This is a genomic window from Streptomyces sp. NPDC006314, assembly GCF_040613075.1.
Classification (GTDB): Bacteria; Actinomycetota; Actinomycetes; order Streptomycetales; family Streptomycetaceae; genus Streptomyces.
Genome location: NZ_JBEXRL010000019.1, coordinates 1 through 114,419, shown reverse-complemented (window position 1 = coordinate 114,419; position 114,419 = coordinate 1). Strand labels below are relative to the sequence as shown.

Annotated in this window: 100 protein-coding genes, 1 tRNA gene, 2 pseudogenes and 1 riboswitch (1 of these 104 running past the window's edge); of the genes and pseudogenes, 36 read left to right on the top strand and 67 right to left on the bottom strand. The window is 71.6% G+C overall.

Features of this window, described 5'->3' with window-relative positions; genetic code table 11:
• Positions 1 to 499 carry the start of an ATP-dependent Clp protease ATP-binding subunit gene (locus tag ABZ079_RS28940; RefSeq protein WP_356942377.1) on the bottom strand. The gene continues 2,027 nt to the left of window position 1, outside the view, so the window shows 499 of its 2,526 coding nt (coding positions 1-499); it begins with the start codon at positions 497 to 499; its stop codon lies beyond the left edge, outside the window.
• 430 nt (positions 500 to 929) lie between these two features.
• Between ABZ079_RS28940 and ABZ079_RS28935 the strand changes: the two genes are divergently transcribed.
• Complete coding sequence (locus tag ABZ079_RS28935) at positions 930 to 1,613, top strand: SCO3374 family protein (protein ID WP_356942376.1); 684 nt, start codon at positions 930 to 932, stop codon at positions 1,611 to 1,613.
• Between the two features lie 11 nt (positions 1,614 to 1,624).
• On the opposite strand, the gene ABZ079_RS28930 is transcribed toward ABZ079_RS28935, so the two are convergent.
• From ABZ079_RS28930 to ABZ079_RS28885, 10 genes are all read right to left on the bottom strand, one after another.
• Positions 1,625 to 1,960 (bottom strand): Lsr2 family protein, encoded by a 336-nt coding sequence (locus tag ABZ079_RS28930; protein ID WP_356942375.1) that lies wholly within the window; start codon positions 1,958 to 1,960, stop codon positions 1,625 to 1,627.
• Positions 1,961 to 2,164: 204 nt separating this feature from the next.
• Entirely contained in the window at positions 2,165 to 2,698 is a 534-nt protein-coding gene (locus ABZ079_RS28925; protein WP_356942374.1) for an amino-acid N-acetyltransferase, read from the bottom strand.
• A gap of 9 nt (positions 2,699 to 2,707) precedes the next feature.
• Positions 2,708 to 3,181 (bottom strand): BlaI/MecI/CopY family transcriptional regulator, encoded by a 474-nt coding sequence (locus ABZ079_RS28920; protein ID WP_356942373.1) that lies wholly within the window; start codon positions 3,179 to 3,181, stop codon positions 2,708 to 2,710.
• A 181-nt stretch (positions 3,182 to 3,362) separates the two neighbouring features.
• Positions 3,363 to 3,545 (bottom strand): hypothetical protein, encoded by a 183-nt coding sequence (locus ABZ079_RS28915; RefSeq protein ID WP_356942372.1) that lies wholly within the window; start codon positions 3,543 to 3,545, stop codon positions 3,363 to 3,365.
• Positions 3,546 to 4,082: 537 nt separating this feature from the next.
• A complete protein-coding gene (locus ABZ079_RS28910) occupies positions 4,083 to 4,730 on the bottom strand; it encodes a hypothetical protein (RefSeq protein ID WP_356942413.1) in 648 nt (215 codons plus the stop codon).
• A gap of 154 nt (positions 4,731 to 4,884) precedes the next feature.
• Positions 4,885 to 5,682 (bottom strand): type III pantothenate kinase, encoded by a 798-nt coding sequence (locus ABZ079_RS28905; RefSeq protein ID WP_356942371.1) that lies wholly within the window; start codon positions 5,680 to 5,682, stop codon positions 4,885 to 4,887.
• Positions 5,683 to 5,687: 5 nt separating this feature from the next.
• Positions 5,688 to 6,665, bottom strand: a complete 978-nt coding sequence (gene nadC, locus ABZ079_RS28900) for a carboxylating nicotinate-nucleotide diphosphorylase (RefSeq protein ID WP_356942370.1) — start codon at positions 6,663 to 6,665, stop codon at positions 5,688 to 5,690.
• On the bottom strand, positions 6,662 to 8,398 hold the full coding sequence (locus ABZ079_RS28895; RefSeq protein WP_356942369.1) for an L-aspartate oxidase: 1,737 nt from the start codon (positions 8,396 to 8,398) through the stop codon (positions 6,662 to 6,664). Before ABZ079_RS28895 ends, nadC begins: the two co-directional genes overlap by 4 nt.
• The gene (gene panC, locus ABZ079_RS28890) at positions 8,395 to 9,396 is read right to left on the bottom strand and encodes a pantoate--beta-alanine ligase (protein ID WP_356942368.1); all 1,002 of its coding nucleotides are present in this window, start codon (positions 9,394 to 9,396) and stop codon (positions 8,395 to 8,397) included. The genes ABZ079_RS28895 and panC overlap by 4 nt, the downstream gene beginning before the upstream one ends.
• Positions 9,393 to 10,358 (bottom strand): DUF2520 domain-containing protein, encoded by a 966-nt coding sequence (locus tag ABZ079_RS28885; RefSeq protein ID WP_356942367.1) that lies wholly within the window; start codon positions 10,356 to 10,358, stop codon positions 9,393 to 9,395. The genes panC and ABZ079_RS28885 overlap by 4 nt, the downstream gene beginning before the upstream one ends.
• Positions 10,359 to 10,553: 195 nt before the next feature.
• Here ABZ079_RS28885 and ABZ079_RS28880 point away from each other — a divergent pair, with 195 nt between their 5' ends.
• Positions 10,554 to 11,735 (top strand): beta-eliminating lyase-related protein, encoded by a 1,182-nt coding sequence (locus tag ABZ079_RS28880; RefSeq protein WP_356942366.1) that lies wholly within the window; start codon positions 10,554 to 10,556, stop codon positions 11,733 to 11,735.
• A 186-nt stretch (positions 11,736 to 11,921) separates the two neighbouring features.
• Here ABZ079_RS28880 and ABZ079_RS28875 read toward each other — a convergent pair whose 3' ends face one another.
• Positions 11,922 to 12,593 (bottom strand): response regulator transcription factor, encoded by a 672-nt coding sequence (locus tag ABZ079_RS28875; protein ID WP_356942365.1) that lies wholly within the window; start codon positions 12,591 to 12,593, stop codon positions 11,922 to 11,924.
• Positions 12,594 to 12,679: 86 nt separating this feature from the next.
• Positions 12,680 to 13,885: a sensor histidine kinase gene (locus ABZ079_RS28870; RefSeq protein ID WP_356942364.1), complete on the bottom strand. Its 1,206-nt coding sequence runs from the start codon at positions 13,883 to 13,885 to the stop codon at positions 12,680 to 12,682.
• Positions 13,886 to 14,003: 118 nt separating this feature from the next.
• On the opposite strand from ABZ079_RS28870, the gene ABZ079_RS28865 reads away from it, so the two are divergent.
• Positions 14,004 to 15,164, top strand: coding sequence for an SAM-dependent methyltransferase (locus tag ABZ079_RS28865; RefSeq protein WP_356942363.1), 1,161 nt, complete (start codon positions 14,004 to 14,006; stop codon positions 15,162 to 15,164).
• Between the two features lie 15 nt (positions 15,165 to 15,179).
• On the opposite strand, the gene ABZ079_RS28860 is transcribed toward ABZ079_RS28865, so the two are convergent.
• Positions 15,180 to 16,331, bottom strand: coding sequence for an NADH-quinone oxidoreductase subunit D (locus tag ABZ079_RS28860; RefSeq protein WP_356942362.1), 1,152 nt, complete (start codon positions 16,329 to 16,331; stop codon positions 15,180 to 15,182).
• Positions 16,332 to 16,362: 31 nt separating this feature from the next.
• Here ABZ079_RS28860 and ABZ079_RS28855 point away from each other — a divergent pair, with 31 nt between their 5' ends.
• Both ABZ079_RS28855 and ABZ079_RS28850 read left to right on the top strand, forming a co-directional pair.
• Entirely contained in the window at positions 16,363 to 16,866 is a 504-nt protein-coding gene (locus ABZ079_RS28855) for a PH domain-containing protein (protein ID WP_356942361.1), read from the top strand.
• A complete protein-coding gene (locus tag ABZ079_RS28850; protein WP_356942360.1) occupies positions 16,863 to 18,191 on the top strand; it encodes a PH domain-containing protein in 1,329 nt (442 codons plus the stop codon). The genes ABZ079_RS28855 and ABZ079_RS28850 overlap by 4 nt, the downstream gene beginning before the upstream one ends.
• Before the next feature lie 69 nt (positions 18,192 to 18,260).
• Here the strand turns inward: ABZ079_RS28850 and ABZ079_RS28845 are convergent, their stop codons facing one another.
• Positions 18,261 to 19,586, bottom strand: coding sequence for a hypothetical protein (locus ABZ079_RS28845; RefSeq protein WP_356942359.1), 1,326 nt, complete (start codon positions 19,584 to 19,586; stop codon positions 18,261 to 18,263).
• Between the two features lie 94 nt (positions 19,587 to 19,680).
• On the bottom strand, positions 19,681 to 20,808 hold the full coding sequence (locus tag ABZ079_RS28840) for an alpha/beta hydrolase-fold protein (RefSeq protein WP_356942358.1): 1,128 nt from the start codon (positions 20,806 to 20,808) through the stop codon (positions 19,681 to 19,683).
• Positions 20,809 to 21,035: 227 nt separating this feature from the next.
• On the opposite strand from ABZ079_RS28840, the gene ABZ079_RS28835 reads away from it, so the two are divergent.
• The 6 genes from ABZ079_RS28835 (at position 21,036) to ABZ079_RS28810 (ending at position 26,300) form a co-directional block, all read left to right on the top strand.
• Positions 21,036 to 22,850, top strand: a complete 1,815-nt coding sequence (locus tag ABZ079_RS28835) for a phosphatidylglycerol lysyltransferase domain-containing protein (RefSeq protein ID WP_356942357.1) — start codon at positions 21,036 to 21,038, stop codon at positions 22,848 to 22,850.
• A gap of 125 nt (positions 22,851 to 22,975) precedes the next feature.
• A complete protein-coding gene (gene folP / locus ABZ079_RS28830; RefSeq protein ID WP_356942356.1) occupies positions 22,976 to 23,980 on the top strand; it encodes a dihydropteroate synthase in 1,005 nt (334 codons plus the stop codon).
• The gene (locus ABZ079_RS28825) at positions 23,977 to 24,513 is read left to right on the top strand and encodes a nuclear transport factor 2 family protein (RefSeq protein WP_356942355.1); all 537 of its coding nucleotides are present in this window, start codon (positions 23,977 to 23,979) and stop codon (positions 24,511 to 24,513) included. Before folP ends, ABZ079_RS28825 begins: the two co-directional genes overlap by 4 nt.
• A 272-nt stretch (positions 24,514 to 24,785) precedes the next feature.
• Entirely contained in the window at positions 24,786 to 25,145 is a 360-nt protein-coding gene (gene folB / locus ABZ079_RS28820) for a dihydroneopterin aldolase (protein WP_356942354.1), read from the top strand.
• Entirely contained in the window at positions 25,142 to 25,753 is a 612-nt protein-coding gene (gene folK / locus ABZ079_RS28815; protein WP_356942353.1) for a 2-amino-4-hydroxy-6-hydroxymethyldihydropteridine diphosphokinase, read from the top strand. The genes folB and folK overlap by 4 nt, the downstream gene beginning before the upstream one ends.
• 58 nt (positions 25,754 to 25,811) lie before the next feature.
• The gene (locus ABZ079_RS28810; RefSeq protein WP_356942352.1) at positions 25,812 to 26,300 is read left to right on the top strand and encodes a DUF3180 domain-containing protein; all 489 of its coding nucleotides are present in this window, start codon (positions 25,812 to 25,814) and stop codon (positions 26,298 to 26,300) included.
• 66 nt (positions 26,301 to 26,366) lie between these two features.
• On the opposite strand, the gene folE is transcribed toward ABZ079_RS28810, so the two are convergent.
• From folE to dacB, 6 genes are all read right to left on the bottom strand, one after another.
• Positions 26,367 to 26,972: a GTP cyclohydrolase I FolE gene (gene folE, locus ABZ079_RS28805; RefSeq protein WP_093476657.1), complete on the bottom strand. Its 606-nt coding sequence runs from the start codon at positions 26,970 to 26,972 to the stop codon at positions 26,367 to 26,369.
• Positions 26,973 to 27,081: 109 nt separating this feature from the next.
• A complete protein-coding gene (ftsH, locus tag ABZ079_RS28800; RefSeq protein ID WP_356942351.1) occupies positions 27,082 to 29,121 on the bottom strand; it encodes an ATP-dependent zinc metalloprotease FtsH in 2,040 nt (679 codons plus the stop codon).
• Between the two features lie 222 nt (positions 29,122 to 29,343).
• Entirely contained in the window at positions 29,344 to 29,904 is a 561-nt protein-coding gene (gene hpt / locus ABZ079_RS28795) for a hypoxanthine phosphoribosyltransferase (protein WP_356942350.1), read from the bottom strand.
• 88 nt (positions 29,905 to 29,992) lie between these two features.
• Complete coding sequence (tilS, locus tag ABZ079_RS28790) at positions 29,993 to 31,048, bottom strand: tRNA lysidine(34) synthetase TilS (protein WP_356942349.1); 1,056 nt, start codon at positions 31,046 to 31,048, stop codon at positions 29,993 to 29,995.
• A gap of 192 nt (positions 31,049 to 31,240) precedes the next feature.
• Positions 31,241 to 32,374, bottom strand: a complete 1,134-nt coding sequence (locus ABZ079_RS28785; RefSeq protein ID WP_356942348.1) for a zinc-dependent metalloprotease — start codon at positions 32,372 to 32,374, stop codon at positions 31,241 to 31,243.
• 73 nt (positions 32,375 to 32,447) lie between these two features.
• A complete protein-coding gene (gene dacB, locus ABZ079_RS28780; protein ID WP_356942412.1) occupies positions 32,448 to 34,004 on the bottom strand; it encodes a D-alanyl-D-alanine carboxypeptidase/D-alanyl-D-alanine-endopeptidase in 1,557 nt (518 codons plus the stop codon).
• 124 nt (positions 34,005 to 34,128) lie between these two features.
• Between dacB and ABZ079_RS28775 the strand changes: the two genes are divergently transcribed.
• On the top strand, positions 34,129 to 34,620 hold the full coding sequence (locus ABZ079_RS28775) for an inorganic diphosphatase (protein WP_046730908.1): 492 nt from the start codon (positions 34,129 to 34,131) through the stop codon (positions 34,618 to 34,620).
• Positions 34,621 to 34,735: 115 nt separating this feature from the next.
• Complete coding sequence (locus ABZ079_RS28770; RefSeq protein ID WP_356942347.1) at positions 34,736 to 36,391, top strand: threonine/serine exporter family protein; 1,656 nt, start codon at positions 34,736 to 34,738, stop codon at positions 36,389 to 36,391.
• A 28-nt stretch (positions 36,392 to 36,419) separates the two neighbouring features.
• Here ABZ079_RS28770 and ABZ079_RS28765 read toward each other — a convergent pair whose 3' ends face one another.
• Together ABZ079_RS28765 and ABZ079_RS28760 are read right to left on the bottom strand one after the other, a co-directional pair.
• The gene (locus tag ABZ079_RS28765; RefSeq protein ID WP_356942346.1) at positions 36,420 to 37,361 is read right to left on the bottom strand and encodes a VTT domain-containing protein; all 942 of its coding nucleotides are present in this window, start codon (positions 37,359 to 37,361) and stop codon (positions 36,420 to 36,422) included.
• Between the two features lie 342 nt (positions 37,362 to 37,703).
• The gene (locus ABZ079_RS28760; RefSeq protein WP_356942345.1) at positions 37,704 to 38,468 is read right to left on the bottom strand and encodes a MerR family transcriptional regulator; all 765 of its coding nucleotides are present in this window, start codon (positions 38,466 to 38,468) and stop codon (positions 37,704 to 37,706) included.
• A gap of 113 nt (positions 38,469 to 38,581) precedes the next feature.
• Here ABZ079_RS28760 and ABZ079_RS28755 point away from each other — a divergent pair, with 113 nt between their 5' ends.
• Positions 38,582 to 39,868 carry an ion channel protein gene (locus ABZ079_RS28755; RefSeq protein WP_356942344.1) on the top strand — a complete coding sequence of 429 codons (1,287 nt, stop codon included), beginning with the start codon at positions 38,582 to 38,584 and terminating at the stop codon, positions 39,866 to 39,868.
• Between the two features lie 25 nt (positions 39,869 to 39,893).
• The gene (locus ABZ079_RS28750; RefSeq protein ID WP_356942343.1) at positions 39,894 to 41,300 is read left to right on the top strand and encodes a glutamate decarboxylase; all 1,407 of its coding nucleotides are present in this window, start codon (positions 39,894 to 39,896) and stop codon (positions 41,298 to 41,300) included.
• 83 nt (positions 41,301 to 41,383) lie between these two features.
• On the opposite strand, the gene ABZ079_RS28745 is transcribed toward ABZ079_RS28750, so the two are convergent.
• From ABZ079_RS28745 to ABZ079_RS28720, 6 genes are all read right to left on the bottom strand, one after another.
• Complete coding sequence (locus ABZ079_RS28745; protein WP_356942342.1) at positions 41,384 to 42,169, bottom strand: ABC transporter permease; 786 nt, start codon at positions 42,167 to 42,169, stop codon at positions 41,384 to 41,386.
• The gene (locus ABZ079_RS28740) at positions 42,166 to 43,161 is read right to left on the bottom strand and encodes an ATP-binding cassette domain-containing protein (protein WP_356942341.1); all 996 of its coding nucleotides are present in this window, start codon (positions 43,159 to 43,161) and stop codon (positions 42,166 to 42,168) included. Before ABZ079_RS28740 ends, ABZ079_RS28745 begins: the two co-directional genes overlap by 4 nt.
• A 79-nt stretch (positions 43,162 to 43,240) precedes the next feature.
• Positions 43,241 to 43,882, bottom strand: a complete 642-nt coding sequence (locus tag ABZ079_RS28735) for a PadR family transcriptional regulator (RefSeq protein ID WP_356942340.1) — start codon at positions 43,880 to 43,882, stop codon at positions 43,241 to 43,243.
• A gap of 24 nt (positions 43,883 to 43,906) precedes the next feature.
• Entirely contained in the window at positions 43,907 to 44,446 is a 540-nt protein-coding gene (locus tag ABZ079_RS28730) for a DinB family protein (RefSeq protein ID WP_356942339.1), read from the bottom strand.
• A gap of 100 nt (positions 44,447 to 44,546) precedes the next feature.
• Positions 44,547 to 46,007: an aldehyde dehydrogenase family protein gene (locus tag ABZ079_RS28725; protein ID WP_356942338.1), complete on the bottom strand. Its 1,461-nt coding sequence runs from the start codon at positions 46,005 to 46,007 to the stop codon at positions 44,547 to 44,549.
• A gap of 70 nt (positions 46,008 to 46,077) precedes the next feature.
• Positions 46,078 to 46,902: a helix-turn-helix transcriptional regulator gene (locus tag ABZ079_RS28720; protein ID WP_356942411.1), complete on the bottom strand. Its 825-nt coding sequence runs from the start codon at positions 46,900 to 46,902 to the stop codon at positions 46,078 to 46,080.
• A 344-nt stretch (positions 46,903 to 47,246) separates the two neighbouring features.
• Here ABZ079_RS28720 and ABZ079_RS28715 point away from each other — a divergent pair, with 344 nt between their 5' ends.
• Entirely contained in the window at positions 47,247 to 47,744 is a 498-nt protein-coding gene (locus ABZ079_RS28715; RefSeq protein ID WP_356942337.1) for an ATP-binding protein, read from the top strand.
• A gap of 101 nt (positions 47,745 to 47,845) precedes the next feature.
• On the opposite strand, the gene ABZ079_RS28710 is transcribed toward ABZ079_RS28715, so the two are convergent.
• The 5 genes and pseudogenes from ABZ079_RS28710 to ABZ079_RS28690 all read right to left on the bottom strand — a co-directional run.
• A complete protein-coding gene (locus tag ABZ079_RS28710) occupies positions 47,846 to 48,064 on the bottom strand; it encodes a DUF397 domain-containing protein (protein WP_048910258.1) in 219 nt (72 codons plus the stop codon).
• Between the two features lie 197 nt (positions 48,065 to 48,261).
• Positions 48,262 to 48,735 (bottom strand): SRPBCC domain-containing protein, encoded by a 474-nt coding sequence (locus ABZ079_RS28705; protein WP_356942336.1) that lies wholly within the window; start codon positions 48,733 to 48,735, stop codon positions 48,262 to 48,264.
• A complete protein-coding gene (locus ABZ079_RS28700; protein ID WP_356942335.1) occupies positions 48,732 to 49,088 on the bottom strand; it encodes a metalloregulator ArsR/SmtB family transcription factor in 357 nt (118 codons plus the stop codon). The genes ABZ079_RS28705 and ABZ079_RS28700 overlap by 4 nt, the downstream gene beginning before the upstream one ends.
• Positions 49,089 to 49,099: 11 nt before the next feature.
• The gene (locus tag ABZ079_RS28695; RefSeq protein ID WP_356942334.1) at positions 49,100 to 49,471 is read right to left on the bottom strand and encodes a VOC family protein; all 372 of its coding nucleotides are present in this window, start codon (positions 49,469 to 49,471) and stop codon (positions 49,100 to 49,102) included.
• Positions 49,472 to 49,901: 430 nt separating this feature from the next.
• Positions 49,902 to 50,027: pseudogene (locus ABZ079_RS28690) on the bottom strand (50S ribosomal protein L31); the annotation flags it as partial.
• A gap of 148 nt (positions 50,028 to 50,175) precedes the next feature.
• Here ABZ079_RS28690 and ABZ079_RS28685 point away from each other — a divergent pair.
• Together ABZ079_RS28685 and ABZ079_RS28680 are read left to right on the top strand one after the other, a co-directional pair.
• Positions 50,176 to 50,619, top strand: coding sequence for a hypothetical protein (locus tag ABZ079_RS28685; protein WP_356942333.1), 444 nt, complete (start codon positions 50,176 to 50,178; stop codon positions 50,617 to 50,619).
• 188 nt (positions 50,620 to 50,807) lie between these two features.
• Positions 50,808 to 51,323, top strand: coding sequence for a DUF4232 domain-containing protein (locus ABZ079_RS28680; protein WP_356942332.1), 516 nt, complete (start codon positions 50,808 to 50,810; stop codon positions 51,321 to 51,323).
• A gap of 13 nt (positions 51,324 to 51,336) precedes the next feature.
• Here the strand turns inward: ABZ079_RS28680 and ABZ079_RS28675 are convergent, their stop codons facing one another.
• Positions 51,337 to 52,446, bottom strand: a complete 1,110-nt coding sequence (locus ABZ079_RS28675) for a DUF2786 domain-containing protein (protein ID WP_356942331.1) — start codon at positions 52,444 to 52,446, stop codon at positions 51,337 to 51,339.
• Between the two features lie 429 nt (positions 52,447 to 52,875).
• Between ABZ079_RS28675 and ABZ079_RS28670 the strand changes: the two genes are divergently transcribed.
• Entirely contained in the window at positions 52,876 to 53,649 is a 774-nt protein-coding gene (locus ABZ079_RS28670; protein WP_356942330.1) for a Clp protease N-terminal domain-containing protein, read from the top strand.
• A gap of 48 nt (positions 53,650 to 53,697) precedes the next feature.
• Positions 53,698 to 55,395 (top strand): bifunctional 3'-5' exonuclease/DNA polymerase, encoded by a 1,698-nt coding sequence (locus ABZ079_RS28665; protein WP_356942329.1) that lies wholly within the window; start codon positions 53,698 to 53,700, stop codon positions 55,393 to 55,395.
• An 18-nt stretch (positions 55,396 to 55,413) separates the two neighbouring features.
• Here the strand turns inward: ABZ079_RS28665 and ABZ079_RS28660 are convergent, their stop codons facing one another.
• The 3 genes and pseudogenes from ABZ079_RS28660 to ABZ079_RS28650 form a co-directional block, all read right to left on the bottom strand.
• A complete protein-coding gene (locus ABZ079_RS28660; protein ID WP_356942328.1) occupies positions 55,414 to 58,707 on the bottom strand; it encodes a BTAD domain-containing putative transcriptional regulator in 3,294 nt (1,097 codons plus the stop codon).
• A gap of 540 nt (positions 58,708 to 59,247) precedes the next feature.
• A pseudogene (locus tag ABZ079_RS28655) lies at positions 59,248 to 59,556 on the bottom strand (glycosyltransferase family 2 protein); the annotation flags it as partial.
• A gap of 362 nt (positions 59,557 to 59,918) precedes the next feature.
• Positions 59,919 to 61,034, bottom strand: a complete 1,116-nt coding sequence (locus ABZ079_RS28650; protein ID WP_356942327.1) for a HoxN/HupN/NixA family nickel/cobalt transporter — start codon at positions 61,032 to 61,034, stop codon at positions 59,919 to 59,921.
• A 26-nt stretch (positions 61,035 to 61,060) separates the two neighbouring features.
• Positions 61,061 to 61,248, bottom strand: a riboswitch (cobalamin riboswitch).
• Between the two features lie 80 nt (positions 61,249 to 61,328).
• On the opposite strand from ABZ079_RS28650, the gene ABZ079_RS28645 reads away from it, so the two are divergent.
• Both ABZ079_RS28645 and ABZ079_RS28640 read left to right on the top strand, forming a co-directional pair.
• On the top strand, positions 61,329 to 61,559 hold the full coding sequence (locus ABZ079_RS28645; RefSeq protein WP_356942326.1) for a hypothetical protein: 231 nt from the start codon (positions 61,329 to 61,331) through the stop codon (positions 61,557 to 61,559).
• 235 nt (positions 61,560 to 61,794) lie between these two features.
• On the top strand, positions 61,795 to 62,211 hold the full coding sequence (locus tag ABZ079_RS28640) for a hypothetical protein (RefSeq protein ID WP_356942325.1): 417 nt from the start codon (positions 61,795 to 61,797) through the stop codon (positions 62,209 to 62,211).
• Between the two features lie 165 nt (positions 62,212 to 62,376).
• Here ABZ079_RS28640 and ABZ079_RS28635 read toward each other — a convergent pair.
• From ABZ079_RS28635 to bldG, 11 genes are all read right to left on the bottom strand, one after another.
• Positions 62,377 to 62,453 (bottom strand) — tRNA-Thr (locus ABZ079_RS28635).
• Positions 62,454 to 62,560: 107 nt separating this feature from the next.
• Positions 62,561 to 64,102: an alpha/beta hydrolase gene (locus tag ABZ079_RS28630; protein WP_356942324.1), complete on the bottom strand. Its 1,542-nt coding sequence runs from the start codon at positions 64,100 to 64,102 to the stop codon at positions 62,561 to 62,563.
• 343 nt (positions 64,103 to 64,445) lie between these two features.
• Positions 64,446 to 65,651, bottom strand: coding sequence for a DNA polymerase III subunit delta' (locus ABZ079_RS28625; protein WP_356942323.1), 1,206 nt, complete (start codon positions 65,649 to 65,651; stop codon positions 64,446 to 64,448).
• Between the two features lie 134 nt (positions 65,652 to 65,785).
• Positions 65,786 to 69,190, bottom strand: a complete 3,405-nt coding sequence (gene tmk, locus ABZ079_RS28620; RefSeq protein WP_356942322.1) for a dTMP kinase — start codon at positions 69,188 to 69,190, stop codon at positions 65,786 to 65,788.
• A 143-nt stretch (positions 69,191 to 69,333) separates the two neighbouring features.
• Positions 69,334 to 72,165: a type I DNA topoisomerase gene (gene topA / locus ABZ079_RS28615; protein WP_356942321.1), complete on the bottom strand. Its 2,832-nt coding sequence runs from the start codon at positions 72,163 to 72,165 to the stop codon at positions 69,334 to 69,336.
• 268 nt (positions 72,166 to 72,433) lie between these two features.
• On the bottom strand, positions 72,434 to 72,631 hold the full coding sequence (locus ABZ079_RS28610; protein ID WP_356942320.1) for a hypothetical protein: 198 nt from the start codon (positions 72,629 to 72,631) through the stop codon (positions 72,434 to 72,436).
• Positions 72,632 to 73,363: 732 nt separating this feature from the next.
• Positions 73,364 to 74,905 carry a class I SAM-dependent methyltransferase gene (locus tag ABZ079_RS28605; protein ID WP_356942319.1) on the bottom strand — a complete coding sequence of 514 codons (1,542 nt, stop codon included), beginning with the start codon at positions 74,903 to 74,905 and terminating at the stop codon, positions 73,364 to 73,366.
• A 168-nt stretch (positions 74,906 to 75,073) separates the two neighbouring features.
• A complete protein-coding gene (locus tag ABZ079_RS28600; RefSeq protein ID WP_356942318.1) occupies positions 75,074 to 75,697 on the bottom strand; it encodes a small secreted protein in 624 nt (207 codons plus the stop codon).
• A 196-nt stretch (positions 75,698 to 75,893) separates the two neighbouring features.
• Entirely contained in the window at positions 75,894 to 78,299 is a 2,406-nt protein-coding gene (locus tag ABZ079_RS28595) for a sodium-translocating pyrophosphatase (protein ID WP_356942317.1), read from the bottom strand.
• Positions 78,300 to 78,592: 293 nt separating this feature from the next.
• Positions 78,593 to 79,024: an ATP-binding protein gene (locus tag ABZ079_RS28590; RefSeq protein WP_356942316.1), complete on the bottom strand. Its 432-nt coding sequence runs from the start codon at positions 79,022 to 79,024 to the stop codon at positions 78,593 to 78,595.
• A 167-nt stretch (positions 79,025 to 79,191) separates the two neighbouring features.
• The gene (gene bldG / locus ABZ079_RS28585) at positions 79,192 to 79,533 is read right to left on the bottom strand and encodes an anti-sigma factor antagonist BldG (protein WP_356942315.1); all 342 of its coding nucleotides are present in this window, start codon (positions 79,531 to 79,533) and stop codon (positions 79,192 to 79,194) included.
• A gap of 81 nt (positions 79,534 to 79,614) precedes the next feature.
• On the opposite strand from bldG, the gene ABZ079_RS28580 reads away from it, so the two are divergent.
• The gene (locus ABZ079_RS28580) at positions 79,615 to 82,158 is read left to right on the top strand and encodes a DEAD/DEAH box helicase (protein WP_356942314.1); all 2,544 of its coding nucleotides are present in this window, start codon (positions 79,615 to 79,617) and stop codon (positions 82,156 to 82,158) included.
• A gap of 85 nt (positions 82,159 to 82,243) precedes the next feature.
• On the opposite strand, the gene ABZ079_RS28575 is transcribed toward ABZ079_RS28580, so the two are convergent.
• From ABZ079_RS28575 to ssd, 7 genes are all read right to left on the bottom strand, one after another.
• Positions 82,244 to 82,747, bottom strand: coding sequence for an Rv3654c family TadE-like protein (locus ABZ079_RS28575; protein WP_356942313.1), 504 nt, complete (start codon positions 82,745 to 82,747; stop codon positions 82,244 to 82,246).
• Positions 82,734 to 83,084, bottom strand: a complete 351-nt coding sequence (locus ABZ079_RS28570) for a TadE family type IV pilus minor pilin (RefSeq protein WP_356942312.1) — start codon at positions 83,082 to 83,084, stop codon at positions 82,734 to 82,736. The genes ABZ079_RS28575 and ABZ079_RS28570 overlap by 14 nt, the downstream gene beginning before the upstream one ends.
• A 22-nt stretch (positions 83,085 to 83,106) precedes the next feature.
• Positions 83,107 to 83,316 (bottom strand): DUF4244 domain-containing protein, encoded by a 210-nt coding sequence (locus tag ABZ079_RS28565; protein WP_356942311.1) that lies wholly within the window; start codon positions 83,314 to 83,316, stop codon positions 83,107 to 83,109.
• Positions 83,317 to 83,391: 75 nt separating this feature from the next.
• The gene (locus ABZ079_RS28560; RefSeq protein ID WP_356942310.1) at positions 83,392 to 84,171 is read right to left on the bottom strand and encodes a type II secretion system F family protein; all 780 of its coding nucleotides are present in this window, start codon (positions 84,169 to 84,171) and stop codon (positions 83,392 to 83,394) included.
• A gap of 94 nt (positions 84,172 to 84,265) precedes the next feature.
• Complete coding sequence (locus tag ABZ079_RS28555) at positions 84,266 to 85,108, bottom strand: type II secretion system F family protein (protein ID WP_356942410.1); 843 nt, start codon at positions 85,106 to 85,108, stop codon at positions 84,266 to 84,268.
• Positions 85,109 to 85,130: 22 nt separating this feature from the next.
• Complete coding sequence (locus ABZ079_RS28550; protein ID WP_356942309.1) at positions 85,131 to 86,330, bottom strand: TadA family conjugal transfer-associated ATPase; 1,200 nt, start codon at positions 86,328 to 86,330, stop codon at positions 85,131 to 85,133.
• Positions 86,327 to 87,433 (bottom strand): septum site-determining protein Ssd, encoded by a 1,107-nt coding sequence (ssd, locus tag ABZ079_RS28545; protein ID WP_356942308.1) that lies wholly within the window; start codon positions 87,431 to 87,433, stop codon positions 86,327 to 86,329. The genes ABZ079_RS28550 and ssd overlap by 4 nt, the downstream gene beginning before the upstream one ends.
• Before the next feature lie 591 nt (positions 87,434 to 88,024).
• Between ssd and ABZ079_RS28540 the strand changes: the two genes are divergently transcribed.
• Positions 88,025 to 88,855: an HAD-IB family hydrolase gene (locus ABZ079_RS28540; RefSeq protein WP_356942307.1), complete on the top strand. Its 831-nt coding sequence runs from the start codon at positions 88,025 to 88,027 to the stop codon at positions 88,853 to 88,855.
• Between the two features lie 332 nt (positions 88,856 to 89,187).
• Here ABZ079_RS28540 and ABZ079_RS28535 read toward each other — a convergent pair whose 3' ends face one another.
• Positions 89,188 to 90,012, bottom strand: coding sequence for an oxidoreductase (locus ABZ079_RS28535; protein ID WP_356942306.1), 825 nt, complete (start codon positions 90,010 to 90,012; stop codon positions 89,188 to 89,190).
• Positions 90,013 to 90,112: 100 nt separating this feature from the next.
• Here ABZ079_RS28535 and ABZ079_RS28530 point away from each other — a divergent pair, with 100 nt between their 5' ends.
• Positions 90,113 to 91,093 carry an ATP-binding protein gene (locus tag ABZ079_RS28530; protein WP_356942305.1) on the top strand — a complete coding sequence of 327 codons (981 nt, stop codon included), beginning with the start codon at positions 90,113 to 90,115 and terminating at the stop codon, positions 91,091 to 91,093.
• A gap of 2 nt (positions 91,094 to 91,095) precedes the next feature.
• Here the strand turns inward: ABZ079_RS28530 and ABZ079_RS28525 are convergent, their stop codons facing one another.
• Entirely contained in the window at positions 91,096 to 92,361 is a 1,266-nt protein-coding gene (locus ABZ079_RS28525) for a hypothetical protein (protein WP_356942304.1), read from the bottom strand.
• 336 nt (positions 92,362 to 92,697) lie between these two features.
• On the opposite strand from ABZ079_RS28525, the gene ABZ079_RS28520 reads away from it, so the two are divergent.
• The 6 genes from ABZ079_RS28520 to ABZ079_RS28495 all read left to right on the top strand — a co-directional run bounded on the left by ABZ079_RS28520 (position 92,698) and on the right by ABZ079_RS28495 (position 100,662).
• Complete coding sequence (locus ABZ079_RS28520) at positions 92,698 to 95,049, top strand: SulP family inorganic anion transporter (RefSeq protein WP_356942303.1); 2,352 nt, start codon at positions 92,698 to 92,700, stop codon at positions 95,047 to 95,049.
• A gap of 116 nt (positions 95,050 to 95,165) precedes the next feature.
• Complete coding sequence (gene acs / locus ABZ079_RS28515) at positions 95,166 to 97,121, top strand: acetate--CoA ligase (RefSeq protein ID WP_356942302.1); 1,956 nt, start codon at positions 95,166 to 95,168, stop codon at positions 97,119 to 97,121.
• A 199-nt stretch (positions 97,122 to 97,320) separates the two neighbouring features.
• The gene (nhaA, locus tag ABZ079_RS28510) at positions 97,321 to 98,763 is read left to right on the top strand and encodes a Na+/H+ antiporter NhaA (RefSeq protein ID WP_356942301.1); all 1,443 of its coding nucleotides are present in this window, start codon (positions 97,321 to 97,323) and stop codon (positions 98,761 to 98,763) included.
• Between the two features lie 147 nt (positions 98,764 to 98,910).
• Positions 98,911 to 99,399: a phage holin family protein gene (locus ABZ079_RS28505; protein WP_356942300.1), complete on the top strand. Its 489-nt coding sequence runs from the start codon at positions 98,911 to 98,913 to the stop codon at positions 99,397 to 99,399.
• Complete coding sequence (locus tag ABZ079_RS28500; protein WP_356942299.1) at positions 99,396 to 100,331, top strand: alpha/beta hydrolase; 936 nt, start codon at positions 99,396 to 99,398, stop codon at positions 100,329 to 100,331. The genes ABZ079_RS28505 and ABZ079_RS28500 overlap by 4 nt, the downstream gene beginning before the upstream one ends.
• A gap of 151 nt (positions 100,332 to 100,482) precedes the next feature.
• Positions 100,483 to 100,662 carry a hypothetical protein gene (locus ABZ079_RS28495; RefSeq protein ID WP_129307738.1) on the top strand — a complete coding sequence of 60 codons (180 nt, stop codon included), beginning with the start codon at positions 100,483 to 100,485 and terminating at the stop codon, positions 100,660 to 100,662.
• Positions 100,663 to 100,678: 16 nt separating this feature from the next.
• Here the strand turns inward: ABZ079_RS28495 and ABZ079_RS28490 are convergent, their stop codons facing one another.
• From ABZ079_RS28490 to nth, 3 genes are all read right to left on the bottom strand, one after another.
• A complete protein-coding gene (locus ABZ079_RS28490) occupies positions 100,679 to 101,878 on the bottom strand; it encodes a MarP family serine protease (RefSeq protein ID WP_356942298.1) in 1,200 nt (399 codons plus the stop codon).
• A 116-nt stretch (positions 101,879 to 101,994) separates the two neighbouring features.
• The gene (locus ABZ079_RS28485; RefSeq protein ID WP_356942297.1) at positions 101,995 to 102,690 is read right to left on the bottom strand and encodes a CoA pyrophosphatase; all 696 of its coding nucleotides are present in this window, start codon (positions 102,688 to 102,690) and stop codon (positions 101,995 to 101,997) included.
• A 54-nt stretch (positions 102,691 to 102,744) separates the two neighbouring features.
• Positions 102,745 to 103,581 (bottom strand): endonuclease III, encoded by an 837-nt coding sequence (gene nth / locus ABZ079_RS28480; protein WP_356942296.1) that lies wholly within the window; start codon positions 103,579 to 103,581, stop codon positions 102,745 to 102,747.
• Positions 103,582 to 104,109: 528 nt separating this feature from the next.
• Between nth and ABZ079_RS28475 the strand changes: the two genes are divergently transcribed.
• Complete coding sequence (locus ABZ079_RS28475) at positions 104,110 to 104,784, top strand: Crp/Fnr family transcriptional regulator (RefSeq protein WP_014674022.1); 675 nt, start codon at positions 104,110 to 104,112, stop codon at positions 104,782 to 104,784.
• 165 nt (positions 104,785 to 104,949) lie between these two features.
• Complete coding sequence (locus ABZ079_RS28470) at positions 104,950 to 105,768, top strand: nucleotidyltransferase domain-containing protein (protein WP_356942295.1); 819 nt, start codon at positions 104,950 to 104,952, stop codon at positions 105,766 to 105,768.
• 82 nt (positions 105,769 to 105,850) lie between these two features.
• Here ABZ079_RS28470 and ABZ079_RS28465 read toward each other — a convergent pair whose 3' ends face one another.
• The 4 genes from ABZ079_RS28465 to ABZ079_RS28450 form a co-directional block, all read right to left on the bottom strand.
• A complete protein-coding gene (locus ABZ079_RS28465; protein WP_356942294.1) occupies positions 105,851 to 106,681 on the bottom strand; it encodes an MBL fold metallo-hydrolase in 831 nt (276 codons plus the stop codon).
• On the bottom strand, positions 106,678 to 107,598 hold the full coding sequence (locus ABZ079_RS28460) for an NUDIX hydrolase (protein ID WP_356942293.1): 921 nt from the start codon (positions 107,596 to 107,598) through the stop codon (positions 106,678 to 106,680). Before ABZ079_RS28460 ends, ABZ079_RS28465 begins: the two co-directional genes overlap by 4 nt.
• 66 nt (positions 107,599 to 107,664) lie before the next feature.
• Positions 107,665 to 108,129: a RidA family protein gene (locus tag ABZ079_RS28455; protein WP_356942292.1), complete on the bottom strand. Its 465-nt coding sequence runs from the start codon at positions 108,127 to 108,129 to the stop codon at positions 107,665 to 107,667.
• Entirely contained in the window at positions 108,126 to 108,290 is a 165-nt protein-coding gene (locus tag ABZ079_RS28450) for a DUF4177 domain-containing protein (protein WP_353601518.1), read from the bottom strand. Before ABZ079_RS28450 ends, ABZ079_RS28455 begins: the two co-directional genes overlap by 4 nt.
• A 211-nt stretch (positions 108,291 to 108,501) precedes the next feature.
• Between ABZ079_RS28450 and ABZ079_RS28445 the strand changes: the two genes are divergently transcribed.
• Complete coding sequence (locus ABZ079_RS28445) at positions 108,502 to 109,479, top strand: ArsA-related P-loop ATPase (RefSeq protein WP_356942291.1); 978 nt, start codon at positions 108,502 to 108,504, stop codon at positions 109,477 to 109,479.
• Positions 109,476 to 110,828, top strand: coding sequence for an ArsA family ATPase (locus ABZ079_RS28440; RefSeq protein WP_356942290.1), 1,353 nt, complete (start codon positions 109,476 to 109,478; stop codon positions 110,826 to 110,828). Before ABZ079_RS28445 ends, ABZ079_RS28440 begins: the two co-directional genes overlap by 4 nt.
• 309 nt (positions 110,829 to 111,137) lie before the next feature.
• Here the strand turns inward: ABZ079_RS28440 and wblA are convergent, their stop codons facing one another.
• Positions 111,138 to 111,476, bottom strand: a complete 339-nt coding sequence (gene wblA, locus ABZ079_RS28435; RefSeq protein WP_356151450.1) for a transcriptional regulator WblA — start codon at positions 111,474 to 111,476, stop codon at positions 111,138 to 111,140.
• 555 nt (positions 111,477 to 112,031) lie between these two features.
• On the opposite strand from wblA, the gene ABZ079_RS28430 reads away from it, so the two are divergent.
• A complete protein-coding gene (locus tag ABZ079_RS28430; protein ID WP_356942289.1) occupies positions 112,032 to 114,368 on the top strand; it encodes a transglycosylase domain-containing protein in 2,337 nt (778 codons plus the stop codon).
• Positions 114,369 to 114,419 lie beyond the last annotated feature (51 nt).

Here is a 114,419-nt window from a genome sequence, read left to right as displayed (position 1 = left end):
GGACGAGAGAGGTCGAGGGTGTGCCCTCGGCCGGGCCGCCCGCGGCGGCGGTCTCCTTGCCCTGGTAACCGGAGAGCAGCTGGATGACCTGCTGCCGCACCCGGTTGAGGTCTGCGCCCAGCTTGACCAGGACCTGGGCGGCGACGCCCTCGCCCTCACGGATCAGGCCGAGCAGGATGTGCTCCGTGCCGATGTAGTTGTGGCCCAGCTGAAGGGCCTCGCGGAGCGACAGCTCCAGGACCTTCTTGGCACGGGGGGTGAAGGGGATGTGGCCGGACGGGGCCTGCTGGCCCTGACCGATGATCTCCTCCACCTGCTGGCGGACCGCCTCAAGCGAAATGCCGAGGCTCTCCAGGGCCTTAGCGGCGACACCTTCGCCCTCGTGGATGAGACCCAGGAGGATGTGCTCGGTGCCGATGTAGTTGTGGTTGAGCATCCGGGCTTCTTCCTGAGCCAGGACGACAACCCGCCGCGCGCGGTCGGTGAACCTCTCGAACATCGTTAATCGCTCCTCAGAGCGGTCAGGCAGTGGGGGGAACTTCCCCTCCCTGTCCTTCCGCAGCTTAGTCCCGCAAGCGGGGACCGCTCATTCCAACTGCCGACACCGTCGATGGCCTCCTGACCCCGAACGCCGACATCTGCTCCAACCCGATGGTGCGAGACGATGTTCCCGCAGGCCAGGCAGTTACCCCACTCGCCAGTACGCCGATGGCGAACGTGAGACGGCCCGTCCTGCGTCTCGCCCCCTCCCACTAGGCATGTCTTACCCGCAGGGACTGACACTCCATGCCGCGCGCACCGGTTCCCTCCGCTATGGGCGAACAACCTTGCGTCTCCCCCGCGCCTCACGGGCACCTTTTTCCGGCACACTTCGCACACGTCAGAGCACTCAGCGTAACCTGCCGCCTGCTTCGGCGGTTGCACCTGGCATGGCTGGCTCGGCCCCCGTGACGCCCTCCGAGACCCGTACGGTCCCCCTCCCCCGTCGGCTCCTGGATCCCGAACCGGAACCACCCGGTGCTCTTCCGGCCGGCCCGGATGCCCGGGCCCGGCACTGGTACGAGAACGATCTGGGCTGGGCGACAGTGCCCGGACGTCCGCTACGGCTGCTCACCGGAGTGCGGTTCGACGTCCTGGACGTGCCGGCCGAGGCGGGCGCGGGTGCGCTCCGGCATCTCGCACCGGGCTCTCCGGTGGCCCTGCGGGGGGACCGGATGAGGCTGCTGGTGGCCGACGGCAGCGCGGAGGAGCTGCCGGGGCTGCTGGAGTGGCTGGAGTGGAGCGCCGTCCCCCTCGACCTGCGGGTCCTGGGAGCGGGCGACAGCATGGCCGCACCGGTGTCCCCGATCGCGCCCGCGGCGTCCGTCGGCGGCGCCGATGCGCGGCGTGCCGGTTCCGCACAGGGGGCCGCCGTATGGCTGCGGCCCCCCGGTCAGGGATGCGAGGTCGAGGCCTCGCTGCCGGCGCTGCCGGCCGTGGGGCGCGAGGGGAGCGCCCCCGATCTCGTACGACTGGTGGACACGGTGGCAGCGCAGTGCCACCGAATCCGGCTTCGGCGCGCCTGCGCCGGACTGCCCGCCTGCCGACGGGGTCGGCCGTCGGCGTCCCGGTAGGCGGCGCGGAATCAGGCGTTGGCCTTCTCGTAGGCCTCGCGGATGGACGCGGGAACACGGCCGCGGTCGTTGACCTCGTAACCGTTCTCCTTCGCCCAGGCGCGGATCGCCGCGGTGTCCTGGTTGCCGCCGGAAGCGGCACGTGCCTTTCCACGCCCGCCCGAAGCACGGCCCCCGGTACGACGGCCACCCTTCACATACGGGTCGAGAAGGCCGCGCAGCTTGTCCGCATTGGCAGTCGTGAGATCGATCTCGTACGTCTTGCCGTCCAGCGCGAACGTCACGGTCTCGTCCGCCTCGCCGCCGTCGAGGTCGTCGACAAGAAGGACCTGAACCTTCTGTGCCACCGGATTTCCTTTCATCGAAAACGTTCAGGGTCAGGGGGTGTGTGGCGTCCGCCGTTTCGCCGCCCCTGTTATATGCAGTACTGCAGTACGTCGGAAAGCAAACCGCTTTTGCCGGAAAAACACAAACCCCTGGGAGAGACCCACTGGACCGACTCCGCCCGGAAACATACGCGTTTCGGACATAGGGCACCGGGGCAATGACGATCACAGATGCAGAAGCATCCGGCTGTTGCCCAAGGTGTTCGGTTTCACTCGTTCGAGACCGAGGAACTCCGCGACGCCCTCGTCATAGGAACGCAACAGCTCCGCGTACACATCGGTGTCGACCGGCGTCTCGCCGATCTCCACGAAGCCGTGCTTCCCGAAGAAGTCGACTTCGAAGGTCAGGCAGAAAACCCGGCGAACGCCGAGCCAGCGCGCGGTCTGCAGCAACTTCTCCAGCAACTGATGGCCGACCCCGGCGCCCTTGAGGCCGGGCTTCACCGCCAGAGTGCGGACTTCCGCGAGGTCCTCCCACATGACGTGCAGCGCACCGCAGCCGACCACCTCGGCGTTGTCGTCGCGTTCCGCGACCCAGAACTCCTGGATGTCCTCGTAAAGCGTGACCGTGGCTTTGTCGAGCAGGATGCGACCGCGGACGTAGGCGTCGAGGAGGCGGCGTACGGCAGGGACATCGCTGGTCCGGGCCCGTCGGACGGTGATGGCTTTTGCGGAGACTTCGGGGCGCTCTGCTGACATGAGCGGACGCTATCGCCCGTCGCCGCCCTCTGCCGAGCCGGGGTTCTCCTCTTGCCGGGCTTCGCGGGGTTCCTGTCGCCGAGCCACCTGTTGCGGAGCCTCCGGCCGGCGTTCGGGGGCTTCCCGGGTTTCTTCCGGGCCCTGGACGATGCGTACGGCGTCCCTGAGGGCGTGACGCTGTTCCTCGCTCATCATCCCGAAGAAGGCGACGAGAGCGGCGGCCGGGTTGTCGCTCTGCGACCAGGCGTCGTTCATCAGGGCGGCGGCGTACGCGGCTCGCGTGGAGACGGCCTCATATCGATAGGCCCGCCCTTCCGCCTCGCGGCGTACCCAGCCCTTCTGATGGAGATTGTCCAAAACGGTCATCACGGTGGTGTACGCGATGGAGCGTTCCTGCTGCAGGTCTTCCAGGACTTCCCGAACGGTCACCGGGCGGTTCCACTTCCACACCCGCGTCATGACCGCGTCTTCGAGTTCTCCCAATGGGCGAGGCACAACTCAGAACAATAGTGGGAGATCCCGGCAATGGCGCACCGGACGTGCGCTAAGCCGATGAATGCGAACAAAAAGGGCGTACGACTCGAAGGGTGCCGGATGCCGTGGAGGCGTTGGGGTGCGCGGAAACGCGCACCGGCGAGGGGCGCCCCGACGGGCGCCGCCCGGCTCAGGCCTTGCCGCCGCCGGGGGTGGCCTGGCGCGCACCCTCCGCGCGCGCGAGTACGGCGTCGACGGCCGCGTCCTCCTTGGCCTTGGCGGCCCCGCCCTGGGTCTTCACGATCACCCTGACCACACCGACGAAGAACGCGGCCATGACGACCGGGGGCACGAGCGCGGAGACGTAGTCCATGCCCACCAGAGTAGCCACGGAGGGACGGCCGAAAGGGCCGGGGTACAGGAGAACACCCGAACAAGCCCTCCCGCGCGCGCCGACCCAGCCCTCCCACCCCGACACGCGCCGTCCGGCCCCGGCCACCCACAGGACGACGAGCCAGCGGGCCCGATGACGCCGGGGTCGCCGGGGTCGCCGGGGTCGCCGGGGTCGCCGGGGGAGTGATGGGCGAGACCGATCGAGCGACGGTCGGCCGGGGATCGGGCGGGGTCGGCCGGGGACGGGGGATTCCCGACCAACCCACCCGCGACGACACACCGGGCCAACCGCCCACGCTCCCGCCCGGGACGAGGCGCCGGGACCATCACTCGGCCGTACGCCGCGGTGAGACGCCCGGCCTCTCGTCGCGATCCTTCCGGCCGCGGTGCGCGCCCTCCCCTCACCGGCCGGGAGCCGCCATCGGCACTTGCGCTCCACTGGGGCCACCCGCACCCGGCTACGGAAGTCGCACGGGTGGTGCGGTTGGGACATCGAACCCGGCCGGAGGCCGGAGGCTCAGCCGGCGGCCAGCCGGCGGCTCACGGCCGCATCCGCCGGCGGCTCCGGCTTGCGGCGCGGAAACACCTCCCCCGGCGTGGGGATGGGCCGCTTCGGCGTGGCCGGCTCGGGAGCGGGCCGCCCCGGAGGGTTCGGTGCGGGCTTGGGAGCAGGCTTCTGAGCGGGTTTCGGCGATTCCCCGGCCTGCCGCACGCCGGCGCCTCCCGCACCGCCGGGAAGGGCCGTCAGGCGGGTGCGAGAGGGCGGTACGGCGGGGGCCGGGACCTCGCGCGCGCCCTGCGCGAACCGGGCCCGTACGTCCTGCTCGGCCAGCGCCTGGCAGCGGTCCAGCAGGGCAGCCGCCGCAGGGTTGCCACGCAGTGCCCGGAGAGCGGCGAGATCGTCCGGTGTCGGCCGGTGCCCCGCGCCCAGCGCCTCCTCCAGGAGGGCGAGATAGCCGACGGCGGTGCCCGGCAGGGCCGCGCGGTACCGCCCGAGGTCGGCCACCAGGAAGGCGCGCAGTCTGGCCCCCTCGCACATCGCCTCGTCGAGCGACTCGGCGAGGCGGAAGCAGTCCTGGACGTCCTCGGCGGACGCTTGGCCGGGCTGAAGGGCGAGGGCGAGGGCGCGGCGGAGCACACGCAGCTCCTCCGCACCGAACGCCATGCCGCCGCGGGATCCGTATGGCGTGGGCATGCGGCGACGGTACCGCTAATCGGACAAAAGTGACGGACCGGGATGTTGTGTCGCCGCGTGTCGTTTCCGGGTTTCGCTCGACCGGGGTCACGCGCGAGCCGGCGCCCGGAGGACGCCGGTCACCTCACAGACGCGACACGTTCCGCTCGTACACCAGGCGCAGCCCGATCAGCGTCAGCCACGGCTGGTGCTCGTCGATCACCGAGGACTCCCCCAGCACCATCGGCGCGAGTCCGCCCGTGGCGATCACCGTCACGTCGTCCGGGTCGTCGGCCAGCTCCCGTGCCATCCGGCTGACGACCCCGTCGACCTGCCCGGCGAACCCGTACACGATGCCCGCCTGCATGGCCTCGACGGTGTTCTTGCCGATCACGCTGCGCGGCCGGGCCACCTCGATCTTCCGCAGTTGCGCGGCCTTGACGCCCAGGGCCTCCACCGAGATCTCGATGCCGGGCGCGATGACCCCGCCGACGTACTCGCCGCGCGCGCTGACCGCGTCGAAGGTCGTGGCCGTGCCGAAGTCGACCACGATCGCCGGACCGCCGTAGAGCTCGTTCGCCGCGACCGCGTTGATGATCCGGTCGGCGCCGACCTCCTTGGGGTTGTCGAACTGGATCGGCACGCCCGTCTTCACGCCCGGCTCGACCAGTACCGCGGGCACGTCGCCGTAGTACCGCCGGGTGACCTCGCGCAGCTCGTGCAGGACCGAGGGGACGGTCGCGCAGATCGCGATGCCGTCGATGCCGTCGCCCAGTTCCTCGCCGAGCAGCGGATGCATGCCCATCAGGCCCTGGAGCAGGACCGCCAGCTCGTCCGCCGTGCGGCGCGCGTCCGTGGAGATGCGCCAGTGCTCGACGATGTCCTCGCCGTCGAACAGGCCGAGGACGGTGTGCGTGTTGCCGACGTCGATCGTGAGCAGCATGGCCGTTACTCCGCCTCGCGCAGGTCGAGGCCGATGTCCAGGATCGGCGAGGAGTGGGTGAGCGCGCCGACGGCCAGGAAGTCCACGCCGGTGCCGGCATACGCGGGCGCGTTGTCCAGGGTGAGCCGGCCGGAGGCCTCCAGCAGGGCCCGGCCGCCGACGATACCGACGGCCTCCGCGCACTCGCCGGGCGTGAAGTTGTCCAGCAGGATCAGGTCGGCGCCCGCGTCCACGACCTCGCGCAACTGGTGCAGGGTGTCGACCTCGACCTCGATCGGCACCTCCGGGAAGGCGTCCCGTACGGCCTTGAAGGCCTGCGCGACGCCGCCGGCGGCGACCACGTGGTTGTCCTTCACCAGGGCGGCGTCGGACAGCGACATGCGGTGGTTGACGCCCCCGCCGCAGCGCACGGCGAACTTCTCCAGCGAACGCAGGCCCGGGGTCGTCTTCCGGGTGTCCCGCACGCGCGCCTTGGTGCCCTCGAGGGCGTCCGCCCACGCGCGCGTGGCGGTCGCGATACCGGACAGGCGGCACAGGATGTTCAGCGCGCTGCGCTCGGCGGTGAGCAGGTCACGCGTGCGCGTGGTGACCGACAGCAGCTTCTGCCCGGCCTCGATCCGGTCGCCGTCCTCGACGTGCCGCTCGACCTCGAACTCGTCCGTGCAGACCACGGAGAGCACGGCTTCGGCGACCCTCAGGCCGGCCACGACGCCCGCCTCGCGCGCGGTGAAGTCGGCGGTGGCCACCGCGTCCTCGGGGATGGTCGACACGGTGGTCACGTCCACACCGCCGTCCAGGTCCTCCTGGATGGCGACGTTGGCGATGTCCTCGACCTCGACGGGGTCGAGCCCGGCTGCGGCCAGCAGCTCGGCGAGCGCGGGGTCGAGCCCGCACTCCAGGTACTCCTCGTCCCCCTCGGCGCCGCAGGCGCAGCCGTCGCCGCAGCCGCCGGTCGAGGCGAGGGGAAGGTCGTCGGTGCTCACTTGTTCTGCTCCTGGGGGCGCTGGGACTGCCGGGTGGGCCGGGTCGGGGGGAAGTCGGTGGTGTCGGTGGTGCGTACGGCCAGCGACCGGTCCGGGTTGAGCCGTACGACGATGTGGCGCCGCCAGTCGGTGTCGTCGCGCTCGGCGCGGTCCTCGCGCCAGTGGCAGCCGCGGGTCTCCTCGCGCAGCCGGGCGGCGGCGACCAGGACGCGGGCCACGCACAGGAGGTTGGTGGCCTCCCAGGTGTCGACGCCCGGTTCGGCGGTCTTGCCGTTCTCGTCGAGCGCGTCGCGGGCCGCGGTGTGCAGCCGCTGGAGCTGGTCCGCGGCCTTGGCGAGGGACTCCTCGGAGCGCAGTACGCCGGCGCCCTCGGTCATGATCCGCTGGATGGCGAACCGCGACTCGGGGGCGAGCAGCGGGTGCGCGGGCCTCTCGGGGTCCGGGACGGGGACGGGCACGCGCGCGTGGAGGCCGTTTTCCGCACGGGCGGCGGCGATGTCGGCGGCGATGCGCTCGGCGTAGACGAGGCCTTCGAGGAGGGAGTTGGATGCGAGCCGGTTGGCGCCGTGCACGCCGGTGCAGGCGACCTCCCCGCACGCGTACAGCCCGGGGACGGTCGTACGTCCCTGCGCGTCGGTGCGGACGCCTCCGGAGGCGTAGTGGGCGGCCGGGGCGACCGGGACGGGCTCGGTGACCGGGTCGATGCCGTTGGCGCGGCAGGCGGCCAGGATGGTCGGGAAGCGCTGCTCCCACATCTCGGCACCGAAGTGCCGGGCGTCGAGGAACATGTGTTCGGCGTCCTGCTCCTGCATCCGCCGCGTGATGCCCTTGGCGACGATGTCCCGCGGCGCCAGCTCGGCCAGTTCGTGCTGGCCCACCATGAAGCGCACACCGTCGCCGTCGACCAGATGGGCGCCTTCGCCGCGCACCGCCTCGGAGACGAGCGGCTGCTGTCCTTCGGCGTCGGCGCCGAGGAACAGCACGGTCGGGTGGAACTGCACGAACTCCAGGTCGCTGACCTCCGCGCCCGCGCGCAACGCCAGCGCCACGCCGTCGCCGGTCGACACGGAGGGGTTGGTGGTCGCGGAGAAGACCTGGCCCATGCCGCCGGTCGCGAGGACCACGGCGGGGGCGTGCACGGCGCCCACGCCGTCGTGCTGGCCCTCGCCCATCACGTGCAGGGTGACGCCCGCGGTGCGACCCTCGGCGTCGGTGAGCAGGTCCAGGACCAGCGCGTTCTCGATGGTGCGCAGCCCACGCGCGCGTACGGCCTCAACGAGCGCCCGGGAGATCTCCGCGCCGGTCGCGTCGCCGCCCGCGTGCGCGATCCGGCGCCGGTGGTGGCCGCCCTCCCGGGTGAGCTGGATGCCGCCCTCGTCGTCGGTGTCGAAGTGGGCGCCGGTGGAGATCAGCCGCCGTACGGCGTCGGGGCCCTCGGTGACGAGGATCCGTACGGCCTCCTCGTCGCACAGGCCCGCGCCCGCCACCAGGGTGTCCTTGAGGTGCTGCTCGGGGGTGTCGCCCTCGCCGAGGGCGGCGGCGATGCCGCCCTGGGCCCAGCGGGTGGAGCCGTCGTCGAGGCGGGCCTTGGTGACCACGACCGTCGTGAGTCCCGCGGCCTCGCAGTTCAGGGCGGCGGTCAGACCGGCCACTCCGGAGCCGACGACGACCACGTCCGCGGAGATGGACCAGCCGGGGGCGGGTGCGTGCAGTCGTATGCCTGTGCTGGTCACGAGGCGGCTCCGAGGGATCCGAAGGTGAGAGGGAGGTTGTCGATCAACCGGGTGGTGCCCACCCGGGCGGCGACGGCGAGGACGGCTTCGCCGGTGAAGCCGGCGCCGATCTCGGTGAAGTCGGAGGGGTCCACCAGGGCGAGGTAGTCCAGCCGCAGCGGCGGGTCCAGGCGGGCGGCCTCGTCCAGGACCTGGCGGGCGGCGGCGCGGACGGCCGCCGGGCCGCCGGGCGCGGCGGTGGCCACCGCGTGCGCGTCGGCCGCCGCGCGGGACTCCCCGATGGCGCTCAGCGCCTCGGCACGTGCGCGCGTGGAGGGCACTTCCCGGGCCCGCGCGCGCAACGCCTCCTGCGCGGCGTGCCGGTCACGGCCCGCGAACAGCGCCCGGGACAGCGCGAGCGCGGTACGGCGCTCGTCGGGCGAGAGGTAGCGGTTGCGGCTGGACAGGGCGAGCCCGTCCTTCTCGCGCACGGTCGGAACGGCGACGATCTCCACGCCGAAGTTCAGGTCGCGCACCATGCGCCGGATCAGGGCCAGCTGCTGGGCGTCCTTCTGCCCGAACAGGGCCACGTCGGGACGGGTGAGGTGCAGCAGCTTGGCGACGACGGTGAGCATGCCGTCGAAGTGGCCGGGCCGCGAGGTGCCCTCCAGCCGCTCGCCCATGGGGCCCGCGGTGATGCGCACCTGGGGTTCGCCGCCCGGGTACACCTCGTCCACGGAGGGTGCGAACACGGCGTCCGCGCCCGCCTGCTCGGCGAGCTTCAGGTCGGCGTCGAGGGTGCGCGGGTAGCGGTCCAGGTCCTCGCCCGCGCCGAACTGCAGCGGGTTGACGAAGACCGTGACGACGACCTCGCCGTCCGGGCCGGCGATCTGCCGCGCGGTGCGGATCAGGGTCGCGTGGCCCTCGTGCAGCGCGCCCATGGTCATCACGACGGCCCGGCGACCGTGGCGCACACGCGCGTGCAGCTCTTCGGCAGTGCTCAGCAGGGCGGTGCTCATCGGTCGTTCCCCTCGGTGCCATCGGTGCCGTCGGTGCCGTCGGTGCCGTTCGGGTCACCGCTTCCGTCGGCGAGTACCCCGAGCAGGTCCTCGGCGAGTTCCGGCTTCAGCAGCCCGTGCGCGAGCGCCCGGTCGGCGGTCGCGCGCGCCATCGCCAGGTAGCCCGCCACGGTCTGCGGGGCGTGCCTGCGCAGCTCGGTGACGTGCGCGGCGACCGTACCGGCGTCTCCGCGCGCGACGGGACCGGTGAGGGCGGCGTCACCGGAGCGCAGGGCGTTGTCCAGGGCGGCGCCGAGCAGCGGGCCGAGCATCCGGTCGGGCGCCTCCACGCCGGCCGCGCGCAGCAGTTCCATGGCCTGGGCGACCAGGGTGACCAGGTGATTGGCGCCGAGCGCGAGGGCGGCGTGGTAGAGCGGACGGTTCTCCTCGCTGATCCACTCCGGCTCGCCGCCCATCTCGATGACCAGGGCCTCGGCGGCCAGGCGGAGCTCCTCGGGCGCGGTGACGCCGAAGGAGCAACCGGCAAGGCGCTGCACGTCCACGGGGGTGCCGGTGAAGGTCATCGCCGGGTGCAGGGCCAGCGGCAGCGCGCCCGCGCGCAGGGCGGGGTCGAGGACCTTCGTGCCGTACCGGCCGGAGGTGTGCACGAGCAGTTGCCCCGGCCGTACGGCACCGGTCTCGGCGAGCCCGGTGACCAGGCCGGGCAGGGCGTCGTCGGGGACGGTGAGCAGCACCAGGTCGGCACGCTGGAGGACCTCGGCGGGCGGTACCAGCGGCACGTCCGGGAGCATCGTCTCGGCCCGTTTGCGGGAGGCGTCGGAGACTCCGGAGACGGCCACCGGACGGTGCCCGGCGAGCTGAAGGGACGCGGCGAGCGCGGGGCCTACGCGTCCGGCGCCGACGACGCCGACGGTGAGCCGCGCGGGGCGGTCCTTGAGGTCTGGCTGGTGGACTGTACTCACGCGACGGCGGCCTTCCCGTTCCAGTCCGCTCCGGGTACCGGACGATGTACCGAACGATTTCTCGTCATGTTAACGCTATCCGGTCCGGGGCCGGTCGGTTGTCCACAGGCTGTGGGTTTCGCCACGCCTCCGGACCGGGGGCGCGGCGCGGAAATCCCGGTGCCCCCGCCGGTCCGGCACGGGATGATCCACGGCATGACCGACACGGCAGGACACGGCACCAGGCAGGCCGCGGAACGACCGGCACCGGAGCGGTTGCGGGAGCGGCGCGCGGCTGCCCAGCGGCAGGTACGGCGCACGCTGTCCCGCGGGGGCTGGCGGTCCACGATCCGCGAACGTCTCGCACATCTGACGGAGGCGGGGGCCGGGGTGTACGACCTGGACGAGCCGGCCGACGTCTACGGCGACCGGATCGTGGCCGCCCTGGAGGAGCGGGTCGCCGCGCTGCTCGGCACGGAGGCCGCCGCTTTCTTCCCGACGGGCACGATGGCCCAGCAGGTGGCCCTGCGCTGCTGGGCGGCCCGCACCGGCGACCCGACCGTGGCCCTGCATCCCCTGTCCCACCCGGAGGTGCACGAGCGGCACGCGTTCAGCCGAGTCAGTGGTCTGCGTCCGGTCAGGGTGGGCAGCGGACCCCGGCCGCCCACGGCGGCCGAGATACGCGACTTCGAGGAGCCCTTCGGGGCGCTGATGCTGGAACTGCCGCTGCGGGACGCCGGTTTCGTGCTTCCCACCTGGGAGGAGCTGACCGAGGTCGTCGAGGCGGCGCGGGAGCGCGACGCGGTCGTGCACTTCGACGGTGCGCGCCTGTGGGAGTGCACGGAGCACTTCGGGCGCCCTCTGGAGGAGATCGCGGGCCTGGCCGACAGCGTCTACGTGTCGTTCTACAAGTCCGTCGGCGGCTTCGGTGGCGCCGCGCTCGCCGGCCCGAAGACGCTGGTGGAGGAGGCGAAGACCTGGCGGCACCGGTACGGCGGCATGATCTTCCAGCAGTTCCCGACCGCACTGTCCGCGCTCATCGGCCTGGACCATGAGCTGCCACGGCTGCCCGAGTACGTACGTCACGCGCGCGTGGTGGCCTGCGCGCTGCGCGAGGGCTTCGCGGCCGGGGTGCCCTGGGCCCGCGTCCACCCGGAGGAGCCCCACACCCACGAGTTCCAGGTCTGGCTGCCGTACGAGCCGGACGTGGTGGCCGAGGCGGCCGTGCGCCAGGCCGAGGAGACCTCGGTGCTGCTCTTCGCGAACGCCTGGGACGCCGCAGGTCCCGGTATCGCGTTCACGGAGGTCGTCGTCCGTGCAGCGGGCCTGGAGTGGACGGCCGACGACGTCCGCACGGCGGTGCGGGACTTCGTGGACCGCCTGCCGGACAAGGCCTAGCCGCCGCACAAGACCCAGCCGAGCGCGCGTGGGCGCAGCCGGCGCTCCAGTCTCGGCCGGCCGCACCTCATGGTCCTGCACCGGTACGGCCGGCAGCCCTCGATCACCTACCCCGCGAGCGGCTCCCGCCCCTTCCTGCGCTGAGGCCCGAAGGCCCTGCGGGCCGGCCCGCCGGCGCGACCGCCGTCAGCGGGGGCCGCCCGCGCGCACCAGACCGGTCTCGTACGCCAGCACCACCACCTGCACCCGGTCGCGCAGGGCGAGCTTGGTCAGGATGCGGCCCACGTGGGTCTTCACCGTCGCCTCGCTCAGCACGAGCCGGGCCGCGATCTCGCCGTTGGACAGCCCCTGCGCGACCAGCACCATCACCTCGCGCTCCCGCTCGGTGAGCCGCTCCAGCTCCTTGTGCTGGGTCTCCTTGCCGGTGGAGGGCAGCATCGGCGCGAAGCGGTCCAGCAGGCGCCGGGTGGTCGAGGGAGCCACCACCGCGTCACCGCTGTGCACGGCACGGATGGCGGTCAGCAGCTCGCCGGGCGGCACGTCCTTGAGCATGAAGCCGGAGGCGCCCGCCTTGAGCCCGGAGAAGGCGTACTCGTCGAGGTCGAAGGTGGTCAGTATCAGCACCTTCGGGGGGTTGGGCTCCAAGCAGATCCGCCGGGTGGTCTCCACACCGTCCAGCTTCGGCATGCGGACGTCCATCAGGACGACGTCGACGGCGGTGGACCGCAGCACCTGGAGGGCCTCGACGCCGTCGCCCGCCTCCGCGACGACCTCCATGTCCGGCTGGGCGGCGAGCACCATCCGGAACCCGGTGCGCAGCAGCATCTGGTCGTCGACGAGCATCACGCGGATCGTCATCGGGTCTCTTTCGTTCGGGGCGGGCGGGAAGGGGCGTTGCACGGGAGGGGACGAGACAGGTGTCAAACCGGGGGCGCGCGAGGTCGTCAGTGCGCTGGTTTGAGCGGCAGCAGGGCGCTGATGCGGAATCCTCCGCCCGGACGCGGACCGGCGTCCAGGGTGCCGCCGACCATGCCGACCCGCTCGCGCATGCCGATCAGGCCGTGTCCCCGCCCGTCGGCGCCGCCCTCCTCGTACAGCTCGTGCGGGGCGCCCTTGCCGTCGTCCTCGACGAGCAGGCCGAGCCCGTCGTCGAAGTAGACCAGCCGTACGCTCGCGCCCGCGTTCGGCCCGCCGTGCTTGCGGGTGTTGGTGAGCGCCTCCTGCACGATCCGGTACGCGGTCAGCTCCACGCCGCTGGGCAGCGGGCGCCGGGTGCCCTCGACCTTGAAGTCGACGGGGAGACCTGAGGTGCGGCACTGCTCGATGAGGTCGTCGATCTGCCCGACGTCGGGCTGCGGGACGTACTCCCCGCTCTCCTGGTGCTCGCCGGTGCGCAGCACGCCCAGCAGGCGGCGCATCTCGGCGAGGGCCTGGCGGCCGGTGGAGGAGATCGTCTCCAGGGCCTTCTTGGCCTGGTCGGGTGCGGTGTCGAGGACGTAGGCGGCGCCGTCGGCCTGCACGACCATCACGGACACGTTGTGCGCGACGACGTCGTGCAGCTCACGCGCGATGCGGGCGCGCTCGGCGGCGACCGCGACCTTCGACTGCGCCTCGCGCTCCTTCTCCAGGCGGGCGGCGCGCTCCTCCAGCTCGGCGAAGTAGGCGCGCCGGGTGCGCATGGAGTCGCCGAGCACCCAGGCGAGGGCGAAGGGGACCGTCTGGAAGACCGCTATCGCGATCTGCCCGAGGAAGCCGGTGTGCTCGGCCGGCCAGCGGATCTGCGCGAGGACCGCCGCGCAGAGGCTGACGGCCAGTGCGAGCCGGGAGGCCCAGCGCGCGCCGAGCGCCGCGACCGTGTAGGTGATCACCAGCATCGCGAAGTCGGCGACGGTCGTCTCCACGTCCAGGACCAGCTGGGCGAGCCCGGCCGCGAGGGCGAGCAGCAGCATCGCCTCCGGGAAGCGGCGGCGCAGTGCGACGACGGCGCACAGGACCGCGGACACGGTCATCCCCGCGGCGATCGTCCCGTGGTGACCGGGCACCCCGTCGAGATTGACCACGCTCAGGCCGGACAGCCCGAGCAGGACGACGGCCCAGAAGGTGTCGACCCAGGTCGGGTGGCGGCGGAGGAAGTCATAGAGGCGCTGCACGTAACCCAGAGTAGGGAAACCAGATGCGTGCAGGGGTCAACCGGAGGGCCGATCCGCGCCCGGCGCGCGTACTCCGCAAGGTGGAGGAGGTGATCATCTGTGCGCCTAGTCTGGTCCGGTGACGGATGAGACGACGGAGGAGAGGCGGCGCGAGGAGCCCGGGCTGCGCGGCTGGCGCGCGGCGGCGGGGGCGGCGCTGTACGGGCCCGGCGGCTTCTACCGCCGTCCGGAGGGTCCGGCCGGTCACTTCCGTACGTCCGTGCACGCGTCCACGCTGTTCGCGCGGGCTGTGGCCCGGTTGCTGTGCCGGGTCGACGAGGCGCTGGGGAGGCCCGCGGTGCTGGACTTCGTCGACATGGGCGCCGGGCGGGGCGAACTGGTCGCGGGGGTGCTCGCCGCCCTGCCCGCCGACGTGGCCGCACGCGCGCGCGGGTACGCCGTCGAACTCGCCGACCGCCCGGCCGGCCTGGACGCACGGATCACCTGGCTGAGCGAACCCCCGGACGCGATCACCGGGCTGCTGTTCGCCAACGAGTGGCTGGACAACGTGCCGGTGGACGTCGCCGAGGTGGACTCCGCGGGTGTGCCCCGGCTGGTGCTCGTCGCGCAGGACGGCTCCGAGCGGCTCGGGGAGCCCGTGACCGGCGCGGACGCGGAGTGGCTGGCGCGCTGGTGGCCGCTGCCGGCCGAGCAGGGGCTGCGGGCGGAGATCGGGCTGCCCCGGGACCGGGCCTGGGCATCCGCAGTCGGCCGGGTGGTGCGAGGGCTCGCGGTGGCCGTGGACTACGGGCACACCGTGGACACGCGCCCCCCGTTCGGCACGCTCACCGGCTTCCGGGAGGGGCGGGAGACGGCGCCCGTACCGGACGGCTCGTGCGACATCACGGCGCACGTGGCCCTGGACGCGTGCGCGGCGGCTTGCACACCAGGCGTGCTCCCGAGCACCCCACACACATGCGGGCCGTACACGCCCAGCAGCACGGCGCGCGCGCCCTCCGAACCGGCGCCCACCTCTTGCCGCGCGCCCGCAGGCACGGCGAAGGGGCCTGCGGAAGTGGCGCGTAGGCCCGCCGCGCGCCTCTTCACCCAGCGCGCCGCTCTGCGCGCCCTGGACCTCACCGGCGCACGCCCCCCGCTCGCGCTCGCCTCCACGGACCCCGCCGCCTATGTACGCGCCCTCGCGAGCGCCGGCGAGGCGGCCGAACTCACCGCCCCGGGTGGCCTGGGCGACTTCGGCTGGCTGATCCAGCCGGTGGGTGTTCCCCACCCGCTCGCCTGAGACCGACCTGCTCGCCTACTTGTCGATGTCTCCGACCACGAAGAACATCGAGCCCAGGATCGCCACCATGTCCGCCACCAGCGTCCCCGGCAGCAGCTCGGTCAGGGCCTGGATGTTGTTGTACGACGCCGAGCGCAGCTTCAGCCGGTACGGGGTCTTCTCGCCCTTGCTGACCAGGTAGTAACCGTTGATCCCGAGCGGGTTCTCGGTCCACGCGTACGTGTGGCCCTCGGGCGCCTTCAGCACCTTCGGCAGGCGCTGGTTGATCGGCCCCGGCGGCAGCTCCGTGAGCCGGTCGAGGCAGGCGTCGGCGAGGTCCAGCGCGTTGTGCGTCTGGTCCAGCAGGACCTCGAAGCGCGCGAGGCAGTCGCCCTCGCTCCGGGTGACGACCTTCAGGGTGTCCTGGAGGTCGCCGTAGGCGAGGTACGGCTCGTCGCGGCGCAGATCGAAGTCGACGCCCGAACCGCGCGCGATGGGTCCGCTCACACCGTAGGCGTGCACCGCCTCGGGCGCGAGCACCCCCACTCCCCGCGTGCGCCCCCGGAAGATCTCGTTGCCGAGCACCAGGTCGTCGAAGACGTCCATGCGCGAGCGCACGGCGGCGACGGCGGCACGCGCGCGTGCGGTCCACCCGTCCGGCAGGTCCTCCTTGAGGCCGCCGACACGGTTGAACATGTAGTGCATGCGTCCGCCGGAGACCTCCTCCATGACGTTCTGGAGCACCTCGCGCTCCCGGAACGCGTAGAACACCGGCGTGATCCCGCCCAGCTCCAGCGGGTAGGAGCCGAGGAACATCAGGTGGTTCAGCATCCGGTTGAGCTCGGCGAGCAGGGTGCGTGTCCACACCGCCCGCTCGGGGACCTCCATGCCGAGCATCCGCTCAACGGCGAGGACCACGCCCAGCTCGTTCGAGAAAGCCGACAGCCAGTCGTGGCGGTTGGCGAGCATGATGATCTGCCGGTAGTCGCGTGCCTCGAAGAGCTTCTCGGCGCCGCGGTGCATATAGCCGATCACCGGCTCCGCGCGCACGATGCGCTCCCCGTCCAGCACGAGCCTGAGCCGCAGCACGCCGTGCGTGGACGGATGCTGGGGCCCGATGTTGAGCACCATGTCGGTGCTCTCCGCGGCACCGCCGATCCCGACCGTGGTCTCCGTCGTAGGAGTCATGGCCCCAGTTTCCCCTACGTACGCTGGCCCCATGGAAACGGGGAGCCGGGAAAGGGCCGGGATGCCGGGGGACGAGCCGGTGTGGCGGGGCCTGGAGCCCGGTCTGCTGCGCGTGCGCCGACTGCTGGTCGTGGTGTGGATGGGGGTGCTGGCGGTCGTCACGGGCCTGCCGCTGGGCCTGCTGGCGGGGCCCGCGTGGGCGGCCTTCGCGCTGCTGCCGCCGGCCTTCGCCGCGTGGTGCTGGCGGCTGCTGGAGCGCAACTGGCGCTCGTGGCGGTACGCCGAGCGCGCCGACGACCTGCTGATCAGCCGCGGTGTTCTGTGGCGTGAGGAGACGGTGGTGCCGTACGGGCGGATGCAACTGGTGGAGGTGACCTCCGGGCCCGTGGAGCGGCGCTTCGGGCTGGCCACCGTGCAGCTGCACACGGCGGCCGCCGCGACCGACGCGACCATCCCCGGCCTGGACCCTGCCGAGGCGGAACGTCTGCGCGACCGGCTCACCGAGCTGGGCGAGGCCCGATCGGCGGGCCTGTGACCTCCTCGGACCTCGGTGGCATACCGGAGCGCCCGCCCGTCACCGAGCGCCGCCTGCACCCGATCACGCCCTTCCGCCGGGCGTGGGCGCCGGTCGCGGTCCTGGCCGGCTGGGCGGTGCACGACCCGGACGGGGCCCAGGAGCAGCTGGCGCGGCTGACCACCACCATGCTCCTGCTGGGCCTCGCGGTGCTGGTGCCGGTGGCCGGCCTCTACGGCTTCCTGTCCTGGTGGTTCACGCACTTCGCGGTCACCGACACCGAACTCCGCATCCGTACCGGGCTGCTGTTCCGGCGTACCGCGCACATCCGGCTGGAGCGCATCCAGGCCGTGGACGTCTCCCGTCCGCTCCTCGCGCGCGTGGCGGGCGTCGCGAAGGTGCGGATAGACGTCGTCGGCGCCGACGACAAGGATGAGCTGGCCTTCCTGGGCGAACAGGAGGCGCGCGACCTGCGCGCGGAGCTGCTCGCGCGCGCGGCGGGTTTCGAGCCCGAGACGGCGCATGAAGTCGGCGAAGCGCCGGCGCACGAGCTGCTGCGCGTACCGCCGCGCGAGCTGGTGCGCTCCCTGGTGCGGACGGGCGCCACCTGGGGCGCGCTGTGCGCCGTGCTCGTCGTGCCCACCGTGCTGTGGCTCACCACCCACGGTCTGTGGACGGTCCTCGCCATCGCCCTGCCACTGCTCGGCGCGGCCGGCGCGAGCAGCGTGGGACGGTTCGTCGCCGAGTTCGACTGGACGGTGAGCGAGTCCCCGGACGGGCTGCGCATCGACCACGGGCTGCTCGACCGTGCCCACGAGACGGTGCCACCCGGACGGGTGCAGACCGTGCGCATCGTGGAGCCGCTCCTGTGGCGGCGGCTCGACTGGGTCCGGGTGGAACTCGACGTGGCCGGGTCCGCGAACTCGGTGCTGATCCCGGTCGCCCCGCGCGCACTCGCCGAGTCGGTCATCGCGCGCGTGCTGCCCGGTGTGACGGTGCCGCAGGAGCTGTCGCGGTCGCCGCGGCGGGCCCGGTGGTGCGTACCGGTGTGGTGGCGCGGACACCACACCACCGTCACCGGAACGGTGTTCGCCACCCGTGACGGCCTGCTGCGCCGCCGGCTCTCGCTGGTCCCGCACGCCAAGGTGCAGAGCGTACGGCTCACTCAGGGGCCCTGGGAGCGCCTGTGGCGGCTCGCCGACGTCCACGTGGACACCGGGGCCGACAAGACCGTGACGGCCCGGCTGCGGGACGCGGAGGAGGCCGCGCGGCTGCTGCACGAGCAGGCGGAGCGGTCCCGTACCGGCCGCCGGGACGCCCGCCCGGACCGCTGGATGACCGGCTGAGACAACAGGGCCCGGCTCCCCACCGGGGAAGCCGGGCCCGATGCCTCGCGGGTACCGCGCGACGGAGGCTCAGGAAGCCGCGCTGCGCAGCCGCTGGACGTCGATCTGCTCGGTCTCGTCGTGCGCGGTCAGGTCGATGACCTGGCCGGCACCGCGCGAGTGCGCGTCGGCGGACTTGAACTCGGCCTCCGACTCGGCCTTGTGCACGGCGAGGGCCTCCTGGCCGACGACATCGGCGAGATCCTCGTTCTGCACGGAGTCCAGCGCGGCCTTCGGTGCGTCGCTCTTCTGGGTGCCGAAGAAGTCGAAACCACCCTCGACCACCGGGCGCCGCACGGGTGTGGCCGGTACGACGGCCACCGCGGTCGGCACCGCGAAGTGTCCGGCGGGCGGCTGGGGCACGGGCTGGGCGGGCTCGGCCGGTGCCGTCGTGGCGGCGGCCGCGTGCGCGTGTCCGTCGGCCGCCGCGGGCTGCCCCGGCTCCTCGCCCTCCCCGGCGGCCGGCGCAGCGGGCTGGCTCCCGGGAACACCGGCCTCGCCCCGGGGAGCACCGGACTCGTCCGTCACGCCGTCCGCGGCGCCTTCTCCTTTGGCGACGGGCTCCGCCTCGGCCGACCCGTTCTTGGGAGCCTCCGGCTCGGTGGCCTCCGCCTCAAAGGCATCGGTCGTGACCGGAGCGTCCCGGTCGAACCGGGCCAGGGCCGTCAGGGCCTTCCGGTACAACCATGAGCCCTCGGGCGAGAACACCGCGTGCGCCTTCGGCCCGCCCTGGGAAGCCACGTTGACCTCGGCGCCGTCGGCGTTCTCAGGACCGTCGGAATTCTCAGAGCCGTCGGAGTTCTCAGAGCCGTCGGAGTTCTCGGAGCCCTCACGGGCCGCCTCGATCGCCTCGCGCTCGGCGCTCCGCGCAGGCGGGAGCGCCGGCGAGGACGAGGGCGCGGCCGACTCGATCTCCAGCAGCCGGCGTCCCTCCAGGGCGCTCGCGCGCTCGGTCTCCGCCGTGGCGTACCGCCGCAGCAGGGCGGCGTGCTCGTTCCGCAGGCCCGCCAACTCCGCCCGCTTGGCGCGCAGCCGCTGCTCCAGCTTCGCGCGCAGCTCGCGGGACTCCTCCAGATCGGTCTCCAGTTCGGCGACCCGCTCCTCGTACCGCCACTCGTCGCCGGCACGCGCGCGCGTGAGTTCGGCGACGCGCTTGCCCGCCTGCGTGTCCCAGCGGCGCATCACGACCGCGCCGACGATCGCCGTCGCCGCGGCGGCGGCGGCCAGTACCCGCACCACCGTGACCTCGGAGAAGACCCAGGGACCCAGCGCGCAGACGACGGAGACACCGGCGATCGCCGAGGGAGGCAACAGCCGGTGCAGAGGCGGGGAATGGCGGTGGCGTCCACGTGGCATGGCCAGAAACTTACCGCGCGTAGGCGGCTCGTGGACCCCCGCCCGGTAAAAACACCGCTTCGCGGGCTTCACGAGGCGCCAGGGGCACGCCGGCTCAGCGGTCGGTGAGCCGCCCGCTGATCCACTGCAGCGTCGGCGGGATCTCGCGCCGCCAGGTGTTGAAGTTGTGCCCGCCGCTGTCGAGGATGATCGACGAGATCCGGGTCACGTTCGTGGCCTGCACGTCCTCTATGAACTTGAGGGTGTCCTTGTAGTTGTGCTCGCCGACCTTGCTGCTGGTGACGAGCAGTGAGGTGTCGGGCGCCCGCTCGTGCTTGATGAGCCACCACAGGTCAGCACGGTTCTGCAGGTTCTTGTCGCCATGGAAGAGGTCACCGGTCGTGGGGTCGATCGGCGCCTTGTAGTAGGGCGACAGGCCCGCGGCGGCCGCGTACACCTTGGGGTGGTGCATGGCGAGCTTGAGCGCGCAGTAGCCGCCCGTGGAGTCGCCGATGACGCCCCAGCTGCCCGGCCGCTTGCCCACCCGGTAGTGCGCGAGCACGGCTTCCGGAAGATCCTTCGCGAAAAACGTTTCCGCCTGCGGCCCGCCCGGGACGTCCACGCACTCGGTGTCCCGCGGCGGCGCCACGGTCGGCCGCAGCATCACCAGGATCATCGGCTGCATCCGTCCGTCCTTGGCCAGCTGCTGCGCCGTGCGCGGGTAGTTCAGCTTGCTCACCAGCGCCTGCGCCGTGCCCGGATAGCCGGTCAGCACGACGGCCACCGGGAACGTACGCGTGCGGTACTGCGGCTGGAAGTACTCCGGCGGCAGGTACACGAACGCCGGAGTGGCGATGTGGCTCGTACGGCCGACGATGTCGACCTTCTGGATCTGCCCGCCCGTCTCCGGCCGGGAGGCGCGCACGCCCGGCACGTCGGACGTGGAGACCACCTGGAGCGGACCGCCCGTGCTGCCGTGGGCCGAGTGGTCGACGACGATCCCCGGGTCGGTCTCCTTGCCGAGCAGGTCCGCCCAGCTGGCATAGAAACCGAAGGCCTGGTTGGCGGCGAGCCCGACGGACGCGAAGAGCGTCAGCTGAGTGGCCAGCATGAGGCCGACCCGTCCGCTGACGGTCCGCCAGTTCTGCCGTGCCAGGCGCGGCCAGAGCCACACCGTGCCGACGAACAGCACGGCGGCGACCACCACCGCCAGCACCAGCACTTTGTTGCTCGTGAGACCCATGGATTGTTTTCCTGCCTGTGCTTTCCGCCCGTGCCGCGCCCGCGCTTCGTCGCGAGGGCTTGCCCGGGCCTTTCCTTGACCTTGACCCGACTTTCCGGTGGGGAGTGAACCTCTTTCCCCAAGACACCGTCCTAGAGGGCGCAATGTCGCCGGATGCCCGATCGGGCCCGGGTTCAAGGTCTCTCGCAGAACTACGGGATGCGATGTCTGTCAGGATAGATGGGGAAATGTCGGGCGAGGTTCCGAACCGATCAAGCCGGGCGCGGCGGATAATCCGCGGCCCGCGCCCCGAGGTCGTCCCCGCTCTGGTCGGCAGGGCGGCCGCGATCGTGGGCGTCCTGGACATCGCCGCGGGCGTGTTCCCGCGCTTCCGGCACAGCCGTATGCACGCCCTCGCCGAGGTGCTGCCGGGCTCCTTCGGGCCCTTCGCCGCGGCGCTCTCGCTCAGCGCGGGCGTGCTGTTGCTGCTGCTTGCGCACGGGCTCAAGCGGCGCAAGCGCCGGGCGTGGCGTGCCGCGGTCGCGCTGCTGCCGGCGGGCGCGGCGGCGCAGTTCGCGTACCGGCACTCGATCGTCGGCGTGCTCATCGCGGTCGCGCTGCTCGTACCGCTGCTGCGCCACCGGGACGAGTTCGCGGCTCTGCCCGACCCCCGCAGCCGCTGGCGCGCGCTCGCCAACTTCGTCCTGATGAGCGCCGGTTCCCTCATGCTCGGACTCGTCATCGTCAGCGTCCACCCGGACCGGACGATCGGTGACCCGAGCCTCGCCGACCGGCTGACACACGTCATCTACGGCCTGTCCGGCTTCGAGGGCCCGGTCGACTACCAGGGCAACACCTCCTGGACCGTCGCCTTCTCCCTGGGCGCGCTCGGCTGGATCACCGCGGTCACCACCATCTACCTGGCCTTCCGCCCCGAACACCCGGCCGCCCGCCTCACCGCGGAGGACGAGGAGAAACTGCGTGGCCTGCTGGCCAAGCACGGCAGCCGCGACTCCCTCGGCCACTTCGCGCTGCGCCGCGACAAGGCCGTCGTCTTCTCCCCCAGCGGCAAGGCCGCGGTCACCTACCGCGTCGTCTCCGGTGTGATGCTCGCCAGCGGCGACCCCATCGGCGACGTCGAGGCCTGGCCCGGCGCCATCGAGCGCTTCATGGACGAGGCCACGGCCCACTCCTGGACCCCGGCCGTCATGGGCTGCTCGGAGACCGGCGGTGAGGTGTGGACCCGCGAGACCGGGCTCGACGCCCTGGAACTCGGCGACGAGGCGGTGGTCGAGGTCGCGGATTTCTCGCTCGCCGGACGCGCGATGCGCAACGTGCGCCAAATGGTCAAGCGCATCGAGCGGGCCGGCTACGAAACCCGGGTACGGCGCATCCGTGACCTCGGCGAGGCCGAGCTGGAGCGCATCCGCCGCGCGGCGGAGGACTGGCGGGGCACCGACACCGAACGCGGCTTCTCCATGGCCCTCGGCCGCATCGGCGACGCCCTCGACGCCGACTGTTTGATCGCCACCGCCCACAAGGCCGACGACGCGCCCGGCGAGTACGGCGACCTGAAGGCGATCCTGCACTTCGTCCCCTGGGGCAAGGACGGCGTCTCGCTGGACCTCATGCGCCGCGACCGCAGCGCCGACCCCGGCATGAACGAACTGCTGATCGTCGCCGCCCTGCAGGCCGCCCCCCGGTTGGGCATCACCCGGATCTCGCTGAACTTCGCGATGTTCCGCTCCGCCCTCGCGCGCGGGGAGAAGATCGGCGCCGGCCCGGTCCTGCGTGCCTGGCGCGGGCTGCTGGTGTTTCTCTCGCGCTGGTTCCAGATCGAGTCGCTGTACAAGTTCAACGCCAAGTTCCAGCCTCGCTGGGAGCCCCGCTTCGTGGTCTACCGGGCCTCCGCCGACCTGCCCCGTATCGGCTTCGCCGCCATGCAGGCGGAAGGCTTCGTCGACCTCGCCCTGCCGCTGCCGCGCTTCCTGCGCCGGCGCCGCACGGCCGTCGAGCGCCCGTGCGCGCACGCCGTGGCCGAGCGGGACGTCCGGGCGGCCTGAGCCCGCACGGAGCGCGCCGTACGGACCCGGTCCCGGTCCGGCCGGAGGTCCCACCCCTCCGGCGCCGGGGCTTCCGCCCGGGCCGCCGCGCGTTCCCGGCGCTCTCCTGGGCCTACGCTGAACGTATGAACAACCACAGCGGGCGCGGCCGAGTGACGGGCCTTCCGGCATGGGACCGGTGCGCGGTCATGGGCGTCGTGAACGTGACCCCCGATTCCTTCTCCGACGGCGGCCGCTGGTTCGACACGACCGCCGCCGTCAAGCACGGCCTCGAGCTGGTCGCCGAGGGCGCGGACCTGGTCGACGTCGGCGGTGAGTCCACCCGGCCCGGCGCCACCCGCGTGGACGAGGACGAGGAAGTGCGGCGCGTCATCCCCGTCGTGCGCGGCCTCGCCTCCGAAGGCGTGGTCGTCTCCGTCGACACCATGCGCGCCTCCGTCGCCGAGCGGTCCCTCGCGGCCGGCGCCGCCCTCGTCAACGACGTCAGCGGCGGCCTCGCCGACCCCGCGATGATCCCGGTGGTCGCCGACGCGGGCGCCCCGTTCGTCGTCATGCACTGGCGCGGCTTCCTCCAGGGCCAAAACGTCAAGGGCGCCTACGAGGACGTCGTCGCCGAAGTCGTGGACGAACTCCACGCGCGCGTGGAGGCCGTTCTGGCGGGCGGCATCACCCCCGACCGCATCGTCGTGGACCCCGGGCTCGGCTTCTCCAAGGAGGCCGAGCACGACCTCACCCTCCTCGCCCACCTGGACCGCCTGCACGCCCTCGGTCACCCCCTGCTGGTCGCCGCCTCCCGCAAGCGGTTCCTCGGCCGGGTCCTCGCCGGCCCGGAAGGGGCGCCCCCGCCGGCCAGGGAGCGCGACGCCGCCACGGCCGCCGTCTCCGCGCTCGCGGCGCAGGCCGGCGCCTGGGCGGTGCGCGTCCACGAGGTACGCGCCACCGCGGACGCGGTACGGGTCGCCCGCGCCGTGGAGGGGGCGCGTACGGCGGAGTCGGCGCCGGACGCGGAGCGCGAGCGCGGGGCGCGCGCGTCAGGGAACACGCCGGGCATGGAGAGTGGACGTGGGGCGCATGGTGCTCAGCACGCGCCCGGCACACCCGGCAAGCGTGGGGCGGAAGGAGACCGGTGAGCGCCCCCCACACCGATGTCGAGCAGGTGGAGGCCGCCAACACCGCCTTCTACGAGGCACTCGAACGCGGCGATTTCGAAGAGGTCTCCTCGCTCTGGCTCACCCCCTCCGACCTGGGCGTGGACGAGGAGTACCACGACCCCGCGGACAGCGGCGTGATCTCCTGCGTGCACCCCGGCTGGCCGGTGCTCACCGGACGCGGCGAGGTCCTCAGGTCGTACGCCCTGATCATGGCCAACACCGACTACATCCAGTTCTTCCTCACCGACGTGCATGTCTCCGTCACCGGCGACACCGCACTCGTGACGTGCACCGAGAACATCCTCAGCGGCGGCCCCGCCCCGGAGGAGGGCGCGGAACTGGGACCCCTGGTCGGCCAGCTCGTCGTCGCCACGAACGTGTTCCGGCGCACACCCTCCGGCTGGAAGCTCTGGTCGCACCACGCCTCCCCCGTCCTGGCCGAGAGCGACGACAACGACGACGAAGAAGGCCGCGTGAATGGTGTGGATCCGGACGACGGCCCCCTCGCCTGAGTGGGTAGACGGCTCGGTAGGCGTTTCGTCGGAATCCGCGGGGACCAAGGAGTGGTTGGAATCACCTACCAACGGGTATGAGCGGCTACCACCCCATGACGCCGCCGGGTTTCTCCGGGGGAAACACGGGGTGAACCCTCGAGGCCCCGGCCCGGACCCACGCCCCCGTGGCCAGGATTTGTCGGTGCCCGCAGGTAGATTCGTCTGAGGCCGGTGTGCCGCCCGCACGCGGTACGGACCGGTCGTTCCCGACGACTGCAGGAGTGATTCGCGTGGATCGTGTCGCGCTGCGCGGCCTCAAGGCCCGCGGGCACCACGGTGTGTTCCCCAAGGAGCGCGAGGAGGGGCAGACCTTCATCGTCGATCTCGTCCTGGGCCTGGACACCCGACCGGCCGCGGCCGACGACGACCTGGCGAAGACCGTGCACTACGGCATCGTGGCCGAGGAGGTCGTGGCCGTGGTCGAGGGCGAGCCGGTGAACCTCATCGAGACGCTCGCCGAGCGGATCGCCCAGACCTGCCTGAAGCACGAAGGGGTCCACGAGGTCGAGGTCTGCGTCCACAAGCCGGACGCGCCGATCACCGTGCCCTTCGACGACGTGACCGTCACCATCACCCGGAGCCGAGTATGACCCGACCTTTCATCCAGGGTCACAGCGACCCGACCGTCCAGCCGGTGCCCGCCTCGGTCGTCGAGCAGGTCGACGCCGCCGACACGACGCTGAGCAACCCGAAGTGGGCCGTGATCTCCATCGGCTCCAACCTCGGCAACCGCCTGGAGACCCTCCAGGGTGCCGTCGACGCGCTGGAGGACACCCCCGGCGTACGGGTGAAGGCCGTCTCCCCGGTGTACGAGACCGAGCCGTGGGGCGTGGAGCCGGGCAGCCAGCCGTCGTACTTCAACGCGGTCGTGGTCCTCAAGACCACCCTGCCCCCCGGCTCGCTGCTGGAGCGGGCGCACGCCGTCGAGGAGGCCTTCAACCGCGTCCGCGACGAACGCTGGGGTCCGCGCACCCTGGACGTCGACATCGTCGCCTACGCCGGCGTCACCTCCGACGACCCGCACCTCACACTCCCCCACCCGCGCGCCCACGAGCGCGCCTTCGTGCTCGCTCCGTGGCACGACGTGGACCCGCAGGCCCAGCTGCCCGGCCGCGGTACCGTGGCCGATCTCCTCGCGGCCGTCACCCGCGAGGGCGTGGAGGCACGCGGGGACCTGGAACTCCGACTGCCCGAGTAGTCGTTAAGGTCAAGACGACCAAGATCCGGGACCGGTCCGGGGGAACTGAAGGGACACCGTGAGAGAGCTGCGCATCAGGGTGCTGGTCGGCGTGTTCGTCGTGGCCGGCGTCCTGTCCTGGGCGGGCGCCCGCCTCTGGAACTCGATCGGGACACTGCCCAGCGTCCCCGTGGCCGCCCCCATCGTCCTCGCCCTGATCGCGGTGGTCCTGCTCTCCACGGCGCTCTCGCTGCGAGCCCGCTTCAAGGCCCAGCGCGAGCGCCGCCCCGGCGCGAAGGCGGTCGACCCCCTGATGGCCGCCCGAGCCGTCGTCTTCGGCCAGGCCAGCGCCCTGGTGGCCGCCCTCATCGCCGGCATGTACGGCGGCACGGGCGTCTTCCTCCTGGAGCTCCTCGACTTCCCCGCCCGCCGCGACCAGGCCATCTACGCGGGCTTCTCGGTCCTGGCGGGCCTCGGCGTCATAGCGGCCGCCTTTTTCCTGGAGCGGGTCTGCAAACTCCCGGAGGACGACGACCAGAACCACGCGGGCGCAGAGCCGGCGGCCTGACCGCCACCAGGGCCGGCGGGCCAGGTGCCCGTTCCGTCTCGGGATCGGGCACCGCCGGCCAACAGGTCATCGCGCCAGTATCAGGCTCATCGCCTCGGCACGGGTCGTGGCGTCCCGGAGCTGACCGCGGACCGCCGACGTGGTCGTCTTCGCGCCGGGCTTGCGGATGCCGCGCACCGACATGCACATGTGTTCGGCCTCGATGACGACGATCGCGCCGCGGGCCTCCAGGATGCGCATCAGGGAGTCCGCGATCTGGGTCGTGAGTCGTTCCTGAACCTGCGGGCGACGGGCGAACACCTCGACCAGGCGCGCCAGCTTCGACAGACCCGTGATCTTGCCGGTCTCGGCGGGGATGTAGCCGACGTGTGCCACGCCATGGAACGGCAAGAGGTGATGTTCACACAGACTGACGATTTCGATGTCCTTCACCAGGACCATCTCGTCATGCCCCAGGTCGAACGTCGTGGTCAGAACATCCTCGGGCTCCTGCCACAGTCCTGCCAGGAGCTCCCGATACGCCCGTGCCACCCGGGCCGGCGTCTCCTTCAGACCCTCGCGGTCCGGGTCCTCACCCACCGCGATCAGGAGTTCACGTACGGCGTTCTCGGCGCGCTTCTCGTCGAACTCGCCGATGAAGCCATCGCCGGCCAGCGTCACGGGGTCGGTCATCTGATGCCTCGTTCCTGTACGTCTTACCTGCGGGCATACGAAAATGCCGCGCCCCCCAGGCTAGAACCTGGGGGGCGCGGCGTTCATTCCGGCCCTCTGGCCGAAACGGTCAGCTCTCGGGGCGGTCCTCCGGGGCCTGCTCCGTCACCGGGGCGGACTCCGTAGCGGTGGACTTGACCGTACTGATCGCCGCCGTCGCGCCGTTCGCCCCGTTGGTCAGTGCCAGCTCCCTCGGGGAGAGCACCGGCGGGCGGGTGGACGGGGTACGGCGGGAGGAGCCGGTCCAGGCGGGCCGCGGCGGGCGCTTGACGATGGTGGCGAAGATCTCGGCGATCTCCTCCTTGCCCAGGGTCTCCTTCTCCAGCAGCTGGAGAACGAGGTTGTCGAGGACGTCGCGGTTCTCGACCAGGATCTCCCAGGCCTCGTTGTGCGCGGTCTCGATGAGCTTCTTGACCTCTTCGTCGACCAGCGCGGCGACCTCTTCCGAGTAGTCGCGCTGGTGAGCCATCTCACGGCCGAGGAACGGCTCGCTGTTGTCGCCGCCGAACTTGATCGCACCGAGCCGCTCGGTCATGCCGTACTGCGTGACCATCGCGCGGGCCAGGTTGGTGGCCTTCTCGATGTCGTTGGCGGCGCCGGTGGTCGGGTCGTGGAAGACCAGTTCCTCGGCCGCGCGGCCGCCCAGCATGTAGGCGAGCTGGTCGAGCATCTCGTTGCGCGTGGTGGAGTACTTGTCCTCGTCGGGCAGGACCATCGTGTAGCCGAGGGCTCGGCCGCGGGACAGGATCGTGATCTTGTGGACCGGGTCGGAGTTCGGCGAGGCCGCCGCGACCAGGGCGTGTCCGCCCTCGTGGTACGCGGTGATCTTCTTCTCCTTGTCCGACATGATCCTGGTCCGCTTCTGCGGGCCCGCGACCACACGGTCGATCGCCTCGTCCAGCGCCCTGTTGTCGATCAGCTTCTGGTCACCGCGGGCGGTGAGCAGCGCTGCCTCGTTGAGCACGTTGGCGAGGTCGGCGCCGGTCATGCCGGGGGTGCGGCGGGCGACGGCGGCCAGGTCGACGTCCGGGGCGACCGGCTTGCCCTTCTGGTGGACCTTGAGGATCTCCAGGCGGCCCTGCAGGTCCGGCGGGTCGACCGCGATCTGGCGGTCGAAACGGCCGGGGCGCAGGAGGGCCGGGTCGAGGATGTCCGGACGGTTGGTGGCGGCGATGAGGATGACGCCGCCCTTGACGTCGAAGCCGTCCATCTCGACGAGCAGCTGGTTCAGGGTCTGCTCGCGCTCGTCGTGTCCGCCGCCGAGGCCGGCACCGCGGTGACGGCCGACGGCGTCGATCTCGTCGACGAAGACGATCGCCGGGGCGTTCGCCTTGGCCTGCTCGAACAGGTCACGGACTCGGGAGGCACCGACACCGACGAACATCTCGACGAAGTCGGAACCGGAGATCGAGTAGAAGGGGACACCTGCCTCGCCGGCGACGGCGCGCGCGAGGAGCGTCTTGCCGGTACCCGGGCGGCCGTAGAGGAGCACGCCCTTGGGGATCTTGGCGCCGACGGCCTGGAACTTGGCCGGCTCCTGCAGGAACTCCTTGATCTCGTGGAGTTCCTCGACGGCCTCGTCACAGCCGGCGACGTCGGAGAAGGTCGTCTTCGGGGTGTCCTTGGTGATGAGCTTGGCCTTGGACTTGCCGAAGTTCATGACCCGGGAGCCGCCGCCCTGCATCTGGTTCATCAGGAACAGGAAGACGACCACGATCAGGACGAACGGCAGCAGCGAGAGCAGGACGCCGACGAACGGGTTCTGCTTGGACGGCGAGACGGTGTAGCCGTCCGGAATCTGCTTGTCCTGGTACTTGTTCTGCAGCGTGCCGGCGATGGTCACGCCCTGTTCGCCGATGTAGCTCGCCTGGATCTTCGAGCTGCCCTCGACCTTCTGGCCGTCCTTGAGCGTGACCTTGATGCTCTGTTCGTCACCGGTGGTGATCTTGGCCGACTCGACCTTGTTGTCGTTGATCGCCGCCACGACCTGGCCGGTGTCCACCGTCTTGTAGCCGCCGGACGAGCCGACGACCTGCATCAACACGACCACGGCAAGGACGGCCAGCACGATCCACATGACCGGCCCACGGAAGTATCGCTTCACGTCCATCCATACGGAGCGGAGCCGCCCCGTCCCTCCTGCCACAGTGAGTTTGATAAGACAGTTCTTCTGACGGTACCCCAGCATTGTTGCCCGAAGCCGCACGAAGCCGTTTCGACGGCTGGGAAACCCGTCTCTGCATGCTTCAACGGCACGGAACCCGCCGGGGTTCCCGATCGTCCTACCGGGTTTGGGCCGACTGGCTCAGCCCCCGGCCCGGTCCGGTCCGGCTCAGCCCCCGTAGACGTGAGGCGCGAGCGTACCGACGAACGGCAGGTTGCGGTACTTCTCGGCGTAGTCGAGGCCGTAGCCGACGACGAACTCGTTCGGGATGTCGAAGCCGACCCACTCCACGTCGATGGCGACCTTGGCGGCGTCCGGCTTCCGCAGCAGCGTGCACACCTTCAGGGAGGCGGGCTCGCGGGAGCCGAGGTTGTTGATCAGCCAGGACAGGGTCAGGCCGGAGTCGATGATGTCCTCGACGATCAGGACGTGCTTGCCCTTGATGTCGGTGTCGAGGTCCTTGAGGATGCGGACGACACCGGAGGACTGGGTGCCCGCACCGTAGGAGGACACGGCCATCCAGTCCATGGTGACGGCGGTGGACAGAGCCCGGGCGAGGTCCGCCATGACCATCACCGCGCCCTTGAGGACACCGACGATGAGCAGGTCCTTGCCCGCGTACTCCGCGTCGATCTTCGCGGCCAGCTCGGCCAGCTTCGCGTCGATCTCTTCCTTGGTGATGAGCACCTGCTGGAGGTCGGCACCCATGTCTTTCGCGTCCACCCGCATCACTTTCGGTCGTCCCGCACTTACGGCCGCATGCACGGCCTCCGGCCGCCCGACCGGCCGCCGGAGGGTCGCTCCGGGAGGTCGGGATTCAGCCTTGCCGAATCACCAGTCTGCCACCCTGCCGCTGGGCGACGACTCTGCCCGGGAGGTTGATGGCTCCCTGGCCGCGCCAGCCGGTGATCAGGCGGTCGACTTCCTCGATGTGCCGGGCGAACAGCGAACCGGCCGGGGCGCCGGCCTTGATGGCGGCCCGGCGCAGGATGCGACGGCGCACGGCGGGCGGCAGTGCGTAGAGCTTGGCGCACTCCAGCAGGCCCGCGGCGTCCCGTACGGAGGCCTCGGCCTGGCTGGCCCAGGCGTCGAGGGCGTCGGCGTCGTCGCGGGAGAGCTGGGCGGTGCGGGCGAGTGCTTCGACGACGCCCTTGCCGAGTGCCTTCTCCAGGGCGGGCAGGCCTTCGTGCCGGAGCCGGGAGCGGGTGTAGGCGGGGTCGGCGTTGTGCGGGTCGTCCCAGACGGGCAGGGACTGGACCATGCAGGCCTTGCGGGCCGTCTGCCGGTCGAGGTGCAGGAAAGGGCGCCGGTAACGGCCGCCGGCCCCCGAGACCGCGGCCATTCCGGACAGGGAGCGGATGCCGGAGCCGCGGGCGAGGCCCAGCAGGACGGTTTCGGCCTGGTCGTCTCGGGTGTGGCCGAGCAGGATCGCGACGGCGCCGTGGCGTTCGGCCGCCGCGTCGAGGGCGGCGTAGCGGGCGTCGCGGGCGGCGGCCTCGGGCCCTCCGTCGCGGCCGACGGTCACGGCGACGGACTCGACCGGGTCGAGGCCGAGCCCGCGCAGGCGCAGGGCGACCTCGTCGGCGCGGAGGTCGGAGCCGGGCTGGAGACCGTGGTCGACGGTGACGCCACCGGCGCGGATGCCGAGCCTGGGGGCCTCGAAGGCGAGGGCCGACGCGAGCGCCATCGAGTCGGCGCCGCCGGAGCAGGCGACGAGCACGAGCGGGGAGGGGAGCCGCTCGGCTGTCGGGTCCGGGTGTGCCCCGGAGGTTCGTTCGTCCGGGCGTGCGCCGGAGGTGTGATCGTTGAGGATGTCGTGGAGGACGCGGCGGACCGCCAGGCGTATCGCCGCGACCGCAGGATGGGGACCCATGTCCGGTTCCCTTCATGAAGTTTTCGGGGGGTGAGCCCGAGGCCGGTCACTCAGAGTGTGTAAATGGTGACAGAACCGGGGCGTTCCCCGAGCATTGCACGCCTACGCATGGCTCACGGTCCCTCGGACGGGTGATTGGAGGGGCGTTTGCCTGCCGTCGGCTGGATTCGCCTCACGACCTCTCCGCGCCGTTCACGACTCGGCCTTGCGATGCACCCGCGCGACCCAGTCCGCCGGTTTGGCGATCTCCGCCTTGGTGGGCAGGGTGTTCGGTGAGGTCCACACGCGGTTGAAGCCGTCGACGCCGGCCTCGCCGACGACCGCCCGTACGAAGCGTTCGCCGTCCCGGTACTGCTTGAGTTTGGCGTCCAGACCCAGCAGCTTGCGCAGGGCCTGGTCGAGGCGGGAGGCGCCCTTGGCGCGACGCTGCTGGAACTTCTCACGGATCTCGGAGACGGTCGGTACGACGCTCGGGCCCACGCCGTCCATGACGAAGTCGGCGTGACCCTCCAGCAGGGACATCACGGCGGTGAGGCGGCCGAGGATCTCGCGCTGGGCGGGGGTCTGCACCAGCTCCACGAACGAGCGGCCGCCGTCCTCCTCCTCGCCCTCGGGGCGGCCGCCGGCGAGGGACTGGGCGGCTTCCCGGATGCGCCCCAGGAAGGTCATCGGATCGACGTCGGTCTCCGCCAAGAACGACTGGATTTCGCCCTCGAGGTGGTCGCGTAGCCAGGGGACGGCGGTGAACTGCGTGCGGTGGGTCTCCTCGTGCAGGCACACCCACAGCCTGAAGTCGTGCGGGTCCACGTCGAGTTCGCGCTCGACGTGAACGATGTTGGGGGCGACGAGGAGGAGGCGGCCGCCGCCGTTCTCACCGGCGGGGAGGCCGCGGGTGGCCGGGGCGAAGGTCTCGTACTGGCCGAGGACACGGGAGGACAGGAACGACAGCAGCATGCCGAGTTCGACGCCGGTGACCTTGCCGCCGACGGCGCCGAGGACGGCGCTGCCGGGGTTGTTGCCGCGTCGCTCCTGCATCTTCTCCAGGAGCGGTTTGAGGATCTCGCGGAAGCCGGCGACGTTGGCACGGACCCAGCCGGGGCGGTCGACGACGAGGACCGGGGTGTCATGGGTCTCCCCGGTGCCCATACGAGTGAAGCCCCGGACATGTTCCTCCGAGGCCTTCGCGTGCCGGCGCAGCTCCGCGACGACGGCCCTGGCCTCGTCGCGGCTGACGTCGGGGCCCGGCCGTACGAGCCGGGTCGCGGTCGCCACCGCGAGGTTCCAGTCGACCATCCCGGGCGATGTGGTGCCACCGAAGCCAGTCATGCGTCAACGGTACGTGAGCCGTCCCACTTGGGGCAGGCCGTGGCGGCCGGCGGGGGCCCGGGGCGGTGCCGGGTCACCGGCAGCCGCAGGCCGCCAGCGCCGTGGCCGTCTCGTCCAGGGCCGTCCGCGCCTCCTGGGGGTCCGTCGTGCCGGATGCGAGGAAGGCGAAGGCGAGCAGCTGGCCGTCTGTGTCGACCACCGTGCCCGCCAGGGTGTTCACCCCGGTGAGCGTGCCCGTCTTCGCTCGTACGAGCCCTGCCGCGCCGTCGGTGTAACGGTCGGTCAGGGTGCCGGTGAAGCCCGCGACGGGGAGGCCGGTGAGGACGGGGCGGAGGCCGGGGCGGGCGGGGTCGGCGGCCTTGACGAGGAGGCCGGTGAGGAGGTTCGCCGTCAGCTTGTCGTCGCGGTCGAGGCCGCTGCCGTCGTGGAAGGAGGCGCCGGACATCGGCAGGCCGAGCTTGCGCAGCTGCGTGGCGATCGCCCTGGCACCGCCGTCGAAGCTCGCGGGTTCGCCGCTCGCGAGAGCGGTCTGCCGGGCCAGGGCCTCGGCGATGTCGTTGTCGCTGTTGGTCAGCATGCGCTCGACGAGGGCGGACAGCGGGGGCGAGGAGACGGTGGCGAGGGTCTGGGCGCGGGTGGTGGCCTTGGAGGGGCCGGGGGGCGTCGTCTTGATGCCGGCGTCCTCGAGGAGGGCCGCGAACTTGGCGGCCGCGTCCTGCGCGGGGTCGGTCACGCGGGTCACCGGACCGCTGTCGGAGTCGTCGGTGCGGCCCTCGTCGACGGCCAGGGCGCTGACGGCGGCGAGGTTGTCGTTGACACCGATGGGGTGCAGTGCGGGGCCGGTGTAGAGCGTCGTGTCGTAGGAGAGCGTGACCTTGTCGATGCCACGCTCGTGGAGTGCCTTCGCGGTGTCGGCGGCGAGCGTGGGCAGGCTCGCCCGGCCGTCGGTCCGCTTGCGGGCGGTGAGGGTGGGGTCGCCGCCGCCGACCAGGACGAGTTCGCCGGTGTCGGGTTCGAGGGCGGTGCGGGTGGTGAGGCGGTGGTCGGCGCCGAGGGCGGACAGGGCGGCGACGGAGGTGGCGATCTTGGTGGTGGAGGCGGGGATGAGGGACTTGCCCGCGTCGACGCCGTAGAGGCGTCTGCCGGTCGTCACGTCGACGACCACGGCGGCGCGGCTGCCGTCCGGTGCGGAAGCCTCCAGGAGGGGCGCCAGAACGTCCGACAGGGCCTTGCCGCCGGGGTCGGCCTTCTTGGTGTCTACGGCGCCCTTGACGCCGCCCAGGCCCGTGAGGACCGGCGCGGCGCTCGGCGCGGGCCGCGGTACCCCCGCCGTCGTGCCCGAGCGGCCGTGATCTGCGCCACCTGACCGCTCCAGGGCGGCGGCCCGGCCCCGCTCGGCCGTACGCTGACCGTTGGCGTCCCAGGGGCCTGCCACGGTCACCGCACCGGCGGCCAGTGTCAGGCCCGCGGTGACGGCGCCCGCGGTGTACTGCCAGGTCCTGACGGTCTGCGGACGGGGGAGGTGTGCGGGCCTGAGCCGCACGGTGTTCGCCAGCCGCGCGATCCGCGGTCGCGCGGCCGTCGTGGCCCGCGTCAGACGCGGTCGTACGGCGTTCGCGATCCGCACCACCTGCGGTCTCGCGGCTCGCCAAGGCCTCAGCTCTGGCACGACCACCAGCCCCTTTCGCGATCACACACCTGCGTGAGGGACACTTAACCACCAGAACTATGTGTTGATCATGGAGGAGCCACCGGTGGAGTTCGACGTCACGATCGAGATCCCGAAGGGTTCGCGCAACAAGTACGAGGTGGACCACGAGACCGGTCGGATCCGCCTGGACCGTCGCCTCTTCACCTCGACCGCCTACCCGACCGACTACGGCTTCGTCGAGAACACCCTCGGCGAGGACGGTGACCCGCTGGACGCGCTGGTCATCCTGGACGAGCCGACCTTCCCGGGCTGTCTCATCAAGTGCCGTGCGATCGGCATGTTCCGGATGACGGACGAGGCGGGCGGCGACGACAAGCTGCTGTGCGTTCCGGCCACCGACCCGCGGGTGGAGCACCTGCGCGACATCCACCACGTGTCGGAGTTCGACCGCCTGGAGATCCAGCACTTCTTCGAGGTGTACAAGGACCTGGAGCCCGGCAAGTCGGTCGAGGGCGCCAACTGGGTGGGCCGCACGGACGCCGAGGTGGAGATCGAGCGGTCGTACAAGCGCTTCAAGGAGCAGGGCGGCCACTGACCGGCCGGTTTGTCTTCCGCGGGCCGCGGCACCCTGTGTGGGGTGGCGCGGCCCGTGTGCGTACTCATGCGCATACTGAGGCCTACGGAAGGTGTCGTTCAGGGAGCGGTGCGAGGTGACGGAGGCGGAGGACCGCAAGCCCCGGTCGGACGAGGCGCGGTACGACCCGGAGATCACGTCCGAGTTCGCCGTTCCCCGGGGCCTCGGCGTCCCCAAGGCGGGTGGCGATCCGGAGACGACCTCCGAGTTCGCCGTCCCGGAGGGGCTGGAGGCGCCGCAGCCGCCGAGTCCGGAGCCGGAGGGCTCGGCGTTCAGCACGCCGCGCACCTACAGCACCAGGACCGCGCCGGCCGCGTTCACGCCGGCCACCGGGGTGCCGCTGGTCAGTCTGGTCAAGGACGCGCCATGGCAGGACCGGATGCGCACGATGCTGCGGATGCCGGTGACCGAGCGGCCGGCGCCGGAACCGGTGCAGCGCGTGGAGGAGGGCGGTCCGGCCGTCCCCCGCGTGCTCGACCTGACCCTGCGTATCGGGGAGCTGCTGCTGGCGGGCGGTGAGGGCGCCGAGGACGTGGAGGCCGCGATGTTCGCGGTGTGCCGGTCCTACGGCCTGGACCGCTGCGAGCCCAACGTCACCTTCACCCTGCTGTCGATCTCGCACCAGCCGTCGCTGGTGGAGGACCCGGTGACGGCGTCCCGGACGGTACGGCGGCGGGGCACCGACTACACGCGTCTGGCGGCCGTGTTCCGGCTGGTGGACGACCTGACGGACCCGGAGACCCATGTCTCCCTTGAGGAGGCCTACCGGCGTCTGGCGGAGATCCGCCGCAACCGGCACCCCTACCCCGGCTGGGCGCTGACCCTGGCGAGCGGGCTGCTGGCCGGTGCGGCTTCCGTGCTGGTCGGCGGTGACCTGATCGTGTTCGTCGCGGCCGCGGTGGGCGCGATGCTCGGCGACCGGCTGGCATGGCTGTGCGCGGGGCGGGGGCTGCCGGAGTTCTACCAGTTCACGGTGGCCGCGATGCCGGCCGCGGCGATCGGGGTGGCGTTCGCACTGGCGCACGTGGACGTGAAGGCGTCCGCCGTCGTCACCGGTGGGCTGTTCGCGCTGTTGCCCGGGCGGGCGCTGGTCGCGGGCGTGCAGGACGGCCTGACGGGTTTTTACATCACCGCCTCGGCCCGCCTGTTGGAGGTCATGTACTTCTTCGTCGGCATCGTCGCCGGGGTGCTGGTGGTCCTGTACTTCGGCGTGAAGGTCGGCGGCGAGCTGAACCCGGACGCGGCGCTGGCCAACTCTGAACGGCCGATGGTGCAGATCGCGGCCTCCATGCTGCTGTCGCTGACCTTCGCGGTGCTGCTCCAGCAGGAACGCTCCACCGTGCTGTGGGTGACCCTCAACGGCGGCGTCGCGTGGTCGGTGTACGGCGCGATGCACTACGTCGGTGACATCTCGCCGGTCGCTTCCACGGCCGTGGCGGCGGGTCTCGTGGGCCTGTTCGGGCAGTTGCTGTCGCGGTACCGGTTCGCTTCCGCGCTGCCGTACACGACGGCGGCGATCGGGCCCCTGCTGCCCGGTTCGGCGACCTACTTCGGGCTGCTGTCCATGGCCCAGAACGAGATGGACAAGGGGCTGGTGTCCCTGGCCAAGGCCGCGGCACTGGCCATGGCCATCGCCATCGGGGTCAACCTGGGGTCGGAGATCTCCCGGCTGTTCCTGCGGGTCGGCTCCGCCGGGAAGCGGAGGGCCGCGAAGCGGACCAGGGGTTTCTAGGCGCCCGGGAACTCCCGGGCTCACCCGTTCAGTGGTTGCGGTGGTCGTACGGGTACTGGTTCTGGTCGTACTGCTGCGGGGGGTACTGCTGCTGGTCGTAGTAGTGGTTGTCGTAGCCCTGGTTGCCGTGCCCCTGGTTGGCATGGCCCTGGCTGCCGTGCCCCTGGTTGTCGTAGCCCTGGTTCCAGTACTGCTGCTCCTGCTGGTACGGCTGGTCGTACTGCTGCTCCGGCCGCTGCTCCGGCTCGATGCGGCGCAGCCTGGTCGTGGCGTCGTCCATGACCGGCGGCTGCTGGTACACGGGTGTCTGGGGCCGCTGCGGGGCCTGCGGCTGCGCCTGCCCGGCCTTCTTGTTCTTGCCGCGCGCGCGGAGGAACTCGATCGCGATCGGGATCACCGAGACGAGGACGATCAGGATCAGGATCGCCTCGATGTTGGTCTTGACGACGTCGATGTTGCCGAGCCACGAGCCGAGCAGGGTGACGCCCGCGCCCCACAGGACGCCACCGATGACGTTGAAGATCAGGAACGAGCGGTACTTCATGCCGCTGACGCCCGCGACGATCGGCGTGAACGTGCGCACGATCGGCACGAAGCGTGCCAGGACCAGGGACTTCGGGCCGTACTTCTCGAAGAACTCGTGCGCCTTGACGACGTTCTCCCTCTTGAACAGGCGCGAGTCGGGGCGGTTGAACAGGGACGGGCCGACCTTCTTGCCGAACATGTAACCCGCCTGATCGCCCAGGACCGCGGCCAGGCAGATAAGGGCGATCGCACCCCACAGCGGGAAGTCCAGCTCGTCCGACGTGATCAGCAGACCGCAGGTGAACAGCAGCGAGTCACCCGGAAGGAAGAACCCGATGAGCAGGCCGGACTCGGCGAAGACGATGAGCAGCAGGCCCCAGATGCTGTAGGTGTCCAGCAGATAGTTTGGGTCGAGCCAGCTCGGGCCGAGGGCGAGTGTCGTCACGGGTCCGGGCTCCTGAGGGGGGTGAAGGCGGCTACGGCGTCCATGTGGGGCGGCACAAAGCTATCAACGCGATGTGCCCGCCCCAGGTTCCACCGGGGCCTCCAGGATGCACTGTGCGGCAGCCGGCACAAAGCCGTGAGCCATGGGATCCGGGGACTACGGGGGTGGCCAGGGGCCCCGGCCGCAGACCATGGCACGCGCCTGGTGGAACAGGCACGCGCGCGTGGGGGTGACGCGTCCCGCGTTCCGGTGGGACGTACCGGGGACCGCGGACGGGGGCACCGAAGTGTGCGCGTACGGGACCGCGGTGGTCCGGGCCCGGGAGTGCCCCGGGCCCGGACCTCAGGACGCGGTGTGCCGGCCGGCGTTCGCGAGGATCGCGTCGCGCAGGTGCTCCGCCAGGCCCGGCCGCATGGAGTCGTAGTACGCCTTGAAGCGCTCGTCCGAGACGTACATCTCACCGAGGCACCGGTGCATCTCGTACGGGCACTCGAAGAACCACCTGCTGATGTGCTGCCGGTGCTCCTCGGCCAGCTCCACGGCCGCCTCGGCGGACGGCTGCTCACCGGCGGCCACCAGGGCGGCGTACCGCTCGCTCCAGTCGTCGACCTCGGCCTGCAGCCGCTTCCAGTCCTCCTTGGTGTAAGTGGCGGCGCGACGCTGTGACTCGGCGTACGTCTCCGTGCCGCCCCAGCGCTGCTCGGCCTCCTCGCGGTACTGCTCGGGGTCCTTGTCCCCGAAGACCTCGAACCGCTCCTCCGGCGTGAGGTTGATGCCCATCGTGCGTGCCTCCATGGCGTGCTCCACGGCCGCGGCCATCTTCTGCAGCTTCTCGATCCGGGCGGTCAGCAGTTCGTGCTGGCGGCGCAGGTGTGCGCGCGGGTCCGCGTCCGGGTCGTCGAGCAGGGCCGCGACCTCGTCGAGCGGGAAGCCCAGCTCCCGGTAGAACAGGATCTGCTGGAGCCGGTCGAGGTCGGTGTCGTTGTAGCGCCGGTGTCCGGCGTACGTCCGCTCGCTCGGTACGAGCAGGCCGATCTCGTCGTAGTGGTGCAGGGTGCGCACCGTGATCCCGGCGAACCCCGCGACCTGTCCCACGGAGTAGCTCACTTTCCGCTCCTTGTCGTCGGTACGCGCTCCACGCTGAGGCCTCACGCCACGTGAGGTGCAAGCCTGAATCCGTTCGGGGTGTTGTGTGCGTTCTGTCCGTTTATGGTGAGCCCGTGGCCCAGGACACCGCGCAGCAGGCGCCGCCGACCGCTTCGACGGCCCCGGCACGGGCTCTGCTGCCGTTCATCCTGCCCGCCGCCGTCGTGGGCGTGGTCGCGAGCCTGATCTTCGTCGGGGTGAGCACGGCGGCGGAGAAGCTCCAGCACCTGCTGTGGGGGCCCCTGCCGGACGCGCTCGGGGTGGGCCGCTACTCGGTGCTGTGGATGTTCGTGATGCTCGTGGCGTCCGGGATCGCCGTCGGGCTGGTGGTCTGGAAGGTTCCCGGCCATGCCGGTCCCGATCCGGCCACCATCGGCCTGAACGCCCCGGTCATGCCGCCGGCCGTGCTGCCGGGCCTGGTGCTGGCGACCGCGCTGATGCTGGCGGGCGGCCCGAGCCTCGGCCCGGAGAACCCGATCATCGCCGTGAACGTGGGCCTGGCGGCCTGGCTCGGCGGGCGCTTTCTGCCCCGGGCGCCGGGCGCCCTGTGGCCGGTGCTGGCGGAGGCGGCGACGATCGGCGCGCTGTTCGGCACGCCGGTGGCGGCGGCGCTGGTCATCTCCGAGGCGCTGGCGGGGCGGCCGATGCGGGGCCGGCTGTGGGACAACCTGCTCGCGCCGCTGACCGCCGGCGCGTGCGGGGCCATGACGACCACACTGGTGGCCCATCCGACCTTCGACCTGGGTCTGCCGCCCATGGGTCACCCGCATGGCACGGATGTCCTGGCGGCCCTCGTGGTCGCCTCGGTGTCCGCGCTGCTCGGCATGTGCGCCGTCCACGCCTTCCCGTACGTCCACACGGCTTTCCGGCGGCTGCGGCACCCGATGCTGATGCTTCCGGCGGGCGGGGTCGTCCTGGGTGCCCTGGCGGCCCTGGGCGGCCATCTGACGCTGTTCAAGGGGCTGTCGGAGATCGGGGAGCTGGCCCGCGACCCGGCGGGCTGGTCGGCGGGGCGGTTCGCCACGATGACGGTGGTGAAGCTGGCCGCACTGCTGGTCGCCGCGTCCTGCGGCTTCCGCGGCGGCCGCATCTTCCCCGCGGTCTTCGTCGGCACCGCCCTGGGCCTGTGCGCCCATGCGCTCGTGCCGGCCGTGCATCCCTCGCTGGGCGTGGCCACGGGCGTCCTGGGCATGCTCCTGGCGATCACCAGGCAGGGCTGGGTGAGCCTGTTCACCGCCGCCGTCCTGGTCGCCTCGCCCGGCGTCCTCGCCCTGCTGTGCATCGCCTCGCTGCCGGCCTGGCTGCTGGTGACGGGGCGCCCGCAGATGCAGCTGCGCGAGGACGGCAGCCCCGTCCGCTGACCCTCATCCCTCTGGAGGCATGTCCATGGCCCTGCACAAAGGTCCCGAGAAGCACGAGGAGCGGGCGATGTCGGTCAACCCGTTCTTCGGGGAGGCTAACCCCGTCGGCGGCATGACCGAGGCCCCGCCCACACACCGGCTGCCGGACGCCCCGCTGCCGCCGTCGACGGCGTACCAGCTGGTGCACGACGAGCTGATGCTCGACGGCAACTCCCGGCTGAACCTGGCCACCTTCGTCACCACCTGGATGGAGCCGCAGGCCGGGGTGCTGATGGCGGAGTGCCGGGACAAGAACATGATCGACAAGGACGAGTACCCGCGGACGGCCGAGCTGGAGCGGCGCTGCGTGGCGATGCTCGCCGATCTGTGGAACGCACCGGACCCGTCGGCGGCGGTGGGCTGTTCGACGACCGGGTCGAGCGAGGCGTGCATGCTCGCCGGGATGGCTCTGAAGCGCCGCTGGACGAAGCGCAACGCCGACCGGTACCCCGGTGCGCGGCCCAATCTGGTCATGGGGATCAACGTCCAGGTCTGCTGGGAGAAGTTCTGCAACTTCTGGGAGGTGGAGGCCCGGCTCGTCCCCATGGAGGGCGACCGCTTCCACCTTGATCCGCAGGCGGCCGTGGAGCTGTGCGACGAGAACACCATCGGCGTCGTCGGCATCCTCGGCTCGACCTTCGACGGGTCCTACGAGCCGATCGCGGAGCTGTGTGCGGCCCTGGACGCCCTCCAGGAGCGCACGGGGCTGGACGTCCCGGTGCACGTGGACGGTGCCTCCGGCGGGATGGTGGCGCCTTTCCTCGACGAGGACCTGGTGTGGGACTTCCGCCTCCCGCGCGTGGCCTCGATCAACGCCTCCGGGCACAAGTACGGGCTGGTCTACCCCGGTGTCGGGTGGGCCCTGTGGCGGGACAAGGAGGCGCTGCCCGAGGAACTGGTGTTCCGGGTCAACTACCTGGGCGGGGACATGCCGACGTTCGCGCTCAACTTCTCCCGGCCCGGCGCCCAGGTGGTGGCACAGTACTACACGTTCCTGCGGCTGGGCCGCGAGGGCTACCAGGCGGTGCAGCAGTCGACGCGGGACGTGTCGACCTCGCTCGCCGAGCGGATCGAGGCGCTCGGCGACTTCCGGCTCCTCACGCGCGGGGACCAGCTGCCGGTGTTCGCACTGACCACGGCCGACGGCGTCACGGCGTACGACGTCTTCGACGTCTCCCGGCGGCTGCGCGAGGGCGGCTGGCTGGTGCCCGCGTACACCTTCCCGGCGAACCGTGAGGACCTGTCCGTGCTGCGGATCGTGTGCCGCAACGGCTTCTCGCACGACCTGGCCGACCTCTTCGTGGACGACCTGGCGCGCCTGCTGCCGGAACTGCGCCGGCAGCCGCACCCGCTGACCCGGGACAAGGGGACGGCCACCGGCTTCCACCACTAGCGGCCCGGCCGCGTTCGGGCCACGGCGGCCGGCCCCGGTTGCGCCCACGCCGGCCCGAGCGCGCGGCCCCCGTGGTTCCGCCGCTAGCGGCCCAGTCGCGCGAACTTCCGTACCGCCAGCGGGAAGAACACCACCAGCAGCCCCAGCGGCCAGGCGACGGCCGCCCAGACGTGTCCCGGCTCGCCGCCCGGACTGCCCAGGAGGTCCCGTACCACCGCCGCCGTCTGGGACAGCGGGTTCCACCGCACGACCGTACCCAGCCAGTCCGGCATGGAGTCCGGCACGGCGAAGGCGTTGGACAGGAAGCCGACCGGCCAGACGAGGATCTGCACGGCCTGCACCATCTCGGGCCGACCGGCGATCAGGGCGAGGTGGATGCCGACCCAGAGCATCGCGAAGCGCAGGAGCAGCAGCAGGCCGGCGGCGGCCAGGAAGGCACCGGGGCCCCCGTGCGCCCGCCAGCCCAGTGCGTACGCCACCCCGCCCACCAGCACCAGGGCGGCCGCCGACTGGAGCATGTCGGCGACCGAACGGCCCACCAGCAGGGCTCCGTTGGCCATGGGCAGGGAGCGGAAGCGGTCGATGACGCCCTTGTCGAGGTCCCGGGTGACGTTGAGCATCGTGCCCTCCAGGCCGAAGGCCATGGTGAGCACGAGCATCCCGGGCACCAGATAGTCGACGTAGTCTCCGGCCACGCCCCGGCCGCCGCCGACCAGGTAGCCGAACATCAGCAGCAGCATGACCGGGAAGACCAGCGCGACCAGCAGCTGCCCCGGCTGCCGTGCCCAGCGGGCGAGTTCACGCCGGGTCATGGTCCAGGAGTCGGTCAGGCCGTACGTCCTCGCCTCCCGCGCCTCACTCGTGCTCATGCGGACTCCTTCCCTCGGTTGCCGTCCACTCGGTTGTCGTCCACTCGGTTCTCGTCCACTCGGTTGCCGTCGCCGGTGAGGTGCAGGAACACCTCGTCCAGGGTGGGGCGGCGCAGGGCGATGTCCGCGGCCTCGATACCGGCGGCCTCCAGGGCCCGTACGACCCCGGAGAGGGCGGCCATGCGGTCGGTGACCGGGGCGCTGAGCAGCCGGCGGTCGGCGTCCACGGTGGCCCCGGAGACGGGCAGCAGGGCCACCGCGTCGCCGAGCCGGTCCGCGTCGCGCACGACGATGTCGATGCGGTCGCCGCCGGTGAGGGTCTTGAGTTCGTCGGGGGTGCCGTCGGTGACGACCCGGCCCCGGTCCACGAAGGCGATGCGGTGGGCGAGCTGGTCGGCCTCCTCCAGGTACTGGGTGGTGAGCAGGACCGTCGTACCGGCGCCGACCAGGGAGCGGACCGAGGACCACACTTCGGCGCGGCCGCGCGGGTCGAGGCCGGTGGTGGGCTCGTCCAGGAACAGCACCTCGGGGTCGGTGATCAGGGAGGCGGCCAGGTCGAGGCGGCGGCGCATGCCGCCGCTGTAGCGGGCGACGGGGGTGCGGCCGGCGCCGGTGAGGTCGAAGCGCTCCAGGAGTTCGGTGGCGCGTACGCGCGCGTGGCGGGCGCCGAGGTGGTGCAGGCGGGCGAACATCTCCAGGTTCTGCCGGCCGTCCAGCTGCTCGTCCAGGGCCACGTGCTGGCCCAGCAGGCCGATGCGCCGGCGGACCGCGCGGGCGTCGGTCAGTACGTCGTGCCCGGCGACCTCGACGCGGCCACCGTCGGGCCTGAGCAGTGTGGACAGGATCCGGACCAGGGTGGTCTTACCCGCGCCGTTCGGGCCGAGCACCGCGTGCACGGTGCCGCGGGTGACGTGCAGGTCGAGCCCGTTCAGGGCGTGTCGGGTGCCATAGGTCTTGCGTGCGCCTTCGACGATGATCGCCGTGTCGGCCACGGGCCACTCCCTCTCGATCCTAGTCAAACTTGACTACCTCACGGAGGTTAAGGCATCCGGAGCATGTAGTCAAACTTGATTAGTGGCGGTCCTCCGGATGCCGCTCCCCCGTCGCGTACGGGTTCTCCTGCCCTTCGCTCAGCACGCCGACGAACGGCTCGCCCTCCCCGGCGAAGGTGTACGCACCTGCCTCCAGACGGCCGATCAGCCCCTGGGTCCAGGCCGCGTCGGAGTCGGCCGTCTGGACCCAGAGGTTCATGATCTCGCCGATGTGACCGAGCTGTTCAGGGCCGTCCTCGGGGATGTAGTGCTCGGTGACGGCCGCCCGCCACGCCCCGATCCGGCGGATGCGCTCCCGGAGCAGCTCCAGCGCCTCGGCCCGGGGCAACGCGACCAGGAAGCCGATGGCCGCCGACTGGATGTCCATCTTCTGGTCGTAGGAGACCAGGGACTCGCGCAGCAGCCGGAAGAACTCGTCCTCGCCGCGGTCCGTGATCTCGTACTCGGTACGCGGCGGCCCCCCGGCCGTGGACGGCGCGATCTCGTGCGCGTGCAGCAGTCCCTGCTTGGCCATCTGCTTCAGGGCGTGGTAGATCGAGCCCGGCTTGGCGTTGGACCACTCGTGCGCGCCCCAGTACTCCAGGTCGTTGCGGACCTGGTAGCCGTGGGCCCGCCCGTGCTGGCGGACCGCGCCCAGCACGAGAAGACGGATCGCTGACATGCTGTCCAGCGTAGGGCCGGACAGCTATCCCGCCTGCTCCAGGGCCACCAACTCGAAGGCGGTCTTCCCGTCCAGGGATTCCCGGATGATGTCGGCGTGACCGGCGTGCCGGGCCGTCTCGCGGATCAGGTGCAGGCACAGCCAGCGTACGGAGACCCGCTCGTCCGGCGGGAACCAGGGGTCGTTCGGCAGGGGGAAGGTGTCGTCGAGGCTGGGCGCGGAGCGGACGAACTCCTCCGTCTCGGCCGCGACCCGCTCCCAGTACGCCAGCTGCCCGGCCAGCGTCTCGCCCTCGGCCAGGGTGAAGCACTCGTGCCAGTTGGACTCGTCGCGCTTGACCGCCGGCGGCTCGCCCTTGGCGCGCGCGACCCAGCCCTGCTCGACCTCGGCGACGTGCTTGACCAGCCCGGCCAGCGACAGCTCACTCGCGCTGGGGCGGGTCGAGGCCTGCTCGTCCGTCAGCCCAAGTACCGCCCGGCGGATGCCACCGCGCTGTTCGGCGAGGAAGGAGAGCAGCGCCCCCCGCTCGTCGCCCTGGGCCTCCGCACGCACGTGACTGACCATGACCGCCCGCCTTTCATCGCATCCGTTTCCTGACAACGACGACGCTACGGGCCCTTGCGGTCAGCTTCTGTCCGCAAGGGCCCGGCACCCCGGAGGAAATTCAGAACGGGAAGCCGCTGCGACCGTGCTGCACCGAGATCCACTTGATGGTGGTGAAAGCCTCCAGCGTCGTCTCGCCGTTCAGACGACCGATGCCGGAGTGCTTCTCACCGCCGAAGGGCACGAGCGGCTCATCGTGGACGGTGCCGTCGTTCACGTGGAACATGCCGGTGTCGATCTGCTTGGCGAAGGCGACACCCCGCTCGATGTCACCCGTGTGGACGGCGCCGCTGAGGCCGTACGGGGTGTCGTTGACGATCCGGATCGCCTCCTCCTCGCCGTCGAACGGGATCAGGAAGACCACCGGGCCGAAGACCTCCTGCTGCAGCAGCGCGGAATCGGCGGGGACGCCGGTGAGCACGCTGGGCTCGACCAGGTTGTTGGTCGTGGCGCCCTGCACGAGGGCCGTGGCGCCCTCGGCGATCGCCTGCTGGACGGTGCCCGAGAGGGCGTTCGCCTGCGCGGAGTTGATCACGGGGCCGATGACGGTCTGCGGGTCGCGCGGGTCGCCGACCTTGAGGGTCCTGACCTTGGCGACGAACTTCTCGGTGAACTCGTCGGCGACGGCGCGGTCCACGAGGACCCGGTTGGCGGCCATGCAGACCTGCCCCTGGTGGACGAACCGGCTGAAGACCGCCGCGTCCACCGCGTAGTCGATGTCGGCGTCGTCCAGCACCACCAGCGCGCTGTTGCCGCCCAGTTCGAGCACCGAGCGCTTGAAGTGCCTGGCGCAGACGGTGGCGACGTGCCGGCCGACCTTGTCGGAACCGGTGAAGGAGATGACCTTCGGGATCGGATGCTCGAGGAACGCGTCACCGATCTCGGCTATGTCGGTGACGACGACGTTGAGCAGGCCGCCGGGCAGTCCGGCCTCCTCGAAGATCTTGGCGATCAGGGTGCCGCCGGCGATCGGGGTGTTCTGGTGCGGTTTGAGGACCACGCCGTTGCCGAGCGCCAGGGCCGGGGCGACCGACTTCAGCGACAGCAGGAAGGGGAAGTTGAAGGGGCTGATCACTCCCACGACCCCGACCGGCACCCGGTAGACGCGGTTCTCCTTGCCGTCGGTCGGGGACGGCAGGATCTTGCCCTCGGGGCGCAGGGCCAGATGGACCGACTCGCGCAGGAACTCCTTGGCGAGGTGCAGCTCGAAGCCGGCCTTCACGCGCGTGCCGCCCAGTTCCGCGATGATCAGGTCGGCTATCTCCTGCTCGCGCTCCTCTATCAGCCTCAGCGCCCGCTCGAAGACCGCACGCCGCGTGTAGGGGTTGAGCTCGGCCCACTGCTTCTGGGCGCGGGCGGCCGCCCGATAGGCCTGGTCCACCTCACCTACCGTGGCCACCGTGATCGAGGCGAGCTTCTCGTCGTCGTACGGGTTGAAGTCGATCACGTCCCAGGAGCCGGTACCCGGACGCCATTCCCCGTCGATGTACTGCTGGGCCAGGTCGCTGAAGTAGGACGACATGTGATCCCTCAATCACTAGCGGACGCCAGATCCTGGTCAAGGTCTGATCACACGTCATCGTACTTACGTGTCAAGAGAGTTGGAGGAGACCTCGGAGAAGGTCGCGGCTCTCGTCCGGCCCGGGACTGTCCTGCTGCAGCTCCTTCAGAGCCTGCTCGTATTGGGCGACGTCCTCGCGCTTGTCCAGATAGAGGGCACTGGTCAGCTGCTCCAGGTAGACGACGTCGGACAGGTCGGCGTCGGGGAAGCTGAGGATGGTGAAGGCGCCGCTCTCACCGGAGTGCCCGCCGAAGCTGAACGGCATGATCTGCAGCCGTACGTTGGGCCGCTCGGAGATGTCGATCAGATGCTGGAGCTGACCGCGCATCACCTCGCGGTCACCGTAGGGGCGGCGCAGGGCGGCCTCGTCCAGGACGATGTGGAACTCGGGGGCGTTGTCGGAGAGCAGGTACCTCTGCCGCTCCAGGCGCAGGGCGACCCGCCGCTCGACGTCGGCGGCGCTCGCGCCCTTCATGCCGCGCCGGACCACCGCGCGGGCGTACTCCTCGGTCTGCAGCAGGCCGTGCACGAACTGCACCTCGTAGGCGCGGATCAGGGCGGCGGCGCCCTCCAGGCCCACATAGGTGGGGAACCAGCTGGGCAGGACGTCGGTGTAACTGTGCCACCACCCCGCCACGTTGGCCTCGCGGGCGAGGGAGAGCAGGGACTCGCGCTCGGCGTCGTCGGTGATGCCGTACAGCGTCAGCAGGTCTTCCACGTCTCTGGTCTTGAAGCTCACCCGGCCCAGCTCCATCCGGCTGATCTTCGACTCTGAGGCGCGGATCGAGTACCCCGCCGCCTCGCGCGTGATCCCCCGTGCTTCACGCAGTCGCCTGAGTTGCGAGCCGAGCAGCATCCGCCGCACCACCGATCCGGGCTCTCCCGCGCTCACTTTCGCCAGCCTCCCCAACCGTCTCCAGGGCCCGCAGTCTGCCACTAAAACACTTCGAGCAGTACTCGTGCGGTTACGGAAACGGAAAGAGGTCGGCCGTTTCTGCCCGCTCGGGACCAGACAGAGGTAGGGACCACTGACGGAATTCGCTGTGAAGATGGCAGAAAAAATGGCCAAGAAGCGGTACGGGCTGGGTTATTTCGGTCGCGTGCACGTGCATCTGCCCTTGCATCTGCCCTTGGCTTCCGAAACCATGGTGCCGCGCCACCGCTGCATCGCAACGACCGCGACTCCCGGGAGTGCCTCGCATGGGGACGAATGGATCGACCATGCTCAAGCCGTTACGGCAGGGCCTTCCGCCACTGGACCCCACGGCCGCGTCCGATGCCGCGTCCTGCGCCCTGCCCGCCCGTTACGAGGCGGTGCGCGAAGCGCGGCGCTTCACCCGTGACACGCTCGACCAGTGGACCGTCGGCGACCGGTTCGACGACATATGTCTCGTCGTCTCCGAACTCGTCACCAACGCTCTGCGCCATGCGCTGCCGGCCGACCATGGGCGCTGCGACGAACACGGCCAGTCCGTGCGGCTGCATCTGATGCACTGGCCCGAGCGGCTGGTGTGCGCGGTGCGGGACCCGAGCCACGAGACCCCGGTCCCGCGCGACTCGGACGACTTCTCGGCCGAGTCGGGCCGCGGCCTGTTCCTGGTCGACTCCTTCGCCGACGGCTGGGGCTGGCATCCGCTCGCGGGCACCCTCGACGGCAAGGTCGTCTGGGCGATGTTCCGGCTCCGGTCGGCCGGCTGACGCACCGCGACACTGAGCGACGCCCGGTGTCTACGCGCGTCACCCCAGGCTCTCCAGTGCACGGACATCGTTGCCAACGGAGCTGTCGCGAGTTCAGGCGGTCAGCTCGCTATCAGATGGTCGAACTCGCCGTCCTTGACGCCGAGGAGCATGGCCTCGATCTCCGCGCGCGTGTACACGAGCGCGGGCCCGTCCGGGAAACGCGAGTTGCGTACGGCCACCTCGCCGCCCGGCAGCCGCGCGAACTCCACGCAGGAGCCCTGCGAGTTGCTGTGCCTGCTCTTCTGCCAGGCCACCCCGTCCAGCTGCGTGGCAGCCATGCCGTTGTACACGTCAAACCCCCCGTAAACGCCGTCAACGTCGCGGTCCACAGGTCGCTCCCCGGTGGTGCACTGGCTGTGTGGCCATAGATGCTGTGGTCAACTGATCCGGATCATAGCCCCGTTTCACGTGCAGCTGCTTGAGCAGATGCACGTGCATGGTGCATGGTGCCGCGGTTACCGCTTTGGCGTGCTCTTTACCCGAGCCGTTCCAGTGCCTGCCCCAGAGCGGGCAGCACATGCCCTCTCCAGCCCCCGCCCATGATCTTCCACGCCATCATCTGAGCCGGATCGTCCGGATCGAATCCCTCGTGCACTAGGAAGAGACGCGTACCGCGCCCTTCCTGTTCCAGGGTCCAGGTGATGGTCCAGTCCGCGGGATTGGCCGGATCGGCGTCCACCCACCGGAGGGACAGCATCCGCTCGGTGTCGTAGGCGAGCACCCGCACCTCGACGACACCGGAGAAGCGGGAGTTGGGACGCGGGACGGAGGTCATCCGGTACCGGTGGCCGACCTGGAGCCGGAAGTCCTCGGCGCCGGGCATCTGCCAGCGGGCGAGCAGCTCGGGGTCGGTCAGGGCGCGCCAGACCTTGGCGGGCGGATGCGGGAAGAACTGGTCGACGCGGATGGTGGTGAGGTCGCCATCCGCGCCGCCCTCGGCTGTGCTCATGACGGGTCATCGTCCGGCATACGGTCGAGCAGTGCACCGAGGCCCTTCAGCCGCTCGCGCCAGAACCGCTCGTACGGGTGGAGCCAGTCCTGCACCTCGGCGAGCGGGGCCGCCTCGAGGCGGTAGATGCGCTGCCGTCCGGAACGCTGTTCGGAGACGAGGCCGGCTTCCCGGAGCACCCTGAGGTGTTCCGAGAGGCTCGGGCGGCGCATGTCGAAGTGGTCGGCCAGGGCCTGCACGGGCTGTGGTCCGCGCTCGCGCAGCAGCCGTAGCACCTCGCGACGGGTGGCGTTGGCGAGCGCGGCGAAGACACGGTCCTCGACGGCGGCCTCTGGGGCCCCGACTGCGGGCATGACCGGCCTTTCTACTGGTGAGCCTCCGTGAGCAGCATCAGACCGTTGCCGTCCGGGTCCCGGAACGAGGCCATCCGCCCCCACGGGTGCTCGTCCGGGCCGTGCACCTCGGTGCCCGCCTCGGTGAGCCGCGCGCAGTCGGCGTCGACATCGGTCGTCAGCAACATGATCCCCCGGGTCGAGCCGGGCTCGAAATCGCCCATCCCCGGTCCGGACAGCGTGAAGACGGTCTGCGCGCCCTTCGGCGCGACCTGGAGCCACCGCCCTGGCGGCATCCGCACGTCGGCGGTGACCTCGAAGCCGAGTACGTCCCGGTAGAAGCGCAGGGCACGGTCCTGGTCGGCGACGGGGAGGGTGACGAAGGAGGCGTGGCTGATGTCCATGCACCCAACAATAGGTAGGGACTTTCCTACGGGTCAAGCGTAGGGAGATCCCTACCTGTCGATCCCGGGGGCACCTGGACGAGCAGGGCGGCGACGCCATCACGCGCGCGTTCTTGATGGCCCGCGCCAGCGGCCGCTGCTACCACGCGCCGACCCGGGACAACCCGCGGCTGCGGATCCCGCAGCGACCGGGGATGGGTTTCCGCAGCAGATCGGTGTCCTGCGCACCCAAGGCGGCCCGCGACCGCGCGTCGGCCTGGGGCGTCTCACCCGGGGGCACCATGCCGTGGTGCACGACGGTTCAGGCGGCGGCCGCCACGAGGTCGCGGTGGAGCACGACGACACGCCGGGCACCCCGGCGAGCAGCCGGCCCGGTGGCCGGCTCGGGGGCGTCGGCGCGCAGTCCGCCCACGAGGCGGCACCGCGAGGCTCACACCCCGCCCCGCTTCCCGTACGGGCGCTCGAAGCGCTCCACGCGCCCGGCGGTGTCCAGCGCGCGGGCGGCGCGGGTGCAGAAGGGGTGGCCGACGTTCGAGATCCCGATGTCCACGACCGGGCTCACAAGGGATTCCTGCCCGGCGTCCGGAAGTCCCCCTGGTAACTGCTGGTAGCTTGCTGCGGGCCGTCCGGCCGAGGGCGGCCGGCCGCTACAGCTTGGGAGTTTTCCGGTGACTTCTGCGACTGCGAGAGTACGGAGTGCGGCCGTGGCCGCGGGACTGGCGGGCGCGCTGGCGCTGACGGCGTGCAGCGGCGGTGGCTCGAAGGACGGCTCCTCATCCTCACCCAGCACCACCACGGCTCCGACGGCCACCGGGTCCCCGGGCGTGACCGGCGCCTCGGCCAAGCTCCAGGGCAGCTGGATCACCACCGCCGGAGGCAAGGTCGTGGCCCTGGTGATCACCGGGAAGAAGGCCGGGATCTTCGCGACCGGCGGGACCGTGTGCAGCGGGACCGCGGGCGCCCAGGCCGGCATGCGGATGATCCATCTGACCTGCGCCGACGGCAGCAAGGACCGGGTCACCGGGATGGTCGACTCGGTGGACGGCAAGGCCATGAAGGTGACCTGGTCGGGCAAGCTCGGCCAGGAGACGTACACCAGGGCCGAGGGCGGCAAGCTGCCGACGGGGCTGCCGATCCTGAAGCAGTGACGCGGCGCCGATCGGCCCGGCGCGAGGCGGCGGACCGGCGGGTCACCCGATTCAGTGGTCCGGAAAGACGTCCGAAGGCGGTCCGGCAAGGCGCCCGAAGCGGTGATCGGGGAGGGGCGCGCGAACGGGGCCGGTGCGCAGGCGCCATGATGCAGGGGCACCGTCACGACCTCGATGGGGACCTGCTCATGCGCGCTTTTCCGCTCACCGTCACCGCCCTCGCCACCGCCCTTCTGCTCACCGCCTGCGACGACGGCGGGGGCAAGAGTGGCGACAAGAACAGCTCGGCCTGCAAGATCGGCGGGGTGTCGGTGCAGATCGGGACGGCGAGCGTGGCGCCGGCCGCCGGTGACTCCGGAGAGGTGCCGGTCAGCATCACCAACCACAGCGCCCCCTGCACCCTGGACGGCTTCCCCGGCGCCGTGCTGAACACCGGCGACGTCGAGCACAGGGTGCCCGCCCTCGAAGGCGCCAAGGCGCAGAGGCTGAAGCTCGCCAAGGGGGATTCGGCGTCCTTCACCATCAGCTATGTGCGCGGCGAGGCGGGCGACAAGAGCAGCCTGGCGGCGAAGACGGTGAAGGTCAGCCTGCCCGGCTCCACCACCGTCCGGAGCTTCCCGTGGTCGTATGGCCCCATCGCCGCCAAGGGCACCGGCGACGAGCCGAACGCCGCCGTCAGCGCCTTCCAGCAGGTCGGGGACTGAGGCGGACCGAGGCTCACGGCAACCGGTGCCGACCCTCGACTTGGGCGCGGTCGGCCGCCGCCGTGCCCTCCGTCCAGCCCGCCGCGTCGCTCACGCCGCGCAGCCGGGTGGTGGTGGTCTCCGGGAACATGCGTTCCAGGCGGCCGCTGACGGCTATCGCGCGCGTGGCCAGCACCGGCAGCAGGTCCCGGGTGACCTGGGTCTCGGCTGCGGCCGCGAGCCGGTCACCGACACGGTGGGCGTAGGCGGCGAGGAACGACTGCCGGAAGGTCTTGGTCCGTTTCCGCCCGCCGGCTCTCTGGGCCGCCTCCGCCTTGGTCATCGCGTGTGTGGCCTGCACCAGCAGCGAGGTGTAGAGCAGCTCGACCGCCTCCAGGTCCGCCTCGAAGCCGACGACCGTGGAGAAGCCGAGCGGTTCGTTCCACACCGCACGGCAGTGGTTCGCGGTGGCCACGGCGTCCAGCAGGACCGCCTTGGCCTGTTCGTAGGGCGGCTCGACCCCGATCCTGCAGGCGCCGGGCGTGTCCGGGGCGGGCGCCTCGGCGGCGAGCAGCGCCTCGTCGACGCTGTGCCGGGCCATCAGCTCCTGCGCCTTGGCGCTGAGCGCCTCCGCCTCCTCCGGATAGCCGGTCGCCTCGGCCTTGGCGAGCAGCGCACGGATGCGGGTGAGCATGCGGGAGGCGGCCGGGCCGGGAGCGCGGCGGGACTCCTCCTCCAGCGGCTCCAGGGCGGGCAGGCGCAACAGCAGGCGGTACAGCTCCAGAACGGCCGTGGCGTGCGAGAAACGGTCGGTCTCGCGTGCGGGACCCTCCGGCAGCGCTTCCAGCTGAGCGGCCCAGCGGCGCCCGCGCGGGCGGTCCCGCCCGGCCTGCGCCCGGATCAGCGCGGCGGCCAGGCGCTCGTGCACCTCCTCCAGCTCGCGCCGCACGAGCCGGACGACGTCGGCGGGCTGCCAGCCGCGCCGCCAGGCCGCCGCCACGAACTCCTCGCCGCGGCGGGCTAGTTCACCATCCGCGGCGGGGTCGGCGGCGAGCAGGGAGGCACCCGTGTCGAGGCCGGTTTCGGTGTCGTCGTAGAGGGCGGCCCGGAAGGCCCGCTCGACGGTACTGGCAGTGCTGGTCACGCCGTCGATCGTGCCACGGCCCACCGACAGCGGGCGGAGGTCGTCCACAGGCTGTGGACAACACCTGGGTGGCGTCAGGCGCGGGCGGCCCGGTTCATGGTGCGGCTGTGGGCCGGCGGCCGGGCACCCGGCGAGGGCGGGCAGCCGGGCCCCGGGCGCCCGCAAGCGTGGACAGCCAGGTCCCGGGTGACGGCGGGCAGGCGGGCAGGCGGGCAGGCGGGCAGGCGGGCACGCGGGCACGCGGGCACGGGCAGCCGAGGTGCGGCCGGGCGAACAGGAGCAACTCTCCGGGAGTTCTCTCCTCACTGCTGCGGCGCAGCCGCCGGGTGTTCCGGGGCCGGGACCACTTCCGCGGGGCGGTGGTCGCGGGCAGATGTGAATTGTCAACCATCGGTTGACACCTCTGGAGGCGCAACCTACGGTTGACACATGGCGACCCACGAGAACATCACGGCATCCGTGCGCCTCGACGATCTCATCGAGGCCATCAAGAAGGTGCACACCGAACCGCTCGACCAGCTCCAGGACGCGGTGATCGCGGCCGATCACCTCGGAGACGTGGCCGACCACCTGATCGGCCACTTCGTGGACCAGGCCCGCCGCTCGGGCGCGTCCTGGACCGACATCGGCAAGAGCATGGGCGTGACCCGGCAGGCGGCGCAGAAGCGGTTCGTGCCCAAGGAGTCCGCTGACCTCGACCTCAGCCAGGGCTTCAGCCGCTACACCCCGCGTGCGCGGAACGTGGTCATGGCCGCGCACAGCGAGGCGGTGGCCGCCCGCACCCCCGAGGGCCGGCCCGAGCACCTGGTCCTCGGGCTGCTGGCCGAGCCGGAGGGCCTGGCCGCGAAGGCGATCACCGCGCAGGGCACCACCCTGGACGCCGTGGGGCAGGCCGCGACCGCCGCGCTCCCGCCCGCCGCGGACGACATCCCCGACCTGATCCCCTACGGCCCCGCGGCCAAGAAGGTCCTGGAACTCACCTTCCGCGAGGCCCTGAGGCTCGGCCACAACTACATCGGCACCGAGCACATCCTGCTGGCCCTTCTGGAGCACGAGAACGGCCAGGGCGTCCTCAGCGGCCTCGGCATCACCAAGACGGGAACCGAGGAGTACGTCGGCAAGATGCTGGCGTTGCTGCTGGAGCAGACGGAGGCAGCGGCAGCAGAGTCGGCGACCGGCCCCACGGACCGCTCTGAGGACTGAAGGCGCAGGTCAGTCCCATTGTCAGACCCGCCTGCCACACTCGCAGTCATGACGGACCGGTGGGCGCTCGCACCGGCCGAGGACCGTGGCGTGGACGTCGCCCCCCTCGGCCCGGACGGGCTGCCCGCCGGACCGGTGCGGCGGGAGAGCGATCTCGCCGGGGCGGTGCGGAGCCGCCCGGAGGTGACGCGCTGGGTGTGGCGGTCGACCCCCGAGGTCTATCCGCGTCTGCTCGCCACGGGGGTGCGAGTGGAGCGGTGCTACGACATCGAGGACGCCGAGACACTCCTGCTGGGCCACGAGGGACGGTACGGCGAGCCACGCTCGGCCGCCGCCGCCCTGGCCCGCCTCCGCGGCGGCCCCGTACCGCCCGACCCGCCGCAGCGCGCGGCCGAACCGGGCGCCCAGTCCCCGCTGTTCGAGCCGGCCGGCACCCACCTGCCCCTCGACGACCTCCTCGCGGTCTACGCCGATCAGCAGCGGCGGCACCAGCGGACCGCCCACCCCGACCGGATGCGGCTGCTGACGGCCGCCGAGTCGGCCGGGATGCTGGTGGCCGCCGAGATGAACCACGTGGGCCTGCCCTGGAGCGCCGAGGTCCACCGCGAGCTGCTGCACGACCTGCTCGGCGAGCGGTACGCGGGCGGGGGCGAGCCGCGCCGCCTCGCCGAGCTGGCGGACGAGGTGTCCGCCGCCTTCGGCCGCCGGGTCCGGCCGGACCTGCCCGCCGACGTCGTCAAGGCCTTCGCGCAGGCCGGGATCAAGGTGAAGTCCACCCGCCGCTGGGAGATCCGGTCCGTCGACCACCCGGCCGTCGAGCCGCTGCTGGAGTACAAGAAGCTGTACCGCATCTGGGTGGCACACGGCTGGTCCTGGCTACAGGACTGGGTGCGCGACGGCCGTTTCCGCCCCGAGTTCCTCGCCGGCGGCACCGTCACCGGGCGCTGGGTGACCAACGGCGGGGGTGCCCTGCAGATCCCCAAGGTGATCCGTCGGGCCGTGGTCGCCGACCCCGGCTGGCGGCTGGTGGTGGCCGACGCCGACCAGATGGAGCCGCGGGTGCTGGCCGCCGTCTCCCGCGACCCCGGCCTGATGGAGGTGGCCGGCCGCGAGAGCGACCTGTACCAGTCCGTCTCCGACCGCGCCTTCTCCGGCGACCGGAACCAGGCCAAGCTCGCCGTGCTCGGCGCGGTCTACGGCCAGACCTCCGGCGACGGCCTGAAGAACCTCGCCGCGCTCCGCCGCCGATTTCCCAAGGCCGTCGCCTACGTCGACGAGGCGGCACGCGCGGGCGAGGAGGGCCGGCTGGTGCGGACCTGGCTCGGCCGGACCTGCCCGCCGGCCGCCGGCTCCGGCGAGGACTCGGCGGAGGAGGCCGGCATCCCCGTCGGCGAGGACGACACCGAGGCGCAGACCGACGGCCAGGGCTGGGTGCCCGGCTACGCCTCCACCAACTCCCGTGCGCGAGGCCGCTTCGCGCGGAACTTCGTCGTGCAGGGCAGCGCCGCCGACTGGGCGCTGCTGCTGCTCGCCGCACTGCGCCGGGCCTGCGCGGACCTCAAGGCCGAGCTGGTCTTCTTCCAGCACGACGAGGTGATCGTGCACTGCCCCGCAGAGGAGGCCGACACCGTCGCCCAGGCCATCCGCGAGTCCGCGGACCTCGCCGGGCGGCTGACCTTCGGCGAGACACCGGTGAGGTTCCCGTTCAGCACGGCGGTGGTGGAGTGCTATGCCGATGCCAAGTAAGCCGGCCGCCTGGCCCGTTCAGTCCGCGAGCAGCCCCCGCAGCTCCTCCAGCACCGCCTGCTCGTCCGTCCCGTCCAGCGCCACGAGCGCCGCACGCCAGGCGTCGTACGCCTCCGCCCGCCGTCCCTGCTCGCGCAGCAGCAGCCCGTGCTGGTGCCGGGCCAGGCCGCCCATGTAGCGGTCGGCGCGGGCTTCGGCCCGGTGCAGCAGCTCGGCACACTCGCCGCCCGCCCGCTCGCTCTCCCCCAGCTCCCGCAGCGCGCGGACCAGGCCTAGCCGGGTCTGGGCCTCGCCGTGCCAGTCGCCGTGGCCGCCGAGGATGCGCAGGCTCTCCTCGAAGTGCCGCGCCGCGGCGGCCGGTTCACGGAGGGCGAGGTGTGCGTAGCCGATGTTGCAGTGCGCCGAGTGCTGCACGATGACCGCACCGATCGCGTCCCCGATCGCCAGCGAACGCCGGTGCTGCTCGATGGCGGCGCGCGGGTCGATGTGCTCGTAGAGGTTGCCGAGATGGCTGTGGGTGACGGCCTCGCCGTAGGGGTCGTTCAACTGCCGCGAACAGGCGAGGCTCTGCCGCAGCGCCTCCCCTGACTCCTCGTACCGGCCCAGCCCCTCCAGCAGCAGCCCGCGGTTGTTCAGACAGCGCCGGATCCGGGAGGCCGTGCCGAGCCGTCGCCAGATCTCCAGGGCCCGGTCGGTGAGGGCGAGGGCGTCGTTCTGCCGGCCGGTCAGGAAGTGCAGGCCCGCCAGGTCGCCCAGCGCGTACGCCTCGGCCGCCGCGTCACCGAGCCGTCGCGCCGCCTGCAGCCCGGCCCGCCCCAGCACCTCCATCTCGGCGACCCGTCCGCTGCGCTGCACGTACGGGAAGAGCAGTCGCACGAGCGTCGAGAGGTGGGCGGCCCGGCGTACGTCGGCTGTGTCCGCATTCCGTGCCACCAGGGTGACGATGTTCTCCAACTCCAGCTCAATCCACGCGAAGGCCACCTCCGCGGACTCGAAGACCGGCAGTGCGGCGACGTCCGCGGCATGCTCGGGTGGCTGTGCGGAGGTCGGCCGACGCCGGTCGTCCTGGTCGAGCCCCGGCTCCACGATCGCCATCAACAGGCGCTCGGCGACGGCGGCGTACCAGCGGAGGGCGGCCAGATCGGGGGCGGGGGTGCCAGTGCCCGGGGTGGCTGGGGCAGGCGCGGAGTTCGTGGCGGAGGCCGGGGCATGGGCAGCTTGGGCCGGGGCTTGGGCAGGGGTCGTGCCGGGGACCGGGGCGGCGGCACGGAGGGTGCCGAGGGGGTCGGCGTTGCTGTCCGCTCCCGGGTCCGCCAGTTCGCGGGCGAAGTCGCGGACCAGGTCGTGCGGGGCATAGCGGCCGTACGCCGTCTCCTCCAGCAGGGCGACGTCGACCAGGCGGTCCAGGGCGGCCTCGGCGCGGCGGGGGTCGGTGCCGGTGAGCCGGGCGATCAGCGGGGCGCTGTAGGCCGGCAGGTCGAGCGCGCCGATGTGGCGCAGGGCGAGGGCCGCGTCCCGGTCGGCTTCGCGCTCGGCGGCGGCGAGCGCGTCATGGGCGACGGCCAGGGAGCGCCGAACGCTCAGGTCGTCGTACTCCAGGTGGTTCAACCGTCCCCCGGTGGCAGCCAGTTGGTACGCCAGCACGTCCGCGGTGAGTGCGCGGCGGGCGGCGAGCCGGGCGGCGACGACACGCAGCGCGAGCGGGAGCCGGCCGGTCAGCTCGACCAGTGCGTGACCGGCGTCCAGTCCCTCGCGTCCGCTCACCGCGCGCAGCAGGGCCGCACTGTCCTCGCCGGTCAGCGGGCCGAGCGGAAAGCGCCGGGCACCGTCGAGGGCGGTCAGCGGCGAACGGCTGGTGACGATCACCGCGCAGCCGGGCCCGGCGGGCAGCAGAGGCCGTACCTGGGCCGCGTTGGCCGCGTCGTCCAGCACCAGCAGGATGCGGGCGGGCGCCAGCAAGGAGCGGAGCAACGCGGCCGCGGCGTCCGGGTGTTCGGGGACGTTGCGGGGCTCGACCCCGAGGTCGCGCAGCAGGGCGGCGAGTGCCTGCACGGCGGCGAGCGGGACCATGCCCGGGGTGGCGCCGTGCAGGTTGACGTAGAGCTGGCCGTCGGTGAAACGCTCCCGCAGCTCATGTGCCACATGCAGGGCCAACGCGCTCTTGCCGACGCCCGCCATACCGCTGATCACGGCGACGGCAGGGGCCGGTGCGGGCGGCTCGGTCAACGCCCGGCACAGCTCCCGGCGTACATCGGCGCGGCCGGTGAAGTGGGCCGGAGGAGCCGGCAACTGGGCCGGGCGCGGGGTCTGCTGCCGCGTGGCGGAGTCGGCTTCGCGGGGGGATGCGGGAGGCGTCGTGGCGCCAGCCGTCCCCGAGTCGTGTCCCGGACGCCGCTGTCGGCTGTCCTCGGCGACTCGCCGCCGGTCACCGTGCCCCTCGCGTTGCCGCTGTCCCTCGCCGCTCCCCCGCAGCACCTCGGCGTGCGCCTCACGGACCGCCGTGCCGGGCTCGATACCGAGTTCCTCGACCAGGCGGGCACGCAGGTCACGGTGGACGGCCAGGGCCTCGGCCTGGCGGCCGGTGCGATGCAGGGCGAGCATCAGCTGACGGTGGTACGCCTCGCGTAGCGGATACTCGGCGACGAGAGCCGCCAGCTCGGGGACCAGTGCGGCCAACCGGGCACCACCCAGCGCGAGTTCGGCGTCATAGCGCCACTCGAGCAGAAGCAGCCGCGCCTCCTCCAGGCGCTGCACGAGGGCGTATCCACCGAGGTCGGCGGGGAGCCCGCTGAGCGGGGTGCCGCGCCAGAGCGCGAGCGCGGCCGTGCAGGCACGTACGACGCCCGGCCAGTCCCGCAGGGCGTGCGCGGCACGCGCCTCGCTGACCCGTACGTCGAACACGTGCACGTCCAACTCGCCGTGATCCACGCGCAGCAGATACCCCGGCGGTACGGCCCTGAGCCGGTCGGGGTCGTCCAGAAGCCGGCGCAGCCGGGTGACATGGTTGTGCAGGGAGGCCTGAGCGGAGACGGGCGGCGCCCCGCCCCACAGGGCGTCCTTCAGCGACTCCACGGACACGACCCGGCCGGCCTCCAGCAGCAGGGCGGCGAGCAGGGTGCGCACCTTGGGACTACCGATGGCGCGGACACCGTCGTCGGAGGTGTCGTCCGGGGCCTGGGAAGCGCCGGCGAGGGTGCTGTCGGCGGGTTCGCCGGAAGGGCCGCCGGGGGTGCCGTACGAGATCTCGTACGGCGGTCGGTCGTAGAGGACGGGCGGTCCCAGCAGGCCGAACCGCAGCTCGTACCGCCGCATCACGCCGCCCCACTGCCTTCCCGCGCGGTCGGGACCGACCGTGCTCCGCGGCGGGCGCGCGCCCGCCGTTCCCTGGCGGATTCCCGCCCTGTCCACAACGGTTTCCCGCCACCTTCTGTTTCGCCGCTCCGGCTCAGGACCCGCCCGTCCCACCGCCTGTTCCCCTGTCGCCGGGGCGACTTCCGGCCAGCCGGTCCGCGACCCGCCGTGGAACCGTTGGCCACATGTTAGCGATCCGTTGGCGCATCCTGATGTGATCATTCCATCGGATCTGGCTCGACGGCGCGCGCGTAAGTCGCGTAACTCGGGGGAGTGTCGCCGCTGGCCGGATCCGGGGACGCAAGGGGCCCCGGGCGGCGGAGGTGAACGACCGGGGCTCCGTCCCGTTCCCTTCGCCGGGCCGCTGGACTCCCTTTCCCGGCCGCTGCGTTCGGGGCTTGCCCTTCCGGCCCGTGGCACGGCGCGGACCTTGGGGGCCGTCGCACAGCTCGGACTCCGGGCCCAGCCGCAGACCCAGAGATGCCCCGCCCCCGCACACGGTCAGATCACCGGCGGGCGGCCGAGCCGGGTGAGCCGCCACACCGCCCGCCAGCGCATCGCCCGTCGCTCTCCGGCCGGCTCCCGCACCCCCTCCAGGAATCCGCCGAACCATGCCTTCAGCCCCGGCCGGGAACGGGTGCGGGCGAGCGTGAGCAGCGTCCACACCCCCAGGTGCACCGGGATGAGCGGCAGGGGCAGTCGACGCCGGACGAGCCTGACGCGGTCGCGGGCGTTGATGCGGTAGTAGACGGCGTGCCGGGCCGGTGAGGTCTTGGGGTGCCGGAGCAGCACCCCGGGGGCGTGCAAAAGCGTGAAGAAGATCATCTCTGACCAACCGCACACCTGGTGGTACGCCCACCGCACATGACAGGCCGCTGCCCCCTCACAGGAGAAGAAGGAGCAGATCGGCGGCGTGAAGGACGAGCCCTGGCCGAGGCGAGAAGCAGCAAAGATCCTCGCCGCGAAAAGGCGGACGGGGTGGGAAGATCAGCGATCTGGAGGCCGGCCACGACATGGGCCCCGACACCGGCAGCGCCCATCTCACCGCCAAGGACAAGGCGGGCAGGCCCATGAGCGACACCTGCACGGTGACCCGCGGCAAGGGAAAGTGGCACCTCGTCGTCTTCACCGGGCAGCCCGTGCCGCAGGCGCGGACGGTCCAGCGCTCCCCCTCAGCCCTCGTCGGCGACGCGGACGGTCCAGCGCTCCTCGACCTTGGCCAGGCGCCAGTACGCGATGGCCACGGCCCAGACGACGACGAACAGGCCGGCGATGACATAGCCGACGTTGTCCAGGTCCAGGGCCGCGATCCAGCCCGTGACGTCATCATGCAGGCCGAGCTTGTCGTGCAGGACGCCGACCAGCTCGATCGTGCCGACGAAGAAGGCCACGGCGATGGACAGGCCGGTGATGGTGAGGTTGTAGAACACCTTCCGCACCGGGTTGGAGAAAGCCCACTGGTAGGCGAAGTTCATGAACGTGCCGTCGAGGGTGTCGAACAGGCTCATGCCGGCCGCGAACAGCAGCGGCAGGCACAGCACCGCGTACCACGGCAGACCCGCGGCGGCACCGTTGCCGGCCAGGGCGAGGAGCAGAACCTCCGTCGTGGTGTCGAAGCCGATGCCGAAGAGGAAGCCCAGCGGGAACATCTGGCCCGGGCGGCGGATGGACTTGGTGAGCCGGCCCAGGAGACGGTTCATGAAGCCGCGCGAGTCGAGGTGGGCCTCCAGTTCCGCCTCGTCGTAATGTCCGGCGCGCATCGCCCTGAATACGCGCAGGATGCCGAAGAGCGCGACGAGGTTGAGGGCGGCGATGAGGTACAGGAAGCTGCCGGAGACCGTGGTGCCGACGGTGCCGAGGACCTGGTGGGTTCGGGAGCCGTCGTTCATGAGGGTGCCGGCGAGCTTCGCGCCTCCGGCGACCAGGGCGGCCATGGCGACCACCACGCTGGAATGCCCGAGCGCGAACCAGAAGCCCACCGACACCGGCCGCTTTCCGTCGGCCATCAGCTTGCGGGTGGTGTTGTCGATCGCCGCGATGTGGTCCGCGTCGAAGGCATGCCGCATGCCGAGCGTGTACGCCGTGATGCCGAGACCCAGGCCGAACGCCTTGGTGCCCACCTCATAGTGACGGGGAATCACGAGCAGGAACAGGATGCCGAACGCGACCACGTGCAGGGCGACGATCACGCCCAGCAGGCCCACGGTCCGGACGGTGTCCTCGCGACGCCAGCGGAACGACGGGGACGGGGTGGCGGCGGTTTCGGGCACGCCTTCGGACACGGTCATGCGTTCACGCTCCAGCACCTCGTGGATCAGCTTCGTGATGCCGTGGCCGGTCTCCTGGCTGACGGGTCGCCGCGCCCGCCCCTGCCTTCCCGGCTGTGCGGCCAGTGGCGTGTAGGGGGCGGGAACTTCCCGATCACAGTGGCGAGGGCCGCTCCGGTCTGAGCCCTGAGGGCTGTCACCGGTCTTCCCGAACACCACGGCCTGCTCACACTAGGGGGCGGTGGGTAGCGGCTGCAAGGCTGCACAGCTGAACAGGTATGGAGGCGCGGGGCAGGTGGCTGCGATGATGGGGGCATGCATCTCGTCCCCGCGGATCGTGCCGGGCAGCGCACCATCGACGGCCATCGGGTCTGTGACGCCATCGCCGCCGTCGGCGAGCCGGAGCGGGTACGCGCCTGGGCCGATCGCTTCTCGCTGCTCTCCGATCCCGGCCGTCTGTCCCTGCTGCTCGCGCTCCACGAGGCCGGTCGGCTCGTCGACGGATCGATCTCCGCACTGCTGAAACACTGCGTCTCACCCGACTGACGCGCTACCGTCCGCTGCCGCGCCCCTTCTCGATGCTCGCTCCCACGTGGTCACCCAGGCCATGGAGCCGCCCTGCCTCTGCCACAGAGCCGGTTGCCGCCCTGACCCGCGTGCGCCCCACCCCGGTCGAGGCGTAACAACCGTTCTATAGAGTGATGATGACTGATCATCACTGTCGTTGATGAAGCAAGGCAGTGCGACGGCGACCTGCCGTACAGAGAAACAGGGGAACCACATGAGCCTGATACGCAAGCGCGTCGGCACGATCCTCGGCATGGGCGCGATGCTCGTCGGGGTGGCGCTCACCGCCGGGGCCGGCACTGCCAACGCCATGGACCCGGACGGGTCGTACACCATCACCATCCACAATTCCAGCGGGAAGGTGATCGGGTACGCCCGCTGGAACGCCGACCCGCAGCCCGCCCCCGACATTCCGGGCGATGCCCTCATCGCCAAGGACGTGTACGCCGACGGCTTGGGAATCGAGGCGGAGCTCAGCAACGGCCGCATCGCTTCCACCCGGGGCCACGACTCCCCCTACATGAAGATCGTCCCCGGCAACCTCCCCGAAGGGAAGGCGTACAAGCTGCGGGGCTGCATCGTGACCAGCACGTACCGGGAGTGCTCGCCCTGGCACGACGTCCGCGCCTGAGCCGCGAGGCGCGCGCGTGCCCCCCGTCCACCCAGGCGGATCCGCGAGGACATGGCTCCCGGGGATGCCGCCGCGTCCGGGGGGCGCGGCACGCGCGCGCCGCAGCCGTCGTCTCCGCTGAACGAGAAGACCCCGGGTCGGACGATGTCCGACCCGGGGTCTCAGTGGAGCCGCTTTCGGGATTCGAACCCGAGACCTACGCATTACGAGTGCGTTGCTCTGGCCATCTGAGCTAAAGCGGCGCGCTGCCCACACCATGGTGCGATCAGCAACGTCGGTAAGTCTACACAGTTTCCAAGGGTGCTTCGCACCCACCCCGGAGCCCTCCGCTCCGGGGTGGGTGGACGGGCTATGAGCAGCGCTTTCCGGCGGTCGGCGGGGTGCCGCGGAGCAGATAGGTGTTGATCGCCGTGTCGATGCAGCTGCTGCCACGGCCGTAGGCGGTGTGGCCGTCACCGACGTAGGTCAGGAGGCGGGCCGAGGAGAGCTGGCGGGCCAGGGACTGCGCCTCGCGGTAGGGGGTCGCCGGGTCGCGGGTGGTGCCGACCACCACGATCGGCGCCGCACCCTTCGCCTCGATGCGGTGCGGTTCGCCCGTCGCCTTCACCGGCCAGTACGCGCAGTTCAGCGAGGCCCAGGCCAGGCCGCCACCGAAGATGGGGGACGCCTTCTCGAACTGGGGCAGCGCCTTCTCCACCTGTTCGGGGCCGGAGAAGGCCGGCGGCAGGTCCAGGCAGTTCACTGCGGCGTTGGCCATCATCAGGTTGCTGTAGCGGCCGCTCTTGTCACGCTCGTAGTAGCTGTCGGAGAGCACGAGCAGGCCCGCGCCGTCGTTCTCCTTCATCGCCGAGAACAGCGCCTCGCGCAGCTGCTCCCACGTCCCCTCGTCGTACATCGCCGCGATCACCCCGGTGGTGGCGAGCGCCTCGCCGAGCCTGCGGCCGCCCGGGTCGCCCGCCGGGATGGGGTGGGTGTCCAGCTTGCGGAAGAACGCCTTGAGGTGGTCGCCGACCTGTGCGGGCGTCGTACTCGTGCCGCCGAGCGGGCAGTCGGGGTGCCGTACGCAGTCCTTCGCGAACTCCTGGAACGCCGTCTCGAATCCCGCCGTCTGGTCGAGGTTCAGCTCGCGGGCGTCGAGGCTGGGGTCCATCGCGCCGTCCAGGACCATACGGCCCACCCGCTCCGGGAACAGACCGGCGTACGTCGCCCCGAGGAACGTGCCGTACGACGCCCCGACGTAGTTCAGCTTCCGGTCGCCCAGCACCGCCCGCACGATGTCCATGTCCCGTGCCGTCTCGACGGTGGAGACGTGCCGGAGCAGCCGTGCCGAATGCGCACCGCAGCCCTCCGTGAACTTCTTGTCGGCCGCGACCAGCGCGTTCCGCTCCCCCTGGTCGTCGGGCGTCAGGTCCGTCTGCGTGTATGCGTCCATCTGACGTCCGTCGAGGCATTCGACGGGCTCGCTGCGGGCGACGCCCCGCGGGTCCACCGCGGCCATGTCGTAGCGGGCACGGACGTCCGCCGGGTAGCCGATGCCGGCGTACTGCTGGAGGTAGCTGATCGCGGAGCCGCCCGGGCCACCCGGGTTGACCAGCAGTGAGCCGAGCGGCTTGCCCTTGCCGGTGGCCTTCTTGCGGGCGACGGCGAGCCGGACGTCGCCCGAGCCGGGCTTCGCGTAATCCAGCGGGGCCTTGATCGTCGCGCACTGGAAGCCGGGGGTACCGCAGCTGCGCCAGTGCGGCCGCTGCGCGTAGTACGGCGTCAGCGCCGACGGCGTCGACCGCGGCAGCGCGGCCAGCGCCGCGTCCACCGTCCCGCCCGTCGACATGGTCGGACTCCCGGAGGAGCAGGCGGTCACGAGCAGCGCGGCGGCCGTGAGGAGCGCGGCCATGAGACGGTCCATCGTCGGGATGTGGGTGCCCCGGGGCCGGAGCGGAGATCGGCGGCAGTGGGATGACCTGGTGTGCATCGGGAGATCGTAACTCTGCGCGACGACTTGGAGGCGCTATGTGTGCGGCGTGGGCTCGTACGGGGGACGCCAGACGTCAACGGTGGTACGGGCGGAGGAGTCCGGCTGAGGCACGGGGAGGCCGGAGTTCGGCACCGATTCTCAGGCGCCGGGCCTGGACAGCGGTACGCGGACCGCGGACTTCGGCAACGGTAGGGGAACCCCGGCCCTCGACCGCGGTACGACGGCCGGAGCGTATCCGCCGGCCCGTGGCCCGCCCAGGTCGTCATCCCGCCCGCAGGGCCATCGTCATCGCCTCCACCGCGAGCAGCGGGGCCACATTGCGGTCCAGGGCTTCGCGGCAGGCGGCGACCGCCTCGATGCGGCGGAGCGTGGACTCCGGGGCGCTGCCGCGGGCCAGCCGCTGCAGGGCGTCCTCGGCGTCGGCGTTGGCGATCGCCACTCGGGAGCCGAGCTGGAGGGCGAGGACGTCGCGGTAGAAGGCGGTGAGGTCGCCGAGGGCGACGTCGAGGCTGTCGCGCTGCGTGCGGGTTCTGCGGCGCTTCTGCATGTCCTCGAGGTCCTTCATCACACCTGCCGTGCCGCGCGGCAGCCGGCCCCCCTGCACCGCGCCCAGTGCCGCCTTCAGCTCCTCGGTCTCCTTGCCGTCCATCTCTTCGGCGAGCTGCTTGGCGTCCTCGGCGGCCGCGTCGACCAGTTCCTGGGCCGCCTTGAGACAGGCGCCGACCTCGTCCAGGCGCAGCGGGAGCTTGAGCACGGCGGCGCGGCGCTCGCGGGCCGCCGGGTCGGTGGCCAGGCGCCGGGCCCGGTCGACGTGGCCCTGGGTGGCGCGGGCGACCGCCGCCGCGATCTCCGGTTCGATGCCGTCACGGCGTACGAGCATGTCGGCGACGGCGTCGACGGAGGGTGTACGCAGATTCAGGTGGCGGCAGCGGGAGCGGATCGTCGGCAGGACATCCTCGATGGAGGGGGCGCACAGCAGCCAGACCGTGCGCGGGGCCGGCTCCTCGACGGCCTTGAGGACCGCGTTGGCCGACTTCTCGTTCAGCCGCTCGGCGTCCTCGACCAGGATGATCTGCCAGCGGCCGTTCGCCGGGGAGGTGAACGACTTGCGGACCGTGTCCCGCATGTCCTTCACCAGGATCTCGGAGCCCACCGCGGCGACCGTGTTGACGTCCGCGTGCGTGCCGAGCAGCGCGGTGTGGCAGCCGTCGCAGAAGCCACAGCCGGGAGAACCGCCGAGAGCGCGGTCCGGGCTCACGCACTGCAGGGCCGCGGCGAAGGCTCTGGCCGCCTGGTTCCGGCCTGCCCCGGGCGGGCCAGTGAACAGCCAGGCGTGCGTCATCTTCGACGCCTCGGGCGGCGGCTCGTCGGCCGTGGCGGCGGTGACGAGGGCGTCAGCGTCCCGCGCGGCGGCGCCGAGCACCGCGCTCACCTTCTCCTGCCCGACGAGGTCGTCCCACACGGTCACGGGTCACGCCGCCCTTCCGTCACACTCCACGTTCCGGAATCCATTGTGCGGGTGGGCACTGACATTGATGGTGACACTCAGGTTCCGGTGGCCGTGCCTCGGGCACTGCCTGACGCCCTGAGCAGGAACGGCTCTCAGCCGCGCCGACCCCGCCCACGGCCCCTGCGGCCCTGTTCCTCGTCGCGGTCGCCGGAGTCCTGCCCGTCGTACGACCCCAGCAGTTCGTCCGCCAGAGTCGGCAGGTCGTCCAGCGGGGTCTCCTCGGCCCAGTCGGGGCGCGGCCGGCGGCGGGGCGTGCCGTCGGCCTCGATCCGGGGCATCTCGCGCGTATGCCCTTCGGAGCCGTCGGGACCGGCGGTGGGCCGCTCGTCCCGGAAGAAGCCGGGCGGCACCCGGTCCGTCGGGGCGTCATCCCGTACGGGCGGCAGTACGGCCGTCTCGTCGGCCGCGCCCGGGGTCACCGGCGGCAGTACGGCCGTCTCGTCCGCCGCGCCTGCCGGAGTCACCGGCGGCAGCACCGCCGTCTCGTCCGCCGCACCCGGAACCACCGGCCGCAGCACCGCCGTCTCGTCCGCGGCGCCGGAGGCGACCGGCAGTTGCGGCAGCTCGGCGGTCACCTCGGAGTCGGCGGGGACACCGTGCACGTCCTCGGCGGAGCCACCGCGCTCCGCGCGCACCGGACGCAGCACCGTCGTGTCGTCGGCGCCCGGTTCCGGCCGGCCCGCCTCCGGCCTCCCCCCGGCGCGCGTGCCCGCCTCGGGCGTGCCGGGTGAGACCACCGGTGTCGGGGCCGTCTCCTCGGCACCACGGGCACCCGGCGACGCCGCCGGCGTCGCGTGGGGAGCCACGCCCGGCGTGGTCGGCAGAGGTGTGCTGGGCCTGCGGGCCGCCGCGTCGGCCGCCGCCGCGGCCTCGGCCGCCTGCCGGCGGGCCTCCTCGGCACGCAGCAACGCCTCCTCGGCCTTGCGCTGCTTCTCCAGGCGCCGCGCCTCCTCCTCGGCGCGCAGCCGGGCCTGCCGGGCCTCCTCCTCGGCGCGCAGGCGGGCCTCTTCCTCTGCCTGCCGGCGCCGCCGCTCCTCCTCGGCCTTGCGGCGGGCCTCCTTCTCGGCGCGGGCCTTCTCCTCGGCGAGCAGCCGCTGCCGCTCCTCCTCCGCGCGCCGGGCCGCTTCCTCGGCCCGCTGCCGGGCCTCCTCCGCCTGCCGCTCGGCCTCGCGGCGCTGCGCCTCCTCCAGCTCGCGGCGCTTGCGCTCCTCCTCCTCGGCGCGCAGCTTGGCGAGCTGCTCCTGGCGCTCACGCTCCAGGCGCTCTTCCTCGGCCTTGCGGGCGGCCTCCTCCTCGGCCTTCCGGCGGGCCTCCTCCTCGGCCTTCTTCCGTGCCTCCTCCTGGGCCTTGATCTCGGCCTCGGACAGCGGCAGCACGGTGTCGAGCCGGCGCCGGATCACGGTGGTGACGGCCTCGGGCTCCTGCCCGGCGTCCACGACGAGGTAGCGGCCGGGGTCGGAAGCGGCCAGCGTGAGGAAACCGGCCCGCACGCGCGCGTGGAACTCCGCCGGCTCGGACTCCAGCCGGTCCGGCGCCTCGGTGAACCGCTCGCGGGCGGTCTCCGGGGAGACGTCCAGCAGGACGGTGAGGTGCGGGACGAGCCCGTTGGTCGCCCAGCGGTTGATCCGGGCGATCTCGGTCGGGGAGAGGTCGCGGCCGGCGCCCTGGTAGGCCACGGAGGAGTCGATGTAGCGGTCGGAGATGACGACCGCGCCGCGCTCCAGGGCGGGGCGTACGACGGTGTCGACGTGCTCGGCGCGGTCCGCGGCGTACAGCAGCGCCTCCGCGCGGTGGGACAGGCCCGCCGAGGACACGTCGAGCAGGATCGAGCGCAGCCGCTTGCCGACCGGGGTGGCCCCCGGTTCGCGGGTGAGTACGACCTCGTGGCCCTTGGCGCGGATCCACTCGGCGAGGGCCTCGGCCTGGGTGGACTTGCCGGCGCCGTCACCGCCCTCCAGGGCGATGAAGAAGCCGTTGGCCGCCGGGGCCGTGACCGGGTCGTCGCCACCGAGCAGGGCGTCCTTCAGGTCCTGGCGCAGCGGCACGCCGGAGCGGTCGTCGACCTTGGCGAGCACCAGCGCGGCCACCGGCAGCAGCAGCGCGCCGACCAGCATCAGCGTGAAGGCCGCGCCGCCGTGCGCGAAGACGAACTTGCCGTTCTCCAGCCGGTGCGGGCCGATCAGCGCCGCGACCAGGGGCGCGATGAGGGCGCCGAGCGCTATGAAGACCCGGACGACCGCGTGCAGGTGCTCGGTGGTGCGTGCCCGGCGGTACTCCTCGGTCTCCTGGTCGAGCAGGGCGTGTCCCGTGTGGGCCGCCACGCCCGCGCCGGCGCCGGCCAGCGTGACGATCAGCAGCACCGTGGTGACGTCCGGGACGAGTCCGGCGGCGAGCAGGGCGATGCCGGTGAAGGCGATCGCGAGAGCCAGAAGCCGGCGGCGCGAGAGCGAGGGCAGCAGCGCGGGGGCCGTGCGGATCCCGACGGCGACACCGCCGGTCAGGCCCAGCACCAGCAGACCGTAGAGCACCGGGCCGCCGCCCAGGTCCTTGGCGTGCAGCACGCACACCGCGACGGCGGCGGCGATGGCCCCGGCGACCGCGGCGCAGGCCGGGACGAGCAGCGGGACGGCACCCGTACGGCCCTTGTCGACCCCGGTTCCGGTGCGCGGGCGGCGCAGGCCCTCCAGCGGGGACCGCGGACGCGGGGTGCGCGTGCCGGGCAGTTCCAGGTAGGTCAGCACGGACAGGGAGGCGGCGAACAGACCCGCCGCCACATACGACCCGAGGGCCACCTGGTGCTGGTCGAACCAGGCCACGCCGGTGCCCAGCAGGTTGTTGAGCAGGGCGGCCATGACCAGGGCGGCGGCGGCCAGCGGGATCGCCAGGAAGCTGGTGCGCAGCGCGAGGCGGCGCAGGGCGTCCAGGTGATCCGGCAGCGGCCGTACGGTGGCACCCTCCGGGGGAGGGGCGGGCAGCAGGGCGGGGGCCGCGCTCTCCCGGCACACCGTCCACAGCCGCTCGGCGACTCCGGTGACGAAGGCGGTGACCAGTAGGAGGGCGAGCGCGTTGTCCGGGGTCCAGTCGATCCACAGGGGCGCCACGATCAGCAGCGCGGCGCGCAGGCCGTCGGCGCCGACCATGGTCCAGCGGCGGTCGAGCGGGCCCTCCTGGGAGGTGAGGGCGGTGAGTGGGCCGAGGAGGACCGCGCCGAAGAGCAACACGGCGAGTACTCGCGCCGCGAAGACCGTCGCCACTGCGAACGCCACGCCCCGGTAGCCGCCGCCGAACGTGCCCCCGGTGATCGCCGCCTGGAGGGCGAGGACGACCAGGACGAGGAGGGCGAGGGTGTCACCGACCCCGCTCACCAGCTGCGCGCTCCAGAGGCGCCGCAGCTGCGGTCGGCGCAGCAGGGAACGGACGGCGCGCTCGCGGGAGTCCGCGACCAGGGCGTCGTCCGGTGCGGTGGTGGGGGCCGTTGGCTGCTCGGCTCGCGTCATGCGTTCAGCCTATCCGCAGCCACCGACACCACACCTCGCCTGTCCGCACGTGCGCGCGCCCCGACACCAAAGAGATGCCGGGGCGTTCGTTTCGCGAGCCGGGCGGCAGGTTCCTCCCACCCGGCGGGGCGTCAGTCCGCTGCTCAGTCCTCCGTGCCGGAAGCCGTCGCCTTCGAAGCCGTCGCCTTCCTCGTGGTGGTCTTCTTGGCGGTCGTCTTCTTCGCGGCGGCCGTCGTCTTCTTCGCCGCCGTCTTCTTGGCGGCGGTCTTCTTCGCCGGGGCGGTCTTCTTGGCCGCCGCCTTCTTCGCGGTCTTCTTCGCGGGCACCTTCGCGCGCTTCTCGGCGAGCAGCTCGAAGCCGCGCTCCGGGGTGATCGTCTCCACGCTGTCACCGGAACGCAGGGTCGCGTTGGTCTCGCCGTCGGTGACGTACGGTCCGAAGCGGCCGTCCTTGACCACGACCGGCTTGCCGGAGACCGGGTCCTCGCCCAGCTCCTTCAGCGGCGGCTTGGCGGCCGCGCGACCGCGCTGCTTCGGCTGGGCGTAGATGGCCTGCGCCTCTTCCAGCGTGATCGTGAAGATCTGGTCCTCGGCCTGCAGCGAGCGCGAGTCCGTGCCCTTCTTCAGGTACGGGCCGTAGCGGCCGTTCTGCGCGGTGATCTCCACACCGTCGGCGTCGGTGCCGACGACGCGCGGCAGCGACATCAGTTTCAGCGCGTCCTCGAGGGTCACCGTGTCCAGCGACATGGACTTGAAGAGGGAGGCCGTGCGCGGCTTGACCGCGTTCTTGCCGGTCTTCGGGGTGCCCTCGGGAAGGATCTCCGTGACGTACGGGCCGTAGCGGCCGTCCTTGGCGACGATCTGGTGACCGGTGGCCGGGTCGGTGCCCAGCTCGAAGTCTCCGCTCGGCTTGGCCAGCAGCTCCTCGGCCAGCTCGACGGTCAGCTCGTCCGGCGCCAGGTCGTCCGGGATGTCGGCGCGCTGGTGCTGCTCGGTGTCCTTCTCGCCGCGCTCGATGTACGGGCCGTAGCGGCCGACGCGGAGCACGATCTCGTTGCCCACCGGGAACGACGACACCTCGCGCGCGTCGATCGCGCCCAGGTCGGTCACCAGCTCCTTGAGGCCGCCGAGGTGGTCTCCGTCGCCGTTACCGGCGTCCGCGGCGGAGGCGGCGACAGTGCCCTCGCCGAAGTAGAAGCGCTTCAGCCACGGCACGGCCTTGGCCTCGCCGCGGGCGATGCGGTCGAGGTCGTCCTCCATCTTGGCGGTGAAGTCGTAGTCGACGAGCCGCCCGAAGTGCTTCTCCAGGAGGTTGACCACGGCGAAGGACAGGAAGGACGGCACCAGGGCCGTGCCCTTCTTGAAGACGTAGCCGCGGTCGAGGATCGTGCCGATGATCGACGCGTACGTCGACGGACGGCCGATCTCGCGCTCTTCCAGCTCCTTGACCAGGGAGGCCTCGGTGTAGCGGGCCGGAGGCTTGGTGGCGTGGCCGTCGACCGTGATCTGCTCGGCGGACAGCGGGTCGCCCTCGTTGACCTGCGGCAGCCGGCGCTCGCGGTCGTCCAGCTCGGCGTTCGGGTCGTCGGCACCCTCCACATAGGCCTTCAGGAAGCCGTGGAAGGTGATCGTCTTGCCGGAGGCGCTGAACTCGACGTCCCGGCCGTCGGCGGCGGTGCCGCCGATCTTCACGGTGACGCTGTCGCCGGTCGCGTCCTTCATCTGGGAGGCGACGGTCCGCTTCCAGATCAGCTCGTAGAGCTTGAACTGGTCTCCGGTCAGACCGGTCTCGGCAGGGGTGCGGAAACGATCACCCGAGGGGCGGATCGCCTCGTGCGCCTCCTGCGCGTTCTTCACCTTCGCGGCGTAGGTGCGCGGCTGCGGGGGCAGGTAGTCGGCGCCGTACAGCTGCGTGACCTGGGCGCGGGCGGCCGCGATCGCGGTGTCGCTCAGCGTCGTGGAGTCCGTACGCATGTACGTGATGTAGCCGTTCTCGTACAGCTTCTGCGCGACCTGCATGGTCGCCTTCGCGCCGAAGCCGAGCTTGCGGCTGGCCTCCTGCTGCAGCGTCGTCGTGCGGAACGGGGCGTACGGCGAGCGGCGGTACGGCTTGGACTCGACCGAGCGCACGGAGAAGCGGGTGTTCTCCAGGGCGGCGGCGAGGGCGCGGGCGTTCGCCTCGTCGAGGTGGAGGGTGTTCGCGCTCTTGAGCTGTCCCAGGGAGTCGAAGTCGCGGCCCTGCGCGACCCGCCTGCCGTCGACGGTCTGCAGGCGGGCGACCAGCGACGACGGGTCCGACGGATCCCCCGCGCGGCCGGTCGCGAAGGTGCCCGTCAGGTCCCAGTACTCAGCAGACCGAAAAGCGATGCGCTCGCGTTCCCGCTCCACGACGAGCCGGGTGGCGACGGACTGGACGCGGCCGGCCGACAGGCGCGGCATGACCTTCTTCCACAGGACCGGCGAGACCTCGTAGCCGTAGAGGCGGTCGAGGATACGGCGGGTCTCCTGGGCGTCGACCAGCTTCTGGTTGAGCTGGCGCGGGTTGGCGACGGCCTCGCGGATCGCGTCCTTGGTGATCTCGTGGAAGACCATCCGCTTGACGGGGATCTTCGGCTTGAGGACCTCCTGGAGGTGCCAGGCGATCGCCTCGCCCTCCCGGTCCTCATCGGTGGCGAGGAACAGCTCGTCGGAGTCCTTCAGCAGATCCTTGAGCTTCTTGACCTGCGCCTTCTTGTCGGCGTTGACCACATAGATCGGCTGGAAGTCGTGTTCGACGTCCACACCGAGGCGGCGGACCTCGCCGGTGTACTTCTCGGGCACCTCTGCGGCGCCGTTGGGAAGGTCGCGGATGTGCCCGACGCTCGCTTCGACTACGTAGCCGGGGCCGAGATAGCCCTTGATCGTCTTCGCCTTGGCAGGCGACTCGACGATGACGAGTCGGCGGCCGCCCTGTGCGGTCTCGCTGGTCGGGGACAACTTGGCTCTTCTCTCCGGTCGACGCTGGGGCCTCCCCAGGGCCTTCGTCCCGGGGTCGCGGCGTACTTCTGGCTCGTGTGACGCTGCGGAGTGTGACGGTACATCCCGCCCCGGTGTCAAACGGGAAAAGCCCACAACGGCCACTCGAACGGTAACCCGACTACCGCCATTCCTGCCGCCCGGAGTGCCCGGCGACCTCGCCGCCCCTGTCCGGAGGGTGACGCTCCCTGTACTCCGCAGCACGGTCACGGCCGCACGCCCACCGACGTCAGAGGCAGGTCAGGCAGTACACGGCGAGGGCCAGCGCGACGGTCCCGGCCGTGCCGGCGAGGGTGGCCGATGCGACCCGGCTCACACCTGCGGCCACCGGCTCGCGGCGCCGCAGACGGACCCCGGTCCACGCGAGCACGGCGCCCCCGAACAGGGCGAACACCACTGCCGCGAAGATCGCCGGTGTGCTCTCCATCCCCGACCCGCCCTTCCGTCCCGTCCGGCTCCGCCCAGCGCCGGGAGAGTGGCACACGCGGGAGACCGGGGGGCGACCTCGGGGTGAACGGGAGGTCGACGCAACATCGAACACTTACTCGAACAGGGTCGGCTCGGGCTCGGCACCCGTATTTTTCCGGCCTTTTTCGACTGCGCGCTCCAGTGGGCACCTCATCACCCGAGTCGCCATCTCGGACGCCGCGGTTTCCGGTGCGGTTCGCAAGGGCCGGTCAGCGGCGGGGCGGACCACACGGCACGGGCTGATGAGGACTGCTGTTCATGCCAGTGGGCCGGGGCGCGGCCCTCCGAGCTGGGCGCTGCGTCAGCTGCGGTGCGGAGCGGCCAGCAGACCTCGGCAAAGTCGGCGTGGACAGCGCCCTCAAGGTCAGCTTCCGGCAGAGCGCACCCCCGACCGGTTGCCCGGCCGGATGAACGCCGCCCGGCGCCTGGTCCTGACCGGCTCCCTCGCCGCCGGCACCGCCCTGGCCGGCCTGCTCGGCGAACCCTCTCGCTCCGCGCCGCGCTCTGGGCCGGCGCCCTCGGCCTGGCACTCGCCTGGCTACTTTTCCCACGGATGTGCTTCCTGTGTGCACCCCAGCCCGTGCCACCGGGATACGACGAGGATCGGACGCGGCCGTCGGACGATCCGAGCGCGCTACGACGGCACGTCTACCCGGGGGTACGGCACCTGCACGGGGCCGTACCCCCGGGCTCAGCGCACCGGCTCCAGGAAGCCCTGCTCCACCAGCAGGCGGATCTGTGCGGGCGTCTGATCGCGCAGCACCACCGGGTCCTCGCCCATGAGTTGCGCGATGGCGTCCAGGATCAGGCCCGCGCTCAGCGTGCCGTCGCAGACACCCGCGAACCCTGCGCCGACGGTGTCCACCTTGGTGGCCCGGCGCATCCCTCGGTGCTGGCGCAGCACCACGTGCTCCGGGTCCTCGGCGCCGGGCAGCCCGACCTGCTCCTGGACCACTTCGCCAGCGAGCTTGAAGTGGCTGTCCAGCAGCGCCGCGTCGTCGTGCTCCCGGAGATAGTCGAGGCGCGCGAAATGGGCCCGGATCGTCTCCCCGAGGGGCTGCTCGACCGGGTGCGGCCACTCCTCCACGGTGACGGTGGGTTCGTCGGACCCGGTCCTGCGCAGGGTGATCCAGCCGAAGCCGACCGCCTTGACCTTGCGTGCCTCGAACTCGTCGAGCCAGGCGTCGTAGCGCGCCTGGTACTCCGCCGGATCCCCGCGGTGGTCGCCGGCGTCCCTCAGCCACAGCTCGGCGTACTGCGTGACGTCCTGTACCTCGCGCTGCACGATCCAGGCATCGCACCCGCGCGGCACCCACGACCTGAGTCTGTCCTGCCAGTCCTCCCCCGCCACGTGCTGCCAGTTGGCGAGGAACTGCGCGAATCCGCCCTCGTTCAGCCGTTCCCCCGCCTGCTGAACGAGCGAGCGGCACAGATCGTCCCCGCCCATGCCACCGTCCCGGTAGGTCAGCCGGGCGCCCGGAGAGATCACGAAGGGCGGGTTGGACACGATGAGGTCGAACGTCTCGTCGTCCGCGACCGGCTCGAACAGCGAGCCCTCGCGCAGGTCCGGTGCGGGCGCGCCGGAGAGCGCGAGCGTGAGCGCGGTGATGTGCAGCGCGCGCGGGTTGAGGTCGGTCGCCGTCACGCGCGTGGCGTGCTGGGCGGCGTGCAGCGCCTGGATGCCGGAGCCGGTGCCGAGGTCCAGGGCGGAGTCGACGGGCGTACGGACGGTAATGCCGGCGAGGGTCGTGGAGGCGCCGCCGACGCCGAGGACGACCGCTGTGTCCGCCTGACGGCCCTGCTGTCCGATGCCGCCCGCGCCACCGACCGCGCAGCCGAGGTCGGAGACGATGAACCAGTCCTCGCCGCCCGGTCCGCCGTAGGGCCGTACATCCACGGTCGCGGCCACCTCGTCGCCGCCCACGCGCGTGAGCCAGCCGGCCGCCAGGGCCTCCTCGACCGGCAGCACGGCCGCCACGCGCGCGTGGGGCACCGGTTGCTGGAGCAGGAACAGCCGCACGAGCGTCTCCAGCGGCGTGTCGCCACGGGTCGCCCGCAGGGCGGGCACGGTCTCGCTGCGGGCCAGCGCCGCGTACGCGGGGGCTCCGAGCAGCTCGAGCAGCCCGTCGGCGGTGAAGGAGGCGGCCAGCAGCGCGTCCCGCAGACGCCCTGCGGTCTCGGGCCGGTCGGAAGCGGGCAGGGGGGCGGGTCCGGAGTCAGTCACGCCCCCCATTGTGGCCCGTACGACCCACGAGAGGTGGCCTCAGCGCGCCCCGGACAGGACTTCGGGACCGTCCCGCAGACGCCTCGGCACGCCCCGCGGACAGGGGCACCGAGCCGTTCCGCGACCGGCCCCGGCACCTACGGGCGGAGGCCGCCGGGCCCCGGCCCGCTACCGGTCTCAGCCGGCCGTCGAACCCGTCGGAGACGAAGCCGACGCGGCGACCTTCTTGCAGCTGGCCTGCTGGGCGATCGCGTCCTTGACCTCGCCCTGCTGCAGGTTCTTCAGCGCCTCGGTGCCGCTCTTGTGCTGCTTCTCCAGCTCCGTCATCTGCACGGCGATGTCGTGCAGCCCCGAGGCGAACTTGCCCTGATTCTTCGTGTTCAACGCGTCGACCTGCTTCTTCAGGCCGGCGTAGGAGGCGGCGAGGCCGTTGAGGTTCTTCACCACGTCCTGCTGCCGCTTGGCACCGCCGTCCACCCCGGGAGGCACACCGGCGTCGCTGATGGCGGCGGCGATCGCCTTGTAGCCGTCGGCCATGTCCTGGAAGGCCTGCGAGTCCGTCTTCTGGAGGGTCTCGGGCTTGGCGGTGTCGGCGGCCGTCGTGCTGATCGCCGCGTTCGCCGCCTTGATCTTCGCGTCCTGCGCGGGCACCGCGTCGCACACCGACTTGGCCCAGGCCTCCAGCTTGGGGTCGGGCCCCTTGTCACCGCTGCTGGTGCATCCCGACAGCGCCACTACCAGTACCGCACCGCCGGACAGTGCGGCCGCGAGCTTCTTGTTCACCGGATTGGTCCCTTCCATGGCTCTCGGCCCCCGGAATCTACACGGCGGCCGGCCTCCCTCCACCACCCGAATGACTCACAAGTCATTCTTTGTGACTCTTCGCACCATGGGAGAGAAGGCTCACGACGTGGGTGAGCCCTCACAAGGAAGCGGGCGGGCGGCACGTCAGCGCGCGCCGTCCGCCCGCCCGTTGAGCAGGCCTTCTCGCTGTGGCCTACGACACCACCGCCGTATCCGGCGAGTTGGCGACCCGCGGGGCGCTCTCGTCGTCGCCGACGGCGATCCCGCGCCGCTTGGAGATGTACACGGCGACCACGATCACCAGAAGTGCGAAGGTCGCGATCCCGATCCGTACGCCGAGGTTCTTGTCGTCACCGTAGGAAAACTTGATCACCGCGGGCGCGATGAGCAGCGACACCAGATTCATGACCTTCAGCAGCGGGTTGATCGCCGGTCCGGCGGTGTCCTTGAAGGGGTCGCCGACGGTGTCGCCGATCACCGTGGCCGCGTGGGCCTCACTGCCCTTGCCGCCGTGGTGGCCGTCCTCCACGAGCTTCTTGGCGTTGTCCCAGGCACCGCCCGAGTTGGCGAGGAACACCGCCATGAGCGTGCCCGCACCGATCGCACCGGCGAGGTAGGAGCCGAGCGCGCCGACACCGAGCGTGAACCCGATGAAGATCGGCGCCATGACGGCGAGCAGACCGGGCGTGGCCAGCTCCCGCAGGGCGTCCTTGGTGCAGATGTCGACGACGCGCCCGTACTCGGGCTTCTCGGTGTAGTCCATGATCCCGGGGTGCTCGCGGAACTGCCGCCGCACCTCGAACACCACCGAGCCGGCCGATCGTGACACGGCGTTGATGGCCAGCCCGGAGAAGAGGAAGACGACCGCGGCGCCCGCGATGAGGCCGACGAGGTTGTTGGGCTGCGAGATGTCCAGGGACAGGCTCAGCGGAGAGCCGGGCCCGCTGAGCTTCACCCCGACGTCCTGCACGTTGGTGGTGATCGCGTCGCGGTACGACCCGAACAGCGCCGACGCGGCGAGGACGGCGGTGGCGATGGCGATGCCCTTGGTGATGGCCTTGGTGGTGTTGCCGACCGCGTCCAGGTTGGTGAGCACCTGCGCGCCCGCGCCCTGGACGTCACCGGACATCTCGGCGATGCCCTGCGCGTTGTCGGAGACCGGCCCGAAGGTGTCCATGGCGACGATCACACCGACCGTGGTGAGCAGGCCGGTGCCGGCCAGGGCAACCGCGAACAGCGCCAGCATGATCGACGTACCGCCGAGCAGGAACGCCCCGTACACGCCGAGCCCGATGAGCAGCGCGGTGTAGACGGCCGATTCCAGGCCCACCGAGATGCCGGAGAGGACGACGGTGGCCGGGCCCGTGAGGGAGGTCTTGCCGATGTCCCGGACCGGGCGACGGTTGGTCTCGGTGAAGTAGCCGGTCAGTTGCTGGATGACGGCGGCGAGCAGGATGCCGATGGCCACCGCGACCAGCGCGAGGATCCGCGGGTCGCCGTCCTTGCCCCTGATCGCGGCATCGGTGACGCCGTTGAGGTCGGAGTACTTCGCCGGCAGATAGACGAAGACCGCGACCGCGACCAGCGCGAGGGAGATCACCGCGGAGATGAAGAAGCCGCGGTTGATCGCCGTCATGCCGCTGCGGTCGGCGCGCCGCGGGGCCACCGCGAAGATGCCGATCATCGCGGTGATCACCCCGATGGCGGGCACCAGCAGCGGGAAGGCGAGACCGGCGTCGCCGAAGGCGGCCTTGCCGAGGATGAGCGCGGCCACCAGGGTGACGGCGTACGACTCGAACAGGTCGGCCGCCATGCCCGCACAGTCGCCGACGTTGTCGCCCACGTTGTCGGCGATGGTCGCGGCATTGCGCGGGTCGTCCTCCGGAATGCCCTGCTCGACCTTGCCGACCAGGTCGGCGCCGACGTCGGCGGCCTTGGTGAAGATGCCGCCGCCCACACGCATGAACATCGCGATCAGGGCGGCGCCGAGGCCGAAGCCCTCCAGCACCTTCGGCGCGTCGGCCGCGTACACCAGCACCACACAGGAGGCGCCCAGCAGGCCGAGCCCCACCGTGAACATGCCGACGACGCCGCCCGTGCGAAATGCGATCTTCATCGCGGTGTGCGAGACGGTGGTGAGATCCTTTTCGGGTTCGCCTACGGCCGGAGTGGCTTCCCGGGCCGCGGCGGCGACGCGCACATTGGTGCGCACGGCGAGCCACATGCCGATATAGCCGGTGGCCGCCGAGAACGCGGCTCCGATCAGGAAGAACACCGAGCGGCCGGCACGCTGATTCCAGCCGTCCGCGGGCAGCAGCATGAGCAGGAAGAAGACGACGACGGCGAATACGCCGAGTGTGCGCAGCTGCCGGGCGAGATACGCCTTGGCACCTTCCTGGACCGCCTCCGCGATCCGTTTCATGCTCTCGGTGCCCTCGCCCGCCGCGAGTACCTGACGCACCAGGATTCCCGCGACCACCAGCGCGGCCAGGGCGACCGCCGCGATGACGGTCACGAGGATCCGGTTGTCTTCGGTCAGGACCGCGGCTGCGAGAGTTGTGGGATGACCCAACTGATGAGGGGTAGAAAGCCCCGCCATTCGTCCTCCTTGACGCTTGGGCTGAGCTCAAGATGTGGACGGATTGTAGGTACCCGCGAGTGATCTAAACAGGGGACGGTAAACGGAATTGGCCTTCTCGCGCTCTTCAGCGAACGATCGAGGTCACGCCATCGAACCCGGAAGAGGTAATGCCCTAAAACCATTGACGGCCACATTGACGCTTGATCGAATTATCGGGGTATTGATCGTGAATTCCTTCACGAATTCCGCAGGGTGCCGGAAATACGACAAGGGCCCTGCTCAGCAGGGCCCTGATGAGGTTGCGTGACGACTCAGAGAACCGCCGCGGTCGGCGGTGCGGTCGGCCAGGTCATGCGGATCAGGCCACCGTTCCGGCCGGTGGTGACCTCCACATCGTCGACGAGGCCGCTGATGACCGCGAGGCCCATCTCGTCCTCCTCGATCTCCGCCTCGTTCTGCTGGGCGCCGGGCGTGTCGCCGCCCGGAGTGGCGTGCGGGGCCTCGTCGCCGACCTCGATGGAGAACTGTTTCTCGTCCTCGATCAGCGCCACCTTCACAGGCGCCGTGATGCCGCTGCTCAGATGGAGACCGACGGCACGGGAGCAGGCCTCGCCCACGGCGAGGCGGACCTCGTCGAGAACGGCCTCGTCCACTCCGGCCCTGCGTGCCACCGCTGCCGCCACCAGCCGGGCGGTCCGGACGTGCTCGGGCAGCGCGCTGAAGCGGAGTTCGACGATGGCCATGCATCCCCCTCGCGACTACGGGCGGGCGGTCGGGCGGGCGGGGCCGCCGAGCGCCCGCACCCCTGGTGTACTTCTCTGCCCGGGCCGCTTCGTCTGCATCGGCCCAGGACGGGACCAGCCGGCGTCCGGGCCCCGACAGGAGCCCGACGCCGGCGAGCGGTCCGGGGTCAGTCGGTGGCCGCCACCGCTTCCTCGACCGAGGTGTGGATCGGGAACACCTTGGTGAGGCCGGTGATGCGGAAGATCTTGAGAATGCGCTCCTGGTTGCAGACCAGGCGCAGCGAGCCCTCGTGGGCGCGCACTCGCTTCAGGCCGCCGACCAGCACGCCGAGTCCGGTGGAGTCGAGGAAATCCACGCCCTCCATGTCGACGACGAGATGGAAATTGCCGTCGTTCACCAACTCGACCAGCTGCTCGCGCAGCTTGGGCGCGGTGTATACATCGATTTCGCCACCGCCCTCGACGACCGTACGATCGCCGACGGTACGGGTCGACAGGGACAGGTCCACGGATCCTCCAGCACCTTGCTATCGAGCGGTCGCCCCTCGGGCACCTCAGCTTGCGGCCCTCGGGACGCAACGCCAGCCGCGATGGCATTCAATCACTTACCGGCAGGCGTGCACGACGCCTTGGCTCCATTGTCCGTCACTCCAGTGACACACTCGGTGCCGATGGCCAAGAATCACCGATCCGAACGATCCCTGGTGGACCCGGCGTCCCGCCCGTCCGCGGGCACGATCCTGGACCGACTCGCCTCCGGGCCGAGCCGGTCTGTGCGCATCACTCATACGGAGCACTTGCCCCCGCGCGCGGGTCGGCATGCCGTCTGGCCCGACCGGATTCGCTCGGAGGTGATCGCGGCTGTTCAGGCGTGCGGCATCGAGCACCCCTGGGCCCACCAGGCGCTGGTCGCCGAGCACGCCCTGGACGGCGACTCGGTGGTCGTCGCCACCGGCACCGCCTCCGGCAAGTCCCTCGCCTACCTCGTACCGGTCCTGTCCACCCTTCTGGACGGTTCCGAGGCCCCGAACGGACGCGGCGCCACCACCCTGTATCTGGCCCCCACCAAGGCACTCGCGGCGGACCAGTGCAGGTCGGTGAAGGAACTTTCACAACCTTTGGGCATCGCCATACGCCCAGCCGTGTACGACGGCGACACCCCGGTGGAGGAACGGGAGTGGATCCGCCAGTACGCCAACTACGTCCTCACCAACCCCGACATGCTGCACCGCGGGATACTCCCCTCCCACCCCCGCTGGTCCTCCTTCCTGAAATCCCTCAAGTACGTCGTCATCGACGAGTGCCACACCTACCGGGGTGTCTTCGGTTCGCACGTCGCCCAGGTGCTGCGCCGGCTGCGCCGGCTGTGCGAGCGCTACGGATCCGCGCCCGTTTTCCTGCTGGCCTCGGCGACCGCCGCCGAGCCCGCCGCCGCCGCCCGACGGCTGACCGGTCTGCCGGTGGTCGAGGTCGCCGACGACGCCTCCCCGCGCGGGGAACTGGTCTTCGCCCTCTGGGAGCCCCCGCTCACCGAGCTGCACGGCGAGAGGGGCGCGCCTGTACGGCGTACCGCCACCGCCGAGACCGCCGACCTGCTGACCGACCTCACCGTGCAGGGCGTGCGCTCGGTGGCCTTCGTACGGTCCCGCCGCGGCGCCGAGCTGATCTCGGTGATCACCCAGGAGAAACTGGCCGAGGTCGATCGCTCCCTGGTCCGGCGTGTCGCGGCCTACCGCGGCGGCTACCTCCCCGAGGAGCGCCGTGCCCTGGAACGCGCCCTGCACTCCGGCGAACTCCTCGGCCTCGCCGCCACAACCGCCCTGGAGCTGGGCGTGGACGTCTCCGGCCTGGACGCGGTGGTGATCGCCGGCTACCCGGGCACGCGCGCCTCCCTGTGGCAGCAGGCGGGCCGCGCGGGCCGGTCCGGACAGGGCGCCCTCGCGGTCCTCGTCGCCCGGGACGACCCGCTGGACACCTTCCTCGTCCACCATCCCGAGGCACTGTTCGACCAACCGGTGGAATCGACGGTCCTCGACCCCGACAACCCGTACGTCCTCGCCCCGCACCTGTGCGCCGCTGCCGCGGAACTCCCGCTGACCGAGGAGGACCTGGACCTCTTCGGCCCTGCCTGCGCGGACGTGCTTCCGCAGCTCGAGGCAGCGAAGCTGCTGCGCCGGCGGACCAAGGCCTGGCACTGGACCCGCCGGGAACGGGCCGCCGACCTCACCGACATCCGCGGCGCGGGCGGCCGTCCGGTACAGGTCGTCGAGGCCGGCACCGGCCGCCTGCTCGGCACGGTCGACGCGGGCGCCGCGCACTCCACGGTCCACGAGGGCGCCGTCCACCTGCACCAGGGCCGCACGTACCTGGTGCGCTCCCTGGACCTGGAGGACTCGGTCGCCCTGGTCGAACAGGCCGACCCGCCGTACTCGACGGTCGCCCGCGACACCACCTCGATCTCCATCCTGGAGACGGACACCGAGATCTCGTGGGGCACCGGCCGCCTGTGCTACGGCTCCGTCGAGGTCACCAACCAGGTGGTCTCCTACCTCCGCCGGCGTCTGATCACGGGTGAGGTGCTGGGCGAGACGAAACTCGACCTCCCTCCTCGTACACTGCGCACACGCGCGGTGTGGTGGACGGTCACCGAGGACCAGCTGGACGAGGCCCGGATCATCCCGGAGATCCTCGGCGGCTCCCTGCACGCCGCCGAGCACGCCTCGATCGGCATGCTGCCCCTCTTCGCGACCTGCGACCGCTGGGACATCGGCGGAGTCTCGGTCCCCCTCCACCCCGACACCCTCCTCCCGACGGTCTTCGTCTACGACGGCCACCCCGGCGGCGCGGGCTTCGCCGAGCGCGCCTTCCACACCGCCCGGGCCTGGCTCGCCGCCACCCGCGAGGCCATCGCGTCCTGCGAGTGCGAGGCCGGCTGCCCGTCCTGCATCCAGTCCCCCAAGTGCGGCAACGGCAACGACCCGCTGCACAAGAGGGGGGCGGTACGACTCCTCACGGTGCTGCTGAGAGGGGCGCCGGAGGAGAAGACGGAGGAGCATGCCGAGGGGCAGGAGGAGAAACAGGCGCTGGAGCAGCCGACGGAGGGGCTGGGGGCCGGCCAGGGAAGGCGCCGATGAAGGACGGGGACCGACGGAGGGGCTGAGGCCGGCTTGCCAGGAACCGGAGCCTGGCAACACTGCGGGCTGCCTGAGGCCTCGGCGGTCAGCGACCGGGCGGCTCGGTACTGCCCGACACCGGGACCTGGGGCCCGCCCGGGACGACTGGTGGCACCGGGCCCGCCGGCCCCGCTCTCGCCCTCACCTCCGCCGCGAACGGCCCTCTTCCCGAGGCCACGGTCACGTCCGAGGTCTCGCCCACGATCGCGCACCGCACCAGCCGTACCCCCTGATCCACCGCCAACCGCTCGGCGCGTACGCAGGCCTCCGCACCGCCCTCCGCCCAGTGGTCCGCCGTCGCGAGCGCCGCCAGATCCGCACCGCCGGCCGCCCGGTGCCGGGCGACGACCGCCTGCCCCAGCGCGAGCACGGCACCGAACACCACGCACAGCAAGGCGATCGCCCCCAGACTCCAGACGGTGGCCGACCCTCGGTCGGAGTTCCCCCGGTCGGAGCGCCTCCGAGCGGAGTGCCCTTGGGGGAAGTGACCCCGGACGGAGTGCTGCCGACCGGAGTGCTGCTGCCCGCCCCGCGCCTCACCCCCCTTCACGGCCCTCCTCCTTCGCAGCGCCCACCGTCTCCTCGGCCAGTGCCACGGCCTCCTCACGCACTTCGAAAGGCAGCCCGCCGAGCATCGGCGGCCTGGCCACCACCGTCACCCGGACCTGGTCGCCCTGCCGCCCCACCGTCACGCGCGCCCCGCGCGGCGCCGCCTCCCGGGTCACCGTCAGAACCGCGCCGGCCGGGTCCTGGCGGGCGGCGGCCCGGGCGCCCGTGCGGGCGGCGTCCACGCACTGGATCTGTGCCGCCACCACGAGCAGCCCCCAGACCAGCGCCATCGTGAACGCCACCAGCACGGAGAGCACCACGGCCGCCTCCGCGGTCACGAACCCGCGGTCCCTCCCTCGCTCACATCCGCGCACTGAGAGCCTTCTTCACGATGGCCTGCAGCTCCGCCCTGACCTGGCCGCTGGTGACCACCTCGTAGAGCAGCAACGCGAAGCCGACGGCCGCGATGATTCCCATCGCGTACTCGGACGTCACCATCCCGGCGTCCTGACGGCGTCGGCGGCACATCCCCCGCAGCCGTACCACCGCTTCCTTGATCTTCCTGTTCATCTCAACCCCCATGAGGTCCATGCCTGCTGTCGTTCTCCGTGGTCGACGTCCCGCGCTCAGCCGCTCTCGTACCGCTCACCTCCCTCCCATCACCCCGCCCGCCAGTCCGATCACGACGGGCAGCACGCCGATCGCGATGAACGCGGGCAGGAAGCACAGTCCGACCGGCGCGGAGATCAGTACGGCCGCCCGGCGCGCCCGGGCCGTGGCGGCGCGAGCCCACTCCGCACGGGCATCCGAGGCGAGGCGGGCCACCGGGCCGGCCGCGGGCACCCCGGACTCATCGGTCCGCTCCAGAAGCCGTGCCAGGGTTCCGGCACCGGGCAGCGCGGCCAAACCCCGCCAGGCGTCCGCCGGTTCGCCACCGAGCCGTACCTCCGCCGCACCCCGCGCCAGCGCTTCCCCTACGGGCCCGCCGAGGGCCTCCCCCACCGCCTGCGCGGCGATCACCGGGCCGGCGCCGGCCGCGACACAGGCCGCCAGCAGGTCAGCGGCGAGCGGAAGTTGGCGCGCGGCCGCGGCGGTGTCGAACGCCTCCACCCGGACGGCTGCCGCCTGGCGCTCCCGCCACCGCCACAGCACCACGCCCACGCCGAGCCCCAGCAGGACCCCGCCGACTCCGCCGACCAGCACCCAGGCACCACAGGCCGCCCCGCCGGCCGGCAGCCATCGCCGTACCAGGCCCGGGACCTCGAACGGTGCTCTGGCCGTGGGGACTCCCAGGCCCAGCAGCTCGGCCACCCGGCGCCGCGCCCGGCGCCGCCGGCGTGCCGTCTGCCATCGCTGCACACCCCAGCCGAGGGTCAGCACCACGACCCCAGCCATCCCCAGCCTGTGGACGACTTCCCCGCTCATGCCGCCCACCCTCCCCACCCGATCTGGCTCATTCCGCACATCCCGGCCGCCTCGGCCACCCCGAGCAGCACCACCCCAGCCGTCACCAGCCTCCTCACAACGCCTCCGCTCCCCGTACGATCCGCACCGCCCACCACAGCCCGGCCGCCTCGAACGCCGCCCCACCCACCAGGCACCCCAGTCCGGCCCCGGTGTGCAGGAGCACGTGCAGCGGGTCGGCGCCCATGGCCGCGCCGAGGAGCAGGCCGAAGGCGGGCAGTGCGGCGAGCAGCACCGCCGTGGCCCGGGAACCGGACAACTGGGCACGCAGATCCGCGCGTTGGTCTCGTTCGGCGCGCAGGGCCGCGTCCAGCCGGTCCAGGCCGGCCACGAGTCCCGCGCCCTGGTCAACGGCCACCCGCCAGCACGCGGCCAGTCCGAGCAGGCCCTCGCCGCCCGGCTGCCGGGCCGCCGCGGTGAGCGCGCCGGGCACATCCCCGCCGAACCGCGCGGCCGCGACCACGGCCGCCTGCCCGTCACCGAGTCCGCCGGAGTCCCGCGCGACTCGCATCAGTGCCTCACCGGGCTGCCGTCCCGCACGCACCTCCCCGGCGAGGGCCCCGCACAGGGCGATCACGGCCCCCGCCCGCTGCTCCCGGGTGCGCCTGGCCCGCCGGGCTCGCCGCACCCGGCGCAGCACCGGCACCCCGGCCGCCCCCGCGGCGACCGGAATCACCGATGTACCCAGCAGCGCGAGCAGCAGCCCGGCCATGAGCGCCCACCACTCGGCCCCCACCCGGCCACGCAGCCATCGCAGTCCGCCGAGGACCTGCTGCCAGGAGGGTGGACCGGTGGCCACCACTCCGCCGCCCGCGAGCAGCGACCGCGCCCGCCGCATCCCGTAGTGCCGTCCGCCCAGCAGCCAGACCATCGCGCCCAGGCACAGCGCGGCCCCCATGGACGTCTCATCGATCACTTCGTCACCTCTCCCGCTCGCTCGCGCACCCGGCCGAGCCGCCGAGCAGTTGCTCCAGTCGCTCCCAGCCGCGCTCCCGCGCGAAGGCCCGCTCGCCCCAGCGCAATGCCGGCACCGTCCGCACCAGCCCCGTGGCGTCCCGCTCCAGCACATGCACCTCGGCGATCCGGCGCCGCCCGGACCGGTCCCGTACGAGGTGCAGCACCACGGAGAGGGCGGCCGCCAGCTGGCTGTGCAGCGCCGCCCGGTCGAGCCCGGCGGCCGTGGCCAGCGCCTCAAGACGGGCCGGCACGTCCGCGGCGGCGTTGGCGTGGACCGTGCAACAGCCGCCCTCATGGCCGGTATTGAGCGCCGCGAGCAGATGCACGACCTCGGGTCCGCGCACCTCTCCGACGACCAGCCGGTCGGGCCGCATGCGCAGCGCCTGCCGGACCAGGTCCTCCAGGGTGACCAGGCCGGCACCCTCCTGGTTGGCGGGCCGGGTCTCCAGCCGGACCAGGTGCGGATGATCCGGTCGTAGCTCGGCCGAGTCCTCGGCGAGCACGATCCGTTCACCCGGTCCGACCAGGCCCAGCAGGGCGCTGAGCAGAGTCGTCTTACCGCTTCCCGTGCCACCGCTGACGAGGAAGGACAGCCGGGCCGCCAGCAGAGCCCGCAGGATCCGGTCGCCGCCCGGCGGCACGGTGCCCGCCTCCACCAGCTCCTCCAGCGTGAACGCCCGAGGCCTTACCACGCGCAGTGACAGGCAGGTGCAGCCGACGGCGACCGGGGGCAGCACCGCGTGCAGCCGGGTTCCGTCGGGCAGCCGGGCGTCCGCCCAGGGCCGGGCGTCGTCCAGCCTGCGCCCGGCCACGGCGGCCAGCCGCTGCGCGAGGCGTCGTACGGCCGCCGCGTCCGGGAAGGTCACCTGTGTCAGTTCCAGGCCGCCGCCGCGGTCCACCCACACCCGGTCGGGTGCGGACACCAGGACGTCGGTGACGTGCGGGTCGGCGAGCAGCGGTTCCAGGGGGCCGGCGCCGACGAGTTCGGACCTCAGCTGCCGCGCCGTGCCCAGGACTTCGGCGTCGCCGAGCACCCGGCCCTGTTCACGCAGCGCCTGGGCCACGTGCGCGGGGGTGGGTTCGGCGCCGCTCTCGGCCAGCCGGCGCCGGACGCCGTCGAGCAGGGCCGCGCCGTCGGCCCGGTCGAGTCCGGGGAGGGTCATCGGGTGCCTCCCGCCTCGACCAGGGCCCGCTCCCAGAAGTGCACACAGAAGCGGGCGAGCGGGCCGCGTCCGGTCGCGGCGGGTGGTTTCGGGCCACCCTGGGGGCGCAGCAGTGCCGGTTCGACGGGTACCTCACCGGCCAGCGGCAGGCCAAGCAGCCGGGCCACCTCGTGGTCGTCGAGGCCGGGCGCGTATGGTCCGCGGACCGCGATCCGGACATCGCGTACGACCATCCCGACGGCGGACGCGACGCGTCCGGCGGCCGCGACCGCCCGCAGTTCGGCGGGGACGACGAGCAGGGCCAGGTCGAGCTGGGCGAGGGCTTCGGCGACGCCGTCGTCGAGGCGGCGGGGCAGGTCGACCACGACCGCGCCGCCCCGCCGCCGGGCGGCGGCGAGGACCGCGCGCACCGCCTGGGGCGGAATGGCGACGCAGTCGCCGCGGTCCCAGCTGAGCACGCGCAGGGCGTGCAGTTCCGGCAGCGACTCCTCCAGTGCGCCTCCGCCGAGCCGGCCGCGGGAGGCGGCGAAGGCGGGCCAGCGCAGTCCGTCGGCACTCTCGCCGCCGAGGAGTACGTCGAGTCCGCCACCGAGCGGGTCGGCGTCCACGAGGAGGGTGCGCAGTCCCTCGCGCGCGGAGGTGACGGCGAGGGCGCAGGCGAGCGTGGACGCGCCTGCTCCGCCCCGGCCACCGATCACCCCGACGGTGAGGGCCGGACGGCCGACCCCCTCGGCCACGTCGGCGATGCGGTCGACCAGCCACTGTTCGCCGTCGGGGAGCATCAGGACGTGGTCGGCGCCGATCTGCACGGCTCGTTTCCACACCCCCGAGTCGTCCTGGTCCCGGCCGACCAGCACCACTCCGCGCCGCCGCGTGGCCCCGCGGACCCGGCGGGCGGCGTCGTCGCCGACCAGTACGAGCGGGGCCGCCTCCCAGCCGTCGCCGTGTTCCGGTACGCCGTGGTGGACCTCGGGTGTGGCACCGGCGGCCGCGCACAGGCGCAGCAGATCGTCCAGGAGCTCGGCGTCCTCGGTGAGGATGAGCGGCCGTCCGGGCCGCCCTTCGCCGGCCGGCGGCGGGTCGTGGGTGATGGTTCCGGTCACGCTGTTCCCCCTTCGCTGCGTGTTCCGCGCAACCCCTGCGGCCACGCGATTCCCAAAGATGTGAAGAACCGGCAAGCGGCCTCCATATGAGCGGCCGATAGGAACCGGCCATACGCGCTCCGGCAATCAGAACCGGCCATGAACTCCGCCGCGGCCGGAGGCGCTTGAATCACGGTGCAGCGATCCTCGAAATCTCGTGGATCTTGGTGGAAAACAGTGGACAACTCGGATGCTGTGAATATCGCCGTCACCCATACCGGTGACTCCCGCACTGATCCCCGCACGCCTTCCGCAGAGCATCCCTACGATTACCGTGAGTAACGGACTGTGGGCATGCAGAAGAAGCGGCCGGAGCGTCACAGCGCCGGCCGCGCGACCGCGTACGGGAGAGGGAGGAGCGAGAAAACCCACCCGGACATGCGACGACCCCCGCCGGGGGGGAGAGCGGGGGTCGTCCCCACGGCCGACTCGGGGGGGGAGGAGTCGGGCCGGGTTAGCACGGTCGCGAACGATCCGTGACTTCCATGGTGTACCCGAGAGCCCTCTCAGGCAAACCCACGCGCCCCACCTTACGCCGAATGGTGGGCGCATATGCTCAGGGACGTGGAAAACCACTCCCTGCCCCGCGCAGCAGCCTTCTTTGACCTGGACAAGACGGTCATTGCGAAGTCGAGCACTCTCACCTTCAGCAAGTCCTTCTACCAAGGCGGGCTGATCAACCGCAGGGCCGCGCTGCGTACCGCATATGCCCAGTTCGTCTTCCTGGCCGGCGGCCTGGACCACGACCAGATGGAGCGCATGCGCGAGTATCTGTCCGCCCTGTGCCGCGGCTGGAACGTCCAGCAGGTGCGGGAGATCGTCGCCGAAACCTTGCACGACCTCATCGACCCGATCATCTACGACGAGGCCGCCTCACTCATCGAGGAGCACCACACGGCCGGGCGGGACGTCGTGATCGTGTCCACCTCGGGCGCCGAGGTGGTCGAGCCGATCGGCGACCTGCTGGGCGCGGACCGGGTGGTGGCCACCCGCATGGTCGTCGGCGAGGACGGCTGCTTCACCGGGGAGGTGGAGTACTACGCCTACGGCCCGACCAAGGCCGAGGCGATCAGGGAGCTGGCCGCGTCCGAGGGCTACGACCTCGACCGCTGCTACGCCTACAGCGACTCCGCGACCGACCTGCCGATGCTCCGGGCGGTCGGGCACCCGCACGTCGTGAACCCGGACCGCGCGCTGCGCCGCGAGGCACTCGCGCGCGGGTGGCCGGTTCTGGAGTTCCGCCGCCCGGTCCCACTCAAGAAGCGGCTGCCCACGCTCTCGGTCCCGCCCCGCCCGGCACTGGTCACGATGGCGGCGGTGGGAGCGGCCGCCGCGACCGCCGGCCTCGTCTGGTACGCCAGCCGGCGCCGCGGCACCGCCTGAACGGCGCCTGTTTCACCCCGTTCGAACCCGAAAGTAAAGAAGTGCAGGCAGGGGTTCCGCTTACTCCCGGCTCGCGGTACAAAGAACTCAGGCCCGCGAGACCACAGGACATCCGTGAGGATCACCTACCCCTACGCACCTGGCCCCACGGACCCCGCATGAACACCGGGCACCCACGCGACGTCGACCCGTCGATTACGGGCCAGCCGCACCAGGTGACGGGCGAAGTTCCCGACCTGATGGGCATATATCGAGGACGCTTGGTAACTGGGTGAGCATGCCAGCGGCGGTACGAGAACTCGTACCGCCGCAACCCATGTCGGGGGGTACCCTCAGGCCGCCCCGCGCTGCAGCGCCTCGCACACCGCCGTCGACTCACGGACACCCAGCTCGATCGCCCTGCCGCAGTGAGCGATCCAGGCGGCCACACCCTCTGGGGTGCCGGAGACGTATCCGTCCAGTGCGGCCAGGTAGGAGGCGCGGCCCAGTTCTGCGTGGCCGACCTCGGCCGGGCAGACCGCCTTCGGGTCCAGGCCGCTGCCGATCAGCACGATCCGCTCGGCCGCGCGCGCGACCAGGCCGTTGTGGGACACGAAGGGGCGCAGCGCGAGCAGTTCGCCGTGCACCACTGCGGCCGTCACCAGCGCGGGCGCGGACGTCCCCGCGATGATCAGGTCCGCCAGCCCCTCGAGGCGACCGGAGACCTCGCGGGCATCCGGCAGCGGCAGCTCGATCAGCGGCTCGTCCACCGCCTCGCCGGCCTGACGGGGTCTGCCGACCTGCTCGTCCTTGTCCGCCGCGGCGACCAGGTGCAGGCGGGCCAGCACCCGGAGGGGCGACTGCCGCCAGATGGACAGCAGCTGTCCGCCCTCGGCCGACAGCCGCAGGGCCGCGCCCACGACCCGTGACTCGGCGTCGGCACCGAAGTCGGTGCGTCGCCGCACCTCCTCGAGGGCCCAGTCCGCGCCGGACAGCGCCGCCGAGCCACGGGCACCGCGCAGGGCCGCCTCGGAGGTGATCGCATTGCTGCGGCGCCGCATGATCCGGTGCCCGTAGACCCGGTCCACGGCCTTGCGCACGGACTCCACGGACTCGGCCACACCGGGCAGCGAGCCCAGGGCCGCGAGCGGATCGGCGTTCGCGCCTGTCGTACTCATGAGTACGACAGTACGCATCCCACGGGCCAGCCCCACGAAGGAGTGGTCTTCTTCACTTCCCATGCCACGTACAGCGATCACGCGACTACGCTTCGTGAACATGAAAATTGCTTTCGTCGGGAAGGGCGGCAGCGGCAAGACCACGCTCTCCTCCCTCTTCATCCGCCACCTCGCGGCAGCCGGTGCCCCGGTCGTCGCCATCGACGCGGACATCAACCAGCACCTCGGTCCCGCGCTCGGCCTCGACGAGGCGGAGGCGGCCGCGCTGCCCGCCATGGGTGAACGGCTGCCACTGATCAAGGACTATCTGCGCGGTGGCAATCCGCGCATCGCCTCCACCGCGACGATGATCAAGACGACCCCGCCCGGGGAGGGCTCGCGGCTGGTCCGGGTGCGGGAACCCAACGCGATCTACGACGCCTGCGCGCGTCCGGTGGAACTCGACGGCGGCGCCGTCCGTTTGATGGTCACCGGCCCCTTCACGGACGCTGATCTGGGGGTCGCCTGCTACCACTCCAAGACGGGAGCGGTAGAGCTGTTCCTGAACCACCTCGTCGACGGCCCCGACGAGTACGTCGTGGTCGACATGACGGCCGGTTCGGACTCCTTCGCCTCCGGCATGTTCACCCGCTTCGACATGACGTTCCTCGTCGCCGAGCCGACCCGGAAGGGGGTCTCCGTCTACCGCCAGTACAAGGACTACGCCCGTGACTTCGGCGTCGCACTGAAGGTCGTCGGCAACAAGATCCAGGAACAGGACGACATCGACTTTCTGCGCGCGGAGGTCGGGGACGACCTGCTCGTGACGGTCGGCCGCTCGGACTGGGTGCGCGCCATGGAGAAGGGCCGCCCGCCGCGGTTCGACCTCCTCGAGGAGGCCAACTCGCGTGCCCTGCACACCCTCCGCGCCACCGCGGACGCCACGTACGAGCTGCGGGACTGGGAGCGGTACACACGTCAGATGGTGCACTTCCACCTGAAGAACGCCGAGGCGTGGGGCAACGAGCGCACCGGGGCCGACCTGGCTGCGCAGGTCGACCCCGGGTTCGTGCTCGGCGAGGGCGTGGCAACGCCCGTGTGACGCTACTGCTGGACCGCCGGCGCCCCGGGGGCGCCCTTGGGTGCCGGGGCCGGGCGGCCGGAGAGGAAGGACGCCCAGCCCTGCCGGGGGGCTTCGCCCACCTTGAGGCTGCGCAGCTTCTTCAGGGTCTCGGGGTCCTGGGCGTCCAGCCAGTCGACCAACTGATGGAAGGAGACACAGCGCACCTCGGGCTTGTTGCACACCTCCCGCACCACCTCTTCGACGGCGCGCATGTAAGTGCCGCCGTTCCAGGACTCGAAGTGGTTGCCGATGATCAGGGGTGCGCGGTTGCCGTCGTAGGCGCGGTAGAAGCCCTTGATCAGGCCGTCGCGCATCTGATCGCCCCAGTAGTCGAACTTGTCGGGGTCGCCCTGCGTCTGGGTGCCGGACTGGGTGACCATGAAGTTGTAGTCCATGGTCAGCTGCTCATAGGTATGGCCGGGGAAGGGCACCAGCTGCATCGACAAGTCCCACAGGCCCTGGTTCTTCTTGGGCCAGACCTGGTCGTTGACGCCGCTGGAGTCATAGCGGAAGCCCAGCTGGCGTGCGGCCTTCATGAAGTTCTTCTGCCCTTCGAGGCAGGGGGTGCGGGCGCCGATCAGCTCCTTGTCGTAGTCGAAGGGCAGGGGGGCCGCCTTCTCCATGCCGGTGTTGGTCTTCCAGGTCTTCACGAACTGCTTGGCCTGGGCGATCTCACTCTTCCACTCCTCCACCGACCATTCGCCGACCCCGCCGCCGGGGCCGCAGAAGTGGCCGTTGAAGTGGGTGCCGATCTCGTTGCCCTCGAGCCAGGCCAGCCGCACCTGCTTGACGGTGTCGGCGATGCCCTGCTCGTCGTTGAAGCCGATCTCCGAGCTGCCCCGTGAGTGCTGCGGTGGTCTGTAGAGGTCGCGCTTCTCCTCCGGCAGCATGTACACGCCGCTGAGGAAGTACGTCATCGTCGCGTGGTTCTCCTTGGAGACCTTGCGGAAGTGGGAGAACAGCTTCTGGCTGTCCTCGCCGGCGCCGTCCCAGGAGAACACCACGAACTGCGGGGGCTTCTGACCGGGCTTCAGCCGCTCAGGCGTGGGCACGTATGGCTGCCCGCCGGTGTACGCGGTGGATCCGTCACCGATCAGGCGGAGCGCGCTGTTGGGTGCCGGCGCTCCCCGCCGCGGGCCGGACGTTCCTTCCTTCGAGCCGTGGGAGCCGTTCGCACAACCGGCGAGCGACGTGGCACAGGCCGCGGCGACCATGGCACCGACGGCGATTCTCTGGGTGGCGGCCATGTTCCGCCCACCTTCTTCCTTCTCTCAGACGAACGCTGACGAGGGCCTTTGTGGCTATGCGCCGGGTTTGGACCGACAGCGTCGCCAAGGTCCCACGGGCCCGAGAGGGAATTAATACGACAAGCCGATGAAATGCTCGCTTCATCCGAGTGGGTGACTAGATGAGCCAGATGCCCTGAAAAGTTATGCATTGTCTTTACTCTGCATTACGGTTCATTTACCGAGTGTTGATTCATCCCGCCGCTGCACGCCGTGACCCACGGCCGCGACCGAGCCCGCCCCACGACACGGGTCCCACCCAGTCCGCGACCGCGCCGCCCCGGAGGAGACGGGAACATGCCGACAACCTGCACACCCCCTCACGCCCAGCACCCCCACCCACCGCAAAGCCCCGCTCCCGGGCGCCGCCGCCGCTTCCCCGTCGAGGGCGCCGATGTGTCCGCCGCCGTCGCGGTGTTCCTCATCGCCCTGCCGCTGTCGCTGGGCATCGCCCTTGCCACCGGCGCCCCGCTCCAGGCGGGCCTCGTCGCCGCCGCCGTGGGCGGAGTGGTCGCCGGCCGGCTCGGCGGCTGCCCCCTGCAGGTCAGCGGCCCCGCCGCCGGGCTCACCGTCGTCACCGCCGATCTGATCCACCGGTACGGCTGGCGGGCGACCTGCTGCATCACCGTCCTCGCCGGTCTCGCCCAGCTCGGCCTCGGCTGCCTGCGGGTGGCACGCGGCGCGCTCGCGGTCAGCCCCGCCGTGGTGCACGGCATGCTGGCCGGCATCGGCATCACCATCGCCGTCGCCCAGCTGCACATCGTCCTCGGCGGCAGCCCGGACAGCTCCGTCCTCGCCAACCTGCGGGCACTGTCCGCCCAGTTGGCCCACCTGCACCCGGCCGCCGTGTCCATGAGCGCGCTGACCCTGGCCCTGCTTCTCGCCTGGCCGCGCCTCCCGGGCCGCGTCGGCCAGGGACTGCGCAAGGTGCCGGCCGCCCTCGTCGCCGTCGCCGGCGCCACCGCGACCGCCACCCTCGCGGGTCTGACCCTGCCCCGGGTCGACCTGCCGTCCTGGCGCAGTCATGCGCTGGCCGGACTGCCCGAGGGCCCGGTGCTCGGGATCGCGGCCGCCGTGCTCACCACCACCCTGGTGTGCAGCGTGCAGTCACTGCTCGGCGCGGTGGCCGTGGACAAGCTGGTCGCCGCACGGCCCGGCCCGCAGTCCCGCGTCGGCCGCTCCGATCTGGACCGGGAACTGCTGGGTCAGGGCGCCGCCAACATCGTCTCCGGGGCGCTCGGCGGCCTGCCCGTGGCCGGGGTGGCCGTGCGCAGCACCGCGAATGTGAACTCCGGTGCCGTGAGCCGGAACTCCACGATGCTGCACGGCGTTCTCGTAGTAGTCGCCGCGCTGCTGATGGTCCCGGTCCTGGAGGAGATCCCGCTCGCCTCCCTCGCCGCCCTGGTGATGGCCGTCGGCATCCAGATGGTGTCCCTCCACCACATCCGCACGGTGACACGCCACCGCGAAGTGCCGGTCTACGCCGCCACCACACTCGGCGTGGTGCTCCTCGGCGTCCTGGAGGGCGTGCTCCTCGGGGTCGCCGTGGCGGTCGCCCTCGCTCTGCACCGCCTCACCCACACCCGCATCACTCATGAAGACAAGGAAGGAGTCCATCACGTACGTGTACGAGGCCAGCTGACGTTCCTCGCGGTGCCCCGGCTCAGCAGAGCCCTGCATCTCGTACCCCAAGGCGCCCACGCCGTTGTGGAGTTGGACGGATCGTTCATGGACCACGCGGCGTACGAGTCACTGCAGGACTGGCGCAGCTCCCACACCGCACGGGGCGGCACGGCCGAACTGTCGGGCCGGCGCGGCGGAATCCGGACCGCCGAGCCGACCGCGTCCGACGAGTGCCGATGCCGGCCCTGGACGCCCTGGCGCAATCACCAGTCCTGCTTCGCGGGGGCTCCGGCAGCCCCGGCAGGCCGGGAAGCGGCGCGGGAACTGGCCCGTGGCATCAGCTCGTTCCAGCGCAATACCGCGCCGCTGGTGCGGGAGGAGCTGGCGCGGCTCGCCCGGGAGGGCCAGCAGCCCTCACATCTCTTCCTCACCTGCGCCGACTCCCGGCTCGTCACGTCGATGATCACCGCCAGTGGTCCCGGCGACCTGTTCGTCGTCCGCAACGTCGGCAACCTAGTGCCGCCGCCGGCCGAGGAGTGCGGCGACGACTCGGTGGCGGCCGCCATCGAGTACGCGGTGGACGTGCTCGGGGTGCGCTCCATCACGGTGTGCGGGCACTCCGGGTGCGGGGCGATGCAGGCGCTGCTGGCCGCGGAGAGCGCGGGCGGGGGCACCCCGTTGCGGCGGTGGCTGCGGCACGGGCTGCCCAGCCTCGCGCGGATGGCCGGCGACCGCCGCGCCTGGCCCCGGCTGGCCGTGCGGGCGCCCGCGGACGCGGTGGAGCAGCTGTGCCTGATCAATGTGGTTCAGCAGCTGGATCACCTGCGGGCGCACGCCCCGGTCGCCCGGGCGCTGGCCAGGGGCGAACTGGAACTGCACGGCATGTACTTCCATGTAGGGGAGGCGCAGGCGTATCTGCTCGCCCGGACGGAAGGAGGCACGGTCTTCGAGGACGTCACGGAAGGCGTCACCGGAAGCGCCGGCGAAGGCGTCACGGAGTGTGAAGAGGTACGCAGTGCGGTGTGAACGGCGGACGTCCAGACAGGTCTAAACCAATTTTCCGGCCGACCCTTGTCATCGGCCCCCCCGTCTGATGAGCTGTGGCCTGGGACACAACGGACACCCTTGGAAAGGGAGATGTCGTGAGCAACGAGAGCCTGGCCAACCTGCTCAAGGAAGAACGCAGGTTCGCGCCCCCCGCCGACCTGGCAGCGCACGCCAACGTCACCGCGGAGGCGTATGAACAGGCCAAGGCTGACAGGCTCGGCTTCTGGGCCGAGCAGGCCCGCAGGCTGACCTGGGCCAAGGCGCCGACCGAGACGCTGGACTGGTCGAACCCGCCGTTCGCCAAGTGGTTCAGGGACGGCGAGCTGAACGTCGCGTACAACTGCGTGGACCGGCATGTGGAGGCCGGGCACGGGGACCGCGTCGCCATCCACTTCGAGGGCGAGCCCGGCGACAGCCGCTCGATCACCTACGCGGAGCTGAAGGACGAGGTCTCCCAGGCCGCCAACGCCCTGCTGGAGCTGGGTGTCCGCAAGGGCGACCGAGTCGCCATCTACATGCCGATGATCCCGGAGACCGCGATCGCGATGCTGGCCTCGGCCCGGATCGGCGCCGCGCACTCCGTCGTCTTCGGCGGCTTCTCGGCGGACGCGCTCGCGACCCGTATCCAGGACGCGGACGCCAAGGTCGTCATCACGGCCGACGGCGGCTACCGGCGCGGCAAGCCGTCCGCGCTCAAGCCCGCCGTGGACGAGGCGGTCGAGAAGGCGGGGAACGTCGAGCACGTGCTCGTGGTGCGCCGTACCGGACAGGACGTGGCCTGGAGCGGCGAGCGCGACATCTGGTGGCACGAGCTGGTCGGGCGGCAGTCCGCCGAGCACACCCCGGAGGCGTTCGAGGCGGAGCACCCGCTGTTCATCCTCTACACCTCGGGCACGACGGGTAAGCCGAAGGGCATCCTGCACACCTCCGGCGGGTACCTCACCCAGACGGCGTACACCCACTGGGCGGTGTTCGACCTCAAGCCGGAGACGGACGTGTACTGGTGCACGGCCGACGTCGGCTGGGTCACCGGGCACTCGTACATCGTCTACGGGCCGCTGGCCAACGGCGCGACACAGGTCATGTACGAGGGCACGCCGGACACCCCGCACCAGGGCCGGTTCTGGGAGATCGTGCAGAAGTACAAGGTCACGATCCTCTACACCGCACCGACCGCGATCCGGACCTTCATGAAGTGGGGCGACGACATCCCCGCCAAGTTCGACCTCAGCAGTCTGCGGGTCCTGGGGTCGGTCGGCGAGCCCATCAATCCCGAGGCGTGGATCTGGTACCGCAAGCACATCGGTGCCGACAAGACGCCCGTCGTGGACACGTGGTGGCAGACCGAGACCGGCGCGATGATGATCTCGCCGTTGCCGGGCGTGACCGAGGCCAAACCCGGTTCGGCGCAGCGTCCGCTGCCCGGCATCAGCGCGACCGTCGTGGACGACGAGGCGAGCGAGGTGCCCGACGGCGGCGGTGGCTACCTGGTGCTGACCGAGCCGTGGCCGGCCATGCTGCGCACCATCTGGGGCGACGACCAGCGGTTCCTCGACACCTACTGGTCCCGCTTCGAGGGCAAGTACTTCGCCGGTGACGGCGCCAAGAAGGACGACGACGGGGACATCTGGCTGCTGGGCCGGGTGGACGACGTCATGCTCGTGTCCGGGCACAACATCTCCACCACCGAGGTGGAGTCGGCCCTGGTCTCGCACCCCTCGGTCGCCGAGGCGGCCGTCGTCGGCGCCGCCGACGAGACGACCGGCCAGGCGATCGTCGCCTTCGTGATCCTGCGCGGTACGGCATCGGAGACCGAGACGCTCGTCGGCGAGCTGCGCGATCACGTGGGCGCCACGCTCGGCCCGATCGCCAAGCCCAAGCGGATCCTGCCGGTGGCGGAGCTGCCGAAGACCCGCTCCGGCAAGATCATGCGCCGGCTGCTGCGGGACGTGGCCGAGAACCGCCAGCTCGGTGACGTGACCACACTGACCGACTCCACGGTCATGGAGCTCATCCAGACCAAGCTCCCGGCGGCGCCGAGCGAGGACTGACCCGCACAGCAGGGCCCGAAGGGGCACCCGGACGACGACGCGCCGGGTGCCCCCTTCTGCGTCTAACGTGAGAGCACCGGTCCCGGCCGCCCTGTTGGGTAAGGTGATAAGAGCGTCAAGGACGCGACAAGATCCACAGGTGCGCCGGGAAGTCTGGTCGGCATGTGAGCCGTCCTGTCCAGCCACCGGAGGTCCCGCCGTGACCGCCCCCCGCACCCCGATGTCCCCTCGTAAGGTCCTCGGACGCCTGTCCCTGCGCGAGCGGACCTTCGTCGCGGACGCGCTGCGCACCGAGACCGTCGGCGGCGTCCTGCTGCTCATCGCCGCCGTCACGGCGCTGGCCTGGGCGAACATCCCCGCCCTGCACCACAGCTACGAGACGGTGAGCCACCTGCACTTCGGCCCCGGCGCGCTCGGTCTGCACCTCTCCCTCGCCCACTGGGCCGCCGACGGCCTCCTCGCCGTGTTCTTCTTCGTCGCCGGCATCGAGCTCAAGCGCGAGCTGGTCGCCGGGGACCTGCGCGACCCGAAGGCGGCCGTGCTGCCCATGGCGGCGGCGCTGTGCGGCATGGCCGTACCGGCGCTCGTCTACCTCCTGACCAACCTCCCCGGGCGCGGCTCCCTGCAGGGCTGGGCGGTGCCCACCGCCACCGACATCGCCTTCGCGCTCGCCGTCCTCGCGGTCATCGGCACCGCGCTGCCCAGCGCCCTGCGCGCCTTCCTGCTCACCCTCGCGGTCGTCGACGATCTCTTCGCGATCCTGATCATCGCGATCTTCTTCACCGACCGGCTGGACTTCGCCGCGCTCGGCGGGGCCGCCACGGGCCTCGTGGTCTTCTGGCTGCTGCTGCGCAGGGGCGTGCGCGGCTGGTACGTGTACGTGCCGCTCGCCGTGGCGGTCTGGGCGCTGATGTACAACAGCGGTGTGCACGCCACCATCGCCGGTGTGGCGATGGGCCTGATGCTGCGCTGCACCACCCGGGAGGATGAGGAGCGCTCGCCGGGCGAGCACATCGAGCACCTGGTGCGGCCTCTGTCGGCCGGGCTCGCCGTGCCGCTGTTCGCGCTGTTCAGCGCCGGGGTGTCGCTCTCCGGCGGGGCGCTCGGGGACGTGTTCACCCGGTCGGAGACGCTCGGCGTCGTCCTCGGCCTGGTCGTCGGCAAGACGCTCGGAATCTTCGGCGGCGCCTGGCTGACCGTCCGCTTCACCCGGGCCTCGCTCAGCGACGACCTCGCCTGGGCGGACATCTTCGCGGTGGCCTCCCTCGCCGGGATCGGTTTCACGGTGTCGCTGCTCATCGGCGAACTGGCCTTCGACGGCGACGCCGTCCTCACCGACGAGGTAAAGGCGGCGGTGCTCACCGGATCACTGATCGCGGCGGTGTGTGCGACGGTGCTGCTGAAGATACGCAACGCCAAGTACCGCAGGCTGTGGGAGGAAGAGGAGCGCGACGAGGACCTCGACGGCATCCCGGACGTCTACGCCCAGGACGACCCGGCGTACCACCTGCGCATGGCCGAGATCCACGAGCGCAAGGCCGCCGAACACCGGCGGATCGCCGCCGAGCGGGCGGCCGCGGCGCGCCACGGGCTTGCGGAAGTGCCGGGCGGGGCAGGCGAGGAGGGCGACCGTCCGGCATGATCTGACGAGACGGTACAAGACGGCCACACGAGCTGGGCGGCCCACCCACGGCCACCCGGGCACGACGGCCACGCACCCGGCCTACGAGCACCACGGCCACCCAACAGGGCACACTTGCGGCACGAGAAACCTCAGAGGGAGAACGCGATGAGCGCACCCGACGGCAGCCCGGTCGGCGCCGAACGCAGCATCGGCCAGCTGTTCGCCTCGGCGACGACCGAATTGTCGGCGCTGGTGCACGACGAGATCGCGCTGGCCAAGGCCCAGCTCAAGCGGGACGTGAAGCGCGGCGCGGTGAGCGGCGGCGCTTTCTCGCTGGCGGGCGCGGTGCTGCTGTTCTCCCTGCCCATGCTCAACTTCGCCCTCGCCTACGGCATCCGCACCTGGAGCCACTGGAACCTGGCGATCTGCTTCATGCTGTCCTTCGCGGCCAACGTGCTGGTCGCCGGCCTCCTCGCGCTGATCGGCGCGGTGTTCGCGAAGAAGGCCAAGAAGGGGCGGGGCCCGCAGAAGGTGGCGACCTCGATGAAGGAGACTGCGGGCGTCCTGCAGAACGCCAAGCCTCACCCGCGGCCGGAGCTGCCCGAGGACCGCACCCCTGCGGCCATCGAGGCTGTGGCACGCTCATCCTCATGACGGACCCCTCCGCCCCCTCGGCCGTACGGATCGACCTGCCCCACGGGCAGAAGGTGACACACCGGGACGTCGCCGCGAACGGCGCCCGCTTCCACATCGCCGAACTCGGCGACGGCCCCCTGGTGTTGCTCCTGCACGGCTTCCCGCAGTTCTGGTGGACCTGGCGGCACCAGCTCGTCGCCCTCGCGGACGCGGGCTACCGGGCGGTGGCGATGGACCTGCGGGGCGTCGGCGGCAGCGACCGCACGCCCCGCGGGTACGACCCCGCCAACCTCGCCCTGGACGTCACCGGTGTGATCCGCTCGCTCGGTGAGCCGGACGCCGCGCTGGTCGGCCACGACCTGGGCGGCTATCTGGCGTGGACGGCGGCCACGATGCGGCCCAAGCTCGTCAGGCGCCTCGCCGTGGTGTCGATGCCGCATCCGCGGCGGTGGCGAGCGGCGATGCTCCGGGACGCCCGGCAGACGGCCGCCAACTCCTACATCTGGGGATTCCAGCGGCCGTGGATCCCGGAGCGTCAACTCACGGCCGACGGCGGGGAGCTGGTGGGCCGTCTGATCCGGGACTGGTCCGGGCCGCGGCTGCCGGAGGACGAGACCGTGGAGACGTACCAGCGGGCCATGTGCGTCCCCTCCACGGCGCATTGCGCGATCGAGCCGTACCGCTGGCTGGTGCGCTCGCTGGCCCGCCCGGACGGCGTCCAGTTCTACCGCCGGATGAAGCGGCCGGTGCGGGTGCCCACGCTGCATCTGCACGGCTCGCTGGACCCGGTGACCCGGACGCGCAGCGCGGCCGGTTCGGGCGAGTACGTCGAAGCGCCGTACCGCTGGCGCCTGTTCGACGGTCTCGGCCACTTCCCCCACGAGGAGGACCCGGCGGCGTTCTCCACCGAGCTGGTCAACTGGCTCAAGGACCCCGAGCCCGACCGGTGAGCGCCGCGGTGACCGCAGGGTGACAGGGCCGATGCGTGGAGTATCCGATTAGTGAACACTTGTCCCCCGAACGGCCACATGCCTGCCGCATAGGCCAATTGGGGGGCGCGGAGGCGATTATCGACCATGAGCCGGGGGCACACGTCCGGGTATGGGCTGGACGCACGACTACAGTGACGCACCCCGCAACCGCCGCTCGGCCGCTGGTCTGAGCACGCCTCAGCGAGGCACGCCGCAACTGGCGGAAGCGGACCTCCGGGTGGGGATCCCGCGCATCCTGCGCCGCCGGGCCCGCTGGGTCTCGATGCGTCTGCGTCACCCGCGCGGCTGAACGCCCGTTCCGGGGATCACAGGGCGCAGTTGTCCGTACCCACCTGCTCGTTCGCCGTGCGTCCCCGCTCGACGTCGGACTGGATTTCGTCCGCCGTCAGCGCGTAGCCGGTGTCCGCGTCGTCGAGGGACTTGGCGAAGACCACGCCGTACACCTTGCCGTCGGGCGTGAGCAGCGGGCCGCCGGAGTTGCCCTGGCGGACTGTCGTGTACAGCGAGTAGACGTCGCGGCGGACCGTGCCACGGTGGTAGATGTCCGGGCCGTTCGCGGTGATGCGCCCACGCACCCGCGCGGCGCGCACGTCGTAGGAGCCGTTCTCCGGGAAGCCCGCGACGATCGCGCCGTCGCCACCGGCCGCGTCCTTGCCGGTGAACTCGAGGGCGTTCGCCTTCAGGTCCGGTACGTCGAGGACGGCGATGTCACGCTCCCAGTCGTACAGGACGACCTTGGCGTCGTACTTGCGGCCTTCGCCGCCTATCTGCACGCTCGGCGCGTCCACGCCTCCGACGACGTGCGCGTTGGTCATGACCCGGCGGTCGGCGAAGACGAAGCCGGTGCCCTCCAGGACCTTGCCGCAGCTCTGGGCCGTGCCGGTGACCTTGACGATGGACCGCTGGGCGCTGGTGGCGACCGGGCTGCGCGCGAGGGCGGGGTCCGGTGGCCGGACGTCCTTGATCGGCTCGTTGGAGAACGGGCTGAAGACCTGCGGGAAGCCGTTCTGCGCGAGGACGGAGGAGAAGTCCGCGAACCAGGTGTCGGCCTGCGCGGGCAGCGCCCGGGAGACGCCGATGAGCACCTTGGAGCCGCGCACCTCCTTGCCGAGCGTCGGCAGGGTCGTACCGGCGAGAGCGGAGCCGAGCAGCCAGGCGACCAGCAGCATCGCGACGACGTTGACCAGCGCGCCGCCGGTGGCGTCCAGGGCGCGGGCGGGGGACCAGGTGATGTGCCGGCGCAGCTTGCTGCCGAGGTGGGTGGTCAGGGCCTGGCCGATGGAGGCGCAGACGATGACGACGACCACCGCGACGACGGCGGCGGTGATGCCGACCTCCGCATTGTCGGTCACGGCGTCCCAGATGACGGGCAGCGTGTACACGGCGACGAGGCCGCCGCCCAGGAACCCGATCACCGACAGGATGCCGACGACGAATCCCTGGCGGTAGCCCACGACCGCGAACCACACGGCCGCGACCAGCAACAGGATGTCCAGCACGTTCACCGCTTCAGGCCTCGCCTACTCACTCCGCTCCCAGCAACTCGACCGGGGGCCGGCCCGCCACGCAGTGGTGGTGGGACACAGCGTCCCCCGGGGGATACAGCACGGGGATCACCCTGTCATGCGCGCCAGTCGAGCGGGACCTGTTGTCCCCGGTCCCAGGGGCGCTCCCAGCCCGCGTAGTGCAGCAGTCGGTCGATCACCCCGGCCGTGAAACCCCAGACCAGGGCCGATTCGACCAGGAATGCCGGACCTCTGTGCCCGCTGGGGTGGACGGCGGTGGCGCGGTTGGCGGGGTCCGTGAGATCCGCCACGGGGACGGTGAAGACGCGGGCGGTCTCGTTCGGGTCGACGACACCGACCGGGCTGGGCTCACGCCACCAGCCGAGCACGGGTGTGACGACGAAGCCGCTGACCGGGATGTAGAGGGCGGGCAGGACGCCGAAGAGCTGGACACCGGAGGGATCGAGACCGGTCTCCTCCTCGGCCTCGCGCAGCGCGGCCCGCAGTGGACCCTCGCCCTGCGGGTCGCCGTCCTCGGGATCGAGCGCGCCGCCCGGGAAGGACGGCTGCCCGGCGTGCGAGCGCAGCGAGCCGGCCCGCTCCATCAGCAGCAGCTCCGGGCCGCGCTCCCCCTCACCGAACAGGATCAGCACCGCGGACTGCCGTCCCGAGCCGTTCTCCGGCGGCAGGAAGCGGCTGAGCTGGAGCGGCTCGACCGTCTCGGCGGCCCGCACGACCGGGTCGAGCCAGTCCGGCAGCCCCTCCTTGCTGAGCGTCACCGCACCGCCCCGCGTCTCACTGGCCCTCGTCATCGCCACCCCCGTCGCTCTGCCCGTCCAACGCCCGAGGGCCTCGGGATCGTTCCGTCACGCGGCCCCCAGGGGGGGCGCCGGTGTGCCACCCGCGTCGAGATAGGCCTGTGGCGGGTTCAGCCGCTGGCCGGGGAAGCCGCCCTTCTCGTACTTCAGGAGCTTCTTCGCCTTCTCCGGGTCGGTCTCGCCCTCGCCGTAGGCCGGGCACAGCGGGGCGATCGGGCAGGCGCCGCAGGCAGGCTTGCGGGCGTGGCAGATGCGGCGGCCGTGCCAGATGACGTGGTGGGACAGATCGGTCCACTCGCTCTTCGGGAACAGCGCGCCGACGGCGGCCTCGATCTTGTCCGCGTCTGTCTCCTCGGTCCACCGCCAGCGCCGTACCAGCCGCTGGAAGTGCGTGTCCACGGTGATCCCGGGCCGGCCGAAGGCGTTGCCGAGGACGACGAAGGCGGTCTTGCGGCCGACACCCGGCAGCTTGACGAGGTCCTCCAGCCTCCCGGGCACCTCACCGCCGAAGCCCTCCACGAGCGCCTTGGACAGCCCTATGACCGACCGGGTCTTGGCCCGGAAGAAGCCGCAGGGGCGCAGGATCTCCTCGACCTCCTCCGGGTTGGCGGCGGCAAGGTCCTCCGGGGTCGGGTACTCGGCGAACAGCGCCGGGGTGGTCTGGTTGACCCGCAGGTCGGTGGTCTGGGCCGACAGCACGGTGGCGACCAGCAGTTGGAAGGGGTTCTCGAAGTCCAGCTCGGGGTGGGCGTACGGATACACCTCGGCGAGTTCGCGGTTGATCTTGCGCGCCCGTCGCACGAGCGCCGTCCGCGACTCCGGCTTCCATGGCTTCACGGCCTCGGTCACCGCCGTCGCCGCCTTGCGCACCTTGCTCACTGCCATGCACGAAGGCTACGCCGACGGGAGTGGCGCCCGTGGCCGATCACCGGGACGACCGGCCCGTCGGACGACCGCTCCCCCGGCGGGCCCCGAAAGCGGCCACCCGGTGCTGTCCCTGCTCTCCCCTCATGTCCTCCCCTGCCCAGCCCGCCGACCGATGCGATCAGCGCACCAAACGATGTCCGGACCGTGCGATCACCGGCAGGGACTAGTCTGATTCATACGATTTGTCCCAATTACAGAATGTCGTTCGCCCACAGCGGAATCGTCGTGTGCCACCCCTCGAGAAGCCCCGAACAGCCCCCTGGGCCGCACTCCCACCGGCTGTTCGGGCACCCGGCCGGGCAGTGGCCACCGCCCGGGATGTGGAAGATCGGCCCCCGATTGGACCCCTGCCGCTTACCTTGGGACACCTGTACGGCATCCTTGTGACAGATCACACTGTTTGGACCGTCCGGCAAAATGGGGAACACGGACCCCTGGCACATGGGGGAGCAAGATCCCCTGAGCAGGTCGACAAGGAGAGAACTCGTGGACGACGTTCTGCGGCGCAACCCGCTCTTCGCGGCTCTCGACGACGAGCAGGCCGCCGAGCTCCGCGCCTCCATGAGCGAGGTGACCCTCGCACGTGGCGACTCCCTGTTCCACGAGGGCGACCCCGGTGACCGGCTGTACGTCGTCACCGAGGGCAAGGTGAAGCTGCACCGCACCTCCCCCGACGGCCGCGAGAACATGCTCGCCGTCGTCGGACCCGGAGAGCTGATCGGCGAGCTGTCGCTGTTCGACCCGGGACCGCGCACCGCGACCGCGACCGCGCTGACCGAGGTCAAGCTGCTCGGTCTCGGCCACGGCGACCTCCAGCCCTGGCTGAACGCGCGCCCCGAGGTGGCCGGCGCCCTGCTGCGCGCCGTCGCCCGCCGGCTGCGCAAGACCAACGACGCCATGTCCGACCTGGTCTTCTCCGACGTCCCCGGCCGTGTGGCGCGCGCCCTGCTGGATCTCTCCCGCCGCTTCGGCGTGCAGTCCGAGGAGGGCATCCACGTCGTCCACGACCTCACCCAGGAGGAGCTGGCCCAGTTGGTCGGCGCCTCCCGCGAGACCGTGAACAAGGCCCTCGCGGACTTCGCCCAGCGCGGCTGGCTCCGGCTGGAGGCGCGGGCCGTGATCCTGCTGGACGTGGAGCGCCTGGCCAAGCGGTCGCGCTGACGCCGGTTTTGGCCGTACGGCAGTGGCGCCTGCCCGCTCTTTGGAAGCCGGGCCCCGCTGTCGTGCCCGCCGTTGCTGGGGCTCCCGCCCCCGAACGGCCCGTCTTTCCCCGCCCGCGCCCGAAAACCAGCTGACCGGGGCCGGTGTGCGCGGCACCGTGGCCCCATGACCGATCCCTCGTCCCGGGGCCTGGACGCCCTGGGTCACATCGCCCGCGAAGGGTCCCTCGCGCGCGTGCCCGTCGCCTTCCGCCCGGTCGTCGCGGCGGCCCGCGACCGGCTCCTGGACGTCTTCGGTGCCCGACTGCACAGCGCCTACCTCTACGGGTCGATTCCGCGCGGTACCGCGCGCGTGGGACGCAGCGACCTGGATCTGTTCGTCGCCCTCGGCGAGGAGCCGGGCGAAGCCGACCGGGAGGCCGTCCGAGTCCTCGGCAAGACCGTCGACAAGGAGTTCCCGCAGATCGACGGCGTCGGCACGCTGCTCTACGGCCGGGACCGGCTGCTGAGCGAGCTGGAGCGGTACGACCTGGGCTGGTTCGTCGCCTGCCTGTGCACCCCGCTGCTCGGCGACGACCTGGCCGCGTACCTGCCCCGCTACCGCCCCGATTCCCTGCTGGCCCGCGAGACCAACGGCGACCTCGCCCGGTGGCTGCCGCACTGGCGGGAGCGGATCGAGCAGGCCCGGGACACCGAGGAGGCCCGCCGGCCGCTCGTGCGCTTCATGTCACGGCACCTCGTCCGCACCGGCTTCACGCTCGTGATGCCCCGCTGGAACGGCTGGACGAGCGACCTGCGGGAGATGGCCGGGGCGTTCGGCGCGTACTACCCCGAGCGGGCCGCACAGCTGCGTACGGCGGCGGAGTACGGCTACGAGCCCCTCGGCGACCCGGTGGTGCTGCGGTCGTACGTCGACGACCTCGGGCCCTGGCTCGCCGAGGAGTACACGCGCGTGCACGGCGTCAAGACCGCGCGGCCGGACTGACGGGTGTCTCCCGGTGAAGGCCGGCGGATCAGATCGGTGGATCAGGCCGGCGCATCGGATGGCCGGGAACCGGAAGACGCCCTCAGATCAGCCCGTGCTCGCTCAGGTACTCCATCTGGGCCCGCACCGACAGTTCCGCCGCCGGCCACAGCGAGCGGTCCACGTCGGCGTAGACATGGGCGACGACCTCGGCCGCGGTGCGGTAGCCGTCCTCGACCGCCGTCTCCACCTGGGCGAGCCGGTGGGCGCGGTGTGCCAGGTAGAACTCGACGGCGCCCTGGGCGTCCTCCAGGACCGGGCCGTGGCCCGGCAGGACGGTGTGCACGCCGTCGTCCACCGTGAGGGACCTCAGCCGCCGCAGCGAGTGCAGATAGTCGCCGAGCCGCCCCTCGGGATGCGCCACGACCGTCGTCCCGCGCCCGAGGATGGTGTCGCCGGTCAGCACCGCCCGGTCGGCCGGGAGATGGAAGCACAGCGAGTCCGCGGTGTGTCCGGGGGTCGGTACGACCCTCAGCTCCAGGCCGCCGACGGTGATCACGTTCCCGGCGGCCAGGCCCTCGTCGCCGAGCCGCAGCGCCGGATCGAGGGCACGCACGCGCGTACCGGTCAGTTCGGCGAAGCGGGCGGCGCCCGCGGCGTGGTCGGGGTGCCCGTGGGTGAGCAGGGTCAGGGCTATGCGCTTGCCGGCCTTCTCCGCCGTGTCCACGACGGTACGCAGGTGGCCGTCGTCCAGCGGGCCCGGGTCGATCACCACGGCGAGCTCGGAGCCGGGCTCGGCGACGATCCAGGTGTTGGTGCCGTCGAGGGTCATCGCGGAGGCGTTGGGCGCGAGGACGTTGATGGCCCGTTCGGTGGCCGGGCCCGACAGGACGGCGCCCCGGGGCTGGCCCGGCAGGGCTGCTGCGTCGGTCATGCGGGGCCTCCCCCGGTCGTCGTCGGAGTGGTCGTCCCAGCCGGCGTCACCGCGGTCGTCCCGGCCGTCGGGATGTGCTTGGTGAACTCGTCGTGCCCCGGCCAGGACAGGACGATCCCGCCGTCCTGGAGGCGGGCGCTCGCCAGCACCGCCGTCATGTCGCGCGCGGGGGCGGCCGCCAGCGCCTCGGCGGCGGTGGCGTACGGAAGCAGCTGGCGCAGCGTGGCGATGGTGGGCGGCATCATCAGCAGCTCGCCCCGGTCGTAGCCGCCGGCGGCCTCCTCGGGGCGGATCCACACCGTGCGGTCGGCCTCCGTCGAGGCGTTCCGGGTGCGCTGCCCCTCGGGGAGGGCGGCCACGAAGAACCAGGTGTCGTAGCGGCGGGCCTCGAACTCCGGGGTGATCCAGCGGGTCCAGGCGCCCAGCAGGTCCGAGCGCAGCACCAGGCCGCGCCGGTCCAGGAACTCGGCGAAGGACAGCTCACGCGCTACCAGGGCGGCCCGGTCCGCCTCCCAGTCCTCGCCGGTGGTGTCGCCGACGACCGAGCCCGCGTCGGGCCCGGCGAGCAGCACGCCGGCCTCCTCGTAGGTCTCCCGTACGGCCGCGCAGACGATGGCCTGGGCGCCGTGCTCGTCCACTCCCAGCTGCTCGGCCCACCACGCGCGCGTGGGGCCCGCCCAGCGGACCTGGCGGTCGTCGTCGCGCGGGTCGACACCGCCGCCGGGATACGCGTACGCGCCTCCGGCGAAGGCCATGGAGGCGCGTCTGCGCAGCATGTGGACGACCGGGCCGTCCGCGGTGTCCTTCAGGAGCAGCACCGTGGCCGCGCGCCGGGGGGTCACCGGGGTGAGGGTGCCGTCCGCGAGCGCGCGGATGCGGTCCGGCCACTCGGGGGGGTACCACTGACCGTTCGCCATGGCCGGAGGCTATCCCGTATAGGGCGAATGTTCGAGAGGTGCCCGAGGTCAGCGGGCCGCGGTGGGCTACTGGGCGAGTTCCACCTGGATCTCGACCTCGACCGGCGCGTCCAGCGGCAGCACCGCGACGCCGACCGCGCTGCGGGCGTGCACGCCCTTGTCGCCGAGGACCTCGCCGAGCAGTTCGCTGGCGCCGTTGACGACACCGGGCTGCCCGGTGAAGTCGGACGCCGAGGCGACGAAACCGACCACCTTCACCACGCGCGCGATGCGGTCCAGGTCGCCGGTGACGGACTTCACGGCGGCCAGCGCGTTCAGCGCGCAGACGCGGGCCAGGTCCTTGGCCTCTTCCGGCGTGACCTCCGCGCCCACCTTGCCGGTGACCGGGAGCTTGCCCTCCACCATCGGCAGCTGGCCCGCGGTGTAGACGTACACACCGGACCGTACGGCCGGCTGGTACGACGCCAGCGGCGGTACGACCTCCGGCAGGGTCAGGCCCATTTCGGCCAGTTTGGCCTCGACCGCGCTCACGCCTGCTTCTCCCGCTTCAGGTAGGCCACGAGCTGTTCGGGGTTGTTGGGCCCCGGCACGACCTGGACGAGCTCCCAGCCGTCCTCGCCCCAGGTGTCCAGGATCTGCTTCGTGGCATGGACGAGCAGCGGCACGGTCGAGTATTCCCACTTCTTGGTCATGAGGCCGACTGTAGCCGCTGTGGCCACAGGGGCAGGCGGCCGACCACGGCCCTCTCCGCCACCGGCCACATGGCCGACCGCGACCGCTCTCCGCCACCGGCCACATGGCCGACCGCGACGGCCGTTTTCCACCGAACACGTGGCCGACTATGACCGCCGTTATCCACAGCCTCCCGCGTGAGTGTCGCCCGGACTGGTTAGTCTCGAAGGCGTGAGCAGGCTCCAGGTCGTCAGCGGCAAGGGCGGGACCGGAAAGACGACGGTCGCCGCCGCCCTCGCGCTGGCCCTCGCGACCGAGGGGAAGCGGACGCTTCTCGTGGAGGTCGAGGGCCGGCAGGGCATCGCACAGCTCTTCGAGACGGAGGCGTTGCCCTATGAGGAGCGGAAGATCGCCGTCGCTCCAGGCGGCGGGGAGGTGCATGCCCTCGCCATAGACCCCGAACTGGCCCTTCTGGACTACCTCCAGATGTTCTACAAGCTGGGCGGGGCGGGCAGAGCCCTGAAGAAGCTGGGCGCCATCGACTTCGCCACCACCATCGCACCCGGCATCAGGGACGTCCTGCTGACCGGCAAGGCGTGCGAGGCGGTGCGCCGCAAGGACAAGAAGGGGCGGTTCGCGTACGACCACGTGGTCATGGACGCCCCGCCGACCGGCCGCATCACCCGCTTCCTGAACGTCAACGACGAGGTGGCGGGCCTCGCGAAGATCGGCCCGATACACAATCAGGCGCAGGCGGTGATGCGGGTGCTCAAGTCGCCGGAGACGGCGGTGCACCTGGTGACGCTGCTGGAGGAGATGCCGGTCCAGGAGACCGCCGACGGCATCGCCGAACTCCGCGCGGCGCGACTGCCGGTGGGCCGGGTCATCGTGAACATGGTCAGACCGCAGGTGTTGGACGCGGCCGACCTGGAACTCGTACGGACCGTGGAGCGTTCCTCAGTAGCACAGGCGCTCTCGGCCGCGGGCCTCGGCGGGGCCCGGCGGGGCGGGAACGCCGAGAAGCTGGTGGTCCCGCTGCTGGACCAGGCGGCCGAGTACGCCGAGCGGTACGCGCTGGAGCAGGAGCAGCGCGCGGTCCTCGGCGAGCTGGGCCTGCCGCTGAACGAACTGCCGCTGCTCGCCGAGGGCATGGACCTCGCGGGCCTGTACGAACTCGCCACGGAACTGCGGAAGCAGGGGTTGTCATGAGTCCGGACCCGGCCGAGGCGCAGGACACGGCCCGTCGCCTCTCCCCCGCACGTGCGCTCGACATCGACCCGCTGCTGGACGACCCCGGGACGCGGATCGTGGTGTGCTGTGGCTCGGGCGGGGTCGGCAAGACGACGACCGCGGCGGCCCTCGGGCTCCGAGCGGCCGAGCGGGGCCGCAAGGTGGTCGTCCTGACCATCGACCCGGCCAGACGGCTGGCCCAGTCGATGGGCATCGACTCCCTCGACAATGTGCCACGCCGGGTGAAGGGCACCGAGGGCGACGGCGAACTGCACGCCATGATGCTCGACATGAAGCGCACCTTCGACGAGGTCGTGGAGGCGCACGCGGATTCCGAGCGGGCGGCCGCGATCCTGGCGAACCCCTTCTACCAGTCGCTCTCGGCGGGCTTCGCGGGCACGCAGGAGTACATGGCGATGGAGAAGCTGGGCCAGCTGCGGGCGAAGGACGAGTGGGACCTGATCGTCGTCGACACCCCGCCGTCCCGGTCGGCGCTGGACTTCCTGGACGCGCCCAAGCGGCTCGGCTCCTTCCTGGACGGCCGGCTGATCCGCTTGCTCACCGCGCCGGCCAAACTGGGCGGCCGCGCGGGCATGGCCTTCCTGAACGTCGGCATGTCGATGATGACCGGCACGCTGGGCAAGCTGCTGGGCGGTCAGCTGCTGAAGGACGTGCAGACGTTCGTGTCCGCCATGGACACCACCTTCGGTGGTTTCCGTACGCGCGCGGACGCCACGTACAAGCTGCTCCAGGCGCCCGGTACGGCGTTCCTGGTGGTGGCGGCCCCGGAGCGGGACGCGCTGCGCGAGGCCGCGTACTTCGTGGAGCGGCTGGCCGCGGAGAACATGCCGCTGGTCGGTCTGGTGCTGAATCGGGTCCACGGGAGCGGCGCCGGCCGGCTGTCGGCCGAGCGGGCGCTCGCCGCTGCGGAAAATCTTGAGGACGCCCGCATTGTGGATCAGGGGGGCGGGAAAGCTGGACTTCGTAACTCTCCCGACACGTACGGCAGTTCAGGCACTTCCGCACCCGAGGCAGCAGCCGGTGACACCGCTTCCGAGGAAGGCTCCCCCGCCGAACCGGAAGGCTCTCCCGCCGAAACGGAGTGCACCGTCGACCGGCTCACCGCGGGCCTGCTGAGGCTGCACGCCGAGCGCATGCAGCTGCTCTCGCGCGAGCAGCGCACGCGCGACCGGTTCACCGCCCGCCACCCCGAGGTGGCGGTGGTCGACGTACCCGCACTGCCCGGCGACGTCCACGACCTCACGGGTCTGCGTGACATCGGCTCCCTGCTGGCCGCGGGTGCGGTGGGGCGGACGGAGTCGGCGTAGCTCCCTCCACGGACGGCTACGCGCAGTCGTACGCGCCTGGGCGCATACGCGCGTACCGGAGCGCAGTCGGAGCCGACCAGCGCGCAGGCGTGCGCGTACGGTCGTAGCGCGCGGCTGCGGCGGGGCCGTGGGCCGCTCGTGGCTCTCCAGGCGTAGGCCCGGTCGACGCCTCTCGTGCCCCATGGCAGGCCGCGTTTCGCCCCGGGCATGTGCCTGACCCAGGTTTCCCGTGGCGTGCGCCTGAATCTTCCCGTGGCGTATGCCGGATCGGGGTGATGTGCCTCCGGGGCGCGCCGGAGGGTGATGCCCTCAGCTCACCGCCGCGTAGTTCTCGTACACCTCGTCGTTGTCGAGGGGCACGATCCCGACACCCCGCTCGTACTCCGAGCGAGCGGTTTCCAGCAGCCTGCGCCAGGAGGTCACCGTGGGCCGCCGGCGCAGCAGTGCGCGGCGCTCCCGTTCCGTCATGCCTCCCCACACGCCGAATTCGACGCGGTTGTCCAGCGCGTCGGCCAGGCATTCGGTGCGTACCGGGCACCCGGTGCACACCGCCTTGGCCCTGTTCTGCGCTGCTCCCTGAACGAACAGTTCATCCGGATCGGTAGTGCGGCAGGCGGCCTGCGCACTCCAGTCGGTTACCCAGCCCATACCGGCGCCGTCCTCTCCCGAATCGAGGCTCCCCCACGGCGGCAGCGGCATATTCACCGCCGCCAGTTGAGGACGTTACGGAAGGTGGGCACAGCGCAACACCCCCTTCGGGCCCAATCTTGAATGGCCCGAACGGACTATGGGTAAGCGGCAGATCACCCGCGGGAGTGAGCTGGCGACATATGCGACCATCCCGGCAATCCGGGACAGCTGTGGTGCGCCACACCGGGCGCCAGGTGACACACGAGGCGGATTCGGACACGTCCCCCTCAGAAAAACGGGGCACGACCGGAACGATTCGGGGTCGCCGGACGTATTGATACGTGGCCGCACTGCTGTGACAGTTGAGAGCAGCTTAGGCCAACGCCTGCGCGCGTGTCCGGAAAATGCGAACGTAGGCGTCTTGATTTGTCATACCGAGTCGCGGACCGCCGCGGTCCGGTGCTAGCGGCGCTGTCCGTCGCGCTCCGCCCGTACGTCACGATCCGGCACCCGAACATCCCGACAGGGAGCCGGTCCCTCGGAACGCTCATAAGTACGGATTAGGCTGCCCCCATGCCAAAGAAGCGCTCGGGCGGTGGCCTGTCGGCGACGCAGCAGGCCGCCAAGTTCCTCGGTGTCAGTGTGCTCGCGGGAGCCGTGATGGCGGGCATCGCGCTGCCCGCGGCCGGTGCGCTGGGCCTCGCGGCCAAGGGCTCGGTCAAGAGCTTCGACGAGATCCCGGCCAGCCTGAAAAGCCCCCAGCTGAGTCAGCGCACGACGATCCTGGACGCTCGGGGCCAGAAGGTCGCGACCGTCTACTCCCGCGACCGTACGGTGGTCGACCTCAAGGACATCTCGCCGTACATGCAGAAGGCGATCGTCGCGATCGAGGACTCGCGCTTCTACAAGCACGGCGCGGTCGACCTCAAGGGCGTGCTGCGCGCGCTGAACAAGAACGCGCAGAGCGGCGGGGTCGCCCAGGGCGCCTCCACGCTCACCCAGCAGCTGGTGAAGAACTACTTCATCGAGGAGGCCGGCGACGACCCGACGAAGGTCGCCGAGGCCACCCAGCAGACTCTCGGCCGCAAGATCCGCGAGCTGAAGTACGCGATCCAGATCGAGGACAAACTCGGGAAGAAGAAGATCCTCGAGAACTACCTCAACATCACCTTCTTCGGCGAGCAGGCCTACGGCGTAGAGGCCGCCGCCCAGCGCTACTTCTCCAAGCACGCCAAGGACCTGAACGTGCAGGAGGCCGCGCTGCTGGCCGGCATCGTGCAGTCCCCGAGCCGCTACGACCCGGTCAACGACGAGGCCGAGGCCACCAAGCGGCGCAACGTCGTCCTGCAGCGCATGGCGGAGCTCGGCGACATCTCCCAGCAGGAAGCCGACGAGGCCAAGGAGAAGCCGCTGGCGCTGCACCCCAGCCGCGCCAAGAACGGCTGCATCACCGCGGTGAAGGGCGCCGGCTTCTTCTGCGACTACGTGCGCCAGGTCGTCCTGACCGACCGGACCTTCGGGAAGACCAAGGAGGCCCGGGCGAAGCTCTGGAACCAGGGCGGTCTGACGATCCGTACGACGCTCGACCCGCAGGCGCAGCGGTCCGTGCAGGCGTCCGTCAAACAGCACGTCTACAAGAGCGACTCCGTCGCGACCGCCGCGACCATCGTCGAGCCCGGCACCGGCAAGATCCTCGCCATGGGGCAGTCCCGCCCGTACGGCGTCAACACCAAGAACCACGAGACGTCGATCAACCTGTCCGTGAACCAGGACATGGGCGGCGGCGCCGGCTATCAGCCCGGCTCGACGTTCAAGCCGATCGTGGCGGCGGCCGCGATCGAGGGCGGCAAGCCCGCGACGCAGCAGTACTCGTCGCCGTACGAGATGACGTACCCGAGCCCGGTGGCGAAGTGCGACGGCAAGTTCTGGCGTGACGACCCGCGCAAGCCGACCAAGCTGACCAACGAGAACGAGTCGGAGCACGGCCCGTACGGCATGAAAGAGGCGACCGCCAAGTCGGTCAACACCTACTACGTGCAGCTGATCAGCGACATCGGCATCTGCCCCGTCACCGACCTGGCCAAGAAGATGGGTGTGGCGCGCGCGGACGGCCGCAAGATCCAGCAGGCCCCCTCCATCGCGCTCGGCACCCAGGAGATGTCCCCGCTGACGATGGCGAGCGCGTACGCCGCCTTCGCCTCGCGCGGCATGTACTGCACCCCGATCGCCATCGAGTCGATCACCCAGAAGGCCGGCAGGGAGCAGAAGTCCCTGGAGGTGCCGAAGTCGACCTGCTCGCGCGCGATGTCGGAGACGACCGCCGACACCGTCAGCACGCTCCTCAAGGGCGTGGTCGAGGACGGTACGGGTCAGGAGGCCGGTCTCGGCAGCCGCCCGAGCGCGGGCAAGACGGGTACGACGGACGAGCGCTTCGCGGCCTGGTTCGTCGGTTACACCCCGAACATGGCGGGCGCGGTCTGGGTCGGCGACCCGCAGCACAAGCGCAAGATGATCAACATCTCCATCGGCGGCGTCCCGCACGACAAGGTGTTCGGTGGTGAGGTCCCGGGCCCGATCTGGCGCGACATGATGAGCGGCGCCCTGGAGGGCAGGCCCGCGCCGGACTTCAACCTGGTCGACATCCCCGACGAGGACAACGGGGACGGCCGGGGAAAAGGGGACAGGGGGGCGAACGACGGGAACAACGGGGACACGGGACAGGTGATCGGCGGACTGATCGGCGGCCTGACGGACGGGGGCACCAGTGACGGTGCCACCACGGGTGACACGACCACCGGCGCCATCGGTGGCACCTTCCCGACGCCGACCTTCTCCCTCCCCGGCAACTTCATCCAGGGCCAGAGCAACGGCGGCGGCAACGGGCGTGGCAACGGGGGCCGGCAAGGCTAGGTCTCCGCAGGTACGGCGGCGGGGCCGCACCCCTCGGAAGGGGTGCGGCCC

Coding starts and splice junctions, on each gene's coding strand:
- ABZ079_RS28440 (WP_356942290.1), top strand. CDS start 109,476: ATGAGTCCGGACCCGGCCGAGGCGCAGGACACGGCCCGTCGCCTCTCC.
- ABZ079_RS28845 (WP_356942359.1), bottom strand. CDS start 19,586: ATGCCACGTGGACGCCACCGCCATTCCCCGCCTCTGCACCGGCTGTTG.
- ABZ079_RS28560 (WP_356942310.1), bottom strand. CDS start 84,171: ATGAGCGGGGAAGTCGTCCACAGGCTGGGGATGGCTGGGGTCGTGGTG.
- ABZ079_RS28695 (WP_356942334.1), bottom strand. CDS start 49,471: ATGGACATCAGCCACGCCTCCTTCGTCACCCTCCCCGTCGCCGACCAG.
- ABZ079_RS28500 (WP_356942299.1), top strand. CDS start 99,396: ATGACGGACCCCTCCGCCCCCTCGGCCGTACGGATCGACCTGCCCCAC.
- ABZ079_RS28715 (WP_356942337.1), top strand. CDS start 47,247: ATGGGGACGAATGGATCGACCATGCTCAAGCCGTTACGGCAGGGCCTT.
- panC (WP_356942368.1), bottom strand. CDS start 9,396: ATGAGCACCGCCCTGCTGAGCACTGCCGAAGAGCTGCACGCGCGTGTG.
- tilS (WP_356942349.1), bottom strand. CDS start 31,048: ATGGGTCCCCATCCTGCGGTCGCGGCGATACGCCTGGCGGTCCGCCGC.
- ABZ079_RS28600 (WP_356942318.1), bottom strand. CDS start 75,697: ATGGAAGGGACCAATCCGGTGAACAAGAAGCTCGCGGCCGCACTGTCC.
- nth (WP_356942296.1), bottom strand. CDS start 103,581: ATGGCAGTGAGCAAGGTGCGCAAGGCGGCGACGGCGGTGACCGAGGCC.
- ABZ079_RS28855 (WP_356942361.1), top strand. CDS start 16,363: ATGGAAACGGGGAGCCGGGAAAGGGCCGGGATGCCGGGGGACGAGCCG.
- ABZ079_RS28835 (WP_356942357.1), top strand. CDS start 21,036: ATGTCGGGCGAGGTTCCGAACCGATCAAGCCGGGCGCGGCGGATAATC.
- ABZ079_RS28660 (WP_356942328.1), bottom strand. CDS start 58,707: ATGCGGCGGTACGAGCTGCGGTTCGGCCTGCTGGGACCGCCCGTCCTC.
- ABZ079_RS28935 (WP_356942376.1), top strand. CDS start 930: ATGGCTGGCTCGGCCCCCGTGACGCCCTCCGAGACCCGTACGGTCCCC.
- ABZ079_RS28665 (WP_356942329.1), top strand. CDS start 53,698: ATGACGGACCGGTGGGCGCTCGCACCGGCCGAGGACCGTGGCGTGGAC.
- ABZ079_RS28485 (WP_356942297.1), bottom strand. CDS start 102,690: ATGACGAGGGCCAGTGAGACGCGGGGCGGTGCGGTGACGCTCAGCAAG.
- ABZ079_RS28580 (WP_356942314.1), top strand. CDS start 79,615: ATGGCATTCAATCACTTACCGGCAGGCGTGCACGACGCCTTGGCTCCA.
- ABZ079_RS28705 (WP_356942336.1), bottom strand. CDS start 48,735: ATGAGCACAGCCGAGGGCGGCGCGGATGGCGACCTCACCACCATCCGC.
- ABZ079_RS28650 (WP_356942327.1), bottom strand. CDS start 61,034: ATGACCGTGTCCGAAGGCGTGCCCGAAACCGCCGCCACCCCGTCCCCG.
- ABZ079_RS28530 (WP_356942305.1), top strand. CDS start 90,113: ATGAAAATTGCTTTCGTCGGGAAGGGCGGCAGCGGCAAGACCACGCTC.
- ABZ079_RS28505 (WP_356942300.1), top strand. CDS start 98,911: ATGAGCGCACCCGACGGCAGCCCGGTCGGCGCCGAACGCAGCATCGGC.
- ABZ079_RS28495 (WP_129307738.1), top strand. CDS start 100,483: ATGGGCTGGACGCACGACTACAGTGACGCACCCCGCAACCGCCGCTCG.
- ABZ079_RS28875 (WP_356942365.1), bottom strand. CDS start 12,593: ATGACGATCCGCGTGATGCTCGTCGACGACCAGATGCTGCTGCGCACC.
- ABZ079_RS28640 (WP_356942325.1), top strand. CDS start 61,795: ATGAGCCTGATACGCAAGCGCGTCGGCACGATCCTCGGCATGGGCGCG.
- ABZ079_RS28565 (WP_356942311.1), bottom strand. CDS start 83,316: ATGAACAGGAAGATCAAGGAAGCGGTGGTACGGCTGCGGGGGATGTGC.
- ABZ079_RS28610 (WP_356942320.1), bottom strand. CDS start 72,631: ATGGAGAGCACACCGGCGATCTTCGCGGCAGTGGTGTTCGCCCTGTTC.
- ABZ079_RS28590 (WP_356942316.1), bottom strand. CDS start 79,024: ATGGCCATCGTCGAACTCCGCTTCAGCGCGCTGCCCGAGCACGTCCGG.
- ABZ079_RS28840 (WP_356942358.1), bottom strand. CDS start 20,808: ATGGGTCTCACGAGCAACAAAGTGCTGGTGCTGGCGGTGGTGGTCGCC.
- ABZ079_RS28630 (WP_356942324.1), bottom strand. CDS start 64,102: ATGGCCGCGCTCCTCACGGCCGCCGCGCTGCTCGTGACCGCCTGCTCC.
- ABZ079_RS28700 (WP_356942335.1), bottom strand. CDS start 49,088: ATGCCCGCAGTCGGGGCCCCAGAGGCCGCCGTCGAGGACCGTGTCTTC.
- ABZ079_RS28605 (WP_356942319.1), bottom strand. CDS start 74,905: ATGGGGGGCGTGACTGACTCCGGACCCGCCCCCCTGCCCGCTTCCGAC.
- ABZ079_RS28670 (WP_356942330.1), top strand. CDS start 52,876: ATGGCGACCCACGAGAACATCACGGCATCCGTGCGCCTCGACGATCTC.
- ABZ079_RS28470 (WP_356942295.1), top strand. CDS start 104,950: ATGACCGATCCCTCGTCCCGGGGCCTGGACGCCCTGGGTCACATCGCC.
- ABZ079_RS28535 (WP_356942306.1), bottom strand. CDS start 90,012: ATGAGTACGACAGGCGCGAACGCCGATCCGCTCGCGGCCCTGGGCTCG.
- ABZ079_RS28910 (WP_356942413.1), bottom strand. CDS start 4,730: ATGGCGTTCGGTGCGGAGGAGCTGCGTGTGCTCCGCCGCGCCCTCGCC.
- ABZ079_RS28745 (WP_356942342.1), bottom strand. CDS start 42,169: ATGAGCACGAGTGAGGCGCGGGAGGCGAGGACGTACGGCCTGACCGAC.
- hpt (WP_356942350.1), bottom strand. CDS start 29,904: ATGCGGGTGGACGCGAAAGACATGGGTGCCGACCTCCAGCAGGTGCTC.
- wblA (WP_356151450.1), bottom strand. CDS start 111,476: ATGGGCTGGGTAACCGACTGGAGTGCGCAGGCCGCCTGCCGCACTACC.
- folP (WP_356942356.1), top strand. CDS start 22,976: ATGAACAACCACAGCGGGCGCGGCCGAGTGACGGGCCTTCCGGCATGG.
- ABZ079_RS28750 (WP_356942343.1), top strand. CDS start 39,894: ATGGCCCTGCACAAAGGTCCCGAGAAGCACGAGGAGCGGGCGATGTCG.
- ABZ079_RS28905 (WP_356942371.1), bottom strand. CDS start 5,682: ATGCTGCTCACGATCGACGTCGGCAACACGCACACCGTCCTCGGCCTG.
- ABZ079_RS28555 (WP_356942410.1), bottom strand. CDS start 85,108: ATGGGGGCCGCGCTGTGCCTGGGCGCGATGGTCTGGCTGCTGGGCGGA.
- ABZ079_RS28430 (WP_356942289.1), top strand. CDS start 112,032: ATGCCAAAGAAGCGCTCGGGCGGTGGCCTGTCGGCGACGCAGCAGGCC.
- ABZ079_RS28680 (WP_356942332.1), top strand. CDS start 50,808: ATGCGCGCTTTTCCGCTCACCGTCACCGCCCTCGCCACCGCCCTTCTG.
- ABZ079_RS28725 (WP_356942338.1), bottom strand. CDS start 46,007: ATGTCGTCCTACTTCAGCGACCTGGCCCAGCAGTACATCGACGGGGAA.
- ABZ079_RS28465 (WP_356942294.1), bottom strand. CDS start 106,681: ATGACCGACGCAGCAGCCCTGCCGGGCCAGCCCCGGGGCGCCGTCCTG.
- ABZ079_RS28730 (WP_356942339.1), bottom strand. CDS start 44,446: ATGGTCAGTCACGTGCGTGCGGAGGCCCAGGGCGACGAGCGGGGGGCG.
- ABZ079_RS28710 (WP_048910258.1), bottom strand. CDS start 48,064: ATGGCTGCCACGCAGCTGGACGGGGTGGCCTGGCAGAAGAGCAGGCAC.
- ABZ079_RS28520 (WP_356942303.1), top strand. CDS start 92,698: ATGCCGACAACCTGCACACCCCCTCACGCCCAGCACCCCCACCCACCG.
- folK (WP_356942353.1), top strand. CDS start 25,142: ATGACCCGACCTTTCATCCAGGGTCACAGCGACCCGACCGTCCAGCCG.
- ABZ079_RS28880 (WP_356942366.1), top strand. CDS start 10,554: ATGACCGACACGGCAGGACACGGCACCAGGCAGGCCGCGGAACGACCG.
- ftsH (WP_356942351.1), bottom strand. CDS start 29,121: ATGGACGTGAAGCGATACTTCCGTGGGCCGGTCATGTGGATCGTGCTG.
- ABZ079_RS28925 (WP_356942374.1), bottom strand. CDS start 2,698: ATGTCAGCAGAGCGCCCCGAAGTCTCCGCAAAAGCCATCACCGTCCGA.
- ABZ079_RS28860 (WP_356942362.1), bottom strand. CDS start 16,331: ATGACTCCTACGACGGAGACCACGGTCGGGATCGGCGGTGCCGCGGAG.
- ABZ079_RS28915 (WP_356942372.1), bottom strand. CDS start 3,545: ATGGACTACGTCTCCGCGCTCGTGCCCCCGGTCGTCATGGCCGCGTTC.
- ABZ079_RS28645 (WP_356942326.1), top strand. CDS start 61,329: ATGCATCTCGTCCCCGCGGATCGTGCCGGGCAGCGCACCATCGACGGC.
- ABZ079_RS28550 (WP_356942309.1), bottom strand. CDS start 86,330: ATGACCCTCCCCGGACTCGACCGGGCCGACGGCGCGGCCCTGCTCGAC.
- ABZ079_RS28735 (WP_356942340.1), bottom strand. CDS start 43,882: ATGTCAGCGATCCGTCTTCTCGTGCTGGGCGCGGTCCGCCAGCACGGG.
- ABZ079_RS28460 (WP_356942293.1), bottom strand. CDS start 107,598: ATGGCGAACGGTCAGTGGTACCCCCCCGAGTGGCCGGACCGCATCCGC.
- ABZ079_RS28540 (WP_356942307.1), top strand. CDS start 88,025: ATGCTCAGGGACGTGGAAAACCACTCCCTGCCCCGCGCAGCAGCCTTC.
- ABZ079_RS28785 (WP_356942348.1), bottom strand. CDS start 32,374: ATGACTGGCTTCGGTGGCACCACATCGCCCGGGATGGTCGACTGGAAC.
- folE (WP_093476657.1), bottom strand. CDS start 26,972: ATGACCGACCCCGTGACGCTGGCCGGCGATGGCTTCATCGGCGAGTTC.
- tmk (WP_356942322.1), bottom strand. CDS start 69,190: ATGACGCGAGCCGAGCAGCCAACGGCCCCCACCACCGCACCGGACGAC.
- ABZ079_RS28595 (WP_356942317.1), bottom strand. CDS start 78,299: ATGGCGGGGCTTTCTACCCCTCATCAGTTGGGTCATCCCACAACTCTC.
- ABZ079_RS28450 (WP_353601518.1), bottom strand. CDS start 108,290: ATGACCAAGAAGTGGGAATACTCGACCGTGCCGCTGCTCGTCCATGCC.
- ABZ079_RS28720 (WP_356942411.1), bottom strand. CDS start 46,902: ATGCTGCTCGGCTCGCAACTCAGGCGACTGCGTGAAGCACGGGGGATC.
- ABZ079_RS28525 (WP_356942304.1), bottom strand. CDS start 92,361: ATGGCCGCCACCCAGAGAATCGCCGTCGGTGCCATGGTCGCCGCGGCC.